The sequence below is a fragment of the Pedobacter sp. GW821-FHT01D05 genome, from assembly GCF_059422505.1.
The window spans coordinates 507,601-622,943 of sequence record NZ_JBWKXA010000003.1 but is presented as its reverse complement, the minus strand read 5'-3'; the positions used below and the strand labels follow the sequence as shown (position 1 = coordinate 622,943).

The 115,343-nt window shown below is 38.4% G+C and carries 110 protein-coding genes and 1 pseudogene (2 of these 111 only partly in view); 49 read left to right on the top strand and 62 right to left on the bottom strand.

Annotated features, from left to right (window positions below; translation table 11 throughout):
• Both AC07VK_RS14890 and crtD read left to right on the top strand, forming a co-directional pair.
• Positions 1-246: the 3' end of a M28 family peptidase gene (locus AC07VK_RS14890; RefSeq protein WP_492961418.1), read on the top strand. Its footprint begins 1,458 nt before the window's first position; 246 of the gene's 1,704 nt are visible here — the last part of the coding sequence; its start codon lies off the left edge, out of view; it ends in the stop codon at positions 244-246.
• A gap of 4 nt (positions 247-250) precedes the next feature.
• Positions 251-1,738 carry a 1-hydroxycarotenoid 3,4-desaturase CrtD gene (gene crtD / locus AC07VK_RS14885; protein WP_492961416.1) on the top strand — a complete coding sequence of 496 codons (1,488 nt, stop codon included), beginning with the start codon at positions 251-253 and terminating at the stop codon, positions 1,736-1,738.
• A gap of 71 nt (positions 1,739-1,809) precedes the next feature.
• Here the strand turns inward: crtD and AC07VK_RS14880 are convergent, their stop codons facing one another.
• Genes AC07VK_RS14880 through AC07VK_RS14860 form a run of 5 tightly spaced genes read right to left on the bottom strand, consistent with a single transcriptional unit; the run spans position 1,810 to position 5,577 of the window.
• Positions 1,810-2,313, bottom strand: coding sequence for a shikimate kinase (locus AC07VK_RS14880; protein ID WP_492952834.1), 504 nt, complete (start codon positions 2,311-2,313; stop codon positions 1,810-1,812).
• A 23-nt stretch (positions 2,314-2,336) separates the two neighbouring features.
• Entirely contained in the window at positions 2,337-2,783 is a 447-nt protein-coding gene (locus tag AC07VK_RS14875) for a DinB family protein (protein WP_492961414.1), read from the bottom strand.
• Positions 2,784-2,786: 3 nt separating this feature from the next.
• Complete coding sequence (locus AC07VK_RS14870; protein WP_492952832.1) at positions 2,787-3,842, bottom strand: ABC transporter permease; 1,056 nt, start codon at positions 3,840-3,842, stop codon at positions 2,787-2,789.
• Between the two features lie 2 nt (positions 3,843-3,844).
• Positions 3,845-4,996 carry a BT_3928 family protein gene (locus tag AC07VK_RS14865; protein WP_492961412.1) on the bottom strand — a complete coding sequence of 384 codons (1,152 nt, stop codon included), beginning with the start codon at positions 4,994-4,996 and terminating at the stop codon, positions 3,845-3,847.
• Between the two features lie 35 nt (positions 4,997-5,031).
• The gene (locus tag AC07VK_RS14860) at positions 5,032-5,577 is read right to left on the bottom strand and encodes a DUF1599 domain-containing protein (protein ID WP_131032057.1); all 546 of its coding nucleotides are present in this window, start codon (positions 5,575-5,577) and stop codon (positions 5,032-5,034) included.
• Positions 5,578-5,677: 100 nt separating this feature from the next.
• Between AC07VK_RS14860 and folP the strand changes: the two genes are divergently transcribed.
• Both folP and cdaA read left to right on the top strand, forming a co-directional pair.
• Positions 5,678-6,529 carry a dihydropteroate synthase gene (gene folP / locus AC07VK_RS14855; protein WP_492961410.1) on the top strand — a complete coding sequence of 284 codons (852 nt, stop codon included), beginning with the start codon at positions 5,678-5,680 and terminating at the stop codon, positions 6,527-6,529.
• A 279-nt stretch (positions 6,530-6,808) separates the two neighbouring features.
• A complete protein-coding gene (cdaA, locus tag AC07VK_RS14850) occupies positions 6,809-7,600 on the top strand; it encodes a diadenylate cyclase CdaA (RefSeq protein ID WP_086549174.1) in 792 nt (263 codons plus the stop codon).
• Positions 7,601-7,912: 312 nt separating this feature from the next.
• Here the strand turns inward: cdaA and AC07VK_RS14845 are convergent, their stop codons facing one another.
• From AC07VK_RS14845 to AC07VK_RS14790, 12 genes are all read right to left on the bottom strand, one after another.
• A complete protein-coding gene (locus AC07VK_RS14845) occupies positions 7,913-8,323 on the bottom strand; it encodes a BrxA/BrxB family bacilliredoxin (RefSeq protein ID WP_029275606.1) in 411 nt (136 codons plus the stop codon).
• Between the two features lie 100 nt (positions 8,324-8,423).
• Positions 8,424-8,903, bottom strand: coding sequence for a CCC motif membrane protein (locus AC07VK_RS14840; protein WP_492961408.1), 480 nt, complete (start codon positions 8,901-8,903; stop codon positions 8,424-8,426).
• 8 nt (positions 8,904-8,911) lie between these two features.
• Complete coding sequence (locus AC07VK_RS14835; RefSeq protein ID WP_492961406.1) at positions 8,912-9,232, bottom strand: DUF2752 domain-containing protein; 321 nt, start codon at positions 9,230-9,232, stop codon at positions 8,912-8,914.
• On the bottom strand, positions 9,213-9,647 hold the full coding sequence (locus AC07VK_RS14830) for a YkvA family protein (protein WP_492961404.1): 435 nt from the start codon (positions 9,645-9,647) through the stop codon (positions 9,213-9,215). Before AC07VK_RS14830 ends, AC07VK_RS14835 begins: the two co-directional genes overlap by 20 nt.
• Before the next feature lie 18 nt (positions 9,648-9,665).
• Positions 9,666-10,550 carry a YARHG domain-containing protein gene (locus AC07VK_RS14825; RefSeq protein WP_492961402.1) on the bottom strand — a complete coding sequence of 295 codons (885 nt, stop codon included), beginning with the start codon at positions 10,548-10,550 and terminating at the stop codon, positions 9,666-9,668.
• A gap of 17 nt (positions 10,551-10,567) precedes the next feature.
• Entirely contained in the window at positions 10,568-11,194 is a 627-nt protein-coding gene (locus tag AC07VK_RS14820) for a DUF2306 domain-containing protein (RefSeq protein ID WP_492961400.1), read from the bottom strand.
• 235 nt (positions 11,195-11,429) lie between these two features.
• On the bottom strand, positions 11,430-11,672 hold the full coding sequence (locus AC07VK_RS14815) for a PIN domain-containing protein (protein ID WP_492961398.1): 243 nt from the start codon (positions 11,670-11,672) through the stop codon (positions 11,430-11,432).
• Between the two features lie 5 nt (positions 11,673-11,677).
• Positions 11,678-11,902: a DUF8507 family protein gene (locus tag AC07VK_RS14810; RefSeq protein ID WP_227256344.1), complete on the bottom strand. Its 225-nt coding sequence runs from the start codon at positions 11,900-11,902 to the stop codon at positions 11,678-11,680.
• A 32-nt stretch (positions 11,903-11,934) separates the two neighbouring features.
• A complete protein-coding gene (locus tag AC07VK_RS14805) occupies positions 11,935-13,452 on the bottom strand; it encodes a GH3 auxin-responsive promoter family protein (RefSeq protein ID WP_492961395.1) in 1,518 nt (505 codons plus the stop codon).
• Between the two features lie 173 nt (positions 13,453-13,625).
• Positions 13,626-14,366 carry an LPS export ABC transporter ATP-binding protein gene (gene lptB, locus AC07VK_RS14800; protein WP_057931148.1) on the bottom strand — a complete coding sequence of 247 codons (741 nt, stop codon included), beginning with the start codon at positions 14,364-14,366 and terminating at the stop codon, positions 13,626-13,628.
• Between the two features lie 87 nt (positions 14,367-14,453).
• On the bottom strand, positions 14,454-16,154 hold the full coding sequence (gene recJ / locus AC07VK_RS14795; RefSeq protein WP_492961393.1) for a single-stranded-DNA-specific exonuclease RecJ: 1,701 nt from the start codon (positions 16,152-16,154) through the stop codon (positions 14,454-14,456).
• Between the two features lie 102 nt (positions 16,155-16,256).
• Complete coding sequence (locus tag AC07VK_RS14790) at positions 16,257-17,582, bottom strand: sulfatase-like hydrolase/transferase (RefSeq protein ID WP_492961391.1); 1,326 nt, start codon at positions 17,580-17,582, stop codon at positions 16,257-16,259.
• Positions 17,583-17,694: 112 nt separating this feature from the next.
• Here AC07VK_RS14790 and AC07VK_RS14785 point away from each other — a divergent pair, with 112 nt between their 5' ends.
• The gene (locus AC07VK_RS14785) at positions 17,695-18,462 is read left to right on the top strand and encodes an MBL fold metallo-hydrolase (protein ID WP_492961389.1); all 768 of its coding nucleotides are present in this window, start codon (positions 17,695-17,697) and stop codon (positions 18,460-18,462) included.
• 224 nt (positions 18,463-18,686) lie between these two features.
• On the opposite strand, the gene AC07VK_RS14780 is transcribed toward AC07VK_RS14785, so the two are convergent.
• Positions 18,687-19,274, bottom strand: a complete 588-nt coding sequence (locus tag AC07VK_RS14780) for a YceI family protein (RefSeq protein WP_492952819.1) — start codon at positions 19,272-19,274, stop codon at positions 18,687-18,689.
• Between the two features lie 317 nt (positions 19,275-19,591).
• Here AC07VK_RS14780 and AC07VK_RS14775 point away from each other — a divergent pair, with 317 nt between their 5' ends.
• Positions 19,592-20,041, top strand: a complete 450-nt coding sequence (locus tag AC07VK_RS14775; RefSeq protein WP_492961387.1) for a hypothetical protein — start codon at positions 19,592-19,594, stop codon at positions 20,039-20,041.
• Positions 20,042-20,086: 45 nt separating this feature from the next.
• Positions 20,087-20,401, top strand: a complete 315-nt coding sequence (locus AC07VK_RS14770) for an eCIS core domain-containing protein (RefSeq protein ID WP_492961385.1) — start codon at positions 20,087-20,089, stop codon at positions 20,399-20,401.
• Positions 20,402-20,839: 438 nt separating this feature from the next.
• Here AC07VK_RS14770 and gcvP read toward each other — a convergent pair whose 3' ends face one another.
• A complete protein-coding gene (gene gcvP / locus AC07VK_RS14765; RefSeq protein WP_492961383.1) occupies positions 20,840-23,716 on the bottom strand; it encodes an aminomethyl-transferring glycine dehydrogenase in 2,877 nt (958 codons plus the stop codon).
• Between the two features lie 347 nt (positions 23,717-24,063).
• On the opposite strand from gcvP, the gene AC07VK_RS14760 reads away from it, so the two are divergent.
• On the top strand, positions 24,064-24,912 hold the full coding sequence (locus AC07VK_RS14760; protein ID WP_492961381.1) for a hypothetical protein: 849 nt from the start codon (positions 24,064-24,066) through the stop codon (positions 24,910-24,912).
• A gap of 237 nt (positions 24,913-25,149) precedes the next feature.
• Here the strand turns inward: AC07VK_RS14760 and AC07VK_RS14755 are convergent, their stop codons facing one another.
• The 4 genes from AC07VK_RS14755 to AC07VK_RS14740 all read right to left on the bottom strand — a co-directional run bounded on the left by AC07VK_RS14755 (position 25,150) and on the right by AC07VK_RS14740 (position 30,494).
• Positions 25,150-27,699 carry a thioredoxin-like domain-containing protein gene (locus AC07VK_RS14755; RefSeq protein WP_492961379.1) on the bottom strand — a complete coding sequence of 850 codons (2,550 nt, stop codon included), beginning with the start codon at positions 27,697-27,699 and terminating at the stop codon, positions 25,150-25,152.
• A gap of 376 nt (positions 27,700-28,075) precedes the next feature.
• On the bottom strand, positions 28,076-28,639 hold the full coding sequence (locus AC07VK_RS14750) for a hypothetical protein (RefSeq protein WP_492952813.1): 564 nt from the start codon (positions 28,637-28,639) through the stop codon (positions 28,076-28,078).
• A gap of 115 nt (positions 28,640-28,754) precedes the next feature.
• Complete coding sequence (locus AC07VK_RS14745) at positions 28,755-29,651, bottom strand: EamA family transporter (RefSeq protein WP_492961377.1); 897 nt, start codon at positions 29,649-29,651, stop codon at positions 28,755-28,757.
• Positions 29,652-29,777: 126 nt separating this feature from the next.
• Entirely contained in the window at positions 29,778-30,494 is a 717-nt protein-coding gene (locus AC07VK_RS14740) for a pyridoxine 5'-phosphate synthase (RefSeq protein WP_492952811.1), read from the bottom strand.
• Between the two features lie 83 nt (positions 30,495-30,577).
• Here AC07VK_RS14740 and AC07VK_RS14735 point away from each other — a divergent pair, with 83 nt between their 5' ends.
• Positions 30,578-32,218 carry an ArnT family glycosyltransferase gene (locus AC07VK_RS14735; RefSeq protein ID WP_492961375.1) on the top strand — a complete coding sequence of 547 codons (1,641 nt, stop codon included), beginning with the start codon at positions 30,578-30,580 and terminating at the stop codon, positions 32,216-32,218.
• A gap of 1 nt (position 32,219) precedes the next feature.
• Positions 32,220-32,600, top strand: a complete 381-nt coding sequence (locus AC07VK_RS14730) for a GtrA family protein (RefSeq protein WP_057931162.1) — start codon at positions 32,220-32,222, stop codon at positions 32,598-32,600.
• A 113-nt stretch (positions 32,601-32,713) separates the two neighbouring features.
• Here the strand turns inward: AC07VK_RS14730 and AC07VK_RS14725 are convergent, their stop codons facing one another.
• Positions 32,714-32,836 carry a hypothetical protein gene (locus AC07VK_RS14725; RefSeq protein WP_262890336.1) on the bottom strand — a complete coding sequence of 41 codons (123 nt, stop codon included), beginning with the start codon at positions 32,834-32,836 and terminating at the stop codon, positions 32,714-32,716.
• 60 nt (positions 32,837-32,896) lie between these two features.
• Between AC07VK_RS14725 and AC07VK_RS14720 the strand changes: the two genes are divergently transcribed.
• Positions 32,897-33,952, top strand: a complete 1,056-nt coding sequence (locus AC07VK_RS14720; protein ID WP_492961373.1) for a polysaccharide deacetylase family protein — start codon at positions 32,897-32,899, stop codon at positions 33,950-33,952.
• 121 nt (positions 33,953-34,073) lie between these two features.
• Here AC07VK_RS14720 and AC07VK_RS14715 read toward each other — a convergent pair whose 3' ends face one another.
• Entirely contained in the window at positions 34,074-34,415 is a 342-nt protein-coding gene (locus AC07VK_RS14715) for a DUF6370 family protein (protein ID WP_492961371.1), read from the bottom strand.
• 301 nt (positions 34,416-34,716) lie between these two features.
• Entirely contained in the window at positions 34,717-36,033 is a 1,317-nt protein-coding gene (ahcY, locus tag AC07VK_RS14710; protein WP_492952807.1) for an adenosylhomocysteinase, read from the bottom strand.
• Between the two features lie 360 nt (positions 36,034-36,393).
• On the opposite strand from ahcY, the gene AC07VK_RS14705 reads away from it, so the two are divergent.
• Positions 36,394-36,822 (top strand): CBS domain-containing protein, encoded by a 429-nt coding sequence (locus AC07VK_RS14705; protein ID WP_116252700.1) that lies wholly within the window; start codon positions 36,394-36,396, stop codon positions 36,820-36,822.
• Between the two features lie 50 nt (positions 36,823-36,872).
• Here the strand turns inward: AC07VK_RS14705 and AC07VK_RS14700 are convergent, their stop codons facing one another.
• Together AC07VK_RS14700 and AC07VK_RS14695 are read right to left on the bottom strand one after the other, a co-directional pair.
• Positions 36,873-37,262 carry a bactofilin family protein gene (locus tag AC07VK_RS14700; RefSeq protein WP_492961369.1) on the bottom strand — a complete coding sequence of 130 codons (390 nt, stop codon included), beginning with the start codon at positions 37,260-37,262 and terminating at the stop codon, positions 36,873-36,875.
• A 5-nt stretch (positions 37,263-37,267) separates the two neighbouring features.
• On the bottom strand, positions 37,268-38,104 hold the full coding sequence (locus AC07VK_RS14695) for a M23 family metallopeptidase (RefSeq protein ID WP_492961367.1): 837 nt from the start codon (positions 38,102-38,104) through the stop codon (positions 37,268-37,270).
• A gap of 253 nt (positions 38,105-38,357) precedes the next feature.
• Here AC07VK_RS14695 and AC07VK_RS14690 point away from each other — a divergent pair, with 253 nt between their 5' ends.
• On the top strand, positions 38,358-39,110 hold the full coding sequence (locus AC07VK_RS14690) for a hypothetical protein (RefSeq protein WP_492961365.1): 753 nt from the start codon (positions 38,358-38,360) through the stop codon (positions 39,108-39,110).
• 252 nt (positions 39,111-39,362) lie between these two features.
• Here the strand turns inward: AC07VK_RS14690 and AC07VK_RS14685 are convergent, their stop codons facing one another.
• The 3 genes from AC07VK_RS14685 to AC07VK_RS14675 form a co-directional block, all read right to left on the bottom strand.
• Positions 39,363-40,811 (bottom strand): M28 family peptidase, encoded by a 1,449-nt coding sequence (locus tag AC07VK_RS14685; RefSeq protein ID WP_492961363.1) that lies wholly within the window; start codon positions 40,809-40,811, stop codon positions 39,363-39,365.
• A 263-nt stretch (positions 40,812-41,074) separates the two neighbouring features.
• Entirely contained in the window at positions 41,075-42,130 is a 1,056-nt protein-coding gene (locus tag AC07VK_RS14680) for a TerC family protein (RefSeq protein WP_492952805.1), read from the bottom strand.
• The gene (locus AC07VK_RS14675) at positions 42,130-43,101 is read right to left on the bottom strand and encodes a polyprenyl synthetase family protein (RefSeq protein ID WP_057931174.1); all 972 of its coding nucleotides are present in this window, start codon (positions 43,099-43,101) and stop codon (positions 42,130-42,132) included. Before AC07VK_RS14675 ends, AC07VK_RS14680 begins: the two co-directional genes overlap by 1 nt.
• A 292-nt stretch (positions 43,102-43,393) precedes the next feature.
• Between AC07VK_RS14675 and AC07VK_RS14670 the strand changes: the two genes are divergently transcribed.
• The gene (locus tag AC07VK_RS14670; protein WP_492961361.1) at positions 43,394-44,386 is read left to right on the top strand and encodes an alpha/beta hydrolase; all 993 of its coding nucleotides are present in this window, start codon (positions 43,394-43,396) and stop codon (positions 44,384-44,386) included.
• Positions 44,387-44,557: 171 nt separating this feature from the next.
• On the opposite strand, the gene AC07VK_RS14665 is transcribed toward AC07VK_RS14670, so the two are convergent.
• The 7 genes from AC07VK_RS14665 to AC07VK_RS14635 form a co-directional block, all read right to left on the bottom strand.
• A complete protein-coding gene (locus AC07VK_RS14665; protein WP_492961359.1) occupies positions 44,558-45,526 on the bottom strand; it encodes a YpdA family putative bacillithiol disulfide reductase in 969 nt (322 codons plus the stop codon).
• 163 nt (positions 45,527-45,689) lie between these two features.
• Positions 45,690-47,102 (bottom strand): MBL fold metallo-hydrolase, encoded by a 1,413-nt coding sequence (locus AC07VK_RS14660; protein ID WP_492952802.1) that lies wholly within the window; start codon positions 47,100-47,102, stop codon positions 45,690-45,692.
• A gap of 525 nt (positions 47,103-47,627) precedes the next feature.
• Complete coding sequence (locus AC07VK_RS14655; RefSeq protein ID WP_492961357.1) at positions 47,628-48,647, bottom strand: asparaginase; 1,020 nt, start codon at positions 48,645-48,647, stop codon at positions 47,628-47,630.
• A 341-nt stretch (positions 48,648-48,988) separates the two neighbouring features.
• Positions 48,989-49,756 (bottom strand): TatD family hydrolase, encoded by a 768-nt coding sequence (locus AC07VK_RS14650; RefSeq protein ID WP_492961355.1) that lies wholly within the window; start codon positions 49,754-49,756, stop codon positions 48,989-48,991.
• Between the two features lie 220 nt (positions 49,757-49,976).
• Positions 49,977-52,874: an excinuclease ABC subunit UvrA gene (gene uvrA, locus AC07VK_RS14645; protein WP_492961353.1), complete on the bottom strand. Its 2,898-nt coding sequence runs from the start codon at positions 52,872-52,874 to the stop codon at positions 49,977-49,979.
• A 390-nt stretch (positions 52,875-53,264) separates the two neighbouring features.
• Positions 53,265-54,311, bottom strand: coding sequence for a 2Fe-2S iron-sulfur cluster-binding protein (locus AC07VK_RS14640; protein ID WP_492961351.1), 1,047 nt, complete (start codon positions 54,309-54,311; stop codon positions 53,265-53,267).
• A 266-nt stretch (positions 54,312-54,577) separates the two neighbouring features.
• The gene (locus AC07VK_RS14635) at positions 54,578-55,360 is read right to left on the bottom strand and encodes a lytic transglycosylase domain-containing protein (protein WP_492952796.1); all 783 of its coding nucleotides are present in this window, start codon (positions 55,358-55,360) and stop codon (positions 54,578-54,580) included.
• A gap of 263 nt (positions 55,361-55,623) precedes the next feature.
• Here AC07VK_RS14635 and AC07VK_RS14630 point away from each other — a divergent pair, with 263 nt between their 5' ends.
• The 5 genes from AC07VK_RS14630 (at position 55,624) to AC07VK_RS14610 (ending at position 60,455) form a co-directional block, all read left to right on the top strand.
• The gene (locus AC07VK_RS14630) at positions 55,624-57,156 is read left to right on the top strand and encodes a pseudouridine synthase (RefSeq protein WP_492961349.1); all 1,533 of its coding nucleotides are present in this window, start codon (positions 55,624-55,626) and stop codon (positions 57,154-57,156) included.
• Positions 57,157-57,600: 444 nt separating this feature from the next.
• Positions 57,601-58,710 (top strand): lactonase family protein, encoded by a 1,110-nt coding sequence (locus AC07VK_RS14625; protein WP_492961347.1) that lies wholly within the window; start codon positions 57,601-57,603, stop codon positions 58,708-58,710.
• Positions 58,711-58,728: 18 nt separating this feature from the next.
• Entirely contained in the window at positions 58,729-59,223 is a 495-nt protein-coding gene (locus AC07VK_RS14620) for an SRPBCC family protein (protein WP_492961345.1), read from the top strand.
• Between the two features lie 4 nt (positions 59,224-59,227).
• The gene (locus AC07VK_RS14615; protein WP_492961343.1) at positions 59,228-59,947 is read left to right on the top strand and encodes a phytanoyl-CoA dioxygenase family protein; all 720 of its coding nucleotides are present in this window, start codon (positions 59,228-59,230) and stop codon (positions 59,945-59,947) included.
• Between the two features lie 229 nt (positions 59,948-60,176).
• Positions 60,177-60,455, top strand: coding sequence for a GIY-YIG nuclease family protein (locus tag AC07VK_RS14610; RefSeq protein WP_492961466.1), 279 nt, complete (start codon positions 60,177-60,179; stop codon positions 60,453-60,455).
• Positions 60,456-60,800: 345 nt separating this feature from the next.
• On the opposite strand, the gene AC07VK_RS14605 is transcribed toward AC07VK_RS14610, so the two are convergent.
• The 5 genes and pseudogenes from AC07VK_RS14605 to tilS form a co-directional block, all read right to left on the bottom strand.
• Complete coding sequence (locus tag AC07VK_RS14605; RefSeq protein ID WP_029279950.1) at positions 60,801-61,247, bottom strand: KTSC domain-containing protein; 447 nt, start codon at positions 61,245-61,247, stop codon at positions 60,801-60,803.
• 266 nt (positions 61,248-61,513) lie between these two features.
• Positions 61,514-62,656, bottom strand: a complete 1,143-nt coding sequence (gene bshA, locus AC07VK_RS14600; RefSeq protein WP_492961341.1) for an N-acetyl-alpha-D-glucosaminyl L-malate synthase BshA — start codon at positions 62,654-62,656, stop codon at positions 61,514-61,516.
• 138 nt (positions 62,657-62,794) lie between these two features.
• Positions 62,795-63,191: pseudogene (locus tag AC07VK_RS14595) on the bottom strand (GxxExxY protein).
• Positions 63,192-63,365: 174 nt separating this feature from the next.
• Positions 63,366-63,854 (bottom strand): hypothetical protein, encoded by a 489-nt coding sequence (locus tag AC07VK_RS14590; RefSeq protein ID WP_029282618.1) that lies wholly within the window; start codon positions 63,852-63,854, stop codon positions 63,366-63,368.
• The gene (tilS, locus tag AC07VK_RS14585; RefSeq protein WP_492961340.1) at positions 63,855-65,186 is read right to left on the bottom strand and encodes a tRNA lysidine(34) synthetase TilS; all 1,332 of its coding nucleotides are present in this window, start codon (positions 65,184-65,186) and stop codon (positions 63,855-63,857) included. It lies immediately after the preceding gene.
• Positions 65,187-65,251: 65 nt separating this feature from the next.
• Here tilS and AC07VK_RS14580 point away from each other — a divergent pair, with 65 nt between their 5' ends.
• The gene (locus AC07VK_RS14580; protein WP_492961338.1) at positions 65,252-67,669 is read left to right on the top strand and encodes an OstA-like protein; all 2,418 of its coding nucleotides are present in this window, start codon (positions 65,252-65,254) and stop codon (positions 67,667-67,669) included.
• 128 nt (positions 67,670-67,797) lie between these two features.
• On the opposite strand, the gene AC07VK_RS14575 is transcribed toward AC07VK_RS14580, so the two are convergent.
• Together AC07VK_RS14575 and AC07VK_RS14570 are read right to left on the bottom strand one after the other, a co-directional pair.
• Positions 67,798-68,376 (bottom strand): non-canonical purine NTP diphosphatase, encoded by a 579-nt coding sequence (locus AC07VK_RS14575; RefSeq protein WP_492961336.1) that lies wholly within the window; start codon positions 68,374-68,376, stop codon positions 67,798-67,800.
• A 101-nt stretch (positions 68,377-68,477) separates the two neighbouring features.
• The gene (locus tag AC07VK_RS14570) at positions 68,478-69,131 is read right to left on the bottom strand and encodes a hypothetical protein (protein ID WP_492961335.1); all 654 of its coding nucleotides are present in this window, start codon (positions 69,129-69,131) and stop codon (positions 68,478-68,480) included.
• Positions 69,132-69,235: 104 nt separating this feature from the next.
• Between AC07VK_RS14570 and AC07VK_RS14565 the strand changes: the two genes are divergently transcribed.
• The 9 genes from AC07VK_RS14565 to AC07VK_RS14525 all read left to right on the top strand — a co-directional run bounded on the left by AC07VK_RS14565 (position 69,236) and on the right by AC07VK_RS14525 (position 75,516).
• Positions 69,236-69,823: a hypothetical protein gene (locus AC07VK_RS14565; protein WP_492961333.1), complete on the top strand. Its 588-nt coding sequence runs from the start codon at positions 69,236-69,238 to the stop codon at positions 69,821-69,823.
• Positions 69,824-69,877: 54 nt separating this feature from the next.
• Positions 69,878-71,236 carry a peptidylprolyl isomerase gene (locus AC07VK_RS14560; RefSeq protein WP_492952784.1) on the top strand — a complete coding sequence of 453 codons (1,359 nt, stop codon included), beginning with the start codon at positions 69,878-69,880 and terminating at the stop codon, positions 71,234-71,236.
• A 5-nt stretch (positions 71,237-71,241) separates the two neighbouring features.
• Entirely contained in the window at positions 71,242-72,204 is a 963-nt protein-coding gene (locus AC07VK_RS14555; protein WP_492961331.1) for an AAA family ATPase, read from the top strand.
• A gap of 185 nt (positions 72,205-72,389) precedes the next feature.
• Complete coding sequence (locus AC07VK_RS14550) at positions 72,390-72,836, top strand: DUF1801 domain-containing protein (protein WP_492961329.1); 447 nt, start codon at positions 72,390-72,392, stop codon at positions 72,834-72,836.
• A complete protein-coding gene (locus tag AC07VK_RS14545) occupies positions 72,823-73,308 on the top strand; it encodes a DinB family protein (protein ID WP_492961327.1) in 486 nt (161 codons plus the stop codon). The genes AC07VK_RS14550 and AC07VK_RS14545 overlap by 14 nt, the downstream gene beginning before the upstream one ends.
• 10 nt (positions 73,309-73,318) lie before the next feature.
• A complete protein-coding gene (locus AC07VK_RS14540) occupies positions 73,319-73,906 on the top strand; it encodes a class I SAM-dependent methyltransferase (RefSeq protein ID WP_492961325.1) in 588 nt (195 codons plus the stop codon).
• Positions 73,903-74,406, top strand: coding sequence for a hypothetical protein (locus tag AC07VK_RS14535; RefSeq protein WP_492961323.1), 504 nt, complete (start codon positions 73,903-73,905; stop codon positions 74,404-74,406). The genes AC07VK_RS14540 and AC07VK_RS14535 overlap by 4 nt, the downstream gene beginning before the upstream one ends.
• A gap of 259 nt (positions 74,407-74,665) precedes the next feature.
• Positions 74,666-75,187 carry a hypothetical protein gene (locus tag AC07VK_RS14530; protein WP_492952779.1) on the top strand — a complete coding sequence of 174 codons (522 nt, stop codon included), beginning with the start codon at positions 74,666-74,668 and terminating at the stop codon, positions 75,185-75,187.
• Between the two features lie 140 nt (positions 75,188-75,327).
• Positions 75,328-75,516: a hypothetical protein gene (locus tag AC07VK_RS14525; protein WP_086549118.1), complete on the top strand. Its 189-nt coding sequence runs from the start codon at positions 75,328-75,330 to the stop codon at positions 75,514-75,516.
• A gap of 80 nt (positions 75,517-75,596) precedes the next feature.
• Here the strand turns inward: AC07VK_RS14525 and AC07VK_RS14520 are convergent, their stop codons facing one another.
• The 6 genes from AC07VK_RS14520 to cysS form a co-directional block, all read right to left on the bottom strand.
• Positions 75,597-76,481: a glycerophosphodiester phosphodiesterase family protein gene (locus AC07VK_RS14520; protein WP_492961321.1), complete on the bottom strand. Its 885-nt coding sequence runs from the start codon at positions 76,479-76,481 to the stop codon at positions 75,597-75,599.
• 196 nt (positions 76,482-76,677) lie between these two features.
• A complete protein-coding gene (locus AC07VK_RS14515) occupies positions 76,678-77,535 on the bottom strand; it encodes a nuclear transport factor 2 family protein (protein WP_492961319.1) in 858 nt (285 codons plus the stop codon).
• A gap of 89 nt (positions 77,536-77,624) precedes the next feature.
• A complete protein-coding gene (locus AC07VK_RS14510; protein ID WP_492961317.1) occupies positions 77,625-78,605 on the bottom strand; it encodes a M28 family peptidase in 981 nt (326 codons plus the stop codon).
• A 147-nt stretch (positions 78,606-78,752) separates the two neighbouring features.
• On the bottom strand, positions 78,753-79,142 hold the full coding sequence (locus AC07VK_RS14505) for an endonuclease domain-containing protein (RefSeq protein ID WP_492961315.1): 390 nt from the start codon (positions 79,140-79,142) through the stop codon (positions 78,753-78,755).
• Between the two features lie 215 nt (positions 79,143-79,357).
• Entirely contained in the window at positions 79,358-80,038 is a 681-nt protein-coding gene (locus tag AC07VK_RS14500) for an aspartate/glutamate racemase family protein (protein WP_492961313.1), read from the bottom strand.
• Positions 80,039-80,078: 40 nt separating this feature from the next.
• Positions 80,079-81,539: a cysteine--tRNA ligase gene (gene cysS, locus AC07VK_RS14495; RefSeq protein WP_492952773.1), complete on the bottom strand. Its 1,461-nt coding sequence runs from the start codon at positions 81,537-81,539 to the stop codon at positions 80,079-80,081.
• Positions 81,540-81,988: 449 nt separating this feature from the next.
• On the opposite strand from cysS, the gene AC07VK_RS14490 reads away from it, so the two are divergent.
• The 4 genes from AC07VK_RS14490 to AC07VK_RS14475 all read left to right on the top strand — a co-directional run bounded on the left by AC07VK_RS14490 (position 81,989) and on the right by AC07VK_RS14475 (position 84,980).
• Entirely contained in the window at positions 81,989-82,417 is a 429-nt protein-coding gene (locus AC07VK_RS14490) for a GNAT family N-acetyltransferase (RefSeq protein ID WP_492961311.1), read from the top strand.
• Between the two features lie 144 nt (positions 82,418-82,561).
• Entirely contained in the window at positions 82,562-83,455 is an 894-nt protein-coding gene (lipA, locus tag AC07VK_RS14485) for a lipoyl synthase (protein ID WP_029278501.1), read from the top strand.
• Between the two features lie 113 nt (positions 83,456-83,568).
• Positions 83,569-84,120, top strand: a complete 552-nt coding sequence (locus AC07VK_RS14480) for an RNA polymerase sigma factor (RefSeq protein ID WP_057931209.1) — start codon at positions 83,569-83,571, stop codon at positions 84,118-84,120.
• A 2-nt stretch (positions 84,121-84,122) separates the two neighbouring features.
• Positions 84,123-84,980 (top strand): anti-sigma factor, encoded by an 858-nt coding sequence (locus AC07VK_RS14475; protein ID WP_492952771.1) that lies wholly within the window; start codon positions 84,123-84,125, stop codon positions 84,978-84,980.
• A gap of 559 nt (positions 84,981-85,539) precedes the next feature.
• Here the strand turns inward: AC07VK_RS14475 and AC07VK_RS14470 are convergent.
• Positions 85,540-86,241: an AIM24 family protein gene (locus tag AC07VK_RS14470; protein WP_492952770.1), complete on the bottom strand. Its 702-nt coding sequence runs from the start codon at positions 86,239-86,241 to the stop codon at positions 85,540-85,542.
• A gap of 132 nt (positions 86,242-86,373) precedes the next feature.
• Positions 86,374-87,870, bottom strand: a complete 1,497-nt coding sequence (locus AC07VK_RS14465; RefSeq protein WP_492961308.1) for an NAD(P)H-hydrate dehydratase — start codon at positions 87,868-87,870, stop codon at positions 86,374-86,376.
• Positions 87,871-88,040: 170 nt separating this feature from the next.
• Between AC07VK_RS14465 and yiaA the strand changes: the two genes are divergently transcribed.
• The 9 genes from yiaA (at position 88,041) to AC07VK_RS14420 (ending at position 98,078) form a co-directional block, all read left to right on the top strand.
• Positions 88,041-88,448 carry an inner membrane protein YiaA gene (gene yiaA / locus AC07VK_RS14460; RefSeq protein WP_029278495.1) on the top strand — a complete coding sequence of 136 codons (408 nt, stop codon included), beginning with the start codon at positions 88,041-88,043 and terminating at the stop codon, positions 88,446-88,448.
• A gap of 196 nt (positions 88,449-88,644) precedes the next feature.
• On the top strand, positions 88,645-89,958 hold the full coding sequence (gene eat, locus AC07VK_RS14455; protein ID WP_492961306.1) for an ethanolamine permease: 1,314 nt from the start codon (positions 88,645-88,647) through the stop codon (positions 89,956-89,958).
• Complete coding sequence (locus AC07VK_RS14450) at positions 89,958-91,319, top strand: glutamine synthetase family protein (RefSeq protein ID WP_492961304.1); 1,362 nt, start codon at positions 89,958-89,960, stop codon at positions 91,317-91,319. Before eat ends, AC07VK_RS14450 begins: the two co-directional genes overlap by 1 nt.
• 143 nt (positions 91,320-91,462) lie before the next feature.
• Positions 91,463-92,611: an iron-containing alcohol dehydrogenase gene (locus AC07VK_RS14445; protein WP_492961302.1), complete on the top strand. Its 1,149-nt coding sequence runs from the start codon at positions 91,463-91,465 to the stop codon at positions 92,609-92,611.
• A gap of 116 nt (positions 92,612-92,727) precedes the next feature.
• Positions 92,728-93,435 (top strand): gamma-glutamyl-gamma-aminobutyrate hydrolase family protein, encoded by a 708-nt coding sequence (locus AC07VK_RS14440; RefSeq protein WP_492961300.1) that lies wholly within the window; start codon positions 92,728-92,730, stop codon positions 93,433-93,435.
• Positions 93,436-93,517: 82 nt separating this feature from the next.
• The gene (locus tag AC07VK_RS14435; RefSeq protein ID WP_492961298.1) at positions 93,518-94,882 is read left to right on the top strand and encodes an aldehyde dehydrogenase family protein; all 1,365 of its coding nucleotides are present in this window, start codon (positions 93,518-93,520) and stop codon (positions 94,880-94,882) included.
• Positions 94,883-94,885: 3 nt separating this feature from the next.
• Entirely contained in the window at positions 94,886-95,275 is a 390-nt protein-coding gene (locus tag AC07VK_RS14430; RefSeq protein WP_492961296.1) for a SpoIIAA family protein, read from the top strand.
• 371 nt (positions 95,276-95,646) lie between these two features.
• Entirely contained in the window at positions 95,647-97,596 is a 1,950-nt protein-coding gene (locus tag AC07VK_RS14425) for a beta-N-acetylhexosaminidase (RefSeq protein ID WP_492961294.1), read from the top strand.
• A gap of 11 nt (positions 97,597-97,607) precedes the next feature.
• Positions 97,608-98,078, top strand: coding sequence for a CYTH domain-containing protein (locus AC07VK_RS14420; protein WP_492961292.1), 471 nt, complete (start codon positions 97,608-97,610; stop codon positions 98,076-98,078).
• Between the two features lie 104 nt (positions 98,079-98,182).
• On the opposite strand, the gene AC07VK_RS14415 is transcribed toward AC07VK_RS14420, so the two are convergent.
• The 4 genes from AC07VK_RS14415 to AC07VK_RS14400 form a co-directional block, all read right to left on the bottom strand.
• A complete protein-coding gene (locus tag AC07VK_RS14415) occupies positions 98,183-98,818 on the bottom strand; it encodes a response regulator (protein WP_492961290.1) in 636 nt (211 codons plus the stop codon).
• A gap of 521 nt (positions 98,819-99,339) precedes the next feature.
• Positions 99,340-100,308 (bottom strand): FKBP-type peptidyl-prolyl cis-trans isomerase, encoded by a 969-nt coding sequence (locus AC07VK_RS14410; protein WP_492952759.1) that lies wholly within the window; start codon positions 100,306-100,308, stop codon positions 99,340-99,342.
• A gap of 201 nt (positions 100,309-100,509) precedes the next feature.
• Positions 100,510-101,505, bottom strand: a complete 996-nt coding sequence (locus AC07VK_RS14405; protein ID WP_426327483.1) for an FKBP-type peptidyl-prolyl cis-trans isomerase — start codon at positions 101,503-101,505, stop codon at positions 100,510-100,512.
• Between the two features lie 45 nt (positions 101,506-101,550).
• Complete coding sequence (locus AC07VK_RS14400) at positions 101,551-102,561, bottom strand: DHH family phosphoesterase (RefSeq protein WP_492952757.1); 1,011 nt, start codon at positions 102,559-102,561, stop codon at positions 101,551-101,553.
• Positions 102,562-102,768: 207 nt separating this feature from the next.
• Here AC07VK_RS14400 and AC07VK_RS14395 point away from each other — a divergent pair, with 207 nt between their 5' ends.
• The 3 genes from AC07VK_RS14395 (at position 102,769) to AC07VK_RS14385 (ending at position 104,579) form a co-directional block, all read left to right on the top strand.
• Positions 102,769-103,188: a nucleoside-diphosphate kinase gene (locus AC07VK_RS14395; RefSeq protein ID WP_025144153.1), complete on the top strand. Its 420-nt coding sequence runs from the start codon at positions 102,769-102,771 to the stop codon at positions 103,186-103,188.
• Between the two features lie 135 nt (positions 103,189-103,323).
• Positions 103,324-104,094, top strand: a complete 771-nt coding sequence (gene bamJ / locus AC07VK_RS14390) for a BamJ family beta-barrel-assembly machinery protein (protein WP_492961288.1) — start codon at positions 103,324-103,326, stop codon at positions 104,092-104,094.
• A gap of 311 nt (positions 104,095-104,405) precedes the next feature.
• Positions 104,406-104,579: a hypothetical protein gene (locus tag AC07VK_RS14385; protein ID WP_205945168.1), complete on the top strand. Its 174-nt coding sequence runs from the start codon at positions 104,406-104,408 to the stop codon at positions 104,577-104,579.
• A gap of 93 nt (positions 104,580-104,672) precedes the next feature.
• Here the strand turns inward: AC07VK_RS14385 and AC07VK_RS14380 are convergent, their stop codons facing one another.
• Together AC07VK_RS14380 and recF are read right to left on the bottom strand one after the other, a co-directional pair.
• A complete protein-coding gene (locus tag AC07VK_RS14380; protein ID WP_108197628.1) occupies positions 104,673-104,963 on the bottom strand; it encodes a DciA family protein in 291 nt (96 codons plus the stop codon).
• Positions 104,956-106,059, bottom strand: coding sequence for a DNA replication/repair protein RecF (recF, locus tag AC07VK_RS14375; RefSeq protein WP_492961286.1), 1,104 nt, complete (start codon positions 106,057-106,059; stop codon positions 104,956-104,958). The genes AC07VK_RS14380 and recF overlap by 8 nt, the downstream gene beginning before the upstream one ends.
• Positions 106,060-106,179: 120 nt before the next feature.
• On the opposite strand from recF, the gene AC07VK_RS14370 reads away from it, so the two are divergent.
• Entirely contained in the window at positions 106,180-106,572 is a 393-nt protein-coding gene (locus AC07VK_RS14370) for a hypothetical protein (RefSeq protein WP_494939805.1), read from the top strand.
• A 123-nt stretch (positions 106,573-106,695) separates the two neighbouring features.
• Entirely contained in the window at positions 106,696-107,361 is a 666-nt protein-coding gene (locus AC07VK_RS14365; protein WP_492952753.1) for a tetratricopeptide repeat protein, read from the top strand.
• A gap of 714 nt (positions 107,362-108,075) precedes the next feature.
• On the opposite strand, the gene pth is transcribed toward AC07VK_RS14365, so the two are convergent.
• The 3 genes from pth to AC07VK_RS14350 all read right to left on the bottom strand — a co-directional run bounded on the left by pth (position 108,076) and on the right by AC07VK_RS14350 (position 110,550).
• Positions 108,076-108,636 carry an aminoacyl-tRNA hydrolase gene (gene pth / locus AC07VK_RS14360; RefSeq protein WP_492961284.1) on the bottom strand — a complete coding sequence of 187 codons (561 nt, stop codon included), beginning with the start codon at positions 108,634-108,636 and terminating at the stop codon, positions 108,076-108,078.
• 232 nt (positions 108,637-108,868) lie between these two features.
• Complete coding sequence (locus AC07VK_RS14355) at positions 108,869-109,453, bottom strand: 50S ribosomal protein L25/general stress protein Ctc (protein ID WP_057931231.1); 585 nt, start codon at positions 109,451-109,453, stop codon at positions 108,869-108,871.
• Positions 109,454-109,608: 155 nt separating this feature from the next.
• A complete protein-coding gene (locus AC07VK_RS14350; RefSeq protein WP_029278327.1) occupies positions 109,609-110,550 on the bottom strand; it encodes a ribose-phosphate pyrophosphokinase in 942 nt (313 codons plus the stop codon).
• Positions 110,551-110,920: 370 nt separating this feature from the next.
• Between AC07VK_RS14350 and AC07VK_RS14345 the strand changes: the two genes are divergently transcribed.
• On the top strand, positions 110,921-113,947 hold the full coding sequence (locus tag AC07VK_RS14345) for a glycosyltransferase family 117 protein (protein ID WP_492961282.1): 3,027 nt from the start codon (positions 110,921-110,923) through the stop codon (positions 113,945-113,947).
• A 216-nt stretch (positions 113,948-114,163) separates the two neighbouring features.
• A protein-coding gene (locus tag AC07VK_RS14340; protein WP_492961280.1) for a glycosyltransferase family 117 protein crosses the window boundary here: on the top strand, positions 114,164-115,343 show its beginning. The gene runs 1,862 nt beyond the window's last position; 1,180 of the gene's 3,042 nt are visible here — the first part of the coding sequence; the start codon lies at positions 114,164-114,166; the stop codon falls past the right edge of the window.

Sequence of the window (115,343 nt, the reverse complement as noted above, 5' to 3'; positions counted from 1 at the left end):
AAAAACGATGCTTTAACGCGCTTAAAAACCGAATTTGAACTGAGCAAAAAAGAAATTGCAAAAGGAAAAGCCGCAGCTAATGAGAAACACATCATTGAAGTGTGGGCCAAATGGTATACAGATGCTTTGGCAACGGTAAACAAAATGCCTGTAAAACCCGAAACTACCAGAGTTGGTTCGGCCATTAAGGTTGCTACTAACGAAATCGAAAAACAAACGAAGGTATATTTAGAGGAGTTGAAATAGATTGATGCCTAAACCAAAAGCAATAGTTATCGGTGCCGGAATTGCGGGCATTGCATCGGCAATTCGTCTTTCCTTAAAGGGCTATGAGGTTGATGTTTTTGAAGCTAATTCAAAACCTGGAGGTAAGCTGACAGAAATAAAAATGAACGGTTTCAGGTTCGATGCCGGACCGAGCCTCTTCACCATGCCGCAATATGTAGATGAGCTCTTCAAACTGGCGGGTAAAAACCCTGAAGATTATTTTGGATACATCAAACTAAAAGAAATTTGCCGTTATTTCTACGAGGATGGCTTAAGGCTAAATGCAAGCGCAGATCTTGATGAATTTGCTAAGGAAATAGAAGAGAAGACAGCTTCAACTGCAAGAGAGGTTGAGCGCTATTTAAACAAAAGCAAAACCATTTACGATGTTACCCACCGTGTATTTCTGGAAAGAAGTTTACATAAAATTAAAAGCTATCTGCACTGGGATACCTTAAAATCTATATTCCGTTTTGGCCAGATTGATGCTTTTAGAACACAGGCAAAAGCAAACCGATTTTTCTTTAAGGACGATAGAATAGCACAACTTTTTAACCGTTATGCCACCTATAATGGTTCCGATCCCTACCAGGCACCGGCCACATTGAATGTGATTCCGCATTTCGAGTACCATTATGGAGCCTTCCTTCCAAAAAATGGGATGTACAGTATTGTTACTGCCCTGGTAAAGTTGGCAGAAGAGTTAGGAATAAGGTTTCATTACAATCAAAAGGTAGAAGAAATTATATATGCTAATGATCCTAAACCCGAAGTACAGGGCGTAAAAGTTAATGATAAAACCTATAAGGCTGATGTTGTTGTTTCGAACCTCGATATCTGGTTTACTTATAAAAACCTGCTTAAAGGCATAGCTCAACCTAAAAAGTTATTAAACCAGGAACGGAGTAGCTCTGCTTTGATCTTTTACTGGGGCATGGATGGAAATTACAGCGATATGGGCTTGCACAACATCTTTTTCGCTGAGGATTACCAAAAAGAGTTTATTGCCATATGGAAAGATAAAACCATCAGCAGCGATCCAACGGTGTACGTGAACATCAGCAGTAAACATATCAGGGGTGATGCACCAACAGACAGTGAAAACTGGTTTGTAATGATAAACGTTCCGGCTAATAACGGTCAAAACTGGGATGTATTGATCAAAGAAGCCAGGGCAAATATTATCCAAAAAATCAGCCGGGTTTTAAACAGAAATATTGAAAAAGACATTACCTGTGAGCAGATTTTAGATCCCAGAAGCATTGAAAGCAAAACCGGTTCTTATCAAGGTTCTCTGTATGGTAACAGTTCCAACAATCAGTTTTCTGCCTTTTTAAGGCATTCCAATTTCAGTTCGAAAGTTAAAAATCTATACTTCTGTGGAGGCAGTGTACATCCGGGCGGAGGAATTCCGCTGGCATTATTATCGGCAAAGATAATTGATGATGAAATTAGTTCAGTAGTTCATTAGCCATTGGTTAATTGGTAAACCTATCTGCTTATTAATTAATCGAGTAAAGACTAGAGACTAAGGACTCCAGACTATCGATTGTTCTTAATGGCTTCTTCTAACTTTTCGCCATCCAGATCAAATGCATCTACAATTAATTTAGCTTTGGTATAAAAAGGATCACGTTCCTGAAGTTTTATTTTGATAAATTCTAAAAGCTGCTCATCGTCCAGATCTTTAATCAACGGACGCTTTTGGCGGTTATGTAAACGTGATACCAATGCAGCAGGCTCCATTTGCAGGTAAACCGTTTCACCATTTGCATTCATCCATTCCATGTTATCGAAGAAACACGGCAATCCGCCTCCAGTAGCTACCACACAGGTTTCTGGATAATCGAAGGTTTTAAGCATTTCGCTTTCATAATCCCTAAAGCCACTTTCTCCATATTCGGCAAAATATTCGGCAATGCTTTTACCCGTTTTTGAAACAATTTCGGCGTCAAGATCAATTACAGGGCATTCTAAACGATGTGCCAACTGTTTTGCCTTTGTACTTTTGCCGCAGCCCATATATCCGATAAGGAAAATCTTCATGTATCTCTCTTTTTGCTTAGACCTTATAATAGATTGTCGCGTTTTAACATAATATAATCGGTTACAGGTGGTGTAAAACCTTCTTTTTTCAATAAAGTTACAACCTGTCCGCGATGATAAGTAGAATGATTAATTAAATGAAATAAAATTTCGTCTAATCGGTTTTCGTACTGAGCACCTTGTGTGTTGCTGTACAAAATCTTTTTATCTAATGTATTGTCTTTCAATACCGTCCTAATCAACTTAAAATTTTCAGCGGCAATACTTTCAAAGTTTTCCTTATGATGAATATCCCAAACACCATAAAGTGGCTTCTTACCCGAAATCCGTTGCGCCCAAATATGCTGCGCATTGAGTACGTGGCTAAACAATCGCTCTGCATCGGGCATTTCAGTTGTTGCAAACTTAAATATTTCAATGATGCGTTGATCGGCAAGCTCAGTATAGTTTATAATTTCTTCTTCGCGCATAACCTAACTTAATTTAACTCTTGGATCGACATAAGCATATAAAATATCAACCAGAATATTGATGACTACAAATACGAAAGCAATAAAAAGAATAGATCCCATCACCACCGGAAAATCAGACATTTCTAAAGCGGTCACTGTTGTTCTGCCCAATCCATTATAGCCGAAAATGTACTCTACAAAGAAAGAACCCGCAAGCAAAGAGGCAAACCACCCTGAAATAGCCGTAATTACAGGGTTCAGGGCATTTTTTAAAGCGTGTTTATAAATTATGGCATTTCTACTTAAGCCTTTTGCCCTGGCAGTTCTGATATAATCCTGCGCCAAAACATCCAGCATTGCGCTTCTGGTTAACTGTACAATAATCGCCAAAGGTCTCAAACCAAGGGTAATCATCGGCAGCCATAGGTTTCTTAAGGTTAATACTTCACCATTAAAGGGATCGTAAGAATATAAGCTTCCGCTCATTTTTAGACCTGTATAATTGCTCAGCACAAAGCCGAACAGCCAGGCAATAATAATCCCTGCAAAAAAAGAAGGTGCTGATATGCCTAGAATGGCAAATGCATTGGCCGATTTATCAATCCACGAATCTTTATAAACCGCTGAAAGCACACCCAAAAACACACCGATTATTGTTGCAAAAATCATCGCTGTTAAAGCCAGGATAAAAGTATTTGGTACCGTTTCGGAAAGTATAGCTGTTACATCGCGCTTGGTCTGGTAAGAACTGCGGAGATAAGGCCATTTTATCACCAGGGCTTTTTTATCAAAAGCCATCAATTTTGCATAATGATATTTCTGTTGATTGGTACTATCATTATCTAGAATGCTAATTGGCGATAAATCGTTAATGTATAAAACGAACTGAACAGGTTTGGATCGGTCTAAACCAAATTCTTTACGAACGGCTTCGAGCGATTGTACATCGGCCCTTTGCCCCATCGTCATCCGTGCAGGGTCGCCAGGTAAAATATTAAACAGCACAAAAACAACCAATATTACACCGCCCATTACCAGCAGCCCATACATCAGTTTTTTTAATGCGTATCCGATCATGTTTATTTATCGAAATATTTCCGGCTGAGTTGGTCGAAAGTGGGTACGTTATGAAAATGCCATTTATTGATTACCACTCCGTTTTTCATCAATAAAACGCCAGGATTTGCCCTTACCATACTTTTTAAAGGTACAGCATCAGCATAAAAAACCTCCGAAAACAGGTTGTTCTTTTTGATAAAAGCCTGCGCATCCTGAGCCGAATTGGACGTAAGCAATACCGTGCGGATATTAAACTGCTGCGTAGCGTTTAAAGCCAATGCGTTTAGTTTACCGATGGCGCCCTCGTTTGCAGCATGAAGATCATAAGCTACAAAAATCAAATTATAATAAGGGTTTTCGATCAGTTCCTTGGTATAATCGGTGCCCGACGCATCAGTAATGTTCAGATCTTTGATTTTAGGTTCAAAACCTTTTTTAACCAGTCTTTTTGCCGGTTCACCGATAATTTCCCAATTGTTATCCTTCCAGATTTCCGTTTTAAGATAGGCTTTATCGCTCATATCTTTCTCTTCATTCGTTTTCTTGTTCTTTAAGTGATACATGATCTCAAATTCATCCGGTTTTTCTCCCGGAGGGATCACCATTAGTGATGGAAGATGTGCACCAACCTTATAAGGCAGGAAATCGATAATCGGCAAAACATTGTAAGTATACAAACCAAAACCTAAAGATATAACCGTCACTGCAATGGCAATATTTCTTTGAGTGGCTTCTTTTTTAAATAAAGGCTGGATCAGGTTCTTGTTTAGGAAAATAACAATGATCAGCGCTAAAAGGATCAGATCTTTACTGAACGACTGCCATGGAGTGAGCGGAATGGCATCGCCAAAACAGCCACAACTGGTAACTACTTTAAAGGCTGCAGATATAAATGTTAACAGGGTAAAAAAGATAATGAGAAGTAATAAACCCCAGGCCACCTTTTTACTCCAGAAACCCAATAGCAATAAGGCACCGAGAACAATTTCTAAAGTACAAAGTAAAATGGCAATACCAGTGGCCATTCCACTCAGGAAATTCATGTGAAAAACTTCAAAATACTCCTGTAATTTATAGCCAAAGCCAAGCGGATCGTTTGCTTTGATCAATCCTGAGAATATGAATAAAGCACCGACAAAAATCCTGGAAAATCGTAAAAGTATGTTTCGCATCTGTATGTATCTATTTTTTAAAGGCTATTATGCATTTACTTAACCCCAAGTTTGATCAATGCAAAAACCGAATAGTTCAACATATCCTGATAATTCGCATTAACACCTTCTGAAGCCAGGGTTTGTCCTTCGTTATCTTCTATCTGTTTAACCCTAAAAATTTTCATTAAAATCAGGTCGGTTAATGAGCTAATGCGCATATCGCGCCAAGCTTCGCCATAATCGTGGTTCTTGGCAAACATTAAATCTTTAGTTTCCGTTACCTTTTCTTCAAATCGTTTTTCTACTTCGGCATAGGGCATCTCATTCGGATCACTTTCGGTCAGTTCGAGCTGCATCATAGCGATAATACAATAGTTTACAATTCCGATATACTCCGATATCACCCCCTCTCCTACCTTACTTACTTTTTTTTCTTCAAGGGTACGGATGCGCTGTGCTTTGATAAAAATCTGATCGGTTATCGAACTTGGTCTTAAAATCCGCCATGCAGTGCCATAATCTTTAGTCTTTTTTAAAAATAATGATCTGCAAACTGCAATCACTTCATCAAATTCGGTAGAGGTATTTGTTTGTGCCAAAGCCAATAATTATTTAGTTTTTAGTGTATTTTTGTCATGAAAAAAACAAAAGCTAAAGATACATTTTTAAAGCGAAACCCAAATCCCGAAAGGGTTTATTATGGCAGAAAAAAACTTTTTTGAGCCCAAACAAAGCTTAAATATTAAAGGTAAGCTTATCGATTTAAGCAGTCCAAAAGTGATGGGTATTTTAAATATCACCCCCGATTCTTTTTATAGCAACAGCCGCACAAAATCAATAGACGAAGCTTTAACCAAAACAGCCCAGTTCCTTGATGAAGGCGCTGCATTTATCGATATCGGCGGATACTCATCAAGACCTGGCGCTAAAGACATTTCTACCAGTGAAGAGGTTGACCGTTTGGTGCCCGTGGTGGAAAGTTTGGTAAAAGCATTTCCCGAAGCGGTTATTTCTATCGATACCTTCAGAGCAAAAGTAGCAGAAGAAACGATTTCTGCCGGCGCGCATATCATTAACGATATTGCCGCTGGAGATATGGACGAACAGATGTTCGAAACAGTGGCTAAATTACAGGTACCCTATATGATGATGCACATGCAGGGCACACCACAAAATATGCAGCAAAACCCTGTTTATGCCAATGTATTATTGGAAGTAATTGATTACCTGGCTAAAAAAGTTGCAGCGCTTAAGGCGCTTCATGTTCACGATGTAATTATTGACCCTGGTTTTGGATTCGGGAAAACAATCGAGCATAATTACGAACTGCTTAAACAGCTGGAGGCCTTTAAAATTTTCAAACTTCCCATTTTAGTGGGCTTCTCGCGTAAAGGAATGATTTATAAAACACTCGGAACTTCAGCAGCAGAGGCCCTGAACGGAACTTCGGTACTCAATACCATTGCGCTACAAAAAGGAGCTGGCATTTTAAGGGTACATGATGTTAAGGAAGCGGTGGAGTGTGTGAAGTTAGTTGGGATGCTGGGTTAAGCTGCTGCTGTAAGAAAATACCATTGGATAATTATTTGTTATTAGATGCTGAAATGAATTCAGGATAACGCCTCTCCTTAGATTCGTCCTGCTGAACTTGTTTTATTAGCAGTTTTTATTGTTTTAAAGGCCTAATAGCTACTTCGTGGTCAGCATCTATTTTTAGGTAAAGACCCTGAAACAAGTTCAGGGTGACGATCCTAAAAAAACAATTAACCAATTTAAACAGTTAACCTATCTTGCTTGTAAACTGAAAACCGTTTTGCTATCTTGCCATTGATGAAAGGATTAGATTTTGATTTCGTAAAATTCACCATTACCGACGTGGTAGACATTGTGCTTGTGGCGCTTTTAATCTATTACGTTTATACCCTAATCCGCAATACGCTAGCTGTTAACTTGCTGGTTGGTATGCTGATCATTGCCATATTTTATCGCGTTGTTGATGCTTTGCACATGAAGCTGCTTACAGCCATCATCGAGAAATTTATGAGTGTGGGGATCATTGCGCTGATTGTAATTTTCCACCCAGAGATCAGGCGTTTCCTCTTGCTGATCGGAAAAAATGCTTTTTTGCAAAAGAATAAAGCCTGGTGGGGATATTTATTTGGCCGAAAAGAAATTGAAAGGAATAATTTAACCCGTATAAAACCAATTATTGATGCCTGTAAAAGCATGAAGAAAACACGCACAGGTGCATTAATGGTATTTGTTAAATTTTACGACGAACAGTTTTTCGCCAATAGCTGCGAACTTGTTGATGCTAAAATATCGAAACGTTTATTAGAGAGCATTTTTCAAAAAAACAGTCCGCTGCATGATGGTGCCGTAGTTATTTCGGAGAACAAAATTAAAAGTGCAAGCTGTATTTTACCTTTAACGGATAACGACCAGTTACCCTCGCAATTTGGCTTAAGGCACCGTGCTGGTATTGGTGTTTCTGAAACGACCGATGCCGTTGCAGTAATTATATCAGAAGAAACCGGAGAGATATCGTACGCCAAACAAGGTAGAGTAAGGATGAATGTTTCTTTCGGAGAGCTGGAGAAACTGCTGAATAAAGATTTTTAATGTATAGTTAGAATTTACTGGTATCGTCACCCTGAATTCATTTCAGGGTCTTAATAGCAGATAGATGCTGAAATAAATTCAGCATGACGATCCAGCAGAATAACCACCCAGTAAAAAATAATCATCCTCATAAATACCCAATAATACTCTCTAGTCTTAGCGTCTCCCCAAGACCAGGTGATTAGATCCTTCATTACATTCAGGATGACAAAATAGCAAAACGCAAAAATGGTGAATGTTTCCACTCACCATTTCATTATCATTTAAATTACCTTCTTATCGGTATAATCCAATAATCCGTGTAATCAATTTTTAGCAGTATTGTTCAAAAGCACCGATCAGGTTATCCGCGATCATTTGTGCCGGACGGCCTTCAATCTGGTGACGCTCGATCATGTGAACCAATTTACCATCTTTAAATAATGCCATTGCCGGAGAAGATGGAGGGAAGGGCATCATGTAATTTCTTGCCTGATCTACCGCTTCTTTTTCCATTCCTGCAAAAACAGTAACCAATTTATCAGGGTGTTTCTCGTGTGCTGCTGCTGCTCTGGCCGCCGGGCGTGCATTTGCTGCCGCACAACCACATACCGAATTTACCACGACCAACACAGTTCCTTCGCCTTTAATCGCTTGATCTACGTCTTCTGCGTTTTTTAATTCTTGAAAACCTACGTTAGTTAATTCCTTACGCATTGGCTCTACTAAATATTCTGGATACATTATCTTAGTTTTTTATTTACAATTTCAATGTTACAAAAATAAGAAAATCGAATGGCATGCACCATTCGATTTATATTTTTAAGGTAAAATTAAATTTAGCTTATTTCAGATCTCTTAAAAGCTCTTCGAACATATGTGGATTTGCAACCACACCTACAATGATAAGTATAAACATAAGCACCATCAGTGCGCTTAAAATCGTTGCAATCATTCCGCAGATTTTACCAGCTTTAGCATTTTTGTACGATGATTCAGTGTATAAACCTGGATTAAGCTGATACTTTTTCATATCACCAGCACCTAGTACCCAAGCAATTACACCAAAAATCAACCCAAATATCCCATAAAAGCAACATGCGGGTATAGCTAAAATACCTAATACTAGCGAAGCTGTAGCGTTTGGCAGGTTCTGCTGACCAAAACCTCCTCCTCCAAACTGTCCAAATGGTGGTGGTTGCTGAAATGGTGGTGGGGTTACCGGACCATTGCCTAATGGCGCAAATGGTGCAGGTTCTGGATTTTTATCTTTTGAAAGATCAATCGGTTTATTTTCTTGAGGAGTTTCCTGTTCTTCTGACATGGCTATATTTAGATCAATTGGTGAGTGTATATTTTGTAAATGTAATTGATTAAAATAATTACTGCAACACTTGCAAAAACGATTTTTATCAGCTGTGCCCCAAACTTAAAATCGACCTTAAGGTGAACTATGGTAAATACCATCACAAAAATGAGTGGAATTGTTGCGGGATAAAACTTAAATGATGCGATTAAATCGCCCCGAAATAACGCCAGAACCGACCGTTGTAAACCACAGCCTGGGCAATCGAATCCAAAATGTGTCTTAAAGGGGCAACTGAAAAGATGCTCCCCTATCCAATCGAGAAAACTATGTTGCGGTTGAGCCATCTATATCGCCAATAATTTTGATCTGTGCATCTTTCCAAACTTTATATTTTTCCAGATCTTTAAGCACTTGCCTATACACCAGGTTTAAGATATAGATATCATCAACAAAACCTAAAACAGGTACAAAATCAGGGATCACATCTATTGGAGACAAGAAGTAGACCAAGCCTCCCAAAATAGCAACGATCGATCTTTTCGGAATTTCGGTATAATCGCCGTTCACATAATCTTTTGATACGGCAAACAACAGCACCAGTTTCGACCAAACACCTTCCAGATCACCTTTATTGGTTACTGCCTTTCCTAATGCATCTTTAATCGTGTTGCTGGCTTTTGTTTTATCACTTAGAATTACCGAAGCTTTGCTTTGCGATTTTTTAAAGAAACCTAGTATTTTCTCCCTATTCAATTTCATAGTTAACTGTATTACAAATTAACGGCCAAAAGCATCATAATTGTCTTCGGCATATTTGGTAAAGCGATCCAATAGTACAATATTTTTATTCTCGATAGCCGTTAAATCGTTATCCACATTGTTTTTAACAGGCACGTACCATTCTACGGGATCGAAAAAATTTCTAAAAGTTTGTTTTTTAAAGGCATAACCATGTCTGGCGAAAATGGTGTTTTTTATAATCTGCAGATCAAGCTTTCTTAAATTCTTCACATCTTCTTCCTTTAACAGGGCTGTTGATGCATTTAATTTAAAAATCTGTTCAGATGCGCTTCTGTAAAAAGTATTTGCGCCTAACGAATCTACACTTCCATCTTCAAGGGTATCTAATTGCGCTACCATTTTGTGGTCGCTCCAGTCTACATATTCCATTTCTGTTGGCAACATGCGGCTTGCATTATATTCGAAAGCCTTTTTTAATAATTTAAATTCTTTTTCCGGCCATTTCAGCTCCTTTTTATAAGCATTCCATTTACCAATTAAGGTGTCGCCAACAAGGGTGATTTCAAATTTCCCATCGTATTTATCTGTACCAGGTTCATCCAGAACGAAGGTAATTTTACCACCATCTTCTGATATTTTACCCAATAGTGGGCGGCTATTGCCAGAAACCACACTTTGCGCAATCACCGTATCTTTAGTTATTTTTTTTATGTTGATATTCAGTTTTTTAACCGCATCAGACATATCTCCTTCGTATTCTAACTCATCTGTTGTGTAAAAATCGCCAACCCAAAAACCATAAAGTTCCTTATGGATTTCCTGCTGTGCAATGCTTGTTGCTTTTTCTTTGTTTGTTTTTTTGGTATCTCTGCATGAAAGCATCAAAAAGGGAATGAGCGCGAATAATAAGATTTTTTTCATCGGTATATATGTTAGGGTCAAGTAAATTTCTTTTTGATCAGCCATTCGGCGATTAACAAATTGGGTATCCAGCCCAACCAGGCAATAATCTGGTAAACATCCATTGGTGCCGGGTGAAATAAATATACTAAAATAACTTTCCATAGCCTTAAAGTTATCGCAGAGGTTGCCAAAGCAAAACTACGGTACATAAACTTTTTATGGGCTATTATTTCTCTTTTTAAAATAACCAGAATCGCCTTTAGGGTAAACCAGAACCACAAAATGCCTAAAATGATAAATGAGGTTTTAGCTATTAATCCTCCGTTTGCAAACCAGCCGATAAAAATACCAGACGGCGCGGCAAGTAACAATACGGAGCCTACATACAAGTAGCCCAAGCATTTATGTATTTTGGGATATTTAGCTAAAATTTTAGGATTAAACTGTGTAAAACCAGCCAGTAGTACAAATATGGCACTATAGACATGGATGTAAAATATGGGAAGATAGGCTTTGATTCCTGATACTTCAGTCTGTTTGATCTGTAGAAAAGACACTTCACTATTCAGTGGGATATACCGTAAAGTAATCTGCACCATTAACATAAAGAAATAGGCAAAAAACAATAGCCAGGCTACACGTTTATAGCTGATGCTTTTCATTTATTCTGTTAAACGGTAAACTCATGATCCTAAGAATAAAAAGATGAGGATGTTTTTCATATTGAGTAGCGTTACTCTTCGATTATTGGTAGAAATTCATCGATTGTTAGGAGATTAACCTTGGGAAATTCTATTTGTTTTAAGATCTTAAAATGCTGGTCATTTGTTATAATATAATCAGCATTGCTGCACACATAGGCGTCCACATATTTATTATCATCTAAATCAGATAAAATCAGTTTCCACTCAAATATATGTCAACTTTTTCTACATTTTTAAGATTTAGTAACAACTCCGCGATATTACTTGCTACAAGAAAATTTGTTTTTTGTTCTAAAATTTCGACGTATTCTGAAAGAATGTCGTTACTAATTACTGCTTGAAAATACCCACTAATTAAAGCGTCAAAAATCGGCCTATATTTTGATTTTTTAGGAATTGAGACAAGAAGTACATTAATATCTAGTACAACTTTCATTAATGCTACTTTTTTCTTAAATGTTCATTTTTCCAAGATTCAATTGTATTTTCATCCCAATTTTTCTCATCCCAGAGTTTATCCATTTCATCAGATGCCGATTTTGCGAAATATTTGGTCAACATTTCTTTAATATCATTCAATTGATTGTCGGGTAAATTATATTGAAATAATTTTAATAGCTCTAGCTGAACATTTGTCAATTTCCCTGTCGCTTCCATATTTTTCATTGTGAACTAAAACAAATATAATCAATAATATGCTAAGAAGATTTCATCATCTCCAAAATATCATCAACATATTTACGCTCATTGGCTAAACGTGGCACCTTATGTTGCCCGCCAAGTTTATCTTTCGCTTTTAACCAATTATAAAAGGTATTTGCAGGTGCATTGTGTACTTTAGGACGGGCTAAAGCCATATCCTTAAAACGTTTGGCATCATAATCGGAATTAACTTCACGCAGAGTCTGATCCATAATATCTACAAACTTTTCAAAATCGTTAGGTTGTTTATCGAATTCTATGATCCACTCGTGCCCACCAGCTTTTTCATCTTTAAAGTAAATCGGTCCGGCGGTATAATCTTTAATTTCAGCACCGGTTTCCTGGCATGCTTTGGTTAAGGCCTGTTCTGCATTGTCGATAATCACTTCTTCGCCAAATGCATTAATGAAATGTTTGGTACGTCCGGTAATTTTAATGCGATAAGGAGAAAGTGAGGTAAATTGAATGGTATCGCCGATCATATAACGCCATAAACCACCATTTGTAGAAATAACAATAGCGTAATTTTTATGCAGCTCTACTTCGCCCAGCAATAATGCTTTAGGATTTTCTTCACAGATATTCTCCATCGGAACAAACTCATAGAAAATGCCATAATCCAGCATCAGCAACATTTCTTCTGAATTATCCTGATCCTGAATACCGAAAAATCCTTCCGATGCATTATAAGTTTCCAGATAATACATTCCATCGGACGGAATCAGCTGTTTAAACTGTTCACGATAAGGCGCGAAATTTACTGCACCATGGATATACAATTCAAGATTTGGCCAAACTTCCAGTAAATTCTGCTTCCCTGTGAGTTCGAGTACCTTTTTGGCCAGTACAATAGTCCATGTTGGCACACCAGAAATGCTTGTTACATTTTCGTTGATGGTGGCCTCGGCCATTCTATCCATTTTGATTTCGTAATTGTCCATCAATGCGATAGACATATCAGGCGTGCGATAATATTCAGCCCAGATGGGAAGGTTTTTGATCAGCACGGCAGATAAATCACCATAAAAACAATCTTCGTTTAACTGATTAACCTGATGGCTGCCACCTAACACTAAACCTTTTCCGGTAAACATCTGGTTATCAGGACGGTTATTGCAGTAAATAGAAAGCATATCCTTGCCCCCTTTAAAATGGCACTCTTCTAACGATTCCGGAGAAACCGGAATAAATTTACTTCTATCACTCGTAGTACCTGATGATTTTGCAAACCATTTGATATCGGATGGCCATAGAATATTCTGTTCGCCATTAAGCATACGCTCAATGTAAGGCTTCAGCGTATCGTAGTTTTGGATAGGAATACGCTCCTGGTATTGCTGTGGAGTTAAGATTGATTTATAATCGTACAGTTTGCCCCATTCGGTATTTTCGGCACTATCAATCAAGCTATGGAACCACTCTTCCTGAACATCATACGGATATTTCATAAAAAGCTCGATCTGGTGGATCCGCTTTTTCATTAACCAGGTAAAAATTGAATTTACAAATGCCATTTTTAAATGTTAAAATTAATGAGCTTCATTTTACCACAGATTTTCACAGATAAGCACAGATTTTTATACAGCGTAAATAATTTTATAGCAGTTTGTTTTAACATCGCGATTAGGCAACACACCAAATTAGAATTTGTTTGTCGGCAGAAATACTTTTGTTGGTGATTAATTTATTAAACATCAAATTTCTTGCGTTTCAGTACGAAGTTCGATCCAAGATAAACTTTTCTTACCATCTCGTTCTCAGCCAACACCTCCGGAACACCCTGTTCTAAAATTTTTCCTTCAAAAAGCAGATATGCCCTATCGGTAATGGAAAGCGTTTCCTGTACGTTGTGATCGGTAATTAAAATGCCTATGTTTTTATGTTTCAGTTTGGCAACAATACTTTGAATTTCCTCTACCGCAATGGGGTCTACCCCTGCAAAGGGTTCATCCAATAAGATAAAATTAGGGTTGGCGGCTAAGGCACGTGCAATTTCGGTACGGCGGCGCTCGCCACCTGATAATAAATCGCCGCGGTTTTTACGTACTTTGTGTAAACTGAACTCATTGATGAGCTCTTCGAGTTTATCACGCTGTTCTTCCTTGGTCAATTTGCTCATTTCCAAAATGGCCAGGATATTATCTTCTACGGTAAGTTTTCTAAAAACAGATGCTTCCTGGGCTAAATAACCGATTCCTTTTTGCGCCCTGCGGTACATCGGATCTTCTGTAATATCTTCTTCTTCCAAGAAAATGCGGCCTTCGTTTGGTTTAATTAAACCAACAATCATGTAAAAGGAAGTTGTTTTTCCGGCACCGTTCGGGCCTAAAAGACCAACAATTTCCCCCTGGCTTACGTTAAAAGAAACATTGTTTACAACAGTACGCTGCTTATATTTTTTAACCAGATTTTCGGCTCTTAATATCATATATTGATTCATTCGTCACCCTGAATTCATTTCAGGACCTTTCTAATTAGATGCTGAAACAAGTTCAGCATGACGATTATTTTATAGTTAATTAACTTTTATTCCTTTAATATTTAATTGCAAACGTTTCTTATCACGCCACACATTTTCCTCTAACGTATAACAAACCGAAAACGGTACCTTTGGTTGTAAAAGATTTTGAAATTCGGCCAACCCAAATGCAATGCCTTCAAAAATAGGCGAATTTTGTTGTTTTATATTAATTTTTAAATGATTTTGACCAACAGCCATGGCGTGCTGTGCGAGATATACATTGTGGGTAACAAAAATAGGCGCCATATTTTCGGGTCCGAAGGGTCCCATCTGAGATAAAACGCGATAGAATTTACCATCAATCTGTGCCAGATCGATTTCGGCATCAATCCTGATCATCGGTGTAAGCAATTCCTCTGTAATACTGGCCGATACAATTTCTTCAAACTTATCAGCAAAGGCATCTACATTATGTTGTTGCATGGTTAAACCTGCGGCAAATTTATGCCCGCCATATTGATCCAGTAAATCGGCACAACCGCTTAAAGCCTCATACAGATCGAAACCAATTACTGATCGGCAGGAACCAGCTACATGTCCGTTAGATTTTGTTAATACGATTGTAGGGCGATAATATTTTTCAGTTAAACGTGAAGCTACGATTCCGATTACCCCCTTATGCCAGTTCTCGTTGAAAACGACGGTAGTTTTTTTATTGATTAAAATATCACTTTCGCCAATTAAAGCCAAAGCCTCGCGGGTAATGTCCTGATCGTATGTTTTGCGCTCAGTATTTTTAAGGTTAATCAGTTCACTCTGCTCCAATGCGTTTCCATCTACCTGGCAAAGCAGCATGGCAACTGCATGTTTAGCATGGTCTATCCGTCCGGCGGCATTAATCCGCGGACCTAAAGTAAAAACCACATCGGTAATGCTATAGTTTTCGGTTTTGCCCGAAACTTCCATCAGGGCACGTAAACCTTCGCATGGATTTGAGTTTAGCTTTTTTAAGCCATAATAGGCTAAAATTCTATTCTCGCCCACTACCGGAACAATATCGGCAGCTATGCTTACCATTACCAGGTCTAAATATTGCAGATAAGTATCTTTAGGGAGCTGATGTTTTTCCGCATATGCCTGTGCAAGTTTAAAGCCTATACCGCAACCGGCCAGTTCTTTAAAAGGATAGGCGCAATCAGCACGTTTAGGATCTAAAACGGCGATAGCCCGCGGCAATTCATCTCCTGGCAAATGGTGATCGCAGATAATAAAATCGACACCTAAAGTATTGGCGTAATCAATTTTATCGATAGATTTTATTCCGCAATCTAATGCAATGATGAGAGAGAAACCGTTTTCGTTAGCATAATCTATTCCTGCAGTAGAAATGCCGTAGCCTTCTAAGTAGCGATCGGGAATATAATATTCGATGTTTTTAGTGAGCTGCGAAAAAAAACTGTAAGCCAGTGCAACCGAAGTTGTACCATCTACATCATAATCGCCATAGATCAGTATTTTTTCGTGGTTGGCCAATGCGGTTTCTATACGGGCAATAGCAACATCCATATCCTTCATGATAAAAGGATCGTGAAGATGATCCAGATCGGGTCTAAAAAAATCTTTTGCCTGATCGAAATCACAGATATTCCGTTGCACAAGTATCTGTGCAAGTGAGCGATCTATATTGAGTTGTTCTGCTATTTTATTTACCGTAGCATCATTGCAATCTGATGCCAGCACCCATCTTTTTTCCATTTATTCTGTCTCCGAACAGTAAATATACATTTTAATTGGATATGATGGAGGCAATATCTAATGGGTTGGCGAACAAAACCTTTAAAAACAAAAAGTTAAATTTTACCTCGAATTTCCTGGATAGGCCTGATAAAGTTTTATCAAGTGTGCTTTCTGGTCAGCATATTTTGCATCATCAACCAAATTTACGCGCTCTGCCGGATCCCATGATAAATTATAAAGCTCAGTAAGTTCTTTATTATCCTTTTTGGTAATCCTCAATTTCCAGTCGCCATCTTTTACACCTTCCAAAACATAGTTGTGGTAATAGATCGGGCGGTGAGGTTTAGCATTGTTTTTACTGGTTAGCAGGGCTGAAATAGATTCACCGTCGTATACTTTTGCAGGCAATTTGCTCTTGGTCCACTCGGCCAGCGTAGGAAAAACATCCAAATTTGAAATGGGTTTAGTTAATTGCGTATCGCTAAGGGTATGCCCTTTCCAGTACACGATAAAAGGAACACGGTGGCCACCTTCGTATGACATTCCTTTCGATCCTCTAAAAACCCCAGCTGAGCCCACATGGTAGAACTTGGTAAAACCATCGTCGTACATGCGCTGTGGTGCGTTAATCCACGGACCGTTATCGCTTGTGAAGATAAAAACGGTATTGTCTGCCTGCCCTGATGCGACCACCTGTTTCCAGATTGCAGCCAAACCGGCATCCATATCTTCGATCACATCACCCAGCTCACCGCCTGCCGAAGGTGTTCTTCTACTTTTTTGCGCTGCAAAAGCTACAGGCAGGTGTGGCATATTTTGCGCCAGGTAAAGAAAAAACGGTTTTTTAGCCGCAGCACTTTGTTTAATGAATTTGATCGATTCGCGGGTGTAAGAACTTGTTAAAATACTATCATGTGGTTTATAGATCTCTGGTTTGGTATTCCTAAATATCTTGATTGTCGTATCGGTTTTAACATAAGGCGCTCTGTAATCGTGGCTATATAAAAGGCCATAGAACTCATCAAATCCCTTTTTATTTGGCAGCGAAACACCATGATCACCCAAATGCCATTTACCCACCAGTGCGGTGGCATAGCCTGATTGTTTAAGCATTTGTGCAATGGTAATTTCATCTTCAGGCATACCACGTTTATCGCCCGGACCTATTGGCCATGGCAAATCCATCCTGCTACAGTATCTTCCAGTGAGCAATGATGCCCTTGACGGTGTACAGGTTGGTGAAGTGGTTACGAAGTTTGTAGCTTTTATTCCTTTAGCAGCCATTCCATCCAAAAATGGTGTTTTAATCAGCGGACTTCCATAACAAGAAATATCAGCATAACCCATATCATCAGCCAGTACAATAATTACATTTGGTTTTTGCTGTGCCTTTAACTGTATCGAAAAACTACAAGCCAGCAGAAAAATTAAGATTCGGAGATTCATGCCTGAAATTTAAGTATCATATTTTACAAAAAAAGGAAGTATCCAAGCTTTTACCAAAACAAATACTCAAGTTTAGATTGTTACCTTTGTAGAAACATTAAAGATCTACATTTTGCAAGTCCACACCCTATTCGAAGGCACCTATTCTGTTGATGCGACAAAGAAATTTGTTCCTTTCGACCCCACTATACATAACTTTAAAGATAGACCCGCATCACTATTTATCAATGTTCAGCCATTTTTAGTTGAACTGAAGAATGATCTGATTCTTTTCGACACTGGTTTAGGATTTAGCGATGACCATGGCGAACTGATTCTGCATAAAAATATCCGCAATGCAGGTTTCGATCCTACCGATGTAACCAAGGTATTAATGTCGCACTTACATTACGACCACTCTGGGGGTATGATCCATAAACAGGGAAATGATAAAGTTGAACTCAGTTTCCCCGATGCGGAATATGTGATTAACCGTGGCGAATGGGAAACGGCATTTAGCAGCACTTCATCTTCTTACCATACCGATATTTTCGATTTTGTTCAGCGTAACGCACAATTAAAATTTGTAGAAGGCGATGGCGCATTGGATGAAACCATTGCTTACGAATTTACAGGTGCGCACTGCCCTAACCACCAGATTTTCCTTTTAACAGAAGGTAAACAAAAGGTATTTTTTGGTGGCGATGTACTGCCTGAACCTGAAGAACTGGTTAAAAATTTTATTGCCAAATACGATTTCGATGGCCGCAAAGCGATGGAATTACGCAAAGAATTTGGTAAAAGAGCAGCCGAAGAAAACTGGGAGTGTTTGTTCTACCATGGTAAAAGCGCAGCAACTGGTTTTGTTGATGCTATTGAAGGCGGATTTAAGATTAGGTAGTTTAGGTTTTAGGTTTTAGGGGAAACAGACCAATAGTGGATTTAGTATAAGTTAAAAAATCCGATTTATTATTTTGCTTAAATTGTGGTTGGCTAAAGCCTAACCACAATGAAATTCATCATCACCTGATTTACTTACCAATCATTTATTGTTGCCTGCTTCAGCTGGCACAAAAAAAGCCTCGACACATGCCGAGGCTTTTCCTTTTTCCGAGACGGAAATAATTATTTTTTAGCTACCAATTTAACAGCTAATTCGAAGTTATCGTCAATTGCTTTGTCTCCAATGCTATCGAAGAATGATTTAGAACCGTATTTGATGTCATATTTAGTTCTATCAACAACGATTTTACCTGCTAAAGCCGAAGCTGTACCATCTGCATTTACAGTTACTGTTGCAGGGAAACTTAATGGCTTAGTGATGCCTTTGATGGTTAAATTACCTGATACCGTTACGTTTGCTCCTGAACCAGCAACTTTAGTAATTACGAAAGTTGAAGTTGGAAATTTAGTTGTACCGAAGAAATCGTCTGCTTTTAAGTGACCTTCTAATTTAGCGCTTCCATCAGCATCTTTAATTGAAGTCATATCAATTACAAATGTACCACCAGTTACACTTTTACCGTTAACGGCTAAGGTACCTGATTGTAAAGCTACAGTTCCATTGTGAGAACCTGTTACTTTTTTACCAACCCAAGTAATGGTCGATTTTGCTGCATCTACAGTATAAGTTACTGGTTTAGTTGGGTTTTTAAAAGCTGACAGTGCTACAACTGCCACTAATAAAAAAATTGAGCTAATTTTTAATTTCATTTTCTGGTTTTTTAAAATTTGATACAAATATAGACTAACTCCCGATCTCTTGTTATTGACCTATGTTAAGTTTTTTCAAAAATAATCGGATTTATTTAAAATCATTCTATTGACTGCATAATTATAGCAATGGTTTAATTTGTTTACTTTTTAATGTGATATACAAAGGTAGAAGGCGGAAGGTTTAAGGTAGAGGGCTTCCTTGGCATCGCCTAAAAAATGCAAACATTTGCTACCTACCTATCATGCTTAATTTTATTCTATACTGTTCATAGAAAAAATAATCTTCTATATTTAGAAAATAATATCAGACGCTCATGAAAAATAAAATTTACGCCTCATTATATTTATTCAGCTTATTATTTATTGCAACAGGCTGTAATTTCAATAGTGCTTATTTAAACCGCGAAGAAGATAAAAAAGAAGGGGAGAAAGTAGCCGATCAGTTTTATGCGCTACTTCAGCAAAAAGATTTGAAAAAATTAAGTCCGATCCTTAGCAATCAATTTAAAGCAGTAACCAGTACGCAAAAATTAAATGACTATTTAACCGGGACTGTTAATAAGCTGGGCGAGATAAAAAGCAAAAAATTAGATCATTGGGAAACGAAAGTGATCAGAGGCTCAAATCCATCTGCAAATTATGTACTATATTATGTTGTAGAAAGGACAAAATTTCAGGCAAAAGAAACCCTTACCTTAACCGCAGAAAACGACCAGATTAAAGTTTTAGGCTACAATGTTAATTCTGAAGGTTTATTCAAATAGGAAGAACGCTGAATCTGTAGTGATATTAAAATCGGCAAAAAAAACATGGCCAAGAAAAATTTACCCGATAATTTAAAAAACGGCATTGAAGCACTTTCAGGTATTTCAATGGATGGAGTGAAAGTACACACGAATTCAGATAAACCTGCACAATTAAATGCTTTAGCCTATGCCAAGGGTGCTGATATTCATTTGGCTGCCGATCAGGAAAAACATTTACCGCATGAGGCATGGCATGTAGTGCAGCAAAAACAAGGCAGGGTTAAACCAACAGCACCATTAAAACCCAACATAAATGTTAGTGATGATAGTTTAGAAAAAGAAGCCGATGAAATGGGGGCAAAAGCAACCAATACTTAATCGTAGGTGTCCGAGTTGCTTATAACTTCTACCCAAAGTAAATATTGCTCCCGCCTAATTGGTTTGAACTTCAAACTTTTTATCCTAAACCTGACAGCAGTGAAATCCTTTTTGTTTGCACTTACAGTAAAAGATTGCTTCGTCTTACCTCCTCACAATGACGATAATGAAGAGCAGATGCTACAAAAAGATTGAAGCGAATGGCAGGACTGCACTCCCCTATGAAAACCTAACATTCATTTCCAAAAAAAAATCTGCAAGTTTTATGAAACGATTTCATAAAACTTGCAGATCAATATGTTCGTGAGGGCACGAGCCTGAGCTCAAAATTTTTCTAAATAGATTGCCACGTCGTTCCTCCTCGCAATGACGATCTGGAGTAATTAAGGCGATGGAAAAGAAAACCCTAAACCCTCAACCTTCCCGCCTTCTACCTTACTAAGGAACGATCTCTTCTAAGTAACTCTCAATCGGTGGGCAAGCACAGATTAAAGCCCTATCGCCATGACTATCGTTAACACGACCAACTGAAGGCCAGAACTTGCGTTCTAACACATATGGAAGCGGGAACGCAGCTGTTTGACGGCTGTAAGCATGATCCCATTCGTTAGCGGTAATTACCGAAACCGTATGTGGAGCATTTTTTAACGGGTTATCAGTTTTATCTAAAGTGCCATTTTCCACTGCGGTAATTTCGTTTTTAATCGCTATTAAGGCGTCACAAAAACGGTCTAACTCATGTTTAGGCTCCGATTCGGTAGGCTCAACCATCAAGGTACCCGCAACTGGGAACGAAACTGTTGGGGCGTGGAAACCATAATCCATTAAACGTTTTGCGATATCGGTCACTTCAATTCCGAAAGCTTTGAAAGCACGGCAATCCAAAATCATTTCGTGCGCACAACGACCCTGAGCACCTGAATAAAGCACCGGATAGTGTTGCTCTAAACGCGCTTTCATGTAGTTTGCGTTTAGAATCGCATATTTTGTGGCGTTGGTTAAACCTTCAGCACCCATCATAGCGATATAAGCATGAGAGATAATCAAAATCGAAGCCGAACCCCATGGCGCAGATGAAACTGCAGAAATTGATTTTCCTTTATCAATATCAACCACAGCATGACCTGGAAGGTAAGGAACCAGGTGTTTTGCCACACCGATTGGGCCCATACCCGGACCGCCACCACCGTGGGGGATACAGAAAGTTTTGTGCAAGTTTAAGTGACAAACATCGGCACCGATATTAGCCGGACTTGTTAAACCAACCTGTGCATTCATATTAGCACCATCCATATATACCTGTCCGCCATTAGCGTGGATGGTTTCGCAGATTTCGATAATGCTTTCTTCGAACACACCGTGAGTAGATGGATAAGTTACCATCAAACACGATAAGTTGTCTTTGTGTAATTCTGCTTTCGCTTTTAAATCTTCAACATCGATGTTACCGTTTTCTAAAGATTTTACTACGACAATTTTCATATCGGCCATAGCAGCAGAAGCAGGGTTTGTTCCGTGTGCCGAAGCAGGAATTAACGCTACATTACGGTGGAAATCGCCTCTATCGTGGTGATAAGCGCGGATAACCATTAAACCAGCATATTCGCCCTGAGCGCCAGCATTTGGCTGTAAACTCATTGCGGCAAAACCGGTAATTTCACTTAACCATTTATCCAGTTCATTAAAAACTGAATAATACCCCAATACCTGATCGGCAGGTGCAAATGGGTGGATGCGACCAAAGTGAGACCAGGTAACCGGAATCATCTCTGCAGTCGCATTTAATTTCATGGTACAGCTACCCAAAGCAATCATCGAGTGGCAAAGCGATAAATCTTTTGCTTCTAATGATTTGATATAACGCAACATTTCGTGCTCTGAATGGTGCAGATTAAAGATTGGGTGTGTTAAATAAGCCGAAGTACGTTGTAACGATGCAGGGATAACGGTTTCTACATTTTCTACCACTTCAACCTGATCGGCAGCAATGGCTTTAACTTTAGCAAAGATTTTAGCAATTAAAGCTACATCTTCGAAAGTGCTGGTTTCATCGAAAGAAATAGTTACAACGTTACCAACATAATTTAAGTTGATTTCGTTATCGATACATCCCGAATGGATACCACCTTTTAAATCGCCTAAATCGAAACGTATGGTATCGAAATAAGCTGAGTTTAACTGCTCAAAGCCTAAACCTTTTAACGTAGAAGCTAAACTGATGGCCAAACCGTGTGTACGCTCTGCTATTGCTTTTAAGCCTTTCGGACCGTGGTAAGCTGCATAAAAGCCAGCCATAATAGCTAGCAATGCCTGCGCAGTACAGATGTTTGATGTTGCTTTATCTCTACGGATGTGCTGCTCGCGGGTTTGCAAAGCCATACGTAAAGCATAATCGCCGTGACTATCAATCGTTACACCGATAATACGACCCGGGATGTTACGTTTATATTCTTCTTTAGTGGCAAAAAATGCAGCATGTGGTCCGCCAAAACCCATTGGTATACCTAAACGCTGTGTAGTTCCAACTACCACATCAGCTCCCCACTCGCCTGGAGGCGTTAACAAGGTTAAGCTTAAAATATCGGCAACTACCGTTAATTTAATATTTTGATTGTGCAATTCCGATGCAAAGTCTTTGTAGTCAAAAACTTCACCGTTCCCTGCCGGGTATTGAACAATTGCACCAAAGAAATCTTCAGTAGCTACGAAATCTAAATGACTTCCAATAACCAGTTCAATGCCGTAAGGATTAGCTCGTGTTTTTAAAATATCGATCGTTTGAGGGAAAAGCAATTCCGAAACGAAGAACTTTTTAGCCGCCTGGTTTTTACGCAGGCTATATTGCATAAACATCGCTTCAGCAGCAGCAGTACCTTCATCTAATAAAGATGCATTGGCAATTTCCATTCCGGTTAAATCGATAACCATCGTTTGGAAATTTAACAAAGCCTGCAAACGGCCCTGTGCAATTTCTGCCTGGTATGGTGTATATTGTGTGTACCATCCTGGGTTTTCGAATACATTACGTAAAATTACACCCGGGGTAATGGTATCATAATAACCCTGTCCGATAAAGCTTTTGAAAACTTTATTCAACAATGAAGTTTGTTTTAAAGCACCAAGATATTCAGTTTCTGATTTCGCTGCAGGCAAATTTAATGGCTGTTTTAACCTAATTGCCGTCGGAACAGTTTGTTCAATCAGCTCATCAATAGAATTTACGCCAACAGCTTGCAACATTTCGACTGTATCTGCCTCATTTGGTGCAATATGACGATTTTGAAAATCTTCCTTGTAATGGATATTTAAGCTCATGCGGTATGAATAATAAATTTGCGTGCAAAGGTAGCAAAAACGAAGCTGTATTTTGCTATATATCAGTGTAAAAAAGGTGTATTATTTGCCGTTAAAAGCGACAAAATAGGTAGATTTTGTGCACAAATAAGAAGACAAACGTTTGTTCATTTTTATTTGATTAACTCATTATTGGGAAAGTGATGGCCGTTCCGAAATTTAAGTTTGTCGCCATGGTCAACTTCAATCTTTTAGCATCCTGTTGAGCCGAATCGATAAGCAGCCGCAACGTAAAATATCAGCTACCAAAGGAAAGGAGGAAAGCATTTTCGTAAATTTGAAAGCACCTACTTACCCTGTGTTCTTTTATGTCAACTTATAAAAATAACGTCGCACTTTTAGTTCATGCCTGCGACAGTTATGAATTTCTTTATAAAGGTTTTGATTACACTTTCTCCAAAAACTGGGATTTTAAAATACCATGCAATTATTATTTCGCTACAGAAATAAAAAACGCTGATGTGAATGGTTTTACAAACATCAAATCGGGCAAAGGCGAATGGTCCGATCGCCTGGCAACGTTGTTAGGTAATATAGACGAAGAATATGTGCTCTATTTCCAGGAAGATATGTGGTTAAGCAAACCCGTAAATCCTAAATTCTTTACAGTGCTGTTCGAACAGGCCATTGAAAACGATTGGCAACAGGTTAAACTCCATAGTTCTGGTGTTTACAAAACTAAAGAAACCGCTAATTTTATTGAAGGATTTAATATTGCGGAGATCGATAATGAGGCGTCAAATTATTTAATGTCGCACCAGATTACCCTTTGGAAAAAAGATTTTCTGCTTGCGCAACTTTATAAAAAAGAACATCCATGGAGGAACGAGCGCAAAGGTACTAAGAGATTGAAAAAATTAAACCCGATTATTCTTCACGTCGATTACTTTGCAGAAAACGGCGCGGAGGAAAACAATAAAAATAAAAAGCCGTCTGAACGGAGCGAGTATTATGCCGTTTCGTTTAACAGCACCTTAAATCATAACGCCATTCGGTTTATCGAGGTATTAAAATCAGGTAGTCAGCCTCAAAAAGATTATGCTGCAGAACTGCTAAACCATTACGACAACAATTTAACCCATAACGGAAAGGAAAGGCCTAAAAAAGAAGATTTGTTTAAAAAGCTTAAAACCTATCTGTGGAAAAAGAATTCGTAATAATTTTTGCATAGCATACGGTTTGAAAAGCAATGGCTGTGCTAAAATTCAAGTTTGTTCCCGCCATCCGCTACAATCTTTTTGCTACTTCCCTGTCATACTGAAGCTTGCTGCAAACAAAAAGGATTTTTGCTTCTGTCGGGTTTAAAAACAATGGAAACTGCAAGAAGCAAAGGTTGTATGGTGCAAATGCCAATCAATACTTGCGGCCAACAAAAGCCAACCGCAAGGAGCTTGTTATTTCGTTAGCAAAGTATTTACGGCAGCCACAAGTTGTGCTTTGTCACTTGGTCGTGGGGCTTTCATCGTGTTTATATTTCCTTCTTTATCAATTAAAATATAGGTAGGAAAACTGTTTATCGAGAATCTGGTCTCGATAATATTTTGCTGGGTTTCTGGCAAGCGGTAATGAACGGCATTTTCACTAGACAATTCGTATTCTTTAATAATATTCTTCCAACCTTCTTCCGGAGAATTATTGGCGAAATACATAAACACAACATCTTTTCCCTTTAAAGCTTCTTTAACCGGTTTCACAAAAGGCATTTCGCCTTTGCAGGGGGCACACCATGTACCCCAAAAGTCAACATAAATTACTTTTCCTTTATAAGGTTTAATTAGCTCAGCAAAGAGCGAATCTGCATTTTTTGCATCTTTTAAATGATCCGTTCTCTTTAAACTTTCCTTGTATTCCACATCAACCTTCGACATGTTTTGGTAACTAAGCTGGAGCTTCTCAATTTCATTTCGATAAAAATCATTTTTTAAGTCGCCAATAAACCGCGCAAATACAGTATCTGGCATTGCAGTATGTTTACCCTCAAAATATTTATAAAAACCACGTGCTATAAGACCCGCGCTCAAATCTTCGTTTTCAATACCCTTTGCCACCCTTAATTCTTTATCAAAAACTTTAAAAGCCAGTTTTTGATCTGCCCGCTCTATAATCTGTTGTTTATAAACCCTCCTTACACTATCTGCCAATTTTCGTTTTTTAGGAGAAAAGTCCTTCAAAAGCCCTATATATTTTAGTGAGTCTTTAGTTGACCCAATTTTATTCAATTCGATCTCAGCGAGCATCGCCTCCTTTTCCTTACCTGATAAATGAATCTGTTTTAAATAAATCATTTCAGCAAGCACATCGTCCCATTTAACAGAATTTCGTTCATTCGACGCCAAATAAGCAAAGTAATCTCTTTTAAACATTGAAAAATCCCTAACCAGCGTAAAAGGTTTAGGTGGGTTGTTTTTATACAAACTATCGCTAACAAAACTGATAAACGGTTCCGGAAACTTCTCTTGATTTAGGGTAAATCTTTTCTGCATTAAATCAAATCCCATTTTATACTTGTAACCTTCTGACACAAAATATTTAAAGCGGTTGCTTGCATTTTGGTACTTTGCCAAGTGTTTATTCAGGTATTCAATTGCTTTTTGATGTTCATTCTTACTGATGGATAAAAAAGATAATAAATCAGCATTTCTTCTGGCATTATAATCACGCTCTGTGATTCTTGAGTAAGGGCCATAATACTTGTAATTCAGTAATTCATTATGAAAACCGGCATTATCGCCCATAGCACTCCTAACCTGTATATTAAAATCTTCAAAATAAAAATAATGTTCACCTGGTTCGATCACGTCAATAACTCCATTCCTATCCCAGTCTAAAAAAACCTGAGTAGTATTTAATAAAGGAATTTTGACCGTAAAAAAACCATTGTTATCTAAATCGCCATAGTAATTCACCTGCTCATCTTTTAAATGATCAGTAAAACCAACTGAAAAAGGTTTATTACTTGTTGGGTTTCTTAAATAACCGGTAATAACTGCGGTGTCAACTTTGGCAAAATGACTGTCTTTAAATGCTGTTGCATCTTTTGTACTGCTGGCTTTAAATTCTTTTTTCAGCAGGTATACATCGCTTTTACCTTGCTCGTCGACCAATTGGGCAATGCTATCGTTTTTCGCTGTAAATTGAATATTTCTCTCCTTGCCATCTTTAAGAAGCGTAATTTTTAAACTTTTTCCATTTTTATTGATGCTTTTATAGGGATAAACCTGCTGATTGTAGATCGCAAAGTCTTCAAAAAAACCATACTGCCATGCGTTGGTTTCATCGTTTATCCAATTACCCAAGAATTGGTATACTAAGGGATTCTTAGCAATAGGGGAATAAATTTTCGGTCCCTCAAGGCTGTTTACCTTTAATGCTTTAACCAATTTATGTACATAAACCATTCTGCAGCTATCTTTATCTTTCAACAAAAACCGATCTTCCTTATCCATGTAGTTGCCAGCCCATTCAATGTCCCATTCCTTATTTTGATAAAGCATTTTATGTTTGGCAGTGATGTAAAAATCGGAATGAGATGGTGTACTCACCCATTTTCCAAAATAGTATGATGGGATTTCGCTTTTGTTATAAATTTTAATGTCAGGATCAGAAGCACTCCATGTACAAGAAATCTCTTTTTCCCACTTATTAAACTTCAATAAGGATTTACCTTCATTTGGTGTTTTAATTTCTAAGGTTAAAGGGTTTTTATCTCCTGTATTGAGCCACATTTTGTAGGTCCCATTATTATTTTTTAGACTGTCAACTTTATACATCCGATAATTATACTCGACATAATTATCATTAATTAATGTGCCGTTCCAGTTCCCTACTTTTGTTATTTTATAACTCCAAAAACCATGGAGATTTTTGGGTACAATAGGTTTTGCTGCTAAAGGAAATACATGAAAGAAGAAAATAAGGGTGAGGAGGTGAGCTAGATTTTTCATGGTTAATATTTAGATTAGACCATGAAGGTATCAAGTTTTTAAACTTAAATTCCTTAAAAAATGTTAAAAAACAGATAGTTGCATTTCTTAGGCCAAAACAAACGTTTGTTCATTTTATTTGATGAGCTGATGATTTTGAAAAGCAATGGCTGTGCTACAATTCAGATTCGTTCCCGCCATCCGCTACAATCTTTTTGCGGCACTCCACGAAACTATCGTCATTGCGAGGAGGAACGACGAAGCAATCTTTTACGAGCATGGAAACAGAAGGATTTTCGCTTCTGTCGGGTTTAAAAACGTCGGGGGCCTACAAGAAACAGAAGTTGCAGGGTGCAATAGGGATTAGGCTTTTATCTTTCAGCTTTAGTCTTTAAATCTACTTCTGCACTTTCCAACCTTCATCTTTACTCAGCTTTAACTTATACGTTTTGGTAATGAAGTTGCTGTTTTTATTGGCATCTTTATCAAAGGGTTCAAAATCTGTTGTTGTCATTTTAAGCGATACCGTAACTTTGGCTGTACTAGAATTTACCTGAGCAAAATCTACAGGCTTTTCATCGGCTAAAACATATTCTACAACTTTTACGGTTGCTTTATCGCCATCTTGTTTTAAAACCAATGGACTTGCTTTGTCGGTTAACGTAATTTGGTAAACGAAACTGCTATCTTTTGAAAGGAATTTCTTTTTTGCCGCTTTCAGGTCTAATGTCACCAAACCTTTGCTTGCTAAAGTTTTATATTTACCAAGCTCAAACATATCGTTTGTACTGTTAAATTTTATTTCTCCAAAATTGAAACGTGTAGTTTTGTATTCAGGATTAGCTTTTAAATAATCAGTGATCACTTCTCCGGCCTCATCCTGGTTAATAGTGGTTTTGGTTTTACATGCGGTTAATCCGACAATGATAAAGGATAAAATATAAATAGTAAGTTTTTTCATGTGTAAATGCTTTATGCTTTTTAAAGATATTTATTTTTTCAATAAGTCGGATGTCCGAGGTCCGAAAGTCGGAAGATTATTTATCGCGTACTTTAACCTTACACCCTCAGCCTTCCTACCCTCCACCTTTTTTCAAATATTTAAGATTTGGCAAAACCATGGCCGATAAAATTACCACAACACCAACCCACCTTAAAAACGATACTTGCTCTTGCAGCACAAAACCCGCCATCATTACAGCAACGGGCAACTCCGCAGCGCTTAATATCGAACTTATGGCTGTTCCGATTCTGGGCACGCCTTCTGCGTAAAATAAAGGTGGAATAACTGTGCCAAAAACGGAGATAATCAGTCCCCATTCCAATAAACTACCATTTAAAGCGCCATTAAATAAGAATGTTGGCGGAAAAATAATGAAGATCAATATACAGGCACCGGTAATCATCAAGGCACTTTTTTGCAATGGGGCATATTCATTTCCAATCCGGCCACTCAGCAGCAAAAATCCTGCATAAGAAATTGCAGCCAATAAACCAAAAACAATCCCTTTTAAATCCATGCTCTTAATACTTGTTTCCGCCATTCCGCTCGCCAAAACGGTTCCAGCTAAGACCAGCAGGATTGCCAGGAACTGTAAGCCTGTGGGCTTCTTTTTAAAAACAAGGTATTCCATTAAAATACTCATCCATATAAACTGCATTAACAAAATGATGGCTACCGAATTTGGCACAAGCTTTACGCATTGATAATAAAACACACTCACTAATCCAGTACATGTTCCTGCCAACACCATTTTCCACCAAGGGGTTTTAGGTACAATCGCTTTAGCTTTATAACCAGCTGTTCTGCTTTGGAAGAAAAATAGCACCCATAAAATTACAGCACCAAAGAAAGCCTGAGCACCTGTAACATCGCCCAGGGTATAACCTTCGTGATAAGCCAGTTTAACAAAAGTAGAGAGGATACCAAAACTGCAGGCACCGAAAAAAACAAGGAGGATTCCTTTTAACATATATTTTATTGTTTAACCGCAAAGGACACCATGGATTTCGCAAAGAAGCGCAGCACTTGATTAAACCGACGAACCTAACTTTGCGTTCTTTGTGCCCTTTTTCTTTGCAGTCTTTGCGGTTAAAAACTAGGCCAGTTGTTGTAAATATTTCTGAATGGTAGTTTCCAGTCCCAGATAAAGTGCATCGCTAATGAGCGCATGACCGATTGAAACTTCTAATAAACCTGGGATACTCTGTGCAAAATAATGAAGGTTGTGTAAGTCGAGATCATGCCCGGCGTTAATTCCCAAGCCCAATTTGTTGGCATGATGTGCCGCAGCAACATAACTTATAACAGCTTTTTCGCGATCGGCAAAATAATTATGCGCATAAGCCTCGGTATATAATTCAATCCGGTCTGTTCCGGTTTCTACCGCGCCTTCCACCATCTCTACAACCGGATCTACAAAAATAGAAACACGGATACCTTCCTTTTGGAAAATTGCAACCATTTCTTTCAGGTAATCTTTATGTTTAACCGTATCCCAACCGTGGTTAGAAGTAATCTGACCTTCGGCATCAGGTACGAGCGTAACCTGGGCAGGTTTGTTCGCCAAAACCAGATCAACAAATTTATCTTCTCTGCAATTTCCTTCAATATTAAATTCTGTCGCAATAACAGCCTTTAAATCATAAACATCCTGGTAACGGATATGACGTTCATCAGGCCGTGGATGCACGGTAATTCCCTGCGCGCCGAAACGCTCGCAATCTAATGCAACCTTAACCAGATCAGGATTATTACCTCCACGACTGTTGCGGAGTGTAGCAATTTTATTGATATTAACCGATAACTTTGTCATGCAGCAAAGATAAGGCTTTGCCTTTGTTATTCTTAAACCTTAAAAAAATTTGACTTTTTTTTGCTCATATTTGCTTCTTGTAAATGAACTTAAAAGATACAACCCTATATAAATTTCTGATTGCTTTACTTGCAATTGCAAGTATACCAGCACTTTTTGGCGGCGTGATGGAGCCCGATGGTGCATTGTATGCGTCCATGTCTAAAAACATCATCCTGTTTAAAGATTGGTTTAACCTTTATGGCCGTGGGGCCGACTGGCTGGACAAACCCCACCTCACTTTTTGGATTTCTGCAGCATCCTTTAAAATTTTCGGAATCTCATCCTTCGCCTATAAATTACCATCATTTCTGTTCGGTTTACTGGGCGCTTGGTATTTATACAAATTAGCCAAAGACATATACGATGAAAAAACCGGCTTAATCAGTGCGGTGATTTTTCTAAGTGCCTTGCATATCATCACCTCTACTTTTGATGTTAGGGCCGAAATTTATATTACAACCTTTACATTAGCATCTATTTATCATTATTATAAAGCACACCAAAATTCTTTTTGGCACATTATAGCAGGCTCATTTTTTGCTGCCTGCGCAATATTGATCAAGGGAATTTTTGTGTTGATTCCTGTATTTGCCGGTTTTATTATCTATTGGTTGCTTACAAAACAGTACCGTCAGCTTTTAAAAGCAAAATGGTATATCGCCATTCTTTTGATTTTTGTTTTTATTACGCCCGAGCTGTATTCGCTTTACACGCAATTCGATCTGCATCCCGAAAAAGTTGTTTTTGAAAGGACTGGTGTTTCGGGTTTAAAATTTTTCTTTTGGGACAGTCAGTTTGGAAGGTTTTTTAACAATGGCCCAATTAAAGGCAAAGGGGATATTTCCTTTTTTCTACACACCACCCTTTGGGCATTCCTTCCTTGGTCTGTACTATTTTATACAGCCGTTGTAAATCTGTTTAAAAGAAAAAACAGAATTACTTTAGCGCCCGAAAGCATTATGATCTGGGCAAGTGCAGCGGTTACTTTTCTGATCTTTTCGCTTTCTAAATTTCAGTTGCCGCATTATATCCTGATTATCTTTCCTCAGTTTTCGATCATCACAGCCTTGTACTTAAGGAAGCTTGGCAGCAAAGGTTTAAAAACCTTCTTTATTATACAGAACATTATTTTCATTTTGGTTATTGCCTTACTTTCTGTCTTAGCCTTTTTCTTTGGATTCGAAAACCTATATTTAATTATCGGGATTCTGATCGTTGTTCTCGTTATCGCATTCTTGTTGTTTAAAGGCATTTTATTGGAAACCATCATTGCCAGAAGTGCATTTTTAGCTGTCGGATTAATGATATTTCTCTTCATTTTTTTCTACCCGGCCCTTTTAAAATATCAATCAGGTATGCAGGCCGGTAATTGGTTAAAGCAAAATTATCCCACTGCTAAACCTGCAGTATTAAATTATATAGATGCATTTTCTTTTGATTTTTATGCCCCGGGAGAAGTAAAATATCTGCATAGTTATAGTGATCTCGACAAATCAAAGAACCTAAAAGACTTGGTTATATACATTCCAGAACAGGAATTGGCAAAACTAAAAAGCGAATACCATGCTGAAATTCTAGAATCGTTTGAATATTTTCATACCACTAAACTGACTGGTAAATTTCTAAATGTAAAAACACGCCCTCAGGTTTTAGAGCGATTTTATTTGGTTAAAATACATTAACATGGATTTATTCTTCCGCATCTTAAAATTTGGGTTAACGGGTTTCCTTGGAATGGCGATAGATTTTGGTGCAACCTGGCTGTGTAAGGAGAAAATCAAAATAAACAAATACATCTCTAACGCCATTGGCTTTACTTTGGCAGTAACCAATAATTACCTGATTAACCGGGTATGGACATTTCAGAGTACCAATAGCCACTGGGGTACAGAATTTAGTAAATTTCTGGTAGTGAGTTTAATCGGCTTGGGGTTAAATACTTTTATCATTTACCTTTTTCACCAAAGGAAAAATGGCACCAATTTTTATGTAGCCAAATTCTTTGCGATTGTGATTGTTTTTGTGTGGAATTTCCTCGCGAATATGTTATTTACTTTTAGGTAAAACACTTTCGAAATAGATCCTGAAACAAGTTCAGGATGACGCTTGACTTAGAAGCCTTAATTATGCAACTTGCGCGGACTAATGAGCTAATGACCAGTGAACTAATGAACTATTTAGGTAACGTTTTTACCAATAAAATAGAACACAACAAGCCATATTAATCCTTTAATCAGGAAGAATAAAAACCCAACCAGCCCCACCCGCTTAAACCATAATTTTACTTTTTCTTTGTTCATGGCGATGTTTGTAAAGATAATGGATTTGGCTTAAATTAGAAAGATTTTAAATAAGGAAATATGAAGTTATCTAAATCTTTACTCCTCATTATTTTTTCCATTTGCTTTTTTGGTGTTAAAGTTTTTGCACAGAATTTTGATGATATTAAGCGTTACAAGGTCAACTTTGCCCACGCAATTACAAAAAGTAAAAGCTTAAGAAACCAGCCAAAAGATCCCCAAAACTCTAATTTCAGTGTAAATAAAAATACAATTGACGGCCCGATAGATTTACTTGCATTAAGAAGTTTCACTGCAAATAATCAAAAATATTTATTGCTAGTGAATCCAGAAACTTTAGATACAAAAATCGACTTGGCTAGTAATTACACTACAAGTAGTTTACAGTTTCAGAATGTATTAGCCATTTTTAAAAATACGGCCTACATTAAATCAATCGAAGCCGCAGCAGCTAAAGATTTACAGCTTCAAAATGCGGGGATCGATCATGCCATTCCGAATGAAAAGGGGATTACCTTAACGATTGATCTTTGTCCATCACACAAGGCTTTAGACAGGATTATTTTTCAGTCTGTATTTGATGAATTTAAAAAAATAGAAAAGCCTGCGCCGCTCGCGATTTCTGTTTCTGGTAAATGGATGCTGAAACATCAGGATGATTTGAACTGGCTGAAAGGTCTGATAGAGAAAAAGGAACTGAACATCACCTGGATAAACCATACTTACAACCACGAAGTGAATAAGCTGCCCTTAGCTGAAAACTTTTTATTGGCACCTGGAACCAATTTAGATGTGGAGGTATTGGAGAATGAAAAGTTGATGCTTAAAAATGGATTAACCCCATCGGTATTTTTCCGTTTCCCCGGTTTGGTATCGGATAAAACCATTGTAGAAAAGATCGAGGCCTACGGATTAATTCCTGTTGGCAGTGATGCCTGGCTCGCCAAAGGACAACAGCCTAATGCGGGCAGCATCGTATTGATCCACGGCAACGGGAATGAAGAAATCGGGGTGAAAGATTTCATCCAGTTGCTAAAAACCAGACAGGCAGATGTAAAAAACAAACAATGGCTGCTTTTCGATTTAAGACAAGGATTGGAAAAGGAATTTGAATAGCCTGCTTTTTAACCGCAAAGCGCACAGAGAAAAGGCACAAAGAACACAAAGCTAGGTTCAGATAGTTTTAAATCATACTTAGCGCCTCTTTGCGAAAAACTTTGCGTTCTTTGCGGTAAAACTACTTCTTAGCTGGCAATAATTTTATTTCTTTAGCCTTAAACCGATTATTCACGATTTCGCCGGTAACTTCTGCTTTGCTTACGGCATTACAAAAACCATGTTCGCCATGGGCATCGCCAAAATCATCAATACCTTTTCCATCAACAAAATAAGATTTACCATCTATTTTTACTGCTAACTCGCAATCTTTACCTTTCATTTTAAACTGACATTCGCCACAGGCAATATCTACCATTTGTTTGGTGATTACTTTCGCTGTTGCAGTTTTTTGAGGGGCAGTTTGGGCATTTACAGAAAACGCAAATACACCAAGAACTAGTGCAAATATTAATTTTTTCATCTCTTTTCTTTTTTCAAATGTAAGTTTTCAGCAGCAAAAGAACCACGATCCGCTGTAAAATAAACCTGATGGGAACGAACATCCCGATTTTTCCATCGGGATAAAGTGTACAGCAGGACTGAAACCTCGGAAGAGCTACTGAACTAACGTTTTCAAAAAACTAAGAAACTTACCTAAGCTTTAGTGACACCCCACCTTACAGGCACTCCTCCGATAAATCGGAGGAATAAAAAAGGGATATGCAAATTGCACATCCCTCTTAAATCATATCGACTTCAGACTCTCGACTGAAGACTAAGGACTAATACCTATATGTATCTGCTTTAAACGGACCTTCTACCGGTACACCGATATAATCAGCCTGGTGTTGATCCAAAACATCTAATTCTACACCGATTTTTTCTAAGTGTAAACGGGCAACTTTTTCGTCTAAATGCTTAGGCAAAGTATAAACTTTGTTTTCGTAAGCAGCATTGTTGGTCCAAAGCTCTAATTGAGCTAAGGTTTGGTTAGTGAATGAGTTACTCATTACAAAACTTGGGTGACCAGTTGCACAACCTAAATTAACCAAACGACCTTCAGCAAGAACGATTACATCTTTACCGTCGATTGTATATTTATCAACCTGAGGTTTAATTTCCACTTTGGTATCGCCATAAGCACCATTTAACCAAGCCATATCGATTTCGTTATCGAAGTGACCAATGTTACAAACAATTGCTTTATCTTTTAATGCGCGGAAATGTTTTTCGCGTACAATATCACAGTTACCAGTAGTCGTTACCACGATATCGGCTTCTTTAATGGCAGTATCTAAACGTTTAACTTCATAACCTTCCATTGCAGCCTGTAAAGCACAGATCGGATCAATTTCAGTTACAATAACACGTACGCCTTGTGAGCTTAATGATTCTGCAGAACCTTTACCCACATCGCCATAACCGCAAACAACAGCCACTTTACCAGCCATCATTACATCAGTTGCACGACGGATCGCATCAACCAATGACTCACGACATCCGTATTTGTTATCGAATTTAGATTTAGTAACCGAATCGTTAACGTTAATTGCAGGTAAGTGCAATGTTCCGTTTTTCATTCTTTCGTACAAACGGTGAACACCAGTTGTAGTTTCTTCTGATAAACCTTTAATAGCTGCAATTAGCTCAGGATATTTATCAAAAACCATATTGGTTAAATCGCCACCATCATCCAAAATCATGTTTAATGGTTGTTGTTCCGGACCGAAGTGTAAAGTTTGCTCAATACACCAATCGAATTCTTCTTCGTTTAAACCTTTCCAGGCATAAACCTGAATACCAGCAGCAGCAATTGCAGCCGCAGCGTGATCCTGAGTAGAAAAAATATTGCAAGATGACCAGGTAACTTCAGCACCCAGTGCAGTTAATGTTTCGATTAATACAGCCGTTTGGATGGTCATGTGCAGACAACCTGCAATGCGCGCACCTTTTAACGGTTGTGTTGGACCGAATTCTTTACGTAAACTCATTAAACCTGGCATTTCTGCTTCGGCTAATTCGATTTCTTTACGGCCCCATTCTGCCAGTGAAATGTCCTTAACTTTGTAAGGGATATAAGTTGTCTCTACTGATGACATAATTATTTGTTTTTAAATGTGATGCAAAGTTACCACATCCCTTTGTGAAAGCCAAATAATTAAAAGCACAAGGTGGTTTACGGATTGTAAAATCTATTTACGATTATAGCTAGAATCTTATTACCAAGCAGGAATATACTTAAGAGATAACCCTTGATTTGAAAAGCAAAACCAGCAATTCGTAGGTCAGGTTCTGCCCTGCCATACACTATAGCTCCGATGAGGAATCGGAGGCTGACGTTCTTGTCAGGCTTAGATTACATAAAACTGTGCTTCGTTTGTAAAGCGGAGAACAACCTAAAATAAAACTTTGATTTACAGCTAATTATTTCTTAAATTGTTATAACCAAATTAAGTTTTATGAAAAGCGTAAAACACTTGTTAGATACCAAACAGGTACGGATTATCTCGGTATCAGAAAATATTTCTGTTTTAGATGCCTTAAAGGTAATGACAGAAAAGAACATCAGCGCAGTATTGGTCATGGAAAACGATCGGCTACATGGCATTTTTACGGAACGCGATTATGCCCGAAAAATCATCCTTCAGGGTAAATCATCAAAAGATACCTTAATTAAGGAAGCAATGACAGCCAGTCCGATCACCATTAATTTAAGCGACAGTATTGATTACTGTATGGAGCTGATGACCGATAAACATATCCGCCATTTACCAGTAGTAGAAAACGACGAAGTAAAAGGAATGGTTTCGATCGGCGATGTGGTGAAGTTTATCATTGCAGATCAGAAACAGACCATTTCACAATTGGAAAGCTATATTAGCGGGTAATGCTGAGTTGGATTATGTTGGTTGGTGAGACACCAACCAATAGATGAGGCCTACGCTTTCACAGCTACTTTATCTTCTGTTTTGCCTGATTGGTGCATTTCGAGTTTTCCATTGTATTGTGCGCCTAGTTCAATTTCAATGGCCTCTGTTTTAATGTCGCCATTAACTCTGCCCGTCTTTTTTATTTCCAGGTTTTGGGCTTTAACATTTCCGTTAACTGTTCCATAAATAATGGCTGAGCCTGTTTGAATATCACCTTTAATCATCCCTTTTTCACCTAAAACAATGCCACCTTCAACATTTACGTTCCCGATTACAGTTCCATCGATCCTGATTACTGCTTTTCCTTTTAGTTCGCCTGTAATGGTAAAGCCGAGGCCTATGATAGTCGAAATCTCTTGTTGATTTAAGTCTTTAATTTGGTTGTTTTTTTTGAACATGTGTCTTACAAGGTTAAAAAGGATCTTGGATTTATAACTTTACCGTTTTTGTGTACTTCATAATGTAAATGGGGACCAGTTGAGCGCCCAGTTGAACCAGCTTTGCCAATGTTATTGCCTGCAATTACATTTTCATTAACCTTTACCAAAATTTTCGAGAGGTGACCATAATAGGTTTCAAAACCATTACCATGTTTAATCACAATACAATTGCCATAACCACCACGCCTTCCAGCAAAAACCACTTTACCGTTTGCTGTACTTTTAACAACATCGCCATAATTGGCCCTGATATCGAGTCCTTTATGTGTCTCCACATTTTCACCACTAAAAGGATTTTCACGGTGACCATATCCTGAGGTAATTGTGCCTAAATGCGGATAACCCATTGGGGTATAAGCTACGTTATAGGCAATTTTACTCAGGTAGTTATCGTAAAACTCGCCGATCTCTTCAGCCGATAAAATATCATCGCTTTGCTCTCCCCCTTCGTTACCTGTTAAAATTGGCTTTAGCCCTCTCGCTTTTAGGTATTTATTGATGGTAAGCAGCTTTTTATCGATTGATTGGTAATGCTTTTTTAGCGAAGAGGTATCGATAACAGATAGTTTGCCTTTACTTTTTAAAAGCGCCAGCTCGAGTTTACTCTTGGCTAATTCTACACTCGAATTACTACGGATCAGGTAAAATATGCTGGATATCAGTACTAAGAATAATCCTAAAACGCCTAAAATATACTTTTTCCAATGTACAATGTATCCTGTTGGAACTTGGATGGGCTTGCTTGAACTTTGATTATTATTTACAAAAATTACGGTTGTTTTGTTCCGTTTTCTGTTCATTTTTACTCAGATTTTTTGTTTGGGACTAAAACAAATATATGATTAACAAGCACATAGTCAAAAACAAAGCCCAGATTTAACACTTACAGGAATAAAAATCACAATACATTAACATCGAATTAACCTTCAATTCATTGCTCACGCTCGCAAAAAGACAGGTATGTAAAATTTAAGTGGTTTTGGCTGTAAAGCTATTTAGATAACCGGTACAACCAATACTATTAAAAACTATATTCGTAGACAAAATATTTAAATGAAAGCCCTAATTTATCCGGCAGTCGCACTCGTATTCAACATTATTCTCTTTAATAGTTTCCCCATGGCCGGGGGTGGCGTAAGTATAGGGGCATTATTAACCATTCCACTTATAGGCCTAATCTCACTTTTACTTACGCTCACTCATTACCTACTGCGAAGAAAAAAGAATACTACAAAATATTTTCAACCCATTGGGATCACCTTAACCGTTTTGATCAGTTATTTTTTATTCATTACCGATGAAGGCAATACCCCAATTGATATTATGGGCAGGATGTTTAAAACAGCAAGAAATTATAACAAAATTAAACTCACTGACTTCTACCTATACCACATTCCATCCAATGCGGAAAAGATATTAGCAGCAAAGAAAAAGTTTAAAGATCAGATTCCTGATACAGCATATACTATTAATGTGATCAGGAATACCGATTATAAAACAATAGAAACCTTCGGCATTTTTTATAAAAACGGGGAACCTATAGCTGTAAATGAGAATGTTAAAATCAGGCAAATAAACAGAACGGCAATTATGCTCACAAGAATCGCAAGGCAAGATAGTTTAAGTTTTGTTTTATCACCATTGGCAATAAAATTAGGCGAAAGCAGGATAAGTGGCTTCCCGGAAGAAAACCCTAAAAGAAAGCCAGAAGAATCGTTAAGAGAAGCTGACATTACCCCCATTAGCAAAAGAACAACCTTAGACCAACAGTATTTCGCTTACAAAGTCTTTTATTGGTTACTTTAACAGCAAAAATTTGTCATTTCGAGCGCAGCGCAACGAAGTCGAGAACCACGATTGCGCTGCGAAGCAAAATCTATTAAGAATGTCATCGTTCAAATCAATTCAAAGATTTCTCAACTACGGTCGAAATGACGAATTTATCTTACGCGAATTAACTATATAAAAATCTGTGTAATCCCTACATCTGTGTAATCAACCCGCAGGCAACATCAGTGTAATCAATCCGTAAGGAAAGAGGCAAGAAAATCTATGAAATTATTTCCACCTCCACTCGCCGGCAATACTCAAAGGTTCCTTTAGGTTCTGCGATTCTAAGAAAGCCCTTAATTCTTCTTCGCCCTGCACACCAACAGGAATTTTCGGTGTATTGGCTAAAGCATAAGTTAACATGGCGCTGTAACGCACCGTGTTTTTAAGTTCCTGCTCGTCAACCAGTTTAAAGCTATCGCCATCTGAATGATAAAATGGACCAGAGTTGTTTGGCAGTTTACCACCAAAACCACCTCCGGTGGGAATACCTTCTAACATAAAAGGCTGATGATCGCTATGCAAACCTGCACCTGCATTAAACAGATTTTTAAAACCGGTATCAATTTTTACGATATCAGCTCCCCAGGCCGTAAAAAGATCTTTCATTTCCGCTCTTGAGGTAGAAAAACCCTTCGGATCGTTGGTCATATCGTAGTTTAACATAAACTTCACCTGGTTTAAGGTTTTGTCTTTTTTAGCCTGATTGATGTATGCTTTAGAGCCCAATAAACCTTGCTCCTCGCCCATAAACAGTACAAACTCCACGGTACGTTTGGTTTTTAAATTCAGTTTTTTAAAGGTACGTGCCATATCCATAATAGCGAAAGAACCTATTCCATTGTCTATCGCTCCGGTTGATAAATCCCAGCTATCTAAATGTCCGCCGACAACAATTTTATCCTTAGGCAACTCGGTTCCTTTAAAAGTGGCCACTACGTTTCTCGCTTTAATCATACCCGAGAAATTAGTCATGGCGATATGTGCAATCTGCGATTGTGATTTAATTTTTTCTTTTAAAGCTATACCATCTTCTAATCCAATACAAATAGCGGGAATAGAGATTAATTTGCCTGTTACCGAAGCTGTCCCGGTTAAAAGCACGCCACCCTTTACCGTGTTAATAATAATTACTCCAATTGCTCCATATTTTGTGGCAATGGCCGTCTTTTCTGAACGGTGTAATGACTTTGTTCCAGCCGGAGAGCCTGGCAATACACCAAGATAAATCAGTGCAATTTTACCTTTAAATTTTTCAGGACTGGCCTGATAATCGGCTTCCAGCCCGTTACCAGCATCTACAATTTCGCCAGTAACGTCTGCACTCACCGGTGAATGTGCTAAGGTAACAGCCTTCATTTTGGTCAAACTGTTTTTATCGGTACCAATTTCCACACTGATTGTTTTTCTTGCCCAGCTTTCTACTTCGAAAGGTTGAAACTTCACTTCACAACCATAAGATTTTAACAAATCAAAAGCATATTGCTCTGCTTTTGCACCGTTTGTAGAGCCTGTTAAACGATGACCGATGGTTTCGGTTTCATATTTAAGTGTTTGATAAGCTTTTGAATTTTGCTGTACATCGGTATTGATCTTAGCAAAAACATCACCGAATTTATCCTGGGCATTTACAAATAAAGTGGTACAAAGTAGCGCTGAAGCGAAAAAATATTTCATTAGGAATAATAGTTTAGTTGCTGAAAGTACAAATTTTAGTCAGAGATTGCTAGCTGTAACGTATATTTTGCTTTAGATAATGTCTTTCCCATAGAAATGGTCGTCATTGCGAGGAGGAACGACGAAGCAATCTTTCCTGTTAGTGATTCTGCTATAAAGATTGCTTCGTCGGCTGAAAAAGCTTTCTCGCAATGACGAATCTTCTCGGCTTATCGCAATAAAATAAGATTCTTCGATGCGCTCAGAATGACAAAACTATAAAACTATGGCTTTACATGCACTTTTTTCTTAGGAAACACCAGCGAAGCCACAATACTGATCACCAGGATACTTAAAATCACGATTAACGAATGTTCGGTAGTGAAACCCCATTTCTCCAGATAGGTATGCCCTAACATTTTTATCCCGATAAAGGCCAATAATACGGCTAATCCGGTTTTTAAATAGTGGAATTTGTGGATGATATTCACCAACAGGAAGAACATGGACCGTAACCCCATGATGGCAAAAATATTAGAGAAAAATACAATGTAAGGATCTTTTGTTACCGCAAAAATAGCCGGAATAGAATCGACAGCGAATAAAAGATCAGTAAACTCAACAATCAGCAGCACCAAAAACAAAGGTGTTACCAATGTTTTATGGTTAATTTTTACGAAGAATTTTTTACCCTCATATTTTGGATGAATAGAAAATATTTTCGAGGCCCACTTTACTACAGGGTGATTTTCTGGATCAATCTTATCATCTTCATCTTTGCTGAAGAACATTTTTATCCCGGTAAAAACAAGGAAAGCGCCAAACAAATAAAGTATCCAGGCAAATTTTGCAATTAATGCTGCACCAACAAAAATGAAGATGAAGCGCATAATAATGGCACCTAAAATACCCCAGAACAATACACGGTGATAATATTTTTCTTCAACGGCAAAGGCAGAAAAGACGAGTACAATCACAAAGATATTATCTACCGAAAGTGCATATTCAATTACATAACCGGTTAAAAATTCTAAGCCCAGGTTTTGTCTATAAATCGCTAAACTTCCTTCAAAATCATTAGGAATTAGTTTAATGTGGTGCTGGTGTCGTGTTACAATTTCTTGCAGGTGTGCAAAATCCTTTATTCCATGTAGCTGGTGCCCTTCGGTTAACAGGATAAAGTAAAAACCGATAGCCAAAGCCACCATAATCAAACTCATTACTCCAGCCTGTTTTAAGCTCACTACATGTTCTTTCCGGCTAAAAAGACCAAGGTCTAAAGCAAGGATCAGTGCAATAAAAAGAAGAAAACCTAAGCTAAAAAGTAATTCGTTACCCATTATTTTTTACGTTCAGTGGTGTACAGTACAAGTTGTTCTAAACCAGTTCGTGCTTCGCCTGCCTCAAAACTGTGCAAAATATCAAATGCTTCTTTCTGGTACTCCAGCATTTTCTGGTTCGCGTAATACACCCCTTCGTGGGCATTTACGAAATCTATAATCTGCTGAATTTTAACCGGATCGTCTTGGTGATTTTTCACCAGGTTAATAATTTTTTTACGTTCAGTTTTTTCAGCTTTATTCAGTGCATAAATTAAAGGCAGCGTTACTTTCTTCTCTTTAATATCAATACCCAAAGGTTTGCCTACATCATCCGTCCCGAAATCGAAGGTATCATCTTTAATCTGAAAGGCAATTCCTACCTTTTCGCCAAACAGACGCATTTTTTCTATCGTTTCATCATCAGCACCTGCCGAAGCAGCCCCCGCAGCACAACAAGAAGCAATTAAGGAAGCGGTTTTCTGTCGGATCACATCAAAATATAAATCTTCCGAAATATCCATCCTCCGCACCTTTTCTACCTGCAACAGTTCACCCTCACTCATCTGTTTCACAGCTTCCGATACAATCTGTAACAAACGGTGTTCGTTATTGTTTACCGAAAGCAACAATCCTTTGGCCAACAGGTAATCGCCAACCAGAACGGCAATCTTATTTTTCCATAAAGCATTGATAGAGAAAAAGCCGCGGCGTTCGTAGGCATTGTCTACCACATCATCATGCACCAAAGTAGCCGTATGTAAAAGCTCTACCAAAGCAGCTCCGCGATGGGTTGATTCTGTAATGCCACCACATAGTTTAGCCGCAAAAAATACGAACATCGGCCGCATTTGTTTGCCTTTCTGCTTTACAATATAATGGGTAATCCTATCCAGCAACGGTGCGTCGCTATGCATAGATTCTTTAAAGGTTTTTTCAAACGCTTTAATATCAGCAGCAATAGGTGTTTTTATCTGTTCGATTCCCGGCATTAAGTCGAAAAATTTTGATTGCAAACTTAAGCTAATTTCCCATAAAAAGGTAATGTGCAATCGTATTATTAAGGATTTGAAAAGCAATAGCTTAATCTTTAACATCTTTTGCTCCTGCTATTGCCCATCGTCGTCGCCCTCATGCTTCGGGCTGTGGGCCATTTAGCACGATCAGGTTTAACATTATGGGTTAGTGCAGGCAATAACCACTCAAAACCACAACTAATTACTCAAAAAGATTAGCTTTATTTAATTTCAAATTTTACATTTAAACTAATATTTGGTGCCTCATATGAAAAAACGCTACAAAGTACTTATCGGCCTTTCGGCAATAATTGTTGCAGGCTACTTATTGGGCCCAAAGCCCAAAAAACCGGTTTATAATAAAGAACTCACACAGGTGCCCGATCTGGAAGATTTAGACCGTTATGTGGCCAGCATAGAATCTATGCACAAAATAAAACCGGGTAACGAAGCCGAAATCATCTGGGCCGACCCTCTCCACAGGCAAACCGAATATGCCATTGTTTATTTGCATGGTTTTTCGGCATCAAAAACAGAAGGAAACCCTGTTTACCTCAATCTGGCTAAAGAATTAAATGCCAATTTATATTTAGCGCGTTTAGCCGACCATGGCATTGATACGCTTGCACCCATGCAATATTTTACCGCCGACCGCCTTTGGGAAACCAGCAAACAGGCTTATGCCATCGGTAAAAAATTGGGCAAAAAAGTAATTTTAGTGGGTACTTCTACCGGTGGAACTGTCGCATTAAAATTAGCATCAACTTATCCAGAAATTAACAGTTTAATTTTATTGTCGCCAAATGTGGCCATTAACGATAAAAATGCCTGGCTTTTGAATAATCCATGGGGATTACAGATTGCCAGAAAAGTGGTTGGTGGCGATGAACGTAAAGTAGACGATCGCACTGACGAGTATAAAAAATACTGGTACACCAATTATCGCCTCGAATCGTTAGTAGAGCTGGAAGAATTTATTGAGAGCAGTATGGTAAAAGCAACTTTCCAAAAAGTAAAACAACCTGTTTTAATGCTCTACTACTACAAAAATGAACTCGAGCAAGATCCTGTAGTGCGTGTAGATGCCATGCTAAAAATGTTCGAAGAACTGGGCACGCCCAATAATTTAAAAAGAAAGCAAGCCATACCAAACGCGGGGAATCACGTAATGGGATCGTATATTACTTCGAAGGATTTACCGAGTGTAGAAAAGGCTATTGAAAGTTTTGTGGGAAGTACGCTGAAAGTGCCAGTACATTGATTATAAATTATGATTTCCAAAGAGGGATCGTCACCCTGAATTTATTTCAGGGTCTGTATAACAGGAAAGATGCTGAAACAAGTTCAGCATGACGATCGGGTTAGAGATATAGGCTTAAGAGACTTCCGAAGTTTTCCATCGCTAATCCTCTGGCTAAACTTCGTAAGAAATTTAACCCAAAATATTTTTCACAATCATTTCAGCGTGCACCCTCGAGTTTTCAATAAAAAGTTTGTGCGTATCCAATCCGCCACAGACTACACCTGCCAAATACAAACCTTTTACATTGGTTTCCATGGTTTCATCATTGTATGCGGGGCAAAGTGTTTCAGGTAACTCAATTCCGAATTTTCTCAGCATGCTAAAATCTGGTTGATAGCCCGTCATCGCAATTACAAAATCGTTTGGGATGGTTTTGATTCCTTCAGGTGTTTTAATATCAACCTCTCCATCTCTTATCTCGATAAGCTCAGAATTGAAAAGTGCTTTAACTTCGCCTTCTTTAATCCTGTTCTGGATATCTGGCCTAACCCAGTATTTAACATGAGGGCCAAGATCGCCACTGCGCACCACCATCGTCACATTTGCGCCTTTTCGGTAGGTTTCCAAAGCAGCATCTACACCAGAGTTATTGGCGCCAACCACAACTACATTCTGAAAAGCATATAAATGCGGATCTTTGTAATAATGCGTTACTTTTGGCAAATCCTCTCCCGGAACATTCATCAATAAAGGCACATCATAAAAACCGGTAGCCACAATTACATTATTGGCCGAATAATTGGTTTTGGAGGTATTGATTTCGAAAACATCGTGATCGTTTTTAACAACTTGTTTTACGCTTTCGAAAAGATGGATATTTAAATCAAATTTTTCAGCTACACGACGGTAATATTCAACCGCTTCATTTCTGTTGGGTTTCGGACTGATGGTTACGAAGGGAACTCCTCCAATTTCTAACTTCTGAGAAGTAGAAAAGAAGGTCATAAATACAGGATAATTGAACAAACTGTTCACCAAAGCACCTTTTTCTACAATTACATAGCTTAAGTTTGCTTTTTGAGCTTCAATTGCGCAAGCCATCCCTATTGGACCGGCACCGATAATTAATACGTCGTAATGATTTTGATTTTCAGACATCCAGTTTTTATTTCGCTTTAAAGAATAGTCGTCATCTCGACTGGAGCACCGTCCCGACGTTAAGTCGGGAGAGAGATCCATTTAAACAGATTTAGCTTCGCTGAGCACTTCGTGGTTCTCGACTGCAATGTGTTCCGCTCGAAATGACGATCTCCTTTATTTATTAAATTTTCATTGCTTTACTTGGACAGGCGAAATCGGTTCTTTTTAAACCGGTATTTTTAATTGCGCCATAACCGCCGGCAACATCAATCACATTTTCTACCCCACGCGATTTTAAGATGGAAGCGGCAATCATCGAGCGGTAGCCACCTGCACAGTGAATATAATAGGTAGATTTTGGATTGATTTCGCCAGTCCAGTCGTTAATAAAATCTAAGGGACGGCTTAGTGTAAATTCCAGATGTTCTGATTCATATTCACCTGGTTTGCGTACATCAAGTGCTGTAATTTCTCCGTTAAGACTAGCTGTTTCAAATGCCTCGGCAGAGATTGATTCAATCGTATCGATTTCCTTGCCAGCATCTGTCCACCTTTCGAAACCGCCATCTAAATAACCAATGGTACTATCGTATCCCACACGGGTTAAGCGGGTAATGGTTTCTTCTTCTTTACCCTGATCGGTAATCAATAAAATTGGCTGCTGTAAATCGGTAATTAAAGCACCAACCCAGGGCGCAAACTGCCCGTTAAGGCCTATGTTGATCGAATTTGGAATAAAACCTTTGGCAAAAACCTGTGGATCGCGGGTATCGAGCATAATAGCCCCTGTTTGGTTTGCCGTATCTTCAAACTGCTGAGGTGTTAAAGCATTTAATCCTTTCTCATAAACCTCATCAATACTTTCTACTCCACCTTTATTAATGGCCGCATTTTTAGCAAAATATTGTGGTGGCGGCAAAATACCATCTGTTACTTCCGCAATAAACTGCTCTTTAGTTGTAGCTTTTAAAGCGTAATTTACTTCTTTCTGATGCCCCAAAGTATCGAAAGTTTCTTTACTCATGCTTTTGCCACAGGCAGAACCTGCACCATGTGCCGGATAAACAATTACATCATCAGCTAAAGGCTTTATTTTCTCATTTAAAGAATCGTAAAGCATTCCGGCTAAATCTTCCATGGTTAAATGGCCCTTCTGTGCTAAATCAGGTCGACCAACATCGCCAATGAACAAGGTATCGCCACTAAAAATGCAGTGATCTTTTCCATCTTTATCAGTTAACAGATAAGTAGTCGATTCTAAAGTATGCCCAGGCGTATGTAAAGCGGTAATGGTTACATCGCCGATTTTAAACTGCTCGCCATCTTTAGCAATGTGCGATTTAAATTCGGTTTTAGCGGTTGGGCCATAGATGATTTCGGCACCAGATTTTTCTGCCAGGTCTACGTGTCCGGAAACAAAATCGGCATGAAAATGCGTTTCAAAAATATATTTAATGGTGGCCCCTGCTTTTTCAGCTTTCTTTAAGTACGTTCCAACCTCTCTTAGCGGATCAATAATTGCCGCCTCACCGTTACTTTCGATGTAATAAGCGGCTTCTGCCAGGCAACCTGTATATATTTGTTCTATTTTCATGTTATTTACGCAGCGTCACCCTGAATTTATTTCAGGGTCTTACCAGAAAGATGCTGAAACAAGTTCAGCATGACTGATCTATTACAGCAAAAATAGCGCTAAATACTTATAACCGAAATGATGTCGGTCATAATTGCAGAAGTTTTACTTACTGTAGTGCAAAACTGCTAACTGAAAATTGTCAACTGCAATTGATTGGGCGTTACCCTAATCCCGATGAATCGGGAAAGGGTCGGGCCTTTCAGGGCTGCGCTTCGCTTCGGTACCGATGAAGGATCGGTACTGAAACCCTTACAATCCCTAACGCGGATCTATCGCAATTTTAGAATTTATGCAACGCCCCATGTTGCTAAACCTGATAAAGCGTAAAGCCCGGAGCGAGGTACGAGTGAGGACTTTCAGCGGTAGCAGGGCTAAACCTGCCATTATAACAGAACCCATCATTTCCAAAAACGATGAAAATAACTACACTTCAGGATTAAAAATCCTTAGTTCTGTAGATGGGATTACAAATCCCGACTAACGCTAATCTTTAGTCAGCTCACCTCTCAACGATTCTTCCATCAACTTGCGGCTTTCTTCTATTGATAAACCTAAGCCCATTACAAACATTAACTTTGTAACTGTAGCTTCGAAAGTTAAATCGTAACCACTTAAAATGCCCATTTTCAACAGTTCTCTGCTGGTTTCGTAGCGACCAAGCTGAACTGAACCTTTTTTACATTGAGAAATGTCGATAATGATCTTTCCATTCAAAATCGCCTGACGCAAACTATCTAAAAACCATTGTGCCGTTGTGGTATTGCCTGAACCAAAAGTCTCTAAAATAATAGCGTCTACCTTAGAATCTGTTATTGCCTGAACCGCCTGCGGGGTTATACCGGGGTATAATTTCAGCACCCCGATATTTGAATTAAAATTGGTATGCAATTTTAATTCTCCTTCGGTAGCTTTTAGGATATAGTTTCGATGAAATTGCAAGTGAACGCCTGCTTCTGCAAGTATCGGATAATTTGGCGAACGGAAAGCTTCAAACTTTTCGCTGTTATATTTTATAGAACGGTTTCCCCTAAATAACTGCGCATCAAAATATATACAAACCTCTGGAAAAAGTGCTTTTCCATCTTCTTTGGTCGCCGCAATCTCTAGAGCGGTAATTAAATTCTCTTTGGCATCCGTCCTGATTTCGCCAATAGGAAGCTGAGATCCGGTTAAAACAACTGGTTTATCCAGGTTTTCGAGCATAAAACTCAATGCCGATGCGGTAAAAGCCATCGTATCAGATCCGTGGAGGATCACAAAACCATCATACTGATCGTATTTATGATAAACAAGTTCGGCTAACGTTTTCCAAATTTCAGGATCCATGTTTGAAGAATCCAATACCGGATTGAAGGAATGTACATCTAAATCGTAATCTAAACGGCTTAATTCAGGAACGTTTTCTTTTATCTGCTGAAAATCAAATGGAATTAACATCCCATTTGTAGGATCGTTAACCATACCGATGGTACCACCGGTATAAATTATAAGTATTTTGGTCATTTGGTTGGGTGAAGGTTGCTCACCGCAAAGAAACTAAAAAATTACAAATGATTGGACAATATTTTAAAATTAGCAACAAAAAAGCTAAAAAACGTTAGTAAATTACCAAAATTATAAATTTTAAGTCACTATTTTACAATACAAGAAATTCAATACAATCGTCATTCCCAACTTGATTGGGAATCGTAATGCCTTGGTCGGGTTTGTAGATTGCATAAGATTCCCGCCTGCGCGGGAAAGACGATCTTCCGTCAGAATCTGTCATTAGTAATTTGTTTCAGGATCTGATAGGAAAGATGCTGAAATAAATTCAGCATGACGGCCTAGCGAAAAATTGATGTTTAAACCCCAAAAACCCTTTTCGAATTCTCTGTGGTTACATCTGCAATTTCTTCAACAGAAACACCATAAATATCGGCCAGTTTTTGCGCTATGTAGATTAAATAACTGCTTTCATTGGGTTTCCCACGGAAAGGAACAGGAGCCAAATAAGGCGAATCTGTTTCTAAAACCAGGTTAGCTAAAGGAATTTCTGATAATACCAGATCCAATCCTGCTTTTTTATAGGTAACCACACCACCAATGCCTAAATAGAAATTTAAATCGATGGCTTGTTTAGCCTGTGCTAAATTGCCCGTAAAACAATGGAATATTCCGCGTAGTTTTTCGTCCCTTTCACTTTCCAATAGCTCAAAAACCTCATCAAAAGCCTCGCGACAATGGATCACAATCGGCAATCCTATTTTTTTTGCCCAGCCAATCTGTTTGCGAAAAGCATCTTGCTGAATGGCCAAAGTAGTTTTATCCCAATACAGATCGATCCCGATCTCACCAATGGCATAAATTTTCCGACCGGAAATACTATTATAGATTTCATCCAATTGAGCAAGATAATCTTCTTTCACATCACAGGGATGTAAACCAGCCATTGCAAAACAATTTGCCGGATATTTCGCCACCAGATCATCAATCATGGCAATTGATTTTACATCAACATTGGGCAGAAACAAACGGTTAACGTCGTTTTCGAAACAACGCTCTATTAACAGTGCCTGTTTTTCAGCATCCTGCTCGTAATATAAATGGGTATGGGTATCGGTAAAAAGCATTGTTTTAAAATGTAAAATGGGTTAGCGGTTAGGTTATGAATTCATAAATGTATTGCGAAGGGTAATTTCAACTCGAATTTGTCATGTTGAGCTTGTCGAAACACTTAACGCTAATTTAAGCAGGTCCTTCGACAGGCTCAGGATGACAAACCCATTCAATTGCAATAGCCTCTGAAACAAGTTCGGGGCGACGAACGATGCGTGAACCTCCAACCTTAGACTATTTCTTCTTCTTAGACACCTTGACTTCGGACTTCGGGCTGCCGAGCTCGGACTCCAAAGCCATTTCCTTTTTCAAGAACTTCCCTGTTAAACTGATCGGATTCTGGATCAAACCTTCTGGTGTACCTTCGAATAAAATTCTTCCGCCACCAGCACCGCCCTCTTCACCTAAATCGATCACCCAATCGGCCACCTTAACCACATCTAAATTGTGTTCAATTACCAAAATCGTATTTCCTTTATCAACCAGCTCTTGCAATACACCTAAAAGGACATTAATATCTTCGAAGTGGAGCCCTGTTGTAGGTTCATCTAAAATGTAGAAGGTTTTTCCGGTATCTTTTTTAGAAAGCTCGGTAGCCAGTTTAACCCGCTGTGCCTCTCCACCCGACAAAGTAACCGACGATTGCCCCAAAGTGATATAACCTAAACCAACATCTTTTAAAGTTTTAATTTTTCTATAAATGATCGGGATATTTTCGAAGAAATTACAGGCATCTTCAATACTCATATCCAGCACATCACTAATCGATTTCCCGCGGAAACGAACTTCTAAGGTTTCTCTGTTGTATCTTTTTCCCCCACATTCTTCGCAAGGCACCTGTACATCAGGCAAGAAATTCATTTCAATCACCTTTAAACCAGCACCTTGGCAAGTTTCACAACGGCCACCTTTTACGTTAAAAGAGAAACGGCCAGGTTTGTAACCACGGATTTTTGCCTCAGGCAGCTGTACAAACAAGTTTCTGATATCGGAGAAAACTCCGGTATAGGTAGATGGGTTAGAACGGGGTGTTCTGCCGATAGGTGCCTGATCGATTTCAATCACCTTATCAATTTCTTTCAATCCGTTAATTTTCTCGTAAGGCAAAGGTTGTTTTTTTGCCCTAAAGAAATGATGGTTTAAAATCGGATATAAGGTCTCGGTAATCAAACTCGATTTACCACTGCCCGAAACGCCGGTTACGGCAATAAATTTACCCAAAGGAAAATCTACCGAAACTTCTTTTAAATTATGGCCGGTGGCTTTTACGATAGACAATTTATGTCCATTGCCTTTTCTGCGGTTTTTTGGCGTTTCAATTTTCTTTTTGCCATTGAGGTAATCGGCAGTTAAAGTATTCGATTTCAGAATCTGTGCAGCTGTTCCTTCTGCAACTACCGTTCCGCCGTGAATACCTGCTCCAGGGCCAACATCAATTACCCAATCGGCCTCCAGAATCATATCCTTATCGTGTTCTACCACCAAAACGGTATTTCCAAGATCACGGAGATTCTTAAGCGCATTGATCAAACGTTCATTATCGCGCTGATGCAAACCGATACTTGGCTCATCGAGGATGTACATTACGTTCATCAATTGCGAACCGATCTGTGTAGCCAACCGGATCCGTTGCGCCTCGCCACCTGAAAGTGTACGGGCAGTCCTATCTAGCGTTAAATAGGTTAAACCAACATCTGTTAAGAAACCGATCCTGGCTTTAATCTCTTTTAAGATTTCTTTTGCAATAATATTCTGACGGTCGCTAAGACGCTCATCTACTTTTTCGAACCAAATGTTCAGGTTGAAAATATCCATTGATGACAGCTCGAAAATGTTTTTGCCATCAACTTTGAAGTGTAGACTTTCTTTTTTCAAACGGGCACCATGACACTCCGGACAGGTTTTCAGTTTCCTGAATTCATCCATATCATCTGATGCAGATTCGCTTCTCTTTTCATTCTGCTCTTCGAGCATTTTAATAATACCATCGAAGGTAATATTATAATTCTGAACGTTCCATTTATTGTATTCTACCTCAACCTTGATCAGATCGTGCGTTCCGTTTAAAATGATGTTTACGACTTCATCGCTTAACTTTTCGATCGGGGTTGAAAGTGAGAAACTATATTTTTTGGCCAGGGCTTTTAATACCTGGAACATCCAAATGTCTCTATATTCGCCCAATGGCGCTAAACCACCGTTTAAAATACTCAGTTTTGGGTTCGGAATTACCGATTCTTTATCCACCACGAAGATATAACCTAAACCATCGCAACGTTCGCATGCACCATATGGCGAGTTGAACGAAAAACTATTTGGTTGAGGTTCATCGTAAGAAATACCAGTGGTTGGGCACATTAAAAACTTACTAAAATGCGCAACATTATTGTCCTTATCGCTGATTTTGATTACGCCCTTACCCATTTTCATCGCAATCTGTAGCGAATCTAGCAGGCGTTTTTTATCCTTTATATCAATAATCAAGCGATCAATCACCACTTCGATATCGTGAATTTTATAACGATCTACCTGCATTTTAGCAGAAATATCCTTTATTTCTCCATCCACACGCACTTTTACATACCCCTGTTTACGGATCTGCTCGAAAAGTTCGCGGTAATGCCCCTTTCTACCTTTAACAACAGGCGCAAGAATATTTACTGCAACACCATCAAATTTATTGAAGATATTCTGCAGGATCTGGTCTTCGCTCATGCGCTCCATCTTCTCGCCAGTATTGTACGAATAGGCATCAGCAACACGTGCATAAAGCAAACGCATGAAATCGTAAATCTCAGTAATGGTACCCACGGTAGAGCGCGGGTTTTTGCTGGTGGTTTTTTGCTCAATGGCAATCACTGGGCTCAGTCCCGAAACCTTATCCACATCAGGGCGTTCCATCCCGCCCATAAACTGGCGGCTGTAAGCGCTAAATGTTTCCATATACCGGCGCTGTCCTTCCGCGTAAATGGTATCAAAAGCCAATGATGATTTACCGCTACCACTTAACCCTGTTATAACAACAAGCTGATTGCGCGGAAAACTTACATCTATATTCTTTAAATTATGTACCCTCGCACCATATACTTCTACATCTTTTTGCTCGCCGAGGTCGATAGATTTATTGCTCATATTTTATTTAAAGTTGGAGGCAAAATTGAGTCTTTAAAAAGACAAAATTTCAATCCGCAAAAATGCTAAAAATTTTATCAAAATGAAAGTCAAAACCAATCTTGATTAAGGATTAATTGTCATAATGTCGACTTCTATTTCTAAGAAAATCAGAGGTAAACAGAAGAGACAGATTAAAAGGTTAAAAAAAATTCGTCATATCAGATAAACGCGGAGTATGAAGTAACTGTTTTGTATTTTTAGAGAACTTTTAAAGTTTCTAATCCCCTTACCCAATGCAACATAATAAACATCTTTAAAAGATCTCCCGACTCCGCTGCTCTCCGCCCGAGATGACGACGCAACTGCGAGCACCATGCTAACTAATGAACCAATGGCTAATGAACTAACCTACCACTCTAGTGTCGTACCATTCTCAGTCGGGTGCCCGGTACATACCAAAACCCTGCCTCTTTCTAATTCATCATCCGTAAGCACTTCATTATAATCCATTCTTACGCCACCTTTGGTACAGTTGGCTACACAGGTACTACATACGCCCCCGCGACAACTATAAGGAAGCTTGATTTTATTTTCCAGCGCTACATCCAAAATCCTTTGTGGCCAGGGCACTTCAAGGTTATAAGTTTCCCCTCTAAAATTTAAAATTACCGAGTAAGTATTTTTATCAACGACTTTCTCTGCCGAACCATCATCCTCATCCACCTCATCTTCTGGCAACACAAAGGTTTCTCTTTTAATCTGTTTGATATCGAAACCCATGCCCAACAAGGTAATCCGGCATAAATCCATATAAATTATCGGGCCACAGCTGTAAAAAAGCGCATCATTCCGATCAAAATGCAAATGCTCTTTGAGGAGTTTTTCAATATAGAATTTGTTTAAGCGGGCCGTCATTAGGTTTTTGCTATTGCTAAAAACCCAAACAATCTTTAATCTATCCGGATATTTCTGTTGCCATTCGTTCAGCTCATCATAAAACAAGGCATCTTCCATTGATCGGTTACTATATACCAGCGTAACCAACGATTTTTTCTCGCGCACTAAGGCCGTTTTCAAAATTGAGAATAATGGCGTGATTCCTACTCCTGCAGCGAACAGAAAAAGATCTCTTTCCAGGTTTTCTTCTGGCAAGTAACTGAACATCCCCTGAGGCTCTTGCGCCAAAAGAATATCGTTCACAGAAGTTTTATGGTGTAAAAATCTCGAAATCTCTCCATTCTCTACCCTTTTTACTGTAATCGCCAAAGGCTCATCCACATCTGGCGAGCTATTAAAAGAATAGGACCTTCTTATCTCCTTATGTTTACCCTGAAAAATCAACGAAATAAACTGACCGGCTAAATACTTTGGGTATGCTTGATCTACTTCCTCAAATTGAAAAGTAATATTATCGCCTGGTTGATTGATGATTTTATTAATGCGCAGTTTGAACATATACAAAGAAAAGAAATTGATTTATTAGTTCAATCGTTCATTGGTCATTAGTTGTCGTTCATTGGCCATTGGTTCATTAGTTAGCATGATGCCTAGAAAATTCTCGTATCAATGAATAACTCCTAAAAAAACGTGTAGTGATTAGCGTTTAGTAAAAAAACAAATCTGTGTAATCCAACAATCTGTGCAATCACCCTCAAAAAAAAGCGTCCCGATTTACAACCGGGACGCCTTACCAAATGCTTGTCTTTATCTTAATTATTATATTATTCGGCGTTGTAGGCCAATAATACTCTCGGTTTTTCGTAACCGTAACGTTTCGGGTGCTCCATAATCTGTTTCATAGAAATCACTTTATAAACATAGCCTCCGGTTTCGCGGTTCAGCTTCATTTTGTAGTAATTATCTTGATTTTGATTATTGATCTGCTTGCGCAGGCGTCCGTCGCCAACATTGTAAGCCGCAGCTACCAATGTCCAGCTTTCTAAACCTTTATACATTTCTTTAATGTATTTGCAGGCAGCGATGGTTGATTTACGCAGGTTATAGCGTTCATCAACATTTCCGTTTACTCTTAATCCATAGGTACGGGCTGTGCCAGGCATAAACTGCCAGATTCCGGCTGCACCTTTTGGAGAAACTCCTTCTGCCATTCCAGATTCGACCAGGGCCAAATACTTAAAATCGTTGGGAATTCCGTAGGCAGCAAGAATAGGCTCAATTACCGGAAACCATTTTGCTGCTTTTGCATGCAATTTATTGGTTTGGGTATTTCCGTAAGTGTGTGCTGCAAGGATTTTTTTCATTTTGCGTTCTACCTTTTTATCGCCTAATGGCAGGGTTTCTTCTGCAAAATTTAACTGTGCCATTAAAGATAGCGGCTTTTCCGCATTTTCAACTTCCAGGCTATCAGTTTTAGGTATTGTAGTGTTTAATTTTTCTTCTTTTAAAAGACTTTTTTGTGCTAAGGGCATTTGGTAAGCGAACACTTTTGCCAAGATAAATAGTGTTGCCACTACCGCAAATGGTACGATGTGTTTCTTTAACATTTTCCTCCTTTTTTTGGTGAACTTATATAAAAACGTTGGCAAAGGTAAAAAATAATAAGCACATTATCAAATAGTTACAAGATTAACCCCAAAAATCGGCCCTTAAAGCACTTTAAACGTGGATTTTAAATTTTGATTTTCAGACAAATTTTCCTATTTTAGAGGCTATTTTTTTATCTAATTTTTCCACTCTTAAAATTGTTATGTTCATCAATTTTTCATAAATTTGCAACCCGCATTTTTAATGTGGCTAAAAGCGTATCATGATAAATAAAAACAACAGGAACAGTCGGGATGACAAGTCCAAACCAGGCGGTCGGAAAACAGAAGGCAGAAGTAGTTCGGCCGGGTCTGACAGAAGAAGATCAGACGACAAAGACAGCAAATTCAAAAAATCATCCGATTCTAAAGACGGCTTCAAACCCAGAAGCTCAGACGGTAAAGATTTCAAATCAAAATCTTTCGGAGACAAAAAAGACTTCAGGCCAAGAACTGGAGACCGTGATTTTAAATCGAAAGATGGAGAATCGAAAGGCTTCAAATTTGGAGAGCGCGAGTTTAAATCAAAAGATAACAACTCAAAATCAGAAGACCGCAGCTTTAAATCAAGAGAAGGTGGATCAAGAGATTACAAACCAAGAACAGGAGATAGAGATTTTAAACCAAGAGAAGGTGGTGCAAGAGATTATAAGCCAAGAACAGGAGAACGCGATTTCAAATCTAAGGATGGAGATTCGAGAGATTTTAAACCGAGAACTGGCGACCGCGACTTTAAATCAAAAGAAGGCGGATCAAGAGATTACAAGCCAAGAACGGGCGACCGTGATTTCAAATCGAAAGATGGCGGAACAAGAGATTTCAAACCGAGAGAAGGTGGCTACAAAGATTACAAATCAAGAGGCAAATCTGATGATTTCAAGCCAAGTGCTGGAAGTTCAAGAGATGTAAAACCTAGAGAGCCAAGGGAAGGCGATACCCGTCCGTTTAGAAAACGCGAGGATGCACAGCCAAGAGATACAGAATTTAACCGCCCGGAGCGGACTGTAATTACCCAAGGCCGCAAAACAAATGAAGATAAAGGCTTAATTCGCCTTAACAGATATATTTCAAATGCAGGTATCTGCTCCCGCCGTAAAGCTGATGAGCTAATTGCTGCCGGCATTATTACCGTAAACGGAGAAGCCATTACCGAACTAGGCCATAAAGTTGATCCAGCGAAAGATTTAGTGCGTTATAATGGCGAGCTATTGAAACGCGAGAAAAAAGTTTACGTTTTATTAAACAAACCAAAAGATTACATCACCACTACCGACGATCCGCAAGAACGCCGTACGGTAATGCAATTGGTTGACAAAGCGAGCCGCGAGCGTATTTACCCAGTTGGCCGTTTAGACCGTAATACAACAGGTTTATTGCTGATGACTAACGATGGTGATTTAGCAGATAAATTATCGCATCCTAAAAACGGTATCACTAAAATTTACAATATTGAGTTGGACAAAGCTTTATCACAGGGCGATTTAAACAAAATTGCTTTTGGTTTAGAGCTGGAAGACGGATTGATTAAACCGGATAATATTTCTTATGTTGCAGGTGGAACCAAAAAAGAAATCGGCATCCAGATCCATAGCGGTAAAAACAGAATTGTTCGTCGTATTTTCGAACACCTGGGTTACAATGTAGAAAAGTTAGACCGTGTAGTATATGGTAATCTGACTAAGAAAGATTTACCCCGTGGCAGATGGCGCTATCTTGAAGATCATGAATTGATCCAGATTAAACATCTGATAAAATAATATGTAAAAGGCAGCCAATGGTTGCCTTTTTTGTTGCTTTACTAAAAAAGATGTTATCCTGAGCAATCAATTTTTTCAGAAAAACAATAGGAGTGGATATGACAGAGTGACGAGGTATCGTCATTCCCAACTTGATTGGGAACCACGAAGTACTCATCGAAGATAATCGTAATGCCTTGACAGGGTTTATAGGTTGCATTAAGATTCCCGCCTGCGCGGGAAAGACGACCGTTCTTTGGAATCCGTTAATGGTAATATAGTCCAATTTGAGGATAGCCCAACATTATTGCATCTCAATTGCAAATTACATTTTACGATTCCAAAGTAAATTAAGAACGACGAAGACGATTTATCAAATGGAAATTAATTTCCGTGCTCTTCCGTGCCTCCATGGCTAATTACATTTTAATTCCCCATATTTGCTAAAATCAACACCATATTTTCATGAAAAAACTCAGTTCATTGCTTATACTTTCTATATTTTCGACCCTTAGCTTCGCTCAAAAAACCAACTATAACCTGATTGTAGGTACTTATACTGTACCAGGAAAAAGTGAAGGAATTTACACCTATAACTTTGATGCTGCGACCGCTGCAACAAGCATAAAAAGCATTACAAAAAACACTGCGAATCCTAGTTATGTTGCTATTTCACCTGATAACAAATTTATTTATGCCGTTAATGAAACCGGAGCAACAAGTACGGTAAGTGCATTTAAATATGATGCCAAAACAGGCGATTTAACTTTTTTAAACAAAGTTGACAGTCACGGTGCTGATCCTTGTTTTATTACCGTTGATGCCAAAAATGTAATTGTAGCCAATTATAGCGGGGGCAGTTTAGCGGTATTCGCACGCAAGGCTGATGGCGCCTTAACCGAAGCTTTACAAACGATCAAACATACTGGAAAAAGCATCGATCCTAAAGGCAGACAAGAAAGCGCACATGTTCATATGGTTAAATTTACGCCAGATCACAAATATTTAATTGTTAACGATCTGGGTGAAGATCAAACTTATATTTACAACTATAACCCTACCTCAAAAGAAAAAATATTAACCGTTAAGTCGGTAATTAAAACCACTGCAGGCACTGGCCCGAGGCACATCACTTTTAGTCCAAATGGAAAATTCGCCTATTTAGCGCACGAATTTAACGGCAGCATAACGGTTTTCGCTTATTCGAATGGAAGTTTAACCAAAATCCAGGAAATTGGTACTACGTCGAAAGATTTTAGCGGAAAAGTAGATGGTGCAGATATTCATGTTTCGGCTGATGGAAAATTTCTTTATGAAACCAACCGTGGAGATGCCAATAGCATTTCTGCCTTTTCAATTCTGCCTACCGGAAAATTGAAATTCATCGAAACGGTAAGCACGCTGGGTAAAGGACCAAGAAACTTCACCATCGATCCGACTGGAAAATTTCTATTGATCGGCCATCAATACACCAACAACATCGTTATTTTTAACCGAAATAAAACCACTGGCAAATTAACCGATAGCGGTAAACGCATTGATGTTGGCGCGCCAGTTTGTTTGGTTTTCAATTAATCACCTAAAATTAAGCCAATGGAAAACTTCGATTGGACCAAATTCACCATCAAGATTGCTGTTAAAGCAAAACTTCAGGACATTTACAATGCCTGGACAAAAGCCAGCGAAATTGAAAAGTGGTTTTTAAGTGAGGCGGAATTCTCTGACGAGAACAAAGTATTGCTCAACAAAACCCAAAACGTATTGAAAGGCGATAAATACAAATGGATCTGGTATCTCTATGATGATATTGAAAAAGGAAACATAACTGAAGCCAATGGCAAAGATAAACTTCAGTTTACTTTTGCAGGTGAATGTTTGGTTGATATTAAACTCAAAGAAGAGTTTGAATACGTAATTGTGGAGTTGACGCAAAAGAATATTCCTTTAGACGATAATTCAAAAAGAAACATTCGTTTAGGTTGTCATAATGGCTGGAGTTTCTATTTGGTTAATCTAAAATCTGTTTACGAAGGTGGCATGGACTTAAGAAATAAGGATAACCGCTTTAAACCCATGTTGAATAATTGAGGTGATGGATTTAGTAGTTAAGGTAAGAGAAATTCAGGAATTAGGATTTTCGGTGGTAGATCATGTATTTACAGAACAGGAAGTTGAAGATATCCTCGCAGCGATTAACAGGACAGATTCGACAAAAGAAACCTTTAGAAAATCGGACGATCTTTTTGCGATACGTCAATTTTTAAAAGAAGTTCCAGAAACAATCGGTCTTATTTTCAATCACAAACTCAAACACATCGTAAAAGAGCTTTTTGGCGAAGATTATTTTCTTGTCAAATCGATCTATTTCGACAAACCCGAAACGTCAAATTGGTTTGTTTCCTATCACCAGGATTTAACAATTTCAGTTAACCAGAAAGTGGAAATAGCCGGATTTGGCCCGTATACCAACAAACACAAGCAGTTTGCCGTACAGCCTCCACTTGATATCCTCGAAAGCAACTTCACCATTCGCATTCATCTCGACGATACCAACGAGGAGAACGGTGCATTAAACGTAATTGCCAATTCGCATAGTAAAGGCATTTACCGCCCCAAAACCATAAACTGGAACATAGAAAAAGAAATGAGTTGCAATGTAGAAAGAGGTGGTGTGATGATTATGAAACCACTGCTGCTCCATAGTTCGGGCAGAACAAGCAACAATAAAAAAAGAAGGGTAATTCATCTAGAGTTTAGCAACAAAATATTGCCAAAGGAGTTGAAGTGGTCTGAATATTTGAGTTTAGTGTGATAGATACTGAAACAAGTTCAATACAATGGAACTCACCCGGCGATCGTCATCCTGAGTTTAACTCAGGATTTTATAGCATGACAGATACTGAAACAAGTTCAGTATGACGGAACACCTAAATAAATTAAGCTCCTTTACTTTACTCGAGCGTCCTGCTGAATTTATTTCAGCATCTTTATGGCAAGAAAACTAAATGAAATAGAACAAAAGAAGTTATGGAACGAGGTGGCTGCGTTTACATATTAACGAATCATACCCATACAGTTTTATACATTGGTGTAACATCAGATTATATTTTAGAATAGTTGAACATAAGGAGAAGAAATACCTTGACTCATTTACAGCTAAATACAATTGTAATAAACTAGTTTATTATGAGCAGTTCGACTCGATCGAGGAAGCGATTGCTAAAGAAAAGCAGTTGAAAAACTGGCGGAGGGCATGGAAGATTAATCTGATTAATCAAAATAACCCAAATTGGGATGATTTGTTTGAAAGCCTCAGCTAACGCGGTCGTCATCCTGAGTTTATCTCAGGATCTTTATGCATGATGGATACTGAAACAAGTTCAGCATGACGGCCAGAGTGAGGAATGCACGGATTAAAGCACCAGAGATCGTCGTCATGAGTTCAGCTTAGGATCTTTATAGCATGATAGATACTGAAACAAGTTCAGTATGACGACCCGAGTGAGGAATGCACGGATTAAAGTACCAGAGATCGTCATCCTGAGTTCAGCTCAGGATCTTTATAGCATGACAGATACTGAAACAAGTTCAGTATGACGACCCGAAAAAACAAAAAAATGGCCCCGATTTTCATTGAGGCCATTCAAATATTATACTGTCGCTTATTATGCCGGTTCTGCAACTCTGGCTACATTGCGATAGGGGAATTCATTAAAGATATGTCTGCGGGCAAAACGGCCCGGAGAATCGGCGTTAACCAATTTCACGTAAATTGCTTTTGGCACATCGAAATATTCGTAAGCACTTCCATCAAAAAACTGGATATTTAAAACCTGTTGTTTGTATTCGAAATCCTGAATATTCGATAATGTTGTCGTTTGCGTGTACGTTTCGATATTCTGTTCGCGTGTTTCCGGCGCAATACTTACCAGGAAATGATAAGCTTCGATAATTTCTTTACTTCTAGCTTCTGCATCTAATTTCTCTTCTTCCTGCTGAAATTTATCAGGGTGACAATCTTTCATCAATGTGCGGTACACAGATTTAAGCTCTTTTAACTCAGCATTTTTATCTACGCTCAAAAGCTTTCTGTAATCAACTATTTTCTTCATTTGGAATAACCTCTTTTTTAATTTTGTCGAAATGATTTCAGGAATCTTTATCTGCAAAACCGTTTCAAGCCGCAAAGATACGATTTATAATCATTTGATTTTGAGAAAGTTTACTTTTATTAAATATTGCTGATATGAATCACCAACTGATGAATTCTCCTGTACCTTACTTAAGTTTTTTAACCACTGATGCACACAGATAAACACGGATTTCATCTGTGTGCATTCTTTTTATCTGTGGTTAATGTAACGTAAGCCTTAATTTGTTAATATTTAGCCTGTAATGAGTTTTCGATTACTTCCTTATAATAGTTAACATAAACAGGAAGGATTTTTTTCAGATCAAAATCTTGTGCCCTTGCAAAAGCATTTTCTTTGAAACGATTTAGGGTTTCATCATCTTTCAATATTTCAATGGCATGGGCTGCCATCGCATCTACATCTCCAACATTGCTCATGTAGCCACAAAATCCGTCAATATTAAGCTCGGGCAAACCACCCGCATTTGTTGTAATAGCCGGCACTTTACAAGCCATGGCCTCTAAAGCAGCCAAACCGAAGCTCTCCGATTCTGACGGCATTAAGAAAAGATCTGAAACCGATAAGATTTCTTCTACCGCATCTTGCTTACCTAAAAACCTTACATTTTCACAAATATTCAACGATCTGCAAAGCTGCTCATCATAAGCACGCTCGGGTCCGTCGCCTACCATTAATAGTTTTGATGGAATAACCGCCTGTACTTTCTCGAAAATCCTAATCACATCAGCTGTACGTTTCACTTTCCTGAAATTACTGGTGTGGATTAAAATCCGTTCGTTATTTGGTGCAATTGCTTTTTTGAAGTGGCCTTTTGCCTGCAAACTGAAACGCGAAAAATCTATAAAATTCGGAATTACCTTAATTTCCTTTGTAATCTCGAAGTGGTTATAGGTATCTTCTTTTAAATCTTCCGACACTGTAGTTACACCATCGCTTTGATTAATAGAAAAGGTAACCACAGGTTTATAAGTTGGGTCTTTACCCACCAAAGTAATATCGGTACCGTGCAAAGTAGTTACCACTGGAATATGAATGCCATAACTTGCCAAAATCTGCTTCGCCATAAAAGCAGCAGAAGCATGTGGAATGGCATAATGAACGTGTAATACATCCAATTGTTCAAAACGGACCACATCTACCAGTTTGCTGGCCAGAGCCGATTCGTAAGGAGCGTAATCAAAAAGCGGGTAATCTCTTACGGAAACCTCGTGATAAAACAGGTTGGCAGAAAAGAAATCGAGCCTGGCAGGCTGACTATAAGTTATAAAGTGAACCTGATGTCCCTCGTTAGCAAGTGCTTTACCAAGTTCTGTTGCAACTACTCCACTACCGCCAAAAGTGGGGTAGCAAACAATTCCTATCTTCATTGTACATGTATTGTTGTTATCGCAAATGTACCCGATTTTAATCTATAATGCGTGTCGGCTTATTGCAATAAAAACAGATAGCTTTTCGAGAACAATTGCCGCAGATTCGCAGATTAATTTCAATTCGAAAATTGAAGCTTAATAGCTTCTAATGATTCTCTTGTACTGCAAAGATTTCTCATTAAAATTAATTAACAAACCTATTCCTAGTTTTGATATAGCCAGATAATTCAAAACTTGTGCATAATGTTCATTTATCAACTCAGATTTAGATTTCACCTCGATAATAACCTTATCATCGACAACAAAATCAGCATAAAATTTATGTTTAAGTATAGTCCCTTCGTAATTTACAGAAAATTCTCTCTCTTTCGTAATTGATATTTCTATTCCTAAGTTCGAATTCTAGCGCATCTTTGTAGACAATTTCTGAAAATCCTTTCCCCAAAATACGATGTATTTCCATCATAATTCCAATTAACAAATAACATTCTTCCTGAAAAGGATAATCAATATCACTATATGAATTTCCCATAAATATAAGTTTATTTAATCTGCGAATCTGCGGCTAAAACATACTCCCTTATATCAAGCAAACTTTCAATTAAAATGCCAAATCAAAAAACCTCATGTAACCTTTAATAACAGGTAACATAGAAATCACTAAAATGTAAGATGAGGAAAATTGAGGAAATTTCTCCCTAAATAATTATTTTAGGTTTCGCATTTCTTCTTTTATTACAAGGAAAAGTTCGTTTGGCCTTTGTGTACCAATAAAATATTCCAGGCCATCGCGATCGGTTAAAACAACCGCATCTTTACCTGATGAATAAAAACGGATCGTACCTTTTGTGTGCAGGTTATAAACCGGATTATTGAAAAAATAACGGCTATAAGTTGCTTTACGTACATCAACAATACTGTTTAGGTCTATCTTAACACGTTTGGTTGTCCAAAGACCGTCCAAAATCATGCTACCATTATCTACCACAATTTTGTATTGGATCAGGAAAAGCAAAAGCATAGAAACACCGATGATCCCAAAGCCTACAACGAGGAACAAATCTTGTGTATTGTCGCGATCGCGCTCATAAACATAGGCTGCAAAACAGAACGCAGCCATAATAAGCCTAATGAAAATACGGACATAATCACGGCCGATGTACTGTTTTTCGATATAGGCGTATTTGCTTTCCACTTATTTAATTTTGAGTTCGAATATAGCAACTTTTTTTGTTGCTGTAGTTAATTTATATCGGTTATCCTGCCGCATACCAGCAATCCAAACAATTTCGCCATTGCCGTTAACCAAAATCGGTGTAACGCTTTTCAAATGTAGGGGAACTTTCTCGTCGATAAAATAATCGCTCACTTTTTTGAGATTGCGCATACCCAACGGAATAAATTTATCTCCATTTTGCCAGTTCCTCAATACCAAAGGGAAAATTAATTTATCGGCATTTACAAAGGCTTTATTCGAATTAATTTCGAATTTCACTTTATCTGTAAACCCCAACGAAATTTCATCATTGGCAAAAGCAATATTTTCAGTTGTTGGGTGGATAAACTGATTGGTGTTAACCGATGTATTTTTTTCAACAATAACCAGATCACTTCTATTGATAATGGCCTGATGTGTGGCACTAAAAAAATGTGTACCACTTAAAGCCTTTAAACTGTCTAAAATTTCCTGCACTACATTTTCGCCAAAATTAAAAGGCTTAAGTAACTCGTAAAGCAAGAGCTTTTGCGGATTTAATTTCGAAACCTCTTCCAAAGGGATATAAATGCCATCATTCCTTTTATTTAGGATTTTATTTGCAAGTTTCTGAACCTGGATATTTAAAAAAGTCTCCAATTGAGCAAAGCGCGAGATATTTTCGGCAAATGTTTTTTCGAGGTTAGGGTTAATCTCCTGCAAATGCGGTACTACCTGTAGCCTGATTTTATTCCGTGTATAATTCGTACTTGCGTTCGAGCTATCTTCTACAAAATCGATGTGATTAGTCTTTACAATTTCATCAATCTGCTGTCGGTTTAAAAAGAGTAAGGGCCTGATCAGTAAATCACGTTTAGGTAAGATGCCATGCAGTCCGCTTATTCCTGTGCCACGGGTAAGGTTAATGAGTACGGTTTCTACCGCATCGTTCTGGTGTTGGGCCAGAGCTATGTAATCGTAACCTTCTTTATGCCTAATTTCTTCAAACCAGTTGTAGCGCAGATCGCGTGCTGCCATTTGGGTAGAAATTTTATTTTCGGCCGCATATTTTTTGGTATCAAAATGCGTTACATAAAAAGGTAATCCTAAATTTTTGGCCAGTAGCCCAACAAAACTTTCATCACGTTGTGCTTCATCAGCCCTTAAATTAAAATTACAATGTGCCACGCCAATATCAATGCCTATTGCTTTAAACAAATGCAACATTAATACCGAATCTTTTCCACCACTCACGGCCAAAAGAATCTTGTTAGCCCGAACAAACAGCTGTTGCTGTTCAATAAAATCCTGAAATTGTTTTAGGGGTAACATCCATCAAAAATATTTAATTTTAACTGGTATTCCGAACGTTCGGAACAAAAAACTAACTTTGTAGTGTGCAAAAACTATTTGTCTTTTTATTCCTGCTAATCTGTCCCGTATTTTTATTCGGTCAGCAACCCGCTTCGAAGATTAAAATCGTTTCATTTTCCAAGATAACTGGCGATACCAAGAAAAAAATAAGCTACCTGCGAAACCCTGTTTTTCAACAAGATAACGCAACATTAACCTGCGATAGCGCCGTATTTTACAGCGAACGAAACTATTTCGAAGCTTTTAAAAATGTACACATCAACCAACTTACCACCGATATTTATTCAGATCAACTGGAGTATGATGGAAATAAAAAACATGCACATTTAACCGGAAACGTGAAGATGATCGATCCAACCTCGATCTTAACGACCAATATTTTAGACTACAATACCCTGAGCAAGATAGGGACTTATACCAGCGGTGGTAAAATTATAAACAAGGAAGTAACGCTAACCAGCAAAAACGGTTATTATTTCAGCAACTCGAACGATGCCTATTTTAAATATGATGTAGTTGTAGTTACACCGCAGTCGACGATAAAGTCGGATACGATGAGTTATAACACACAAAGTAAATGGACTTTCTTTTACGGCCCCACCAATATCAAAGGAAAAGACGATAATCTTTACACCGAAAATGGCCAGTATAATACGATGACCGAAGATGCCTTTTTTGGGAAGAAAAACCTTTATACCCAAGGTACAAGATCTTTAAAGGGCGATAGTTTATATTATTATGGCAAGAAAGGCATTGGTAAGGCTGTTAAAAACATTGTTTTCTCTGATACAAAAGATAAAATGAAAATGTTTGGCGACTTAGGTTATTACTATAAGCTAGATCAGCGAACACTGGTTACCCGAAATGCATATCTGGGTATTGGCACGGAAGATTCTATAATGGTGAAGAATAAAAAAAGACCAGATAGTTTATGGATGGGTGCCGATACCTTAGAAACGCAGATGGTACTACAAAAAACCTTAAAGCTAATCCCTAAAATTTCGATTAAAGCCGACAATCAGGTTGGAGAAGATGATGAAGATACCGGTGAGAAAAAGGGGACTACAGAGCCTAAGGAGAAACCAGAAACACAAAGTACGCTAAAAGAAGACCGAAATAAACGCAACACCGCAAAAATAAGCAGGGCTGATAGGAAGAAAAAGAATAAGGGTGAGGCGGTAACGGAAGATCCGCTTAACCTGAAGGATAAAAGCATTGATAGTTTAAAATCGAAAGTTGACTCACTTGGCAAGGGGCTGCCCAAGCTTAACCTCGATAGTTTACAGAAAAACAATCTTTTAAAGAACAAGGCTGATTCCATTATCAAAAACCTGCCTAAACTTAAAACCGATAGCCTGAAAAAGCCGGCTGATAAAACCAATTCGATAGTAAAAGATGTATCGAAAACAAAAATCGACAGCCTGCAAAAAAAGATCGCCGATAAAGCCTCTCCTATTGTAAAGGATATTTCAAAAACGAAAATCGATAGCCTGCAAAAAAAGATAACAAAATCTGGCGTTAAAGATAGTTTAACAAAAGCGCTAGGAAACTTAAAAACCGGCGCATTAAAGACTGATACAGCCAAATTTAATCCAGCTGATACCGTTCAAACGCGTATCATTAAGGCTTACCATGGCGTTAAGATTTTTAAAACGAATATACAGGCTAAAACCGACAGCCTTTTTTACACCAGTGCCGATTCTACGCTACGTTGCTACAGTAATCCGATTATCTGGTCGGAAGGTTCTCAGCAGGTTGGCGACACGATATTTGTTCAGTTCAAGAATAAAAAACTAAACAATTTACAGGCATTTAGAAATGCATTTTTAGTAAATACACCAAAAGATTCGTTAAGGTTTAACCAAATAAAAGGCCGATTGATGACGGGTTTCTTTAAGGATGGTAAATTTAAGAACCTCTATGTGGATGGCAATGCCGAAAGTATTTATTATACCCAGGATGACAGTACAAAGGTGTATAAAGAAATGAATCAAACCCTAAGCAGCAGGATAAAATTCATCTTCAAGGATAAGGAAAATGCAATTGAGGAAATTGTTTACATCAAGGGAATAGAAGGAGCTTTGAATCCGGAAAACACGATTGCAAAAGATCATGTATTAAAAGGATTTTCGTGGAAACCTACCGAGCGCCCAAAATCAAAGAAAGATGCCATTGGCTCATCTGGAAAACCTAAACCCAAAGCAAAGGCCAAAACAGTTGCTGGCAAAACTGTAGCTGGTGCTAAAACCACCGCCCCGACAAATAAACCAGTAACAGCGGCACCTGCTGTTAAACCGAAAATCACATTGGGGAAAGACAGCTTAAATGTGGATAAGAAATTGCCACAAGCTAAACCAGCAGACACGGCCAATTTTGGCATTAAACCCATTTTACCCAAAAAGGACTCCGTACAGGTGAAAAAAGTGGTTGGTAAAATGTAGTTTATTTTAACGTCATGCTGAACTTGTTTCAGCATCTATTTAGCCCTGAAATGTATTACCTTCGGTAAGCTCGCTAAGGCTCGGTTCAGGGTGACGACCTGGATAGATTAATATTTAAAAAAATATTTCTATAACCCTCCCTTCAAAAATTCCAACATCTTTTTTAGTGCAATAGCCCTGTGGCTAATTTTATTCTTTTCTGCCATGTCCATTTCAGCAAAAGTGATATCATAGCCGTCCGGCTGGAAGACAGGATCGTAACCGAAGCCCTTCGAACCGGATAATTCTGTTCTGATTGTTCCTTCTATTATGCCGTCAAAAATATGGTTTTTACCACCTTGCATTAAGGAGATCACTGTTTTAAACCTTGCTTTTCTGTTGGAGTTGCCCTTAAGCTTCGTTAAAACCAATTGAATATTTTCTAAGCTATCCCGGCTTCCCGAATATCGGGCAGAATAAACGCCCGGTTCGTTATTCAAAGCGTCTATCTCTAAACCGCTATCATCTGCAAAACAGTCTAAACCAAAATGTTCAACCACGTAGCTGCTTTTTAAGGTAGCATTTCCTTCAAAGGTATCTGCAGTTTCAGGAATATCAACCAAACAGCCAATATCTTCCAGGTTCAATACCTCGTATTTACCTTCAAGTGCCGCACGTATTTCTTCTGTTTTATGTTGGTTATTAGTAGCAAATACTAGTTTTTTCATTGTAAAAAGGGTAAAAGGTTTAAGGTTTTGGAGTCGAATTAAAATGCCATATCTCAGCACTTGATACTTAATTCTCAATACTTGATACGCTTGCGAAGCCGTTACTTAATTTTCTGAAGGTGGCCCCAAAGTGTTTTCTTAGCAGTTAAATCGCTATCCAGATGATGGAGATTAGGAGCAAAGATAATCCTGGTCGTTTCGTGAACGATGATTTCATTCTGCCAGATAAGGTTTAGTCTCAAGTCGGCAATCTCTACACCAAAAGATAACATAATAGCGGGTTTAAAAAACCGCTGCAATTCTGCGAAATCGGTTCCCTTATAATTTGAATAATTTAGAATAGCAAAATCAGGTGTGCCTAAATCTACAGCTTTAACAATTTTCCGCAACAGTTCTCTACCCTGTTCGGTACTTACATCATGCTCATTATCGTTCACCAAAATCAGTACCGATTTTTTATTTCCACCTAAAAATTTAAACGTTTTTTCGGGCGTTGGTTCGGCCACAATATGCGGAATTTCAGGTGCTTGCGGATAAACTTTAGGCACATTTGTAGTATTAATCCCAGGAATTTGTGTTATTTCCGGTTTTAAAACTGGTTCTTTCACTTCAGCAACCGAAACATTTTCGACAGCCAAAACTGGCTCTGGATTACTTAAAGGCAGAATTTCTACGCTTTCATCCTTTACCAGAAAAACCTCTTCGGTAAAAAATAAACGTAAAGCATTCGCATTGTTGGTAACCTGGTTTTCCATTCGTATTTTTGTTGGATAATAATTTCTGTTAAAATTAGTTAAATATCTTATAATAGCGTCGCTAATTGTTACTTTTATCCCTTAAAATTTATAGAGTGCTCTGCGTGAGGAAAGCTTATTGCCTATTTGTTTTCAGCTTTATTTATAGCATTTCGTTTGCACAGAACGTGGCTGTGGTAAACGGTAAAACAATAAGTACCAAAGAATTTATGTGGGCATACAAAAAAAGCCATAACGGGAGCGTTAGTGCGGCCTACGATACTTTACAAGCCTATTTAAACTTGTATATAAATTTTAAGCTTAAAGTTTTAGATGCCCGCGAGATAGGATTGGATAAAAATGCCAGTTATCTGGAAGAAATCAAAACTTATGAAGACGCATTAACCACCCATAAAAAAGTTGGGGTCAGCAATAAAGACCGCGATTTTTTATTGAATGAATACCGTGAAGGGGTTTTAATGTTCAATGTTTCGGAACAAAAAATATGGAACAAAGCACAGGAAGACGAACAGGCGATAAATGAATTTTACACCAAAAACCAACAAAATTACAATAAACCTTTAAGCGAAGTTAGAGGAGAGGTAATTGCCGATTACCAACTGAGTTTAGAAGAAAAATGGCTAAAAGGCCTGAAACAAAAATATCAGATCAAAATTAATGAAAACGAGCTGAAAAAGCTTGCCAAGTTATAACCACCCTGATTTTTTTGACCATAAGTATTAAATTTGCAAAATATAACAAATAGAATGAAGAAAGTTTTTTTAGTAGCAACCGCTTTAATTTGCCTGTTTTTAAACAGTTTCGCTCAAAAGCACACTGTAGATAAAGTTGCTGCTGTTGTAGGAAATAATATTATCCTGCTATCAGATTTAAACCAACAATATACACAATATCTTTATCAGGGCAACCAGCCTAACAACGAGATTAAATGTAAAATTTTACAACAAACCTTAACCCAAAAACTGCTTAAACAACAGGCCGAAATCGATTCGGTAATGGTTGAAGATGGTGCGGTTGATGATGAAGTAAACAAGCGTATGCGTTATAGTATGCAACGCGCAGGTGGCCAGGAACGCTTGGAACAGTTCTTAAACAAATCTGTTCTGCAGTACAAAGACGAGATCAGACCATCTGTAAAAGATGAGTTGATTGCACAGAAAATGCAACAAAAAATCACCGAAAACATTAATGTTACGCCAATGGAGGTCGAAAAATATTTCAAATCTTTGGGCGATAGCATTCCAGAGTTTAATACTGAAGTAGAAGTTGGCGAAGTGATTTTAAATCCTCAGTTAACCAGAGCAGAAAAACAAAAATTCCGCGATAAAATTGAAGCCCTTCGTTTAAGGGTTAAAAGTGGCGAAGATATGGGCGTGTTAGCTAAAACTTATTCTGAAGATCCGGGTTCTGCTGCAGATGGTGGTGACTATGGTTTTATCGACAGGAACACCATGGTTAAAGAATTTACGGCCTGGGCATTTAAACTGAAAGCAGGAGAAATTTCGCCCGTATTCGAAACAGATTATGGTTTCCACTTTTTACAGGTTTTAGAGCGAAGAGGCGAGCAGGTGCATGTTAGACATATTTTAATTATGCCTAAAACTACACCAGAAAGTTTAACCCGTTTAAAATTGCATGCTGATAGTATTTACAACAATATTATCGGTAAAAAATTAAGTTTCGCTGCTGCTGCAAACCTTTATTCTGATAATAAAGAGAGTAAATATAATGGCGGTATGATGCTTAATGCCGAAAACGTTCAGGCAAGAAGCACCTTTATTCCGGTTGATAAATTAGATCCTTCAGTGTTTTTGGTAATCGACAGTATGAAAATTGGCGGTATTTCTAAACCTGATTTATTTACTGCAGCTGATGGAAAACAAGGATACCGTATTCTATATTTAAAATCTAAAATTCCGCCTCATAAAGCAAATTTAGCGCAAGATTTCCCAAAAATCAGAGATGCCGCACAAAGTGATAAAATTAATCGTACTTTAAGCGAATGGTTTGAAAAACGTCGCGAAAACACTTACATTAAAATCGACGACGAATTTAATACCTGTGATGAATTAAAAATCTGGACCAAAACCACAGCCGCAAAATAACACCAATGCAGTATAAGAACGAAGTAGAAGCTGTTGATGCACTTCATCAATCTTTCAACAACATTATAGCTGAAATAAGCAAAGTAGTAGTTGGACAAGATGACATCATAAAATCTGTTTTAATCGCCATTTTTAGTAACGGACACTGTCTGTTGGTTGGTGTACCTGGATTAGCCAAAACTTTACTTGTACAAACGGTAGCTTCTGTTTTAGACCTCGATTTTAACCGTATCCAGTTTACACCCGATTTAATGCCAAGCGATATCATTGGCGCAGAGATTTTAGGGGAAGACAGGCACTTTAAATTTATAAAAGGGCCTGTTTTTTCTAATATTATCCTCGCTGATGAGATTAACCGTACTCCACCAAAAACTCAGGCTGCTTTGTTAGAAGCCATGCAGGAGAAATCGGTTACCGCTGCCGGGCAAACCCATATTTTACCAAAACCGTTTTTCGTTTTGGCCACTCAAAACCCTATTGAGCAGGAAGGAACTTATCCCCTACCCGAAGCTCAGTTAGATCGTTTCATGTTCAACATTCAGTTAAATTACCCTGCCTTTGCAGATGAATTGAATATTGTAAAAAACACCACAAGCAATAAAACCGTTCAACTGCAGAAAATTATCCATGCAGATGATATCCAATATTTCCAGAAACTGATCCGCGATATTCCCATTACCGATAATGTTTTGGAATATGCCGTAAAACTGGCTGCTAAAACCCGTCCCAATAGCGAGTTTGCTACTGATGCCGTTAACAAATACATCAGCTGGGGTGCTGGTCCACGTGCTTCGCAGTTTTTAGTGTTGGGCGCAAAATGCCATGCAGCTGTAACCGGAAAATATTCACCGGATATTGAAGATGTTAAAGCTGTTGCTGAGCCTATTTTACGTCACCGCATTGTGCGTAACTATCGCGCTGAAGCCGAAGGTTTATCGATCGAAAAAATTATTAAAGATTTATTGTAATTGTTAGTGGGGATTTGAAATCCCGTCTCAAGAGCTCAAGATTGCTAATTCACAGTGCAACAGGTTGATATTGCCATCTCGACCAACAGAAAGGATTAATGTCAAGAGTTAACAAATTCTTGCCTGCTTGCTATTAAAGTTATCAACTCTAGAAAGTATATTCGTATTTAAATTTTCAAAAACGAATGGACACGAGCCGCGATATACATCCAGATTTTTTAAATTTCTTAAAATTTAAAACGCCTCCCCTTATTGAGCTTTATGAAGATTTGAGAACATTTATTCTCGACATCCATTCAGAAAGTAATGAATTGCTTTACCACACACATGCCTTAACTTCAGTATATTCCATTTCTGAGAAATTAAGCGATGCATTTTGCATGATTCCAATTTATACCAATCACCTCAATCTTGGTTTTAACAAGGGTACATTAATTAACGATCCTGATGCTTTGCTACAGGGAACAGGGAAGTTAATCAGGCATATTCCCATCGAAAAAGTATCCGACTATAGAAACGATAAAGTAAAAACATTGATAAAAGCTGCTGTTGCGTTTGCTATCCAGGATATGGATAAACCAAGCAAATCATCAGGAAAAACCATTTCAAAAATAAGCAATGGAGACTCGTAATCTTACCGGCGCTATAGCTGCGCTGATGGAGGAATATAAAAAAGCAGTTGATGAACTGATTGCGGTAATTGAGCCAATCAGTCAGCAACAATTGCTCCGCATCATCGAGCCAGAAAGTTCAAATCCAGATTGCATTTCCATTCAAACAATCTTAACGCATGTTACTGCTTCGATGTTCAGTTATGCAGTTTATATCGAAAATTCTATTGGATTGAAAACATTCAGGCCTGAACGATTGCAGTTTGACCACATCACACCTTATATCACAAGGCTCCGGGAAGCGCTTAAATATAACACGGACTTTTTCACCAGAAATCCCGACATCACCATGGAAGAGTTCGATCAATCCAAAAAGATAAACACAAGGTGGGGACAGCAATACGATGTAGAACAAATGTTAGAGCATGCCATCGTTCATATTTTAAGGCATAGGCGGCAGATTAAAAATGCATTAACTCAATTTAATTCTTAAAACTAAAAAGTTGAGCGCTCAAACCAATTTCTATAACCGGTTTTCATTTTTATATCCACTGGTTGATGTTTTTCTTAAACCGCAAAAGAAAAAATTTTTCGATGAGATTAATCAACTGCCCTATGGAAACCTGCTCGAAATCGGTGTTGGTAACGGATCTCATTTCTCACTTTATAAAAGCCACAAAATTACAGGGATAGAAATTTCTACATCAATGCTCAACGCCGCTAAAAAGAATTCAATCGGCGAAATTGAGTTATTCCAAATGAATGGCGAGCAACTCGAGTTTGCAGAAAATAGTTTCGACTATGTGGTATTATCGCATATAATTGCGGTTGCAGATCAGCCTGAAAAATTACTCATGCAATGCCACCATGTTTTAAAACCAGGCGGAAAACTCTTAATGCTAAATCACTTTACACCAAATAATTGGTTGAGGCATCTAGATCATATATTCAATTTAGGTTCTGGCTTATTTCATTTAAAATCTTTATTTTACATAGAGAATATTAAAGCGATCAATCAGTTTGAACTTGAAAAAGAAATTGCTTTAAAACCATTCTCTTATTTTAAAATTCTAATTTTCACCAAACCTTGAAAAAGCACTATTGGTATATTTTCTTTGCCTTGATGATCAGCCTGTTCATATATGTGTTTTACAGGACTGATAAAACCTTGGTAAACCAGCTGATCATTCAGCTGATCTCTTTCAAAACCTACCAAAGCTTGAAACAGACCATCACAGCAAGCTTGCCATTAAACGGGCACCTGATCTATTCACTTCCTGAAGGTTTATGGGTTTTCTGCATCACCCTAACCTCGAAGGAATTTTATTTTGATCTTTTCAAAAAACGCATCAATTGTGTTTTCATTCCACTTTTATTCGTTGTAGCGCTCGAATTGTTTCAATTATTCCACATCACCAATGGCCGTTTCGACTTTTTCGATATTGGCATCTCCTTGCTTTTTTGGTTTATAGCGGCCAAAATTATTGATACGCAGCAACGTTTAGAAAATCTGTTCCATTCGTTAAATTATAATAGTGCATTTTGTTTGCTGAGTTATGGCATCATTTATCTCGCGCACGTAATCCATTAAAAATTTTATTTTAAAATTTGCAATTCACTGGAAATAAATATCTTTGCATCAAAATTTACAGAAATGCTACGTCAACTACATATCCAGCAATTAAACTTTAGCCCGTCTTGTGGCATAAAGGGCTTGGGTATTGACTTAAATTTCCTTCCCAACCCTTAACGCGGTTCTAAGTTTTAACAAACAAAACCCACATTTAAAAATCAATTTATTACGCATTTGATAAGCATTTAACCGCTTATCAAAATTAATCATATCCGTTATGGACATTTATACCACTGTAGAAGAAAAGTATCTACAGGCCATTGAAGAGTTGCACTGGGGCGAATTACCCAAGGCACTTCAGTATTTTAACGAAATTATTGTTTTCGACCCTGATTATGCAAGAGCTTATTTTCAGTTGGGCGATATTTATCAGAACCATTTTAAAGATTATAAAACCGCGGGTTATTATTACAAACGCTGCATTGAGCTGGATCATGATTTCCCCGAGGTATACAAACCCTACCTGGAACTTGTTATTACGCTTAAAATGCATAAACTGGTGAAACAGGTTGCAGAAAAGGCTTTGCTTGTACCTGGCGTTTGCGAAGCGCATATTTACGAATGTTTGGGGCTGCATGCTGAGCAACAGCAAAATTTTGCAGAAGCGGCAAACTATTTCAAAAAAGCAGAACTGTTTAATGCCGTTCAAGATGAGCAAAGCACTTTACAGGAGCACCAAAACCGTATTAAAAGCAAAATGAACAGCACAAAAGCAATGATTTACGATTTACAGGGATAAAAGGCTTTGCCTTTTATCCTTTTTAACTGGCGGGTTAATCTTAAAATACAATTCATCGGATTGCCCTTGTTATTTTAATTTTGTTACTATCTTTACCGCACAATTACAAAGTATAAATTTTTAAATCAAAAATATTCGATATGTCAGCTCACGATTCACACGCACCGGTTCAGCAAACAAAAGGCATTTGGGCTTTGCCATTAACGGCATGGATTCTGGTTTTATTGTTGGTTGTTTATTTCACCAGACCAATCTTCAACCATGAAGAAGCATCTGCTCATCATGAAAAAACTGAAGCAGCGCACGAAAAACCAGAAGCACACCACTAGGATTTTCCAGTTATAAAAGCATAAAAAAAGCGTTCAGGTTTAAAAATCTGAACGCTTTTTTTATGCCTATTTATTTTTGGTTATTTGAGCTGGCCCATGATGTTCGGAAAATCGGTAATGATGCCGTCTACCCCAAGGCTCATAAAATAATTTACTTCCTTTACCGTATTAACCGTCCATGGGATAATTTTAATACCCATTTCGTGGCAGCGGTCTACCAAACCCTTACCAACCAAAACCGAATAAGGACTGTAAATAGTCGGTTTAAAACCTAATTTCTCAATATAATCTTCAAAAGGTTCTTTTTCATCAATTAATAATGAGGTTTGTATTTTGGGATATTTCTCGTGCAGGTATTGCAGCGTACGCATATCAAACGATTCGATAATCACTCTTTTGGCAAGTTTTTTCGAATTAATTACATCCATAATCAGCTCTACAAACTCTGCAGGCTCGGGATGAAATTCGTTATCGCCTTTTTTAATCGTTTTGGTTTCGATGCTATATACTGGTTTAGCGAGTTTATGTTCTTTAACATAAGCCTCAACCGCATCTATCGTTTCAGAAAGCAGTGGTTTGTAAGCTTTAAACTTCATCTGCCCGGGAAAGCGGTTATGGACTTTGCTGCCTACATCAAACTTTTTAATCTCCTCATAATCCATCTTGTAGATGTTATAATTCTTTTGGTCTTTTAGCGTAATCGGCTTTCCGTTGGGAAGTAAGGAAATCTCGTTATTGAAATAGGGTTCTTGCGAAAGCACCACTTGTTTATCTTTCGAAATCACGGCATCCATTTCTAAAGTGGTTACGCCTAAATCTATAGCTTTTAACATTCCTTCAATGGTATTTTCGGGCATGATACCGCGTGCACCGGCTTTACCCTGTACATCGAATTTCTTCTTTTGGGCAGAAACGTTTAAGAAAAGTAAAATGAGCGTAGAGAGGAGAAGTAACTTTTTGTGCATGAATTTTAAACGTAAAATGTATAGTTTTATTTGTGGTAATAATTTTTGGAGCGCAAAAACAGTGCTTTGATTTAATGATCGTTCCCGCTTTCCACTATATCCTTTCCGCTGGGCTACAAGGATGTCGTTTCAAGCGTTTGGAAATAAAAAAAGGGCTTCTTTTTATGGAGAGCCCTCTTTAATTCACATTTGTTATTTATCTTTCTGCTGGTACAAAGGCTTGTACAATTAAGTTCCAGCTTGCGTCAGCTCCCTTTTCATAAACGAAAACATAATTAAAACTTTCGCGTAAATCGGCCTTGTAATCAATGGTAGCAACACCATAGGTATAAGCCAAATCGCTGCCGATTGCCTTATCAACACCTGTTGTTTTCAAATTAATTTTGCTGATCATTCCATTATAAAATGCAATAATCTTTCCTTTTCCATCAATGGCCTCGTTACCTGGAAAAAGCAAACGTGCATCGCTGGTCAAAAACCCTCCAAATGCCGCAATTCCATGCGTTTTTAACAAAGTATTTAAAGTTTTCTCAGTGGTTAAGATAATTTCTTTCCCAGCCTTAATTTCTTTTTCATTTAAGAACTTTGGTGCAACATGATCCTTAGGTTCAATAAACTGTGGGCTAACTTTAGCCAAAGGTTTATTACTCTCTGTTCCTAAATCAATGGCTAATTTCCATCTGCCGTTTTCTGGTTTCCAGATCGATAGGTATTGACCGTATTTTTTCTCTGAAGTACCAACTTCATATGGGCCAGTAGTGAAACCTAAATCGCCACTACGCGATACTTTCGCCAGGTTTGGCGTCCATGTTACATCGTTCTCAGCGTTTGCCTTAGCCGCGTAAAAAGTTTTAGCATTAACCGGGTTTGGCCTGAACACTAAAGTGCTCGTTGATGAATAGTCTATAAAAGCTTCTTTATCTCCATTTTTGGCAATTGACTTAGCAAAATCCTTCTCAGCATTTACTAGAGATTTGGTTGTTCCATCGCTTTTTTGGGCAAAAGCACCTAAGGCTAAAAGCGAAGCTATTGCAGTTGAAAATAATTGTTTCATTATTAATTAATATAATATTGTTTGGCGAATATAAAATTTTCTTTGATGTATGGCCTTAAAAGTAATTAACAATTACACATTAAGGCCACTTATTTTTCTCTATAAATGGTTTCTAAAACAGTTTGCCCGGTGGCCTTCAACGTATTTTTATCAATATTGGCCAAGTTATCCAATTGCGTGTGCCAATTGATATAAAAACCACTGTTATCATTGTAATGGATAATATCGATAGAAGGAACACCTGCTTTGTTCATCCAAAAATGATCATCAACTAATTTTCCGCTCGGAATTTTCGTAAAGTAAGAAGCATAGCCAATTTCATTACCAATGTCCCAAACCTGGTTTACGACGTTTGGAGCAGCCTGACGTGAGATTTCATCCTGTGTAAACTGTGCGCTACCACCACCAACCATATCGAGATTAATGCCGTATAAAGCTTTATATCCTGTTGCCGTTGCTTTTTTAGCCCAGTATTGAGAGCCTAAACACCAGGTAGTTTCATCGGGTGTTTCATCATTGGCCTTGCCATAATCTTCTAGATCCCACAATACAAAATCAACTCCAACATTAGGCTGTTTTTGCTGGATCTGACGGGCCATTTCCAAAATCACGGCCACCCCACTCGCGCCATCATTTGCCGCATCGAAAGGTTTCGCATGATTTGCAGGATCAGTATCCTGATCAGAAAATGGACGGGCATCCCAGTGGGCAGTAATTAAAACCCTGTTCTTTTTATCTGGATTAAAAGCCGCAACAATATTTTTCAGCTGAAAACTTTTCCCATCATAAGTTTGCGTTTTCTCGCCCTGGATACTTACAACAGCACCGAACGACTTTAATTTTGCCACCAAATAATCTGCACATTTTTGGTGCGCTGCTGTTCCGGGAATCCGTGGCCCAAAATCTACCTGAGCTTTAGTGTAGGCATAAGCACTATCGGCATTAAAATCCGGAGAGGCTAAACGCAGTGCATTTTCTCCATTTTCATCAGCATTTTGGTTTGTTTTATTCTGACATGCCTGAAATGCGATTAATGCGAATAAAGGCAATATTAAAAGTTTTTTATTCATTGTTTAATGTAACGGAAAATTGTTTAAAGTAGTGTGATTATCTCTCATCCCCCTGCCCCCTTCAAAGGGGGACGAATTAATTGCTAGAGAATAGTCCATTCCCCCTTTGAAGGGGGCAGGGGATGACCCCGCAAAAAATCTTTCAATTCAAAGGATCCGGGGATGATCTTGCTCCCATTCTACAATATATTGTTGAATTGTTTTATCCACATTCCCGATATCATTCATGACCTCATCATCGCTAAACCTCAGGACATGAAAACCCAATGCATTCAGAATAAGTTCATGAGCTTTATCTTTTTCAAATTGACCTTCCCATTCATGTGAAAGTCCATCAACCTCGATAACCAATTTTAAATCTTTTGAGAAAAAATCTGCAATATAATTTGCGATCGGTCGCTGTCTTAAGAAAGAATATCCCAGCATTTTTTTATTCCTCAACAATTCACACCACATTCTTATCTCTGCTTTTGTACTATCATTTCGATGGCCTCTAGCATAAGTTTTTAATTTAGAATTGTAGCTGTTGTTATCCATTGCGTTTTAAATCTTTTCTTAGAAGTAAAAAGTCGAAAAATGAATATAGCAAACAATTTGCTGTTTATTCATCTTTAAAATTAAATGTGATCTTCTTCATCCTCCTGCCCCCTTCAAAGGGGGACAGATTCCCCGATAATTCAAATGCATAGGATTTATTTCCGAATAGCTAACTCTTCTTATGAATGACAGGGGATGGTATAATAAAGTGTTGTCTACGAAAGAATATAATCCACAATCGCCTCGCAGTGGATTTTAGTGGTATCAAATACGGGAATATCAAAATCAGCTTGACTAATGAGCATGGGAATTTCGGTACATCCCAAAATTACCCCCTCAGCTCCTTCCTTGATCAGATCATTAATTATCTGGATATACTGTGCCCTGGTTTCTTCCAATATCACCCCTCTACCCAGTTCTTCTTTAAGTGTAAACTGTATATAATCACGGGTTTCTTTCTTTGAAGGCACTAAAACATGTAACCCATGGTCTTCAAGCTTTTTAATATAAAAGTCCTTTTCCATGGTAAATACGGTACCCAGGAGCCCTATATTTTTAATTCCAGTAGCATTTATGGCTTTAGCCGTTTCGGTACCGATATGAATAATCGGTAATGCAATCTTTTCCTGAAGCTGATCGGCAAAAAGATGAGCAGTATTGGCACATAACACAATGGCTTCTACACCACTGCGCTTTAAACTTTCGCAAGCATTGAGCAAAAGATCAAACGATCCTTCCCAGGTTTTATCCTGAACATCGCCAAAATTAAGGGAGTAAATTAAACATTCAGCGAAATTTAACCCGCCCAAACGCCCATTTACGCCCTCATTTATAAAACGGTAATAATCTATTGTCGATACCCAGCTAATGCCACCTACTAAACCAATTTTTCTCATTCTTAAAATCGACTTATGACTTTGGACTAGAGACGACTAATTAAGATTTACTCCAGGTAGTTCCCTCTTTGCCGTCTTTAAGCTGGATTCCCAACTCTTGCAAGCCAATACGGATACGATCGGAAGTGGCATAATCTTTATTCGCTTTCGCCTCAGTCCTTAAGTTAATCACCATATCCAGAACGCCATTTAAGTCGTTACCCCCGGCATCTTCATCTTTCAGGCCTAATATATCAAATACGAAATCGTTAACCAGTTGCTTTAACTTTTCTAATGCTTCTGCCGAGATTTTACCTTTACCATCGTAAACGGTATTGATAATCCTTACCGCTTCAAACAGTTCGGCAATCAAAATCGGACTGTTAAAATCGTCATTCATCGCATGGATGCATTTTTCTTTCAAAGCATCAATATCGAAATCGTTCTGTTCAGAAACCGTTAATTTATCTAATAAACCAATAGCGGCCATTAAGCGGCGGAATCCTTTTTCCGAAGCATCTAAAGCTTCATTCGAGAAATCCAATGTACTGCGGTAGTGTGCCTGCAACATGAAAAACTTAACCGTCATCGGGCTGAAGCCTTTTTTCAATAAAGCGTGATCGCCCGTAAATAACTCTAAAGGAAGAAAACCGTTGCCGGCCGATTTAGACATCCGCGTACCATTTACCGTAAGCATATTGGTATGCATCCAATAATGTGCAGGCTGTTTATGGCTGCAGGCCTCAGACTGTGCAATTTCGTTGGTATGGTGCGTTGCCGCCAAATCCATTCCACCACCGTGAATATCAAATTCAGCACCCAAATATTTAGCGCTCATGGCCGAACATTCAATATGCCAGCCCGGAAAACCCATGCCCCAAGGCGATTGCCATTGCATCAGGGTTTCTGGTTTCGCTTTTATCCAAAGGGCAAAATCCAGCCTGCCGCGTTTCTCATCCTGTCCACCCAGTTCGCGGGTATTGTTCAGCATGTCTTCGAGATTGCGGTTGGTTAAAATGGTATAATTGTATTCCTTGCTATATTTTTCTACATCAAAGTACACATTGCCATCAACCTCGTAACCGTAACCATTGGCAATTATGATCTTGATCATTTCGATCTGTTCGATAATGTGGCCTGTAGCGGTAGGTTCGATACTTGGCGGCAGCGTGTTGAACATGCGCATTACATCATGGAAACCTAAAGTGTACTTCTGCACAATTTCCATCGGCTCAAGCTGCTCTAATTTTGCACGTTTTGCAAACTTATCGTCGCCCTCATCCCTATCGCCTTCTAAGTGACCTGCATCTGTAATGTTACGTACATAACGCACTTTATAACCAGCATACTTAAGGTACCTAAAAATTAAATCGAAAGATATAAATGTGCGGCAATTGCCCAAGTGCACATCACTATAAACAGTAGGACCGCAGACATACATCCCAACATTAGGTGCATTTAAGGGTTGGAAAAGTTCTTTTTTGCGCGAAAGCGTATTATAAAGCTGTAAGCCAGTATTCATATTGCAAATGTAATATTAAGTTAGAAAGTTAAAATGATTTAATGATGGAATGTTGTCGGTTGCCCCGCTTATGATTTTTCTTTAACATTTATCCGTGCTGTCAGATGTTACCCTCTGACGGTAAACAAAATTTTAATCATTAAAATTGTAATATCAATTTTTCCCAACTATTAGAAAAGGTGCATTACTGCTCATCGGTTAGGGCAGTCCCTCTTTCCGCTGTAGCTTCGCCGAAGAGGCTCAGGCTGCCGCTTCAATAGGGTTTAGATTGGACATTCCTGTGCTTTTGGCTTGGAAAACGGGTAACTTGCGAAGTCTGCCCAGCCTCTGCCTTGTGAGGCTTCGCAAGTTGATCTGGCAAGCGGTGTGCTGTCAGAGGTTACCATCTGACGGTAAAAACAAAATTTAATCCTTAATTTTAGCTTCATCTATCAAAACATCAGCAAAAAATGGTTCAGGTCAGAGAAATTTCTGAAAAAGATGCCGAAAGCGTAGCCACACTTTCTACACAACTGGGTTACGAAAGCGACATCAGGCAAACATCAGCCCGGATTAAAAGCATAAATGACAGTAACGAAAACTGTGCATTTGTTGCTTTAATTGATGACGAAGTAGTAGGCTGGATTCATGGTTTTTATACCTTAAGGATAGAATCTGATCCATTCGTCGAAATTGGAGGCTTAATTGTGGATGAAAATTACCGAAACCTAAAAATCGGGAAGCAGTTGATTGAAAATGTAGACCTTTGGGCTAAAAAGCATCAAGTAAAAAAACTAAAGGTAAGGTGTAACATCAAACGCACCGAAAGCCACAAATTTTATGAACGCATTGGCTTTAAGGAGAATAAACGGCAGGTCGCTTTTGAAATAGACCTTTAGACCGCTATCAAGGGCTTGCACCGGCTATCTAAGTTGCCCCACAGTTAACCTAATAACTAGTTTTAACAATTAACCCATCAATTATTACAACCTTCAAACATTTCTGCATTGTAACATTTCAATCCTATTCATTAACTTTGTACCATGATTGATTTACCGGTAGTACCTGCTGTAACTGAAGTAAAACGTAAACCAGATTGGTTACGTGTAAAATTACCCGTTGGTAAAGAATATGCACAAGTTCGCAGTTTAGTAGACACGCACAAGCTCCATACCATCTGCGAAAGCGGAAATTGTCCTAATATGGGCGAATGTTGGGGTGCAGGCACGGCAACCTTCATGATTTTGGGCAACATCTGCACCCGTAGCTGTTCTTTCTGTGCTGTAGCCACAGGCCGCCCTTTGGCTGTTGATGTTGACGAGCCTAACCGCATTGCCGATTCGGTAAGATTAATGGGCGTTAAACATTGCGTAATTACTTCGGTAGATCGCGATGATTTAAAAGACGGCGGCTCAATCATCTGGGCAGAAACCCTGCAGGCTATCCGCAGAGAAAGTCCAATTACCACTTTAGAAACCCTAATCCCCGATTTCAAAGGTCAGTGGGATAATTTATACCGCGTATTGGAAGAAAGACCGGAAGTGGTTTCGCACAATATGGAAACGGTTAAGCGTTTAACCAAACAAGTGCGGATCCAGGCTAAATACGACAGAAGTTTAGAGGCTTTAAAAAGAATTTCTGAATTTGGTTTAAGAACAAAAACAGGCATTATGCTTGGCTTAGGCGAAACTGAAGAAGATATTTTCGAAGCTATGGACGATTTAGTTGCCAATGGCGTACATATCCTAACCTTAGGACAATACTTACAACCAACGCGCAACCACCACCCTGTTGTAGATTGGATCCATCCGGATACTTTCGCAATGTATAAAGAAGCTGGTTTAGCAAAAGGTTTGAAGTATGTAGAAAGCGGTCCGCTGGTACGTTCATCTTACCATGCAGAAAAACACCTTTTTCCTATTGAAGGAATTGCATAATTCACTGTTATAAGAAAGGATTTAAAATATTTTTAATCGTACTCCTCTGCGGAATTCTTTTGCAAAACATTTTTTTGCTTTTACTGTTCTGTATTGTATCTTAGTAACCAATAGTGACTGCATTAAAAAAATTAACCCTAACTGAGCCTGAACTAGTTCAAGCACTGCAATCGAAAGATCCTGCGGTTCTAAAAACACTGTACAGCATGTATTCGTCAGCACTTTATGGCGTTATTTCGCGCATTATCACCCATACAGAGCTTGCTGAAGATGTACTACAAGAAACTTTTGTGAAAATCTGGCAATCTGCTGCACACTATGACAATACTAAAGGACGTTTGTTTACGTGGATGATGAACATTGCCCGCAATTTATCAATCGACAAACTACGTTCTAAAGACTTTAAGAATTCACTCAAAAACCAAGATATAGAAAATAACGTAAGTTTCGTTGATGAACAAAACAAGGTAACGTTTAATCCTGATATTCTTGGAGTTAAGCAACTTGTAGATAACCTTAAGCCGGATTTACAAGCAGTTCTTGATTTAGTTTATTACAAGGGTTTCACCCATGTGGAAGCCGCAGAAAAGTTAGATCTGCCATTAGGTACGGTGAAAACCCGGATCCGGTTGGCTATTATTGAATTGAGAAGGAATTTTAATTGAGCGTGGAAAATTTAAAAGCATATATCGAATCTGGAGTACTTGAGCTGTACGTTTTAGGTGATTTATCACCTGAAGAAGCGTTGCAGGTTGAGGAAATGGCATCTCAATACCCCGAGGTAAGAGATGAAATAGCTGCCATTGAGCAAGCTATGGAGCAATATGCTATGCAAAATGCTGTAGAGCCATCTGCAGATGTAGAAACAAGATTATTCGAAAAGTTGGGGTTAAGTGAAGTTGAAGAGCATGTGAATGTTCAACCCGAACCAATTTATACGGAAGAACCAAAAATTATACGTTTAGATGGAAGTGATGCTAGAGTAAGAACTTTACGTTACGCCTTAGTTGCTTGTATAGCTTTATTGGTAGTAAGTACCGCAGCATTGTTTATTACCTATAACAAGCTAAATGCTGCACACGACCAAATTGCGAGTTTAAATCTGGATAAACAAAAATTTGCTGGCGTAGTAAGCAAGTTAGAGTTCGAAAACCAGGGTTTAGATAATATGGCTGCAATGGCCGACAGTAAAGAATGGGCAACCATCAGAATGGCTGGTCAGGCTTTTAGCCCGAGCTCTAAAATGAAAGTTTACTGGAATAAGAAAGATAAAAGTGTGTTGATTAACTATGTAGCAATGGATTTACCTAAAACTGATGCCGCACATCAATATCAGCTATGGGCTTTGGTAAATGGCAAACCGGTAAGTTTAGGTGTATTCGGCAAAACGGATTCGACTAATAACGAGGCCTTGGTAAAAATGCAGACCATTCAGGAAGCACAGGCTTTTGCAGTAACTATAGAGCCTATGGGCGGAAGTGTTAATCCAACAATGGATAAATTAACCGTAATGGGCGGTGTTTAAACAAAAAATATTAAATCAATACATTAAATCCCAACATTGAGAAATGCTGGGATTTTTTGTTTTTACAACATTAATTTCTCATTGATGTTTATATTAGAAAATGAACAGTTCCAGCTCCGTAGGTGCTACAGTCCCGTTATACACTCCAATCTTTTTATTGCAAATTCAATACGTCAGGCTATACGTTTAGTCTAATCCATTTTAAGCAACAAAAAGGATTTCCGTTACTACCGGGTTTAGGAACAATGGGGCTATGGGTTTTGACTTTTCAACTGCCCCTTATAGGGGCAATGGTTTTGCGCCCTGCAGCCCTAAATTAGGATGAATGGCCGTGCCGCCTAAACCTGACAGCAGCGAACACCGAACGCAGAGAGGTAAAGCGAATGGCAGGACTACCTAAGCCCAAATGCTGCTGCAATTGCTTTCCAAAAAACGGATAAATATTTCTGCTGAAAGAAGCGCAATACCTGATTAACACATGCAGAGAGATCTTATCATAAAGATCTCTCCTCCAAAGGAGTTCCTTTGGAACGCTGCGATCAAGATGACGATTTGATAATTAAGATTTCGCTGCGTACTTCACCTCTTCATAAGGCTGTACCAGCACCCACCCCTCGCCAAAAAACTCTAGTTGAAACGATTCGCCACTTCCTCTTCCGATAAAAGAACCGAAAGTTAAATTGGTTTTAATGTTTGGTGTTAAGTTTTCAGACCAGGCTACAGTAGCATTAGGATCGGTATACACCGCCTGGTTGCCAGTAACCCTTAATAAAATCGGTTCGCCGTGTGTGGTAATGGCAATATAGCCACTGCCCGATAATTTAACCTGAAATAAACCACCGCTCATCATCCCTGCAATGCTTTTTAGCATTTTTATTTCGTTTTTAATATTCTCTTCTAAGGCCAAAACATCATTACCGTTTACAAAAACTGCTTCGTTTTGGAGTTTGATGATCTTTACTTTTTTGCCCTCATCTGCCAGATACAGCTTACCCGTTCCGGTGGCATGCATCAATGAGGTACCTTCGCCAGATATGGCTTTCTTTAACAAACCGCCCAAACCTTTGCTCAATAGTCCTTCTCTTTTAAAATCGATATTTCCAATGTAAGCAACCATCGAACCTGCTTTTGCCAATATTTTTTGATTTTTTAGATTCACCTCCAGCATGGCTGGTTTCTCTAATTCGAAAAAATCGTTTTCATTTGGATTTTCTGCCGACTCCTGAATTAATTCATTCAGCGTGTATTCCCTTTGTGCCATAATAATTTGTTTTCCGTTTTTAAGATATCTGTTATTTTAAATATTCCCTTAAACTATAAATTATAAACTAGAAGTATAGTAGATTAACGCCTGTTTTTTTCCACAATTGTGGTCAACCAAACTATAAAACAACTATTTGGATATGAACACTTTAATTTCTTTCGATATCCGGGCTGCAACCTGCGAGGCGGTAACCACAAATTGTTCGTGCGCTAAATAATCGCCCGCCTTTCCATGAATATAGCAAGCCGAAATAGCGGCATCTGTTGCGGAATACTTCTGGGCTACAAAGCCTGCAATAATGCCGGTAAGGATATCGCCCATTCCACCTTGCGCCATCGCCGGGTTACCTGTAGGATTGATCAGCACCTTACCTGTTGGCAGGCAGATAAAAGTATATTGATTTTTAAGCACAATAACGATCCTCTGTTTTCTGGCCTGTTCTGTAGCCGTTTGCACCCTGTCCCACCAGTTATCATGCTCACCGAATAAGCGATCGAACTCTTTCATATGTGGAGTAAGAATGGTATTTGCAGCAAGTTTATCGATCAGATCGGGCCTTTCGCCCAAAATATTTAAAGCATCTGCATCAATAATCATGGCTTGGTTGGCCATAATTAAGCTTTCGAGCAGTTTTTCATTTTCAGCTTCAGTACCTAAACCTGGGCCAATAGCAATTGCATGATATTTCTTTGGGTTTTCTATCCTCGTGTATTCATCTCTTTGCAATGCCATTACTTCTGGCAGGCTGGTATTTAAGGCGATCAATCCACTCGGTGGAATACATGCCGTGGTTAATCCAGCTCCCGTGTGTAAGCAGGTCATCGAACACAGTAAAGCCGCACCCATGGTATTGGTATTTCCCGCAATAATCAGGGCGTGACCGTAAGTACCTTTATGGCTGAACAATTTTCGTGGCTGAAGGATCTTCTCTATATCATTTTCTTCCACCAAATAGAAATCAGCATCTTGCTTTTGGATAAAAGTCTCATCCAGATCAATATCAACCACCTCAAACTTTTCTGTCGCCAAGGCCGACTCAGGGAAGAAAAAGTTAATCTTCGGCCGTTGAAAACAAATTGTTTTATACGCTTTTATACCATTATAATCTTTAGGCAGTTTACCTTCGGCAAAAAAACCGGTGGGTACATCAACTGCATACACTTTTTTATTCAGCTTGTTAATGGCCTGAACCAGCTGTTCATATTCTCCACTTAAAGGTTTATTTAAACCAGAGCCTAAAATGGCGTCGATAATTAAATCGGCTTTCAGGTTTTTTAAGTCAGAAACCTGGTTAATGATTGTTTTTTTGCATCTCGTTTCTTCAATCCGCTGTAGGTTAATGGCAAAATCGTCGCTTTGTTTTTTACTGAAGTTGATGATGTAAACTTTTATATTCTCGTATCCGTTAGCAATAAGCAAATGGGCAATGGCTAATCCATCTCCTCCGTTATTTCCCTTCCCACAGCATATAGCCACACTTTTATTGGTATCGAACTCATCTCTTAAAAAAGTTTGAACAAAGGCTCTCGCAGCTTTTTCCATCAGATCTATAGAAGCAATGGGTTTATTAGCAATCGTAAACTGATCGGCACTACGCATTTGGGCAGAAGTAAGCAATGTTCGCATATAACTAAGATAAGATTATACAGCTACAATGCAAAAGAGTAGGGTTTTGTTTGGTTCATTATACTCAAAGGCGCTAGTTTTCCAAAATAATTTAAAATACTATCTTTTAATTTTTATACCTTTTACCAATCTTTAGCGTTGTCTATTGAATTAAATTAAATCTCAAAACAATGAATCAAAAACCATCGAATGCGTTCGTGGCAGCCGCCTGGATTGCATTAGGTATCGGAATGATCGGCTTTATTGTAGGCTTGTGGCGTTCTGATATGCTTCTCAATGAAAAAGGATATTATTTTACCGTATTGATGTTTGGCCTTTTTGCCGTAATTTCTTTACAAAAAGCTGTTCGCGATAAATTGGAAGGAATTCCGGTTACTGAAATTTATTACGGTATCAGTTGGTTTTCTACGCTCTTAACCATCACTTTATTGGTAATTGGTTTGTGGAATGCTACTTTGCTACCCAGCGAAAAAGGATTTTATGCCTTTGCCTTTTTACTCTCGCTGTTTGGCGCCATTACGGTGCAGAAAAATACGAGAGACAGCCAGATTGTAAATAAAAACCGCGATTCGGAATAGCCAAAACAGCTTATTCTTAACGAATTTTATTGAAACCAATGCTCAGGCATTGGTTTTTTATTTTTAACCAAAAACGAAATATATTATCTCCTTAACTAAAAAATAATTACTACTTTAAACATCAGATACCGAGGCTAATAGTTTATCATTTTCGAGCAAATAATATAAACCTATTTCAATCTTGTAAATCCTGCCAATGGAACAAAAAGATAGCTTTAAAAAAACACTTACCCCTTTTATGTTATGGGGACTTGGCGTTGGATATGTGATTTCGGGAATGTATTTCGGTTGGAACTTGGGCCTCGAAAAAGGTGGTACACTTGGTATGGCCATCGCTACAGTTGCCATTATGGTGATGTATGTTACCTTTAGTTTTAGCTATGCCGAACTGGCCTGTGCTATACCAAAAGCTGGTGGCGTTTTCGATTATGCCAATACCGCACTGGGCAAAAATATCGGTTTTATCGCCGGTATTGCCCAAATGGTCGAATTTGTATTTGCACCCCCCGCTATTGCATTTGCCATCGGTGCTTATTTTAATGCCTTTTTCCCTCAGGTGCCCATTCTTACCAGTGCAATTGCGGTCTACTTTATCTTTACTGCCCTAAATGTATATGGCGTAAAAGCTGCCGCTTCGTTCGAAGTGATTATTACTGTTTTGGCAGTGGGCGAATTACTCTTGTTCTCTGGAATTACATTACCTAAATTCCATGCAGAAAACCTGGTCCACAATAATTTCCCGAATGGCTGGAGCGGTGTTTTTGCTGCCATTCCATTTGCCATTTGGTTTTTCCTGGGTATTGAAGGCGTTGCAAATGTAGCCGAAGAAACTAAGAACCCACAACGCGATATCAGCAAGGGCTTTGGCTGGGGCATATTTACATTGGTTGTTTTATGTGTACTTGTTTTTATCTCCACCATTGGCATTGGCGGTTGGGAAGCCATTGTATATAAAAACGGGAAATCGGGCGATACCTCCGATTCGCCTTTACCACTTGCCCTTTCGATGATTACAGGCGACAATCACCTGATGTATCATTTACTTATTACCGTGGGCTTATTTGGTCTGGTGGCCTCCTTCCATGGATTGGTTTTAGCGGCTGGTCGCTCCACATACGAGATGGGTCGTGTAAATAGTATCCCAGCTATCCTCGGAAAAATTTCCCCTAAATTTCAAACGCCCGCCAATGCGTTAATAGGCAATATGGTGATTGGTATCATCGCACTTTTATCGGGCAAAACGGCCGAAATTATTATCATTTCAGTATTCGGCGCATTAACTTTATACATCATTTCGATGATTTCGGTAATGGTTCTGCGGAAAAAGAATCCCGAAATGGCACGGCCTTTCAAAACCCCGGTTTATCCTTTATTCCCCATTATTGCCTTAATTATTTCCTGCGTTTCTTTCATCGCAATGCTGATTTATAATCTTAAATTGGGTTTAATTTATTCGGGCATTGTTTTAGGCATATTTCTTCTATACAAAATCTTTAAAAAGGCAGATTAATGAGTACGAGCAAAGAAATTCTGGATTACGTTAAAAATCATCCCTCTGGAAAAGTAAAATTAGCGGTTGCCGATATCGACGGTATTTTAAGGGGGAAATATGTAGCTGCCGAAAAATTTGCATCCCTGGTTGAAGGCCGATTGGGTTTCTGTGATGTTACCTTTGGTTGGGATGCGGGTGATGTGGCTTACGAAAACGGAAAATATACAGGCTGGCATACTGGCTATCCCGATGCACAGGTTAAAATCGATCTGGCAACATTCCGGAAAATTCCATGGGAAAATGAAGTCCCTTTCTTTTTGGGCGATTTTATTGACGATCAGGATCAGGCCAATGATGTTTGTCCGAGACAGTTGCTAAAGAAAGTAATTTCAGAATGCGAAAGTGAAGGATTTTCGCCGCTTTTTGCACAGGAATTTGAATGGTTTAATTTTTCGGAAACACCAGAAAGCATCCACGAGAAAGGTTTCGTTAATTTAAAACCTTTAAGTCCGGGCATGTTTGGTTATTCCATTTTGAGAAGCACTTACCGAAACGAGTTTATGAGCGACCTGTTCGAACTACTAAATAAATTCGATATCCCGATTGAAGGTTTGCATACCGAAACCGGGCCGGGGGTTTACGAAGCGGCCATAAAATATGCTCCTGCCTTGCAGGCTGCCGACCAGGCCATATTATTTAAAACAGCCGTAAAAGAAATCGCCTATAAACACGGTATCCTCGCTACATTTATGGCTAAAATAAGCGAAAACTTACCAGGATGCAGTGGCCATGTGCATCAAAGCCTCTGGGATGCGGACAAGAAGATCAATTTGTTCTACGATGAAAAAGATGCAGCTAAAATGAGTGAAATAATGAAAAGTTATATCGCTGGTCAGTTGCACTGCCTTCCATACCTTTTACCAATGATTGCCCCTACCATAAACAGTTACAAACGGTTGGTTGAAGGCGCTTGGGCACCAACTACGGTAACCTGGGGGATTGATAACCGTACAACAGCATTACGTGCGCTACCAGGAAGCAAAAAAGCCTCACGTTTAGAAACCCGGATAGTAGGTTCTGATACCAATCCATATCTGGCACTTTCAGCCTGTTTAGCTGCCGGAATGTACGGCGTTAAAAACAAACTTAAATTGAACCAACCCGCCACGAAGGGGAATGGATATACCGATCTATCGAACGGCACCCTATCGCGTAATTTATTCGAGGCGACACAAAAGATGAAAAATTCTGATCTGGCCAAAACATTATTAGGCGAAGATTTCGTTGATCATTTTACCGTGACCCGCGAATGGGAATGCAAGCAATATGCTAAAGTAGTAACCGATTGGGAGCTAAAAAGATATTTAGAAATTATTTAGTAAAGTCGTCATTCTGAACATTAATAGTCGTCATTCTGAACATTAATAGCCGTCATTCTGAACTTGATTCAGAATCTTTTGCTGAATAGATGTGACAGCAAAACACGAACTTAAAAAAACAAAAGGTAACAAAAACAATTGTCATGATATTTGATAAAATCCATCAGTTTAATTTCCCTACAACCATCCGTTTTGGTGCTGGCGCAGTAAAAGAGTTGCCCGCCTACCTAAGCAAGAATAATTTAAAGGCACCGCTAATTGTAACCGACCCCACCATCGCGCAACTTCCCTTTTTTAAAACTATTATTGAAGATTTAAAGACAAAGGGCATTGCTGTTGAGGTTTTTAGCGACATCCATAAAAACCCGGTAAAAAGTGATGTTTATAAAGGTACTGATGTTTGGGATGCCACTAATCGCGACAGTATAATTGGTATTGGCGGTGGTGCAGCTTTAGATGTTGCCCGTGCAATTGTACTCCGTGTTAATCACCGCGACGATTTATTCAAATATGATGATTTAATAGGTGGCGATATTTACGTCACAAATGATGTTCCGCATTTTATTACCATTCCAACCACATCCGGTACCGGAAGTGAGGTAGGCCGCAGCGCAATTATTGCCGACGATGAAACCCACCAGAAAAAAATCCTGTTCTCGCCAAAATTAATGGCGCAGATCGTATTTGCAGATCCTGAACTTACCATGGATTTACCCCCATTTATCACCGCTGCGACAGGTATGGACGCATTGACACATAATATGGAAGCTTATCTGGCCAAAAATTTCCACCCAATGTGCGATGGGATTGCGCTGGAGGGAATTTCATTGATCAAGGATGCTTTGGAACGGGCAACCAACAATCCCGATTTAGAGAGCCGCAGTAAAATGTTAATGGCTTCGATGATGGGCGCCATTGCCTTTCAAAAAGGTTTAGGCGTAGTACACTCGCTGGCACATCCGCTTTCGTCTTTGTTAGATACCCATCACGGATTGGCTAATGCAGTGAATATTCCTTATGGTATGCAGTTCAATGTTGCTGGTTTTGAAGATCGTTTTAAAAAAATTGCCCGTACGCTGGATCTCAAAGATGAAAATGGTGAGGCTGTTGTAAAATATCTGTTCGATTTAAACACAAAGGTGAATATTCCGCATAAATTGAGTGATATTGGCGTTAAAAATGAACATATAGAAACACTTGCCGATTTAGCCTTTGCAGATTTTGCACATCCAAACAATCCTAAACCGGTAAGCAGAGCAGATTTTAAACAATTGTACTTAAATGCACTTTAAAATAGGATTAAAAGATTACGGGATTTTAGGATTACTAAACCATTAAAACCAGTGTAATCTAAAAATCGGTGTAATCAAGCCGAAGGAAAAAAGATAAATCAGTGGAATTAATTAATATGTCTGATAAAATAATAATTGGTGTTACCGACTGTAGCAAATTCGACATCTACCGGGATTGGGTTTTATCCTACAACAAAAGTGTGGAGGTAATCCAGCTGGGGCACAAGCTCAACAATTTCGATGAGATCAGAAAATGCAATGGCATCGTTTTAACAGGAGGTGAAGATGTTCACCCCCGTTTTTATAATCAGCCTGAATATTATCCTTATTGTTATGATGATGATATTGACGAAAAACGTGACGAGTTTGAATTTAAGGTTTTAACCTATACCGAAGCCAACTCGGTTCCTGTTTTGGGCATTTGTAGGGGCATGCAGGTGGGCAACGTGTTTTTTGGCGGAACTTTGATCCCTGATATCCCAACCTGGGGAAAATTCGATCATTCAAAAATGCACGATAAATCAGACCGCTATCATGAAATCATTATCAATCCTTCCTCCTGGCTAAGCCAGATCGTAAATACCGATAAGGGCCTTGTAAATAGCAATCACCATCAGAGCACAGATAAAACAGGGAAAGGTTTGGTGGTGAGCGCAATATCGCCAGATGGTGTTACCGAAGCAATGGAGCGGATGGAACCAGAAGGGAAATCCTTCCTGTTATTTGTACAATGGCACCCTGAACGCTTAAAAGACCAGCAGGGTGCCTTTAGCAAAAATATACATAGTGCATTTATAAATTCAATCGTTAACCACAATAAATAATCACTCGGAGACAATGGCTAGCACGGAGTAATAATTATTTTCCGTGATTTCTGTGTTTCCGTGGCAATAATCAATAGGAAAGATGCAGATCATCAACCCAGCAACAGCAGAAATTATTACCAGTTTAGCGGAAGATAACTCATCTACGCTTCAAATCAAATTTGATACTTTAAAAAAAGCCCAGCCACAATGGGCCAACAAAACCCTTAGCGAAAGGATTTCGGTTATTGCTCGGTTTAGTGATTTACTAGAAACTGGTATAGAAGAATTGGCATTGGTATTAACCAGCGAAGTAGGCAAGCCGCTCCAACAATCGCGCAACGAAATTAATGGCGCAAGAGCCCGCATCAAATGGATGTTGGCCAATGCCGAAAAATACCTGGCCGATGAAATAATGACGGATGAGCCAGGACTTAAGGAAATCATTAAATACGAACCGCTGGGTGTAGTTTGTAATATCTCTGCCTGGAATTATCCCTATCTGGTTGGTGTAAATGTTTTTATTCCAGCCTTACTGAGTGGCAATGCTGTAATGTACAAACCTTCAGAATATGCCACCTTGACCGGAATTGAGATTGAAAAAATGCTGAAAAAAGCAGGGGTACCTGATAATGTCTTCCATATTGCTATTGGTGCAAAAGAAACGGGAAAAGCATTATTAGAAATGGATTTTAATGGTTATTTCTTTACCGGCTCTTATAAAACGGGAAAATTTATATACGAAAAAGTAGCGGCAAAAATGGTTCCATGCCAATTGGAGTTAGGCGGAAAAGATCCGTTGTACATTGCCGAAGATGTAACCGATGTTGCTTCTGCCGCAGTTGGTACCGCAGATGGTGCTTTTTACAATAATGGACAAAGTTGCTGTTCCGTGGAACGTATTTATGTACACGAGAAAAACTACGATGATTATTTAAATGCCTTTGTTACCGAAGTTAGAAGCTGGAAAACAGGCCTGCCCACAGCTGATGGTGTATATATTGGTGCCTTAACACGGAAAGAGCAGATTTTGGTATTGGAAAACCAAATTAAGAATGCCTTAAGTAAAGGTGCAAAATTATTAACTGGCGGAAAGGCCATTGTAGGAAAGGGCTATTATTTTGAACCAACAGTGTTAACAGATGTTACCAACGATATGCTGGTGATGCAGGAGGAAAGTTTCGGACCGATTATCGGCATAATGAAAGTGAAAGATGATGCCGAAGCTTTAAAGATGATGAAAGATACAGATTATGGTTTAACAGCATCGGTTTATACTACCAGTCAGGCAAGGGCCGAAAAAATACTGGCCCAGTTAGATACTGGTTCGGGTTATTGGAATTGTTGCGATCGGGTAAGCGCAGCACTGCCCTGGAGCGGAAGAAAGTATTCTGGTATTGGCGCTACGCTATCTCATCAGGGATTAAGGGCCTTTACCAAACCAAAAGGCTACCATTTAAGGGGATAACAAATGGAAAACGACAGCGACAATAAACTTATCGAAGGCGAAATTGCCGATTATTTATTAACTGATGATGGAATACTCATTTCGTACAGTAAAAACATTTTACGTACCGTAGAAAATATTGCGGCCAATGTTGCGCTGGTGAAGAAAATCACCAACAACAAGAAGGTTCCACTGTTAATTTACTTAAAAAATTCTCCGGTTCCGGACAAAGAAACACGAAAGTTTTCTACGGAGCAATTGCCGCAAATTTATACAGCTATGGCGATAGTTTCGAAACCCGGTTTAGCGCAATTGATTATGAAGATCCTATTTAAGTTTCAAAACCCTCCTATCCCGATAAAATCATTCACGGATGATGAAAAAGCCAGGGCATGGTTGAAAAAGTTTTTGTAGTTTACGAGAAATCGTCATTGCGAGAAGGCTTTTTCAGCCGATGAAGCAATCTTTATGGCAAGAATCACTACCATGAAAGATTGCTTCGTCGTTCCTCCTCGCAATGACGACGATCTTTTTAAAATCCGTCATTGGTAATGAAATGAAGTATCCGGAGTAGACAGATTTTGCAATTAAGTCTTCGGCTCCACTCAGACTGACAAATCTCTAATAATGCCATAAATTCAATCACGATTTTGATCCAAACCACACACTATGCGCTCCGCGCTTTGCTTCTTGAACATTTCCCTCTACACAAATACCTCCGATTAAAATCTTTTTTAATAAATTGCGGATTATACTTATTCGGTTAACCCGTTTTAATTATTTTAATGAAAAAATTATTCCTGATTATCTCCTGCTGTTTTTTTGCAGCCAATACCTTCGCTCAGTCTATTGTTACAGAAACTGAAATCGGCGATTCCGAAAGCGCAGTTGCACAAACACCAATTGCCATCATCCCCGAACCTGTATCGTTAATGAAAAAGGCAGGTACTTTTACTTTACCCGAAAATGTAACCATCCAGACGGTTAAGAGTGGCGAATTAAAACAAGCTATCACTTACCTTTCTGAGCGGATTACTACTGCCACCGGCAAATTTGTAAACACCGTAAGCAATTCAAGCCATCCTACCATCAAACTGATCCTTAATACGCAAGAAGATGCACAATTAGGTAAAGAAGGTTACAAATTGAATGTTAATCCTACACAGGTGGTCATTACTGCAAACCAGCCTGCAGGGATTTTTTATGGCGTTCAGTCATTGCTTCAGCTTTTCCCGGCCGAAATAGAAAGTAAAGAACAGGTAAACGGCATTAAATGGAAAGCACCTTGTGTTGATGTGGTAGATTATCCAAAATTAGGATGGAGAGGTTTAATGTTCGATGTAGCCCGTCACTTTTTCACCAAACAAGAGGTAAAGCAGTTTATTGATGATATGGTACGTTATAAATTTAACCTCCTGCATTTACACCTAGCTGATGATGAAGGCTGGAGAATCGAAATTAAAGGCTTGCCTAAATTAACCGAAGTTGGTGCCTGGAATGTTAAAAAAACCGGTACCTTCGGCGATTTCATCCCACCTACTGCTGATGAGCCCCGTACTTATGGTGGTTTCTATACCCAAGAGGATATAAAAGAACTTGTTCAGTATGCACAAGAACGTTTTGTAAATATTCTACCAGAAATCGATGTCCCGGGACATAGTTTAGCTATTATCGCTTCTTACCCTGAATTATCCTGCACAACCGATGCGGTTAATTATAAAGTACGCTCAGGCGAGAAAATAATGGATTGGAGCCGTGGTGCGCCTCCAACAGCTTTGGTTGACAATACGCTTTGCCCGGCAAACGAAAAAGTTTATGTGTTTTTAGATTCGGTACTTACCCAGGTAGCGAAACTTTTTCCTTTCGAGTATATCCATATGGGTGGCGACGAAGCCCCTCATAATTTCTGGGAGAAGAATGACCAGGTTAAGGCCTTAATGCTTCGTGAAGGGCTAAAAACCATTCCTCAGGTGCAGGCTTATTTTGAAAAACGTGTAGAACAGATCGTGATTGCAAAAGGCAAAAAGTTTATGGGCTGGGATGAAATTCTTGAAGGTGGTGTATCGCCAACAGCAGCCGTGATGAGCTGGAGAGGGATGAAATATGGTATCCAGGCAGCGAACGAAAAACACAATGTGGTAATGAGTCCAACTGATTTTGCCTATCTGGATTATATGCAGGCGGATCAGATTACCGAACCAAAAGTTTATGCCTCGTTAAGGTTAAATAAAGCCTATCAGTTTAACCCTATTCCAGCGGGCGTAAATGCACAGTATGTGATTGGTGCACAGGCCAACCTTTGGACAGAACAGGTATTTACTTTCCGCCAGGTAGAATATATGGTTTGGCCACGTGCATTTGCCATTTCTGAATCGATCTGGAGCCCGATTGAGAAGAAAAACTGGACAAATTTTGTTGATCGTACACAACAGCATTTCAAACGATTAGATTTTGCAGAGATTAAATACTCCCCTGCTATTTACGATCCGATTTTTACGGTAAAGCGCAGTGCGGATAAGCAGTTAATAATCGAATTAACCCCAGAAATAGATGGTCTGGATATCTACTATAGTTTCGACAACTCTACTCCCGATCGCTTTTATCCGAAATATACAACCGCATTACAGGTGCCAAAAGATGCCAGTATGTTACGTGTAATTACTTATCGTGGCAAACAACCGATTGGAAGACTGATCAGTATGCCTATTGCTGATTTACAGAAAAGAGCGAGATAATAAAGATCAGTATGGGAAAAGAAATAGAACGGAAATTTTTAATCGATCATCAGCAGTGGGCTAACCTGAGCAAACCAGCGGGAAAACTTTTTAGGCAAGGCTATCTGCTTACAGATAAAGATAAAACCATACGTGTAAGGGCAACAGAAACCAAGGGCTTTTTAACTATAAAGGGTCAAACCATAGGAGCCACGCGAATGGAATACGAATATGAAATCCCAGTTGCGGAGGCCACAGAATTATTGGATAATTTTTCTTTAGCTGAGCTTTCGAAAACCCGTTACGAAATTCCGTTTAGCGGTAAGCTTTGGGAAGTAGACGTATTTTTAGGCGCTAATAAAGGCCTGATCGTGGCTGAAATTGAACTTGACAGTGAAGACGAAATATTTGACTTGCCAGACTGGGTAAGCAGAGAAGTTACCGAAGAAGAAAAATATTATAATTCCAATCTAACAGTTAGTCCTTTTAAAGATTGGATTTAATTTCCAGAATGATCTATCGTTTCAGTTCTTCTAATAGTTTGCAGATCCATAGTTATTAAAGTCAAAAAAAAGGCCATGTAACTTTAAAAATCATAAGGCCTTTATTAAATCAGCTGATGTTCGCGCGCAAAATTCAGCAGACCAACAATTGATTTAACACCAGTTTTGCGCCATATATTTTTGCGGTGGGTTTCTACTGTATGCTCCGAAATAAATAGCAGCCTGCCTATATCTGCAGAAGTATATTCTTTGGCAATCAACCTAATAATTTCTACTTCCCGGGGTGATAAAATATTCACTTCTTCTGTATGATTTTCGCGCTGGTAACCATTAATAAATTTAGCCGTAATGGAATTTTGTATATAGGTTTCTCCACGCATAACCTTAGTAATGGCTTTATGCAGTTCGTGAAACTTTACATTTTTTAAAAGATAACCCGTTGCCCCACACTTAATCATTTTCGAAATATTGATAAAGTCATCCTGCATAGAAAGCACAATAACTTTTATTTTTGGGAATTCTCTTTTAATCAATTTAGTTAAATCAGCTCCAACCTTTTCGCAAACACTAACATCGGCTACCACAATATCTGGCGTTTTAGTCCTGATCAATTGTTCGGCAAGTGCTGCAGAATTGGCCTTACCAATAACAACAACACTTTCTAAATCACTTAGAATGGATTCAACATTATCAATTAATGCATCATAATCGTGAATTAAAAAGACCTTGATCTTCTCCATAAAGTTTAGTTTTAAACGTTAACTATTTTCACCAGAACGTCAGGCAAAAAACTTTGAAGAGATTTTTAAACAAAGGTTAATCTCTATTCAAAACCTATTCAATATTCTATCAAAAGCTTTAAATTTTATGTTTTTAACTAAGGTAGGTAGCAATATGTTTTTGACATATTCCAATAAATTAGCTCCCTGCTTTTGCATAACGGTTGCATGAAGCCATTCGGAAATACTGTGCTTATTTCTATTGTATGTTGGGTAACGATAAGAAGCCGTTACATGCCTGCAATATCCATCCTTTATAAACAGATTGAAAAATATGCTAAACAGCATCAATTTCAGGCCCAGAAACACATTAATACTGCTTGAGCACATAGTGATAATAAGGATGGTTAGATTGTTTTGTTAATCTAATTTAAACAAAAATTTTATTTTGCTACTATAATTACTAATTTCTTAACACAAAAAAGCGCAAGCCCAGTATTATAATTTACTGATCCTTGCGCTTTTATATTATGGCAAGTATTTTACTTGCTTAGTGGTGCAGCCACATTTGGCTTTATAATACCTTTCAGTTCTACATCAAATACCAATGGCGTAAATGGATTAATTGGTCCGCCACCATTTTCACCAAAACCCAATCTCGATGGCAAAATCATTTTGATCTTACCACCAACACCAATAAGTTGGATACCCTGAATAACGCCTTGCGGCAATTGCCCCAATGGTAGGCTACGCGGCACATATTGTACGCTTTCAGAGAAAATCCCAGCTTCTTTTGCAATTTTAGCATTCGAAGTATCAAAAACATTTAATGTTCCGTTCGATTTTTTATTGGTAAACTGGCCTGTGTAGTCCATTAATACCGTATCGGTTAAAGCTGCTCTTTCTGAGTTACCTGGGGCAGAAATTACATATTGCAGTCCAGATGGCGCTGTAGTTACCTTTAGATCATTCTCGGCTACATATTTTGCAATTTTAGCAGGCTCTACCACTTTATTTTTTTCATTTAACGCTTTGTATTCTGATTCAAAGAAAAGTCGTTTCTTCGCTTCGAAAATAGAATCGGGATCTTTTCCTTTATGCAATACTTTTTCAATTTTAATGGTGAAAGAAGCAATGTTTGATTTTAGTCCTTTTGGTTTAGGCTGACCTGAATATTTCTCCATCGAATCCAGGTTCAATTTAAAAACAGCACTGTCTCCTTCACCAAGCAGTTTCAGTCCAGAAGCTAGATCGCCTTTAAACATCGATTTGCTAATGGCAAAGAAAGCAGGACGTTCATTATCATAAGTATTTACCATTACCGAATCGGGATTGGTATTGGTTTCTACCGTTTGAACACCATTTAACTTTACATAATCGCCATCCTGAATTTTCGGCTTACCGTCACTTTTATAGATCTTGTAAGTCATATCTCCTTCACCCTTTTCGAATTTGTTACAGGCAGACAGGCCTAATGCCGCCGCCAAGAGAATAATAATTCCGTTCCTCATTTAAATTTTATTTATTAAAAAACAGTAGGTATCTTTTTTTTCAAAATGCCTACTATTTTATTAGATCACTACAAAGATAGGTTATAATAAGTTTTTATAAATCTTTGAAACGTTTTATTTCTTGGCTCAGTATTAAAAAATAATAAACAAAAAAAATCCTGCTTAAATAAATAAGCAGGATTTAAAAATATTTTTAAGAAATTATTTTTTAACTACCGGAGCAGGCATTTGAACTGGAGCTGCTGCAGCTGGTTTTCCTTTGATAATATCTTTGATTTCTAAATCGAAAGCAATTGGGCTGAAAGGCATGATGCCTACCTGAGGTGCACCTTGCTCGCCATAACCTAAGTTAGAGGGAATAATCACTTTAATTTTACCACCTTTACCAATTAACTGTAAAGCTTCAGTAAATCCTGGGATGGTACCGCCAACTGGCATTTTTTGAGGACCGTAAGGTTTTCCTGGTTTAAATTCGTTTTCTGCTTTAGCCAATTTCTCATCACTTGTATCGAAGATTTTGTATTTACCATCTTTGCCTTTTTTAGTTACTCTACCAGTATAATCAATCAATACGGTATCACCTAAAGCTGGTTTTTCAGCACTACCTGGTTTTTCTATAATGTAGTGTAATCCACTCGCAGTAGTTTTGGTTTCTAATTTAGTATCATCTAAATACGCTTTAAGCTTAGCAGGTTCAGCAGCTTTCTTTTTTTCTGAAGTAGCTTTGTAATCGGCCTGGAAAAACTCCTGTGCTCTTTTGTTAAAAGTAGAATCAGCTTCGCCAGCTTTTTTCTTGAATACTTTTTCGATTTTCACCGTAAAAGTGATGTATTTATCATTTTTGAACTGCTCTGGTTTAGGTTGTTTACTATGAACTGCCATAGTATCTAAGTTTACTTTAAAAGTAGCGCTATCGCCTTCTCCAAACAATGTTAAAACATCGTTCATATCACCAGCATACATTTTTTTCTGTGCAGGAAATACTGCAGGAGTTTCGCTATCGAAAGTGCTTGATAAAACTGAATCTTTATCGTTTTTCTGGATAAAGTTCATTTTAACGATATCGCCTTCCTTGATTTTCTCGTTACCAGCCGAGTGGTGAATGGTATACAATAACCCACCGGCTCCCTTTTTCTCTTTGTTACATGCCGCTAAACCTAAGGTGGCTGCTGCTAGAATAATAATTCCCTTTTTCATTTATTTAATTTGACTTTTTTAAGTTTATTGTTTTATTTCTTGAGTTTAAGCAATCAATTGTTCTTTATATTCTGCTAATATCGCTTTAAATTCGTTTACTACATCAGCTAAGGGCTTTTCTGCCGCACCACCTGCTGCATTTCTATGCCCACCGCCATTAAAATATTTTTTACAGATTTCGTTGGCCGGAAAATCGCCTGTAGACCTCACCGATAATTTAACTTTATCCGGACGTTCGATAATTAATGCGGCTAAACGGATACCGTTAATCGATAATGCGTAATTTACCACACCCTCTGTATCACCGGTTGCGCTATGGTATTGTGCCAGCTCTTCTTTTGTAACTGAAATAATGGCGGTATTGTATTCTCTTATAACTTCTAACTTGTTTGACAGGCAATAACCCAAAAAGCGCAAACGGTTTTCGCTCGCGTTATCGTATACCAGTTGATGGATTTTCCAATGCTCTGCACCAAGATCTATCAGATCAGCTGCAATACGGTATACATCGGCTGTAGCTGACGGAAAACGGAAAGATCCAGAATCGGTCATGATACCGGTATACAAACAGGCTGCAACATCTTTATTGATGCCAGCTTTATCTTCTAATTGGTTAACAATAAAATCGTAAACCAATTGCGCAGCAGCACAGGCGTTAATATCCCAGTGGCGGTAATCATCAAAATCCTCAGGTTCGAGGTGATGATCGATCATGATTTTTTTTGCTCCAGCTGCTCTAACCAATTCGCCTAGTTCATTAATCCGGCTTAGGGTATTAAAATCAAGACAAAATATCAGCGAAGCTTCATCCACTAAGCTGGCCGCCTTTTCCTGCTCTTCTGTAAAAATAATTACGTCGCCATTATTTGGCATCCAATGCAAAAAGGTAGGATAATCTGTTGGTGTAATTACCTTAACATGATGGCCTTTTTGAATTAAATATCCATACAAGCCCAGAGATGAACCCATTGCATCGCCATCGGGTTTGTGATGCGTGGTGATCACAATTCGTTGTGGCGTAGCCAATAATGTTTTTAATTCAGTTAGTGTAAGCATATATTTTTTGCGCTGCAAAGCTAAGTAAATTTAGATTAGGATTAAAGGATTTTAAGCTTAGCCGGATCTTATATTAAAAACAGGCTTTATTTAATATTTAAAGCCCCGATATCACTATTTAGATGCCAATCATAATCTCAAGCGATGGTTGTTGATTATTCATCAATTAAAACGTATTTTTGCAAAAAATTTGATATTAAAAGCACAATGAGCACTAACAGAACTTTTACCATGATCAAGCCTGATGCAGTAGCAAACGGCCATATCGGATCGATCATTAACGACATTACAAATGCTGGTTTCAAAATCATCGCATTAAAATATACTAAACTTACAGACGAAACTGCCGGTCAGTTCTATGCTGTTCACGCTGAGCGTCCTTTTTACAAAGATTTAGTTAGCTTTATGTCTTCAGGACCTATTGTTGCTGCAATTTTAGAAAAAGACAACGCAATTGAAGATTTCAGAAAATTGATCGGTGCTACTAACCCAGCTGAAGCTGCAGAAGGTACAATCCGTCAGAAATACGCAAAATCAATCGATGCTAACGCGGTTCACGGTTCAGATTCTGATGAGAATGCAGAAATTGAAGGTAACTTTTTCTTCAAAGCAGACGAACGTTTCTAGTTTGCAACACAAGAAATTTACAATAAAACCCCGAACATTCGGGGTTTTATTGTTTTATCTATTTTGTATCTTTCGGCCTTAACATATAATCCACCATCTTAAACCTGTTGGAATTAATTACACATAAAATAATCAATGAAGAGAATTTTTTTAGCGGTATGTCTATCCGGTATCGCTGCTGCATCTTATGCACAAAACAAAACAGCAGCAAAGAAACCTGCTGCCAAAAAACCAACTACAGCCATAAGTAAAACATCAACCTTTACAGCGTTAAAATCTACTTTAGATTCTACCAGTTACGCTTTTGGTACTTCTATCGGTGCGGGCCTAAAAACAACCGGTCTTTCTACCTTAAATTACGAAGTACTGTTAAAAGGACTAAAAGATGCTTTTACCGGAGGTAAGGTTGTTTTAACTCAGCAGCAGGCACAACAATGTATTAATGAGGCATTAGCCAAGGCATCATCAGTAAAAAACATAGCTGAAGAAGCAGCAAATAAAATTAAATATGCACCAATTATGAAAGAAGGACAAGATTTCTTAGAACAGAACAAAAAACGTGCGGGTGTACAAACAACTGCAAGTGGTTTACAATACGAAGTTTTAACTGCCGGTACTGGCATTAAACCACTGGCTACCGATTCGGTACTGGTACATTATAAAGGCACATTATTGAACGGAAAACAATTTGACAGCTCTTATGATAGAGGCGAACCGATCTCATTCCCTTTAAACCAGGTAATTAAAGGCTGGACAGAAGGTGTACAATTAATGCCTGCTGGTTCTAAATACAAATTTTTCATTCCATATGATTTAGCTTACGGAGCGCGTGGTGCCGGACAGGATATCCCTCCTTACAGCACTTTAATCTTCGAGGTTGAATTGTTGAAAGTAAACGGGAAATAAAAATCTATATTCGCGCAGTCGGATGTTACCATCTGACTGTTAATGAAATTAAATGACGATTTTTTAAAGATAAAAAAACAGCCAGATGTTACCATCTGGCTGTTTTTTTTGAACTGACATTGATATAGTTCCTTCAAAAAGTATGTTGAATACCGTGTCAGATGGTAACATCTGACACCACAAAAAAGTAGACTTGGCTATAGTGAAAGATGGTAACATCTGACGCCACGACCATGACGACTCCAGGCAAATGAGTCATTTACCAAAACTTTCTTCAGTATTCAATGTTAGCTATTACAAATAATATGAATATGAAAAAAGCATTTCCTTTAGTACTGATCGCATTTTTATGCACTACCTTAAGCAGTTGTGAACTAGTAGAAGGTATATTTAAAGCCGGCGTTTGGGTGGGCGTAATAGTAGTTGTGGTAGTGGTTGCGCTGCTGATCTGGATTTTATCGAAGATATTTGGAGGAAGGAGTTAGTTTAGTCCTGAGTCTATAGTCCTTAGTCGGGAGTCTTAGTCCTCATTAAAATATTAAGGGTATAAGTGAAAATCTTATGCCCTTTTATTATGTCTATAAAAAAATCATATCGGTAATTACTTCAGTGCCGGCGTGTTCGTTCAGTTTCTGTATAATGCCCTGGCGTACCATAACCAATTCATTTTTAATTACCGAAGATTCAATGCGCAGAAATAGTTTTTTATCGTGGATGTAGATCTGTTTGGTCCTGTTGGCTATGGCGGTGCCCATAATCTCCGGCCAGATAGATAAGATCGAAGTTTCGTCGAATTTACGGCGCAAACGGTATACATCGAGCATTTTGCTGATGGCATCCTTTACTGTAACATCATTAGGTTTACGCATTTTGTATAGTTCCGTTATCTACTTCGAACAAAGTTACATCAACTTCTATTTTTTCAAAAATTGATTTCACCCTTTCTCTTCCTGTATCTGTAATAAATATCTGCCCAAAATCATGATGGGAAACCATTTGCATTAGTTTTTGGACACGGTTATCATCCAGTTTATCAAAAATATCATCCAACAAAAGCAAAGGCTTAAATCCTTTATTCTTGGCGAGGTAAGCATATTGAGCAATCTTCAAAGCAATTAAGAAAGATTTCTGCTGACCTTGGGAGCCAAACTTCTTTAAAGGCATTCCACTGATTACAAAAGCAAGTTCATCTTTATGGATACCAGTTGTGGTACGCTCCAGCACACGGTCTTTCTCTACCGATTTCTTTAACAGTTCTTCGAAGGTAGCCTCATTCAATTGCGATTGATAATTCAGCGCTACAATTTCCCTGTTTTCGGTAAGGTAGGTATAATATTGATTAAACAGCGGAATAAACTCATCCATAAAGGCTTTACGGATAGTGAATATTTTATTTCCAGCAATAACCAACTGTTCATCCAAAATTTCGAGCAGTGTAGGATCATACTTTCTGGTAATCGCAATTTGTTTTAACAGCGCATTCCGGTTTAACAGAATGCGGTTATAGGTAATCAGCTGATCCAGATAATGTGCGTCTGTTTGCGAAATAACATTATCAATAAATTTTCTCCGCTCCTCGCTGCCTTCCATAATCAGGTTTACATCATAGGGGGAAACCATCACTACCGGAAAAAGGCCAACATGATCAGCCAATTTCTCGTATTCTTTTTTATTGCGTTTGAACTGTTTTTTCTGGTTGCGTTTTACCCCACAGGAAATTTTTTCGTTTTTTTCGTTACGGTCAAAATCGCCCTGGATCATAAAGACCTCTTCATTGGTTTTAATCTGCTGACTATCGATGGGATTAAAGTAACTTTTACATAGGCATAGATAGTGAATAGCATCGAGCATATTCGTTTTACCTGATCCATTATTACCCGTAAAAACGTTTACCGTTTCCGAGAAATGGAGATCTGCATCGGTATAGTTCTTGAAATTTAGAAGGGTAATATTTTTTAACCACATAAATATGTCACAAATTTACCGTTTTTTAGCCTCTTAACACCCATTGTTTAAAATAAACGTTAATAACACTTAAAATAATTGTACTTTCATAGCAAGGAAAATTAGATGGTTGCACAAAAAATGTTAGAAGGGAATGTTCTATGGTCTTACGATCATGAACTCACCAATGAGAAAAACTCGGGCTGGATAAAAAAAATAGCAGGTTTATTTTCGTTTTTAAAGCCAATTCACAATCACGAAGGCAATATCCTATTGGCCTCGAATGGTCTTTTTATTACAGGAGATGAACAATTGGAACTCCCTTTATCACATATCGAAGAGGTTTACATGGGCTTCGACGATTTATTCCCGGCTTCGTCCGCAAAAAACTTCGGCGCATTCTGGCAGCCCATCAGAATTAGATCTACGGTGAGCCGCTCCGAAAGTCAAACGGTGTACCTGGTGATTAACCATACAGGTATTTTTAGCGACAACCAAACCTGGTTTAACACATTAATTAGCTTGTTACGCTAATTATCATGACGATTTTAGAATCTGCATGCCTAAATAACTAATGTTTAATCAAATACTTCAAAATAAAGATTGATACTTTGATTGAAAAATGTATTTTTGCAATCTTAAATTTTTTAAACAAACATGTCTACAACAGATAACCAGACAATTCAACCAACTAAAAAAGGTTCATTTTTACAAGAGAATAATAAGAGCTTACTGTTTATTGCGGGGGCTGTAGTTTTATTAGTTTTAATATATCTTTGGTATCAAGGCGTGTATTTAAAAGGTCGTGCTGAAGAAGCCGCCAGCAAAATGTACAAAGCGGAGCAATTTGTTGGTGTAGATTCGCTATCAAACAAAGCTGTTAAAGGCGAAGGTGGTTACCCGGGCTTAGAGCAGATTGCCAAGGAATACGACAACACAAAATCGGCAAATTTAGCTAATCTTTATTTAGGCGGTATCTACTTACGTAAAGGTGAATACAAACAAGCAATAGAGGCATTAAGCAAATATAGCGCTACTGGTAGCCCGGTTGCAGATCCATTGGCTTTAGGCTTATTAGGTGACGCTTACAGCGAATTGAAAGACTTTAAACAAGCAGCTACTTACTATAAAAAAGCGGCTGATAAAGCAAGTAAATTTACTTCACCAATGTTTTTAAAGAAATTAGGATTGGTTAACGAAAGCCAAAATGATTTTAAAGGTGCTGTTGAAGCTTATACTAAGGTAAAAACACAATACCCTGAAAGTGCAGAAGCGCAATTAATTGATGCTTACATTGCAAGAGCTCAAGAAAAAGTTAAATAATCATTAACTAAACATATTTATGAAAAGATCATCGAAAGATGGTCTTTTTTTGTTTAGTATCCTTTCGTCATCTCGACTGGAGCGCAGCGCAACGGAGAGATCTATGAAAAGCAGTCGCTAGATTCCTCCACTACGACCGTATGACGGCCAATCTAATACTGTGGCTCACCAAATCGCATAAAAGACTTGTTGATTTTCTTTTTTTTTGGAGATCAGGTGCAGAGGCTTTAGGCTGGTACAGCCCCGCTCTCCGTTACTTCCGATGTTGATTTAGTTTTAAAACCAATTTATCGATAAAGCATCGGAACCACTGCGATCGGGTTTAGGTGGCGCGGCCAGCAATACTATTTGGGCTTGAACGGTGCAGAAAAAGGAAATTGCCTTTATTGACCTGTTTCATATCAGATGGTCTGTGGGGACACAGACCATGGCTCGAAAAGGAACTCTATAAAACTATGCAATTCGATCTTTAATAGTGGCAAAGACACTGCGCTTTAAACCTGATTGAAATGGAAAGCCCGAAACCCGATCCTTTATCGGGTGAGGACTTGCAATGAAAAGCAGGACGAACATTAAAAAGAACTTCTGCAATTGCTTTCCAAAAAAGCTATCCTAACCTGATCAAAGTATATTACAGGTATAAATGCTGAAAATAAATCCGACAGCTATCGGATCAGCATGACGATCCATTTAATCGGTTAACCGATTAACCACCTATTTATTAAAAACTGTCATGGTATGGGCAGGCCCAACGGTTACATAACTTTTAATCAGCTCTACGCTTTTATCAATCAATGCAGGGAGTTCTAATTGCTCATTCTTATCAAACAAACCCAAAACAAAATCAACTTGCCTACCTTTGGGGTAATCGTTACCAATACCGAAACGGAGGCGCGCGTAGTTTTGTCCGCCACAAACCTCTTCAATGCTTTTTAAGCCATTATGACCAGCGCTAGAGCCCTGTAGCTTTAACCTCAGCTTACCGAGAGGCAATGCAAGATCATCAACAATCACCAGCACATTTTCTGGTGCTATTTTTAACTCCTTCATCCAATAGTTTACGGCTTTACCACTTAGGTTCATAAAGGTAGTTGGTTTAATTACATAGAGTTTACGCCCTTTAAAGCTTACCTCCGAATAATAAGCCAAACGGATATTCTCGAAACTTCCATCTAAATTTTTAACCAGTTCATCGGCAATATCAAAGCCAATGTTATGTCTGGTATGTGCATAATCTGGTCCGATATTCCCTAAGCCAACTATAAGATATTTCATGGGGGCAAAGATAAATAAAAAGGTTGAGGGCGGGAAGGCAGCGGGTTGAAGGTGAAGATGAAAAAGTCCGAAGTCGGGAGTCTATACCACAAATTTAACTCATTCATTCCTAGACAGGTTGTAGCGGATAGCGTGAGGCGATTAGCAGATTAACTTTGATGTAAATAAAAAAAGCGTTCCGAATTAAATCGAAACGCTTCATCTTGAAATCAAGAAATCCTAAGAATCCTGATTATTTTTTACCTTTAGCAGCTTCAGTTTCTGCTTGTTTTAATGCTCTAGACATTGCAACAGAAACGATAGTATCTTCAGGAGTGTTAGTGATTACGTATTTATCACCTTTAAGGTCACGAACACGGAATAAACTACCTACTTCTAATTTCTCTAAGCTTACTTCTACGTTTTGTGGCATATTAGCTGGTAATGCTTTAACACGTAGTTTACGTAATTTCTGGATTAATTTACCCCCCATTTTAACACCTGGAGAAGTTCCTGTTAATTTAACCGGGATCTCCATAACGATTTCTTTCTCGTCGAATAACTGAAGAAAATCGATGTGCATTAATACGTCGGTAAGTGGGTGAAACTGAGTGTCTTTTACGATAGCTTTAGTTTTAGTACCGTTAACATCAATTTCCACAAAGTTTACATCCGGGGTATAAATAACATCTCTTAAGTCAGCAATAACCACAGCAAAGTGTTGTTGCTCTTTTCCACCATACAATACCGCCGGAACTTTACCTTCGTAACGAAGTTCCTTGGCATCGCGTTTCCCTACGTTCTCTCTTGGAGAACCGCTAATTGCGATTGTTTTCATTTTATTTTTATTTAATTATTAGTATCAAGTATTAAGTATCGAGTATCAAGACCTTAAGCCTTTAGCTCTCTACCTTCAACCTTATTTATTAGTAGCAAGTATTAAGTATCGAGTATTAAGACCTTAAGCCTTTAACCCTCTACCTTCAACCTTATTTATACTCTAAACAGATCACTAATTGAGCCGTGCTCGTTTACATTGGCAATTGCCCTTGCAAATAAACTGGCTGTGCTTAGCACCCTAATTTTCGGACTTTCCTGTTTTAATGGGATGGTGTCCGTAACGATTAACTCAGTTAATACCGAATTTTCTACCGTTTCTATTGCTTTGCCTGATAATACAGCGTGTGTACAAACCGCTCTAACACTTGCGGCACCGTTTTCCATAATCAAAGCCGCAGCTTTTGATAGGGTTCCGGCAGTATCGCAAATATCATCGATCAATACCACATCCTGTCCGGTCACATCGCCAATAATCGACATTGATTCGATTTCGTTGGCACGTTTACGGCGTTTATCGCAAATAATTACTTCAGCATTAAAAAACTTGGCAAAAGTACGTGCCCTGTACGAACCGCCCATATCTGGCGATGCGATAGTTAAGTTTTTTAAGCCTAAGCTTTTGATATAGGGTACAAAGATTACCGATCCATCTAAGTGATCAACCGGAATATCGAAGAAACCCTGTATCTGAGCAGCATGCAAATCCATCGTCATGATGCGGTGGATACCTGCTGATTTTAATAAGTTAGCCACCAATTTGGCACCGATTGCTACACGTGGTTTATCTTTTCTATCCTGACGGGCCAGACCATAATAAGGAACAACTGCTGTAATATAATGTGCCGATGCTCTTTTAGCAGCATCAACCATTAACAAAAGCTCCATTAAATTATCGCTGGGCTGATAAGTAGATTGGATTAGAAAAACATCACTACCACGGATTGACTCATCAAAAGAAGGTTGAAACTCCCCATCACTGAATTTGTGAATGGTTACGCTACCAAGTGGCTTGCCGTAATGTTCGGCAATCTTAAGTGATAATCCCTTAGAACCTGTTCCGGAAAAAAGCTTTACCGGGTTAAACTGCAATGGCATGGGTTCGTGTAGTTTACGGTTAAAAAAAATCGGATCATGTCTATTTAAAACATGATCCGACATTAAATTTTAGTTGTCCGACCTGGATTCGAACCAAGACAAACGGTACCAAAAACCGTTGTACTACCCTTATACTATCGGACAAAAACTTATCAAGGATATTCTCCTCGAAAGGGAATGCAAATGTAGGAACCTTATTTTAAATATGCAAGAGTGATTTTAAAATATTTTTAATTTCTTTCCCGCTGTTCCTGTTTGCGATGCAAAGATAAAAAAATCATCATATAGCGTGCAACATTTTCTTTTTTTATGCGACTTTTTTTACTACGAACCACTTAAATCATTTATTATCAAAGACTAAAATTAAACTATGAATTACTCAAGGATCAACACTATTGGAGGCTGGCTCTGTTTTATCGTTGCCGCGCTCACCTATATCTTAACTTTAGATCAATCTGTAAGTTTCTGGGATTGTGGCGAATTTATTTCTTCGGCTTTCCGGATGGAGGTCGTTCACCAACCGGGCGCTCCAATAGTTTCCATGATCCAAAGGTTATTTTCGGTACTCGCTTTTGGCGATAAAACCAAAGTAGCTTATTTTATGAATGTGGCTTCGGCTCTGGCAAGTGCAGGTACCATCCTCTTTTTGTTTTGGACCATTACTGCACTGGCCAGGAAAACGGTAATTAAAAAAGGCGAGGAAATCTCCAACCAAAAAATTATTGGGATTATGGGGGCAGGCTTTGTTGGGGCTTTGGCTTATGCCTTTTCTGATAGCTTTTGGTTTTCGGCTGTAGAGGCAGAGGTTTATGCCATGTCGTCGCTTTGTAGTGCTGTAGTATTTTGGGGTATATTAAAATGGGAATCGCAGGCTGACGAACCAAAATCAGACCGGTGGTTACTTTTTGTGGCTTACATTATGGGGATTTCTATTGGGGTACACATCTTAAACCTGCTTACCATCCCTGCCTTGATATTTGTTTATTATTTCAAAAAGAGCCCATCACCCAATTGGCAAAGCGTGTTAAAAGTATTTCTTATTTCAATCGCTGTATTGGCAGTGGTACAGTTTGGCATTATCCAGTACGTGGTATCTTTTGCTGCAAATTTCGATTACTTTTTTGTGAATACAATGGGCCTGGATTTTGGAACGGGCGTATTATTTTTTGCCGTTTTAGTGATTGGGGGCCTGGTTTACGGCATCCGCTATTCCATCCTCAAAAACAAAAGGGTATTAAACCTGGCCATGCTATTTACGGTTTTATTGCTATTTGGATACAGTTCTTTCGCCTTACTCATTATCAGGGCACAGGCCAAACCAAATTTAAACAATACCGATCCGGAGAATGCTTTTAATTTTCTGAGTTATGTAAACCGTTCGCAATACGGAGACAGGCCTTTGTTATATGGCGAAAATTATAATTCGGAAAAGATCGACATTAAAGAAAGCGGAAAACTTTACAGAAAAGGAGAAACAAAATATGAATCAGCAGGAACAAAGTCTGATTATGTTTTTGGTGATAAAACTTTAGCTCCACGCATGTACAGTGATAAACCCGAGCACATTAGGTTTTACAAAAGTTACATGGGTTTTGATGATGAGCATAAACCTACCTTGATGGATAACCTAAAATACATGTTCTCTTTCCAGACCGGACAAATGTACATGCGCTATTTTATGTGGAATTTTGTGGGGAGGCAGGACAATGAAGACGGGCAGTTTGGCGGGAAAGATGGCAATTGGCTTAGTGGCATCAAACCTTTGGATGCGATCAGGCTTGGCAATCAGAAAAATCTTCCGCCATCTATTGTAGAAAATAAGGCGTACAACAGGTTTTTCTTTTTGCCGCTGATTATCGGTTTAATCGGTGCAATCTGGCACTTTAAACGGAATCAAAAAGATGCAGGTATTATTGGTTTACTATTCGTTTTTACTGGTATCGCCATTGTAGTTTATCTGAACTCTGTCCCCATCGAGCCGCGTGAAAGGGATTATGCCTATGTGGGTTCTTTTTACGCTTTTGCGATCTGGATAGGTTTAGGCGTATTTGGTTTAAAGGATTTTATTTTCCAAAAATTAACGCCTACTCGGGCCAGTATTTTTGCTTCGATTATTGCCTTATTCGGTGCGCCGATTATTATGGCCAATCAGGGATGGGACGATCACGACCGTTCTGATAGCCATGTAGCCAGAGATATGTCTGTCAATTACCTAAAATCGTGTGCTCCCAATGCCATTTTGTTTACTTATGGCGATAATGACACCTATCCCGTTTGGTACGCGCAGGAAGTAGAAAACATCCGTCCGGATGTGCGTGTGGTAAACCTGAGTTTATTCACCGCCGATTGGTACATAGACGGAATGAAAAGAAAGCAAAATCAATCTGCGCCGCTTCCTTTAACGATTAAGCGCAATCAATATGTTGCGGGTACACGCGATATTATGTATTATCAGGATTATAAAATCGCCCAGCATATTGAGTTACAGGAAATTTTAGACGTGCTTCTATCCGATCATGACGAAGATAAAGTAACCATGACAGATGGTTCTAAATACAATGTGCTACCAACCAAAAACCTTAAACTGGCAGTAAGTCCGCAACAGGTTTTGGATACCGGAACCGTACCCAAAGAAGATGCAGGTAAAATTGCAAGCAGTATGGAGTGGACTTTTAATCAAAATTATGTTACGAAAGGGACATTGGCCTTGTTTGATATTTTGGCACACAATAATTGGGAACGGCCGATTTATTTTACTGGGGCAATGCCAGATGAGCAATACGTTGGGCTAAACAAATACCTCTATTTGGAAGGGTTAAACAAAAGGTTACTACCGTTAAAACCCGATACCGCAATTACACAAGATTATGACCGCGTAAACCTAAAACCGATGTATAATAATCTGATGAATGTATATGGCTTTGGCAACATCAAAAATGCCAACCATTTAGATAGGCAGTCTGCTGATGATGTAACCATGTTCTCGAATATGTTTAACGGTTTATTAACTGGCTTGATAAACGAAGGTAAAGTTACCGAAAGCAAAAAAGTGGCTAATAAATATTTTGAGGTAATTCCAGCTAAATTTTACAGTATGCGCCAGGTAATGAGCACTTATTATTTCACCGAAAACCTTTATCGTTTAAATGATTTAAACCGTGCAAATGCCATGATCAAAAAAACGGCCGATTATGTAGGCAAAGAACTCACCCACCTTGCTGATGTTTCGGAAAGCAAAAACCAGCTATCATCAGAGCAGGATGTGCGTTTCTACCTTGGCTATTTAGGACAAATGGTAAAATTAACCGAGGTTTTTAAACAGACTGGACTGAGCAAAAGCCTCGAAAAACAATACAACGATCTGATTGTAAGATTTACCCCATTTGCAGCGGGTTAAGCAAAAAACATTCTAAATCTTAACCCATAGGCAGATTTCACCTTTCTACTTATGGGTTTTTGCTTGTTCAATAAATTAAAATCGTTTATGTTAAAGGTCTTAAGCCGTTAAAAATTGTTAAATCAATCCAAAAATTTACCTGTTTTATCGACTAGAATAGTTAATTTCGGCAGCATTTTTATGTGAAAACAATTTTTAATATCATTAAATAAACCAATGAATTATTCAAAAGTTAATAATATAGTAGGCTGGATCTGCTTTTTAATTGCTACACTAACTTACGTTTTAACCTTAGAGCCTTCTGCCAGTTTTTGGGATTGCGGTGAATTTATCGCATCGGCATTTAGAATGCAGGTTGTTCACCAGCCTGGTGCGCCTTTGTTCTTAATGATCCAACGTTTCTTCTCCATTTTTGCAGCAGGAGATTTAACCAAAATCGCTTACTGGATGAATGTTGGTTCGGCTGTATCAAGCGGGGCAACTATCTTATTTTTATTTTGGACCATCACCGCATTGGCTAAAAAAACTATATTAAAAGCTGGTGAAGAGCTAACAACCGGTAAATTGATCAGCATTATGGGTGCAGGTGCCGTTGGTGCTTTGGCTTATACTTTTTCTGATAGTTTTTGGTTTTCTGCAGTAGAATCAGAAGTTTACGCACAATCATCATTATTCACAGCGATTGTATTCTGGGCTATCCTTAAATGGGAAGCACATGCCGATGAGCCACGTGCCGATCGTTGGTTATTGTTTATTGCCTATATTATGGGTTTATCAATCGGTATCCACTTGCTAAACCTATTAACCATCCCAGCACTTGCTTTTATTTATTATTTCAAAAGAACGGATAAAGCAACAACATCGGGAATTATTAAAACCCTTATTGTTGGTATTTTAATCTTAGCGGTAATCCAATATGGTATTATCCAATACCTGGTTTCGTTTGGTGCTTATTTCGATTTATTCTTTGTTAACACATTAGGTCTTGGTTTTGGAACAGGTGTTTTATTCTTCGCTATTTTATTAATCGGCGCCCTGGTTTGGGGAATCCGTTATTCTATCCAGCACCAAAAGAAATTATTAAACTTAGGTTTAATCTCTACCGTATTAATCATTTTCGGTTATGCATCATTCTCCATGATTATCATCAGGGCAAAGGCAGATCCGAATTTAAATAACAGCGCTCCGAAAGATGCTTTTTCTTTCTTAAGTTACCTAAACCGTGAGCAGTATGGAGATAGGCCATTAGGTTATGGCCCTAACTATAACTCTGAAAGAGTTGGTGTAACCGAAGGAAAAACCATTTGGAGAAAAGGAAAAGAAAAGTATGAAGTAGCGGGTAAAAAAACCGATTACGAATACAATAACAACACTTTACTGCCACGTATGTATAGCG

Excerpts from the sequence above, each read along its gene's own strand:
- AC07VK_RS14870 (WP_492952832.1), bottom strand. The coding sequence starts at position 3,842 with ATGATCGGATACGCATTAAAAAAACTGATGTATGGGCTGCTGGTAATG.
- AC07VK_RS14650 (WP_492961355.1), bottom strand. The coding sequence starts at position 49,756 with ATGCTTTTTACCGATACCCATACCCATTTATATTACGAGCAGGATGCT.
- AC07VK_RS14635 (WP_492952796.1), bottom strand. The coding sequence starts at position 55,360 with ATGTTAAAGAAACACATCGTACCATTTGCGGTAGTGGCAACACTATTT.
- eat (WP_492961306.1), top strand. The coding sequence starts at position 88,645 with ATGGAACAAAAAGATAGCTTTAAAAAAACACTTACCCCTTTTATGTTA.
- AC07VK_RS14355 (WP_057931231.1), bottom strand. The coding sequence starts at position 109,453 with ATGAAAACAATCGCAATTAGCGGTTCTCCAAGAGAGAACGTAGGGAAA.
- AC07VK_RS14640 (WP_492961351.1), bottom strand. The coding sequence starts at position 54,311 with ATGTTCAAACTGCGCATTAATAAAATCATCAATCAACCAGGCGATAAT.
- AC07VK_RS14395 (WP_025144153.1), top strand. The coding sequence starts at position 102,769 with ATGAGCACTAACAGAACTTTTACCATGATCAAGCCTGATGCAGTAGCA.
- AC07VK_RS14425 (WP_492961294.1), top strand. The coding sequence starts at position 95,647 with ATGAAAAAATTATTCCTGATTATCTCCTGCTGTTTTTTTGCAGCCAAT.
- pth (WP_492961284.1), bottom strand. The coding sequence starts at position 108,636 with ATGAAATATCTTATAGTTGGCTTAGGGAATATCGGACCAGATTATGCA.
- AC07VK_RS14380 (WP_108197628.1), bottom strand. The coding sequence starts at position 104,963 with ATGCGTAAACCTAATGATGTTACAGTAAAGGATGCCATCAGCAAAATG.
- AC07VK_RS14350 (WP_029278327.1), bottom strand. The coding sequence starts at position 110,550 with ATGCCATTGCAGTTTAACCCGGTAAAGCTTTTTTCCGGAACAGGTTCT.
- AC07VK_RS14835 (WP_492961406.1), bottom strand. The coding sequence starts at position 9,232 with ATGGCTCAACCGCAACATAGTTTTCTCGATTGGATAGGGGAGCATCTT.
- AC07VK_RS14615 (WP_492961343.1), top strand. The coding sequence starts at position 59,228 with ATGGATTTAGTAGTTAAGGTAAGAGAAATTCAGGAATTAGGATTTTCG.
- AC07VK_RS14775 (WP_492961387.1), top strand. The coding sequence starts at position 19,592 with ATGAAAAATAAAATTTACGCCTCATTATATTTATTCAGCTTATTATTT.
- AC07VK_RS14490 (WP_492961311.1), top strand. The coding sequence starts at position 81,989 with ATGGTTCAGGTCAGAGAAATTTCTGAAAAAGATGCCGAAAGCGTAGCC.
- AC07VK_RS14415 (WP_492961290.1), bottom strand. The coding sequence starts at position 98,818 with ATGGAGAAGATCAAGGTCTTTTTAATTCACGATTATGATGCATTAATT.
- AC07VK_RS14620 (WP_492961345.1), top strand. The coding sequence starts at position 58,729 with ATGGAAAACTTCGATTGGACCAAATTCACCATCAAGATTGCTGTTAAA.
- AC07VK_RS14410 (WP_492952759.1), bottom strand. The coding sequence starts at position 100,308 with ATGAGGAACGGAATTATTATTCTCTTGGCGGCGGCATTAGGCCTGTCT.
- AC07VK_RS14345 (WP_492961282.1), top strand. The coding sequence starts at position 110,921 with ATGAATTACTCAAGGATCAACACTATTGGAGGCTGGCTCTGTTTTATC.
- crtD (WP_492961416.1), top strand. The coding sequence starts at position 251 with ATGCCTAAACCAAAAGCAATAGTTATCGGTGCCGGAATTGCGGGCATT.
- AC07VK_RS14450 (WP_492961304.1), top strand. The coding sequence starts at position 89,958 with ATGAGTACGAGCAAAGAAATTCTGGATTACGTTAAAAATCATCCCTCT.
- AC07VK_RS14400 (WP_492952757.1), bottom strand. The coding sequence starts at position 102,561 with ATGCTTACACTAACTGAATTAAAAACATTATTGGCTACGCCACAACGA.
- AC07VK_RS14560 (WP_492952784.1), top strand. The coding sequence starts at position 69,878 with ATGAAGAAAGTTTTTTTAGTAGCAACCGCTTTAATTTGCCTGTTTTTA.
- AC07VK_RS14370 (WP_494939805.1), top strand. The coding sequence starts at position 106,180 with ATGTTAGAAGGGAATGTTCTATGGTCTTACGATCATGAACTCACCAAT.
- AC07VK_RS14430 (WP_492961296.1), top strand. The coding sequence starts at position 94,886 with ATGGAAAACGACAGCGACAATAAACTTATCGAAGGCGAAATTGCCGAT.
- AC07VK_RS14445 (WP_492961302.1), top strand. The coding sequence starts at position 91,463 with ATGATATTTGATAAAATCCATCAGTTTAATTTCCCTACAACCATCCGT.
- AC07VK_RS14840 (WP_492961408.1), bottom strand. The coding sequence starts at position 8,903 with ATGTCAGAAGAACAGGAAACTCCTCAAGAAAATAAACCGATTGATCTT.
- tilS (WP_492961340.1), bottom strand. The coding sequence starts at position 65,186 with ATGTTACCCCTAAAACAATTTCAGGATTTTATTGAACAGCAACAGCTG.
- lptB (WP_057931148.1), bottom strand. The coding sequence starts at position 14,366 with ATGATATTAAGAGCCGAAAATCTGGTTAAAAAATATAAGCAGCGTACT.
- bshA (WP_492961341.1), bottom strand. The coding sequence starts at position 62,656 with ATGAAGATAGGAATTGTTTGCTACCCCACTTTTGGCGGTAGTGGAGTA.
- AC07VK_RS14555 (WP_492961331.1), top strand. The coding sequence starts at position 71,242 with ATGCAGTATAAGAACGAAGTAGAAGCTGTTGATGCACTTCATCAATCT.
- AC07VK_RS14770 (WP_492961385.1), top strand. The coding sequence starts at position 20,087 with ATGGCCAAGAAAAATTTACCCGATAATTTAAAAAACGGCATTGAAGCA.
- AC07VK_RS14675 (WP_057931174.1), bottom strand. The coding sequence starts at position 43,101 with ATGCCGGGAATCGAACAGATAAAAACACCTATTGCTGCTGATATTAAA.
- AC07VK_RS14715 (WP_492961371.1), bottom strand. The coding sequence starts at position 34,415 with ATGAAAAAATTAATATTTGCACTAGTTCTTGGTGTATTTGCGTTTTCT.
- lipA (WP_029278501.1), top strand. The coding sequence starts at position 82,562 with ATGATTGATTTACCGGTAGTACCTGCTGTAACTGAAGTAAAACGTAAA.
- AC07VK_RS14875 (WP_492961414.1), bottom strand. The coding sequence starts at position 2,783 with ATGCGCGAAGAAGAAATTATAAACTATACTGAGCTTGCCGATCAACGC.
- AC07VK_RS14520 (WP_492961321.1), bottom strand. The coding sequence starts at position 76,481 with ATGCACAAAAAGTTACTTCTCCTCTCTACGCTCATTTTACTTTTCTTA.
- gcvP (WP_492961383.1), bottom strand. The coding sequence starts at position 23,716 with ATGAGCTTAAATATCCATTACAAGGAAGATTTTCAAAATCGTCATATT.
- AC07VK_RS14725 (WP_262890336.1), bottom strand. The coding sequence starts at position 32,836 with ATGAACAAAGAAAAAGTAAAATTATGGTTTAAGCGGGTGGGGCTGGTT.
- AC07VK_RS14740 (WP_492952811.1), bottom strand. The coding sequence starts at position 30,494 with ATGACAAAGTTATCGGTTAATATCAATAAAATTGCTACACTCCGCAAC.
- cysS (WP_492952773.1), bottom strand. The coding sequence starts at position 81,539 with ATGAATACTGGCTTACAGCTTTATAATACGCTTTCGCGCAAAAAAGAA.
- bamJ (WP_492961288.1), top strand. The coding sequence starts at position 103,324 with ATGAAGAGAATTTTTTTAGCGGTATGTCTATCCGGTATCGCTGCTGCA.
- ahcY (WP_492952807.1), bottom strand. The coding sequence starts at position 36,033 with ATGTCATCAGTAGAGACAACTTATATCCCTTACAAAGTTAAGGACATT.
- AC07VK_RS14655 (WP_492961357.1), bottom strand. The coding sequence starts at position 48,647 with ATGACCAAAATACTTATAATTTATACCGGTGGTACCATCGGTATGGTT.
- AC07VK_RS14825 (WP_492961402.1), bottom strand. The coding sequence starts at position 10,550 with ATGAAAAAAATCTTATTATTCGCGCTCATTCCCTTTTTGATGCTTTCA.
- AC07VK_RS14575 (WP_492961336.1), bottom strand. The coding sequence starts at position 68,376 with ATGAAAAAACTAGTATTTGCTACTAATAACCAACATAAAACAGAAGAA.
- AC07VK_RS14685 (WP_492961363.1), bottom strand. The coding sequence starts at position 40,811 with ATGAAATATTTTTTCGCTTCAGCGCTACTTTGTACCACTTTATTTGTA.
- AC07VK_RS14465 (WP_492961308.1), bottom strand. The coding sequence starts at position 87,870 with ATGCGAACATTGCTTACTTCTGCCCAAATGCGTAGTGCCGATCAGTTT.
- AC07VK_RS14690 (WP_492961365.1), top strand. The coding sequence starts at position 38,358 with ATGAAAGCCCTAATTTATCCGGCAGTCGCACTCGTATTCAACATTATT.
- AC07VK_RS14880 (WP_492952834.1), bottom strand. The coding sequence starts at position 2,313 with ATGAAGATTTTCCTTATCGGATATATGGGCTGCGGCAAAAGTACAAAG.
- AC07VK_RS14505 (WP_492961315.1), bottom strand. The coding sequence starts at position 79,142 with ATGGATAACAACAGCTACAATTCTAAATTAAAAACTTATGCTAGAGGC.
- AC07VK_RS14790 (WP_492961391.1), bottom strand. The coding sequence starts at position 17,582 with ATGAATCTCCGAATCTTAATTTTTCTGCTGGCTTGTAGTTTTTCGATA.
- AC07VK_RS14755 (WP_492961379.1), bottom strand. The coding sequence starts at position 27,699 with ATGAAAAATCTAGCTCACCTCCTCACCCTTATTTTCTTCTTTCATGTA.
- AC07VK_RS14530 (WP_492952779.1), top strand. The coding sequence starts at position 74,666 with ATGGACATTTATACCACTGTAGAAGAAAAGTATCTACAGGCCATTGAA.
- AC07VK_RS14830 (WP_492961404.1), bottom strand. The coding sequence starts at position 9,647 with ATGAAATTGAATAGGGAGAAAATACTAGGTTTCTTTAAAAAATCGCAA.
- AC07VK_RS14700 (WP_492961369.1), bottom strand. The coding sequence starts at position 37,262 with ATGTTCAAAAAAAACAACCAAATTAAAGACTTAAATCAACAAGAGATT.
- AC07VK_RS14435 (WP_492961298.1), top strand. The coding sequence starts at position 93,518 with ATGCAGATCATCAACCCAGCAACAGCAGAAATTATTACCAGTTTAGCG.
- recF (WP_492961286.1), bottom strand. The coding sequence starts at position 106,059 with ATGTGGTTAAAAAATATTACCCTTCTAAATTTCAAGAACTATACCGAT.
- AC07VK_RS14570 (WP_492961335.1), bottom strand. The coding sequence starts at position 69,131 with ATGGAAAACCAGGTTACCAACAATGCGAATGCTTTACGTTTATTTTTT.
- AC07VK_RS14405 (WP_426327483.1), bottom strand. The coding sequence starts at position 101,505 with ATGAAAAAGGGAATTATTATTCTAGCAGCAGCCACCTTAGGTTTAGCG.
- AC07VK_RS14665 (WP_492961359.1), bottom strand. The coding sequence starts at position 45,526 with ATGTCTGAAAATCAAAATCATTACGACGTATTAATTATCGGTGCCGGT.
- folP (WP_492961410.1), top strand. The coding sequence starts at position 5,678 with ATGGCAGAAAAAAACTTTTTTGAGCCCAAACAAAGCTTAAATATTAAA.
- AC07VK_RS14545 (WP_492961327.1), top strand. The coding sequence starts at position 72,823 with ATGGAGACTCGTAATCTTACCGGCGCTATAGCTGCGCTGATGGAGGAA.
- AC07VK_RS14780 (WP_492952819.1), bottom strand. The coding sequence starts at position 19,274 with ATGAAATTAAAAATTAGCTCAATTTTTTTATTAGTGGCAGTTGTAGCA.
- AC07VK_RS14605 (WP_029279950.1), bottom strand. The coding sequence starts at position 61,247 with ATGAAGAAAATAGTTGATTACAGAAAGCTTTTGAGCGTAGATAAAAAT.
- AC07VK_RS14365 (WP_492952753.1), top strand. The coding sequence starts at position 106,696 with ATGTCTACAACAGATAACCAGACAATTCAACCAACTAAAAAAGGTTCA.
- AC07VK_RS14550 (WP_492961329.1), top strand. The coding sequence starts at position 72,390 with ATGGACACGAGCCGCGATATACATCCAGATTTTTTAAATTTCTTAAAA.
- AC07VK_RS14440 (WP_492961300.1), top strand. The coding sequence starts at position 92,728 with ATGTCTGATAAAATAATAATTGGTGTTACCGACTGTAGCAAATTCGAC.
- AC07VK_RS14810 (WP_227256344.1), bottom strand. The coding sequence starts at position 11,902 with ATGAAAAATATGGAAGCGACAGGGAAATTGACAAATGTTCAGCTAGAG.
- AC07VK_RS14500 (WP_492961313.1), bottom strand. The coding sequence starts at position 80,038 with ATGAGAAAAATTGGTTTAGTAGGTGGCATTAGCTGGGTATCGACAATA.
- AC07VK_RS14525 (WP_086549118.1), top strand. The coding sequence starts at position 75,328 with ATGTCAGCTCACGATTCACACGCACCGGTTCAGCAAACAAAAGGCATT.
- AC07VK_RS14760 (WP_492961381.1), top strand. The coding sequence starts at position 24,064 with ATGTCAACTTATAAAAATAACGTCGCACTTTTAGTTCATGCCTGCGAC.
- AC07VK_RS14820 (WP_492961400.1), bottom strand. The coding sequence starts at position 11,194 with ATGAAAAGCATCAGCTATAAACGTGTAGCCTGGCTATTGTTTTTTGCC.
- AC07VK_RS14510 (WP_492961317.1), bottom strand. The coding sequence starts at position 78,605 with ATGAATAAAAAACTTTTAATATTGCCTTTATTCGCATTAATCGCATTT.
- AC07VK_RS14845 (WP_029275606.1), bottom strand. The coding sequence starts at position 8,323 with ATGTATCCAGAATATTTAGTAGAGCCAATGCGTAAGGAATTAACTAAC.
- AC07VK_RS14735 (WP_492961375.1), top strand. The coding sequence starts at position 30,578 with ATGAACTTAAAAGATACAACCCTATATAAATTTCTGATTGCTTTACTT.
- AC07VK_RS14695 (WP_492961367.1), bottom strand. The coding sequence starts at position 38,104 with ATGAACAGAAAACGGAACAAAACAACCGTAATTTTTGTAAATAATAAT.
- AC07VK_RS14705 (WP_116252700.1), top strand. The coding sequence starts at position 36,394 with ATGAAAAGCGTAAAACACTTGTTAGATACCAAACAGGTACGGATTATC.
- AC07VK_RS14420 (WP_492961292.1), top strand. The coding sequence starts at position 97,608 with ATGGGAAAAGAAATAGAACGGAAATTTTTAATCGATCATCAGCAGTGG.
- AC07VK_RS14660 (WP_492952802.1), bottom strand. The coding sequence starts at position 47,102 with ATGAAAATAGAACAAATATATACAGGTTGCCTGGCAGAAGCCGCTTAT.
- recJ (WP_492961393.1), bottom strand. The coding sequence starts at position 16,154 with ATGGAAAAAAGATGGGTGCTGGCATCAGATTGCAATGATGCTACGGTA.
- AC07VK_RS14865 (WP_492961412.1), bottom strand. The coding sequence starts at position 4,996 with ATGCGAAACATACTTTTACGATTTTCCAGGATTTTTGTCGGTGCTTTA.
- cdaA (WP_086549174.1), top strand. The coding sequence starts at position 6,809 with ATGAAAGGATTAGATTTTGATTTCGTAAAATTCACCATTACCGACGTG.
- AC07VK_RS14670 (WP_492961361.1), top strand. The coding sequence starts at position 43,394 with ATGAAAAAACGCTACAAAGTACTTATCGGCCTTTCGGCAATAATTGTT.
- AC07VK_RS14750 (WP_492952813.1), bottom strand. The coding sequence starts at position 28,639 with ATGAAAAAACTTACTATTTATATTTTATCCTTTATCATTGTCGGATTA.
- AC07VK_RS14515 (WP_492961319.1), bottom strand. The coding sequence starts at position 77,535 with ATGAAACAATTATTTTCAACTGCAATAGCTTCGCTTTTAGCCTTAGGT.
- AC07VK_RS14730 (WP_057931162.1), top strand. The coding sequence starts at position 32,220 with ATGGATTTATTCTTCCGCATCTTAAAATTTGGGTTAACGGGTTTCCTT.
- AC07VK_RS14720 (WP_492961373.1), top strand. The coding sequence starts at position 32,897 with ATGAAGTTATCTAAATCTTTACTCCTCATTATTTTTTCCATTTGCTTT.
- AC07VK_RS14630 (WP_492961349.1), top strand. The coding sequence starts at position 55,624 with ATGATAAATAAAAACAACAGGAACAGTCGGGATGACAAGTCCAAACCA.
- AC07VK_RS14385 (WP_205945168.1), top strand. The coding sequence starts at position 104,406 with ATGAAAAAAGCATTTCCTTTAGTACTGATCGCATTTTTATGCACTACC.
- AC07VK_RS14805 (WP_492961395.1), bottom strand. The coding sequence starts at position 13,452 with ATGGCATTTGTAAATTCAATTTTTACCTGGTTAATGAAAAAGCGGATC.
- uvrA (WP_492961353.1), bottom strand. The coding sequence starts at position 52,874 with ATGAGCAATAAATCTATCGACCTCGGCGAGCAAAAAGATGTAGAAGTA.
- AC07VK_RS14470 (WP_492952770.1), bottom strand. The coding sequence starts at position 86,241 with ATGGCACAAAGGGAATACACGCTGAATGAATTAATTCAGGAGTCGGCA.
- AC07VK_RS14625 (WP_492961347.1), top strand. The coding sequence starts at position 57,601 with ATGAAAAAACTCAGTTCATTGCTTATACTTTCTATATTTTCGACCCTT.
- AC07VK_RS14745 (WP_492961377.1), bottom strand. The coding sequence starts at position 29,651 with ATGTTAAAAGGAATCCTCCTTGTTTTTTTCGGTGCCTGCAGTTTTGGT.
- AC07VK_RS14680 (WP_492952805.1), bottom strand. The coding sequence starts at position 42,130 with ATGGGTAACGAATTACTTTTTAGCTTAGGTTTTCTTCTTTTTATTGCA.
- AC07VK_RS14815 (WP_492961398.1), bottom strand. The coding sequence starts at position 11,672 with ATGAAAGTTGTACTAGATATTAATGTACTTCTTGTCTCAATTCCTAAA.
- yiaA (WP_029278495.1), top strand. The coding sequence starts at position 88,041 with ATGAATCAAAAACCATCGAATGCGTTCGTGGCAGCCGCCTGGATTGCA.